Here is an 80,816-nt window from a genome sequence, read left to right as displayed (position 1 = left end):
ACCAGCGAAAAAACCAGCTCGTAAAACCGCCGCCAAGAAACCAGCGGCTAAAACAGCGACTAAGTCGACAGCGAAGAAACCTGCAGCCAAGAAACCCGCAGCAAAAAAACCAGCGGCGCGACAAGTGTCCCCTCGCAACTCTGACAAAATATAACATTCTCAATACTAATTAAGTAATGTCGTCAAAGCGCCTGTTTAAATAGCAGGCGCTTTTTAATTGTAGATTTGGCGAAAGGTAAGGTTGATTCTAGGCTCAACATATCGGGCTGTCTTTGGAACACAATGCAGCCAGTGACGTTGTAACTCACCAGCCATGACCAACAAGCTACCAGCGGGCAAATCGATAATCACTTTTTGTTTAGTGCTGCGATGTTTTAAGGAAAACCGACGAGTCGCACCAAAACTTAGTGAGGCGATCACAGGTTGCTCTCCTAGCTCGGGCTCATTGTCACTGTGCCACCCATTCGAGTCTTGACCTGTTCGGTATAAATTGGCGAGAACCGAGTTAAACGTGCTACCTGCGACAGCTTCACAACGAATACGCAAAGCATCAAGATCAACGGTCCAGGGAAGAGGATCCAATTTTAGATTCGAATATTGATAGCTCGCCTCTCCATACCACGCCTGTAGGCGAGGAATTGTCACCCATTTTCCAAACATCATGATTTTATCTTCTCGCCATGTGAGATCATGATAAAGCGCATCAAACACACTAACGGATTCCAATGACTCGATAAAGTTAGGAACCCACAGCACCCTTCCATTCGGTAAGTTCGTCCACTCTCCTTCTTTAATGGATAACAATTCAGGTCCAGGAAACGCTTTACCACTCATTCAATTTACTTCCTATTCAACCGTGACTGCTGTACCAATTACCAACTGCCACTGCCACTGCCACTGCCAAGGGCACAATCTCAGGCAACGTTTGTAATGTATTAGCCCCGCCTCATTCATTTATCAGAAACCCGCCAGAGGTAATAAGTATAGTGGGAGTAGAACGACGTAAACGGTGAATAAATAAAGTAAGGAGCAAGCGCTGCGGGAATAGTGTGTTGTTGGAGGGGAATGACATGTACTCGTGTTGCAGTTTCAGTTTCACTTGCAGTTGCAGTTGCAGTTGCAGCGCAAATCCTTTGCACTTTTACGCTATAGATAACAGCAGTGATAGTGGTAACAGAAAACAACAATGATCAGTGAAACTATCTTGCCTTTAAATACTAGCTTCAAGCGTATAGCCCGAATATTCACGCCATTCAGCGATATCGCGTGGATCACCAAACTGACGGAAAAAGCGAACGGAACTCTGTGGTGCTTTGCAATCAAGTTGAACCTGACAGTAGTTCGTCAACTTGTAATGGCTTTGGTAACCATCAAGCCAAGCATCATAAGCAATATGCGACTGTTTCCAAAACACATGATCAACTTGGCCTTTCGTTGCTAAAAACGGATAACTTGGTTTTGTCTGCTGGGTCGAGTACACCGCATGACCAAACAAGTTTATTAGCTTAGATAAGCAGTCGGCCCCGATATCTTCAATGGTTAACGCTTTGATCTTTTCCAGATCATCACCAACAATCGATGCGACACGATTCACCAAAAATTCCATATCAATATGAGACTGTAACTCGTAGGCAAGCCAATTAAGCCGCTCGCCAATCTCATCGAGATATTCTTGCCTAGTGAACACCCCTTCTCTTATCGCTTTGGAGTACTGTGCCACGTTAGGATTCTTACGTGCTAAATATTCCTGCAGTTCGGGATAGTCAGTTAAGGAAGTATGACTTTTGGAAAGAACGTCGAGTAGTGCGTCTTGATTTATGAGCAATCTACCAAGATCATTTTTAGCGCTTTCGTTCATATTTTGTCTCATTAATGATTTTTAGCGCATGATATATACACCATAAAAGAGTTTAAACTCTTTTATTGATTTAAGTAATCACTAGTTGAAACTTAATTGATTCTACAAATAAAAAGGTGGGGCGAGAAAGAAGCATAACTGAGATGATCAAAGCTCTCGAACATTGACACGAGAGCTCTAATGCCGTGCTTCACAGTTATAGCATTCTTATACTAAGCGGATATCAGTTCATTGCCTGATAATTTATTGGTCATAAAGCAATCGACATTTTTTAACGTGGTCTCAGCAATACTCTCAAGCGCCTCATGGGTGAGGAAAGCTTGATGTCCTGTAAAGAGAACATTATGGCAGGCTGATAGGCGTCTAAACACATCATCGACGATGACATCATTGGACTTATCTTGGAAGAAAAGATCTTTTTCATTGTCGTAAACATCTAGCCCAAGCGCGCCTATTTTTCCAGATTTAAGAGCGTCAATGGCGGCTGAAGAGTCGAGTAACTCTCCCCGGCTAGTATTAATGATCATGACCCCCGCTTTCATTGAATTGAAAGCCTGCTCATTTAGTAGGTGATAATTGTCTTCTGTCATCGGGCAATGTAAAGAAATGATATCACTATCTTTAAATAACGCTTCTTTACTGCAATACGTTGCCCCAAGCTCAAGGGCGAGCGGATTTTCATAAGGGTCAAAACAAAGCAGCTTCATGCCAAACCCCTTTAAAATACGCATCGTCGCGATCCCAATTTTGCCAGTGCCGATAATACCAGCCGTTTTACCATGCAAATTAAACCCAACCAATCCATCAAGGGAAAAGTTCGCATCACGAGTACGTTGATAGGCTTTATGAAAGCGTCGATTCAACGTCATCATCAGGCCAACAGCATGTTCTGCTACTGCTTCTGGTGAGTAGGCAGGAACACGCACCACTTGCAATCCAAGCTCTTTCGCAGCTAATAAATCCACTTTATCAAACCCAGCACACCGCATAGCCACCAGCTTTACGCCTTCAGACTGAAGCTCAACGAGAACCTCTCGTGACAAGTCGTCATTGACAAACGCGCACACTACCTCACTGCCGCGTGCCATTTTTGCGGTCTTTTTAGTCAACCTAAAGTCATGAAAATGTAAATCCAAATCAAACGCTTGGTTAACTTTGGTAAACGACGCTTGGTCATAAGATTTGGCACTAAAAAAGGCAATAGAATTCATAGTCAATCTCTCTGCAATTCAACGGTTCTACATTGAGCATACGCCTAACTGAGTAAGATTACACACTAGAAAACCTAAGGTTAAAGCTATGAAATAACGAATAAAGCGACAAAACTGACAGCTAAGTCAATATTTTGACTGGTGTCGTCGTTTTTTCATTGCATCTGGTGAGATGAGCCCCTAAAATTTCGCGAGCACCTACTCTAATTAGCATCCAGGCTTAGCTAGAGTCGGACTTAGCTATTGCACAGTCCTAAAGCAATCGGTGCCCAAGAACTAAACGTCAGGAATTAACGAGCAGTGACGCTAACAAATACTAAAAAACTAAACCCAAGCACGCCTCCGCGCAGCACGCATACCCTAAATAGTACAGATGCTTTAGCCATGATAGAGCATGGTAGCGACGTCACATTGACTGTCACAACCCCTGTTGGCACGTCTTTCCGTTGCACCTCTAAGTTCATTGGCGCTCATTCTGATCACCGCGTTTTATTGGAAATGCCGCATATTTCTGAATCAGACCTTAAAGACTTCTATCAAGAGGGGTTTTGGTTGATTGTTCGTGCTATTTCACAGCGTGGTGAGGGAGGCGTAGTGCAGTTCCGCTCCCAGTTGTTACACATCATTGATGACCCAGTATCGATGTTGGTACTGAGTATTCCTCAGTCAATGACCATCACAAACTTACGTAAAGAAGCGCGCTATGAAGTAAATTTAGGCGCTGTGCTGGAAGCGGGTGAGAGACGGGTGCGTTGTGAAATTCGTGACATGTCAAAAAGTGGCTGTCGATTTATTCTGCCCGCATTGAGCAAATCCCTAACGATTGGCGAGCCAGTAACACTCATCGTGCAGTCTGAAACAGGCAAGGGGCGTTCATTCCCTGCTTTATCTGGCCCCATTTGTAACGTCCAAAAAGCCATCCACTACAATGGCTACGGGATAAAGTTTGACGAGCTTGGTACCACCAACGCTAAAGAACTGCTGTCCTTGTTAAAATTCGACGGCACTAAGTTTAAACTGCGCGCATAACGCCTTATGCTCTCTATGTTAAAGACTTAAAACAGCAAGCAATAGCAAAAAAAATGCCACGTTTAGAACGTGGCATTTTTATCAAAGTGATACCGTTACTTTCTTAAGGCATTAAGACGCGCCTGCGCAATTCCAAATACCGTATCAATGGGATAACTTCCCTCCAATGAGGGTGTCCCAGCTTGTTTACCGGTAAATAATTCAACGGCTTCTGTCACATGATCGATCGCCCAAATATGGAAATCACCTTTTTCGACAGCTTTCACAATATCAGCACGTAACATGAGATTGTGAACATTAGAGCGCGGAATAATGACACCTTGGTCTGAGCGTCGGCCTTTGATCTCACACACGTCAAAGAAGCCCTCGATTTTCTCGTTCACACCACCTATGGGTTGGGATTCACCAAACTGGTTCATGGAGCCAGTAATGGCAATGTCTTGGCGATTCGCTTGACCAGAAAACGCCGACACCACTGCACAGAACTCAGCCATGCTGGCACTATCCCCATCCACACCGCCGTATGATTGCTCGAAAGTAATGGTTGTGGTGAGCGGCACCTTCGCTGTTTTGCCAAAGACAGAAGACAAATACGCCGTAAGGATCATTACCCCTTTGGAGTGAATACTGCCGCCAAGATCAACGCTACGTTCAATATCGATCACATCCCCTTCCCCATACGACGTTGTCGCTGTAATTCGGTTAGGGGCGCCAAACATATGGTCACTGGTCGTCAATACTGATAAGGCATTCACTTGCCCTACCGCTTCTCCGTCGGTATGAATCAACGTAGTGCCGTTCGTAAACCCTTCCATTACACTATCTTGAAGGCGATTGACTCGCATTTGTTGATAACTCAAGGCTTGCTCGACATGGCCAACACGAATCAGGTTAGACTTGGCATTTCGAGCCACGTAGTTAGATTCTCGCAACAGATTAGCGATATGAGCGGAGTGCAACGAGAGTTTCTTTTGATCACCGGATAAACGTGAGCTGTGCTCAATAATCCGCGCGATGGCTTTTCTGTCACAATGCAACATGTTGTTGTCATGAATGATACTGGAGATAAAACGAGCATAGTGCAGTTCAGAGTCGGCAGTCCGCTTCATTTCATCTTCAAAATCAGCCGTCACTTTGAATAATTCACTGAATTCCGGATCATAATGCTGCAGAAGTTGATAAGTACGGTAATCCCCAAACAAAATGATCTTTACATCAAGAGGAATTGGCTGAGGATCCAATGACACCGCCCCCGTCAACGTGACTTCTTTTTCCAATGAGGTAAAACTCAGTTGTCTTGAACGCAATGCTCGCTTCAGACCATCCCATACATAGGGTTGCTCTAGTACTTTTACCGCGTCCATCAATAGCACGCCGCCGTTTGCTTTATGCAGACTACCTGCGCGAATTAAAGAAAAGTCGGTAAATACCGTCCCTTTATACGTTGCTGTTTCAATATAACCAAAGAGTGAGTGATAGTTAGGATTTTCCTCAACAATGATAGGCAGCTCTTCACTCGTCTGCTTCACCAACACATTCACTTTATAGCGACGAGGGAAATTTTTATCCAAAGAAGCCGTCGCGATTTCACCCTGCTCATTACCTTCTTCAAGAAAGATATCGACGTTTTCGCAGATATCCTTTTGAAGTTCTGTCAGGTACTGCTTTATTTCGGTGTAACCGTTATAACTTTTTTTCAGCTTTTTAATGAGATGAGCTATCACGCCTAGCGTCACTTCATCATTCAATTTTTGAATGTTATCCGTGTATGTCTCTTCTAGAGCAGTGAGTTCACGCGCCATACCACGTAAGCTAATTTCTAATTCGTCAATGTTATCACCAAAACGAGTCTGCTCCTCTTCAGGTAATTCATCGAACGACTCTTCAGTGTGCAGATCTTCGCCACTTAGAGCCACAAATTGATAATCACCTTGCGGCGTGATGGTTAGGCTAATCCCTTTGGTTTTCGCTTCCTCGCTTAACTTTGTTAATTCAGCTTGCTGAACGCTAGCCAAATCATTCTTTAATTTGTCCGCACGACCATAATAGAGCTCATTATCAAACGCCATTGGAATCGCTTTCATCAACTTAGCGATGAGCTTTTCTACATCTTGCTTAAGGCGAGTCCCTGTTCCGCTTGGAAGCTTCAACACTTGCGGGATACGAGTATCAGTAAAGTTAGCAACATAGCACCAATCAAACAGCGCCTCTCGATCATGCTGATGACGGCTGAGATACCGCAGTATCATGGTTCGTTTCCCTAAACCATTTTGCCCAATCGCATAAATGTTGTATCCCTTCTCTTTGATCGACATGGCGAACTCGACCGCTTTTTGCGCCCGCTCTTGACCGACGATTTCATCAATAGGAGAGAGCTCTTTCGTTGATTTACAAGGTAACTTTTCCAACTCTGCCGCATAGTATAGCGATGTGGATTCTAATCTTTGAATAGCCATAACCCGCTCCTGAACATTCTTGTTATAATTTCAGTCTAGCTGAATTACTTATAAAATTTAGTGACTTACTCGAAAAATCAGTTTAAGTGTTCATTTTTCACACAACCACTTATTTCCTATCAATGCCAATGATGATGCTTTATGTGCAGAAAGCGTCATGCACAGAGTAAGCCACATTGCTTTAACCAATGACAAAAGTGGTTAATTTTAGTGCCGTTGGATGGCGTTTGATTTTTAACCAAATAATGTTGACTGTTGCTGGGCATTGACAGTGACTGCACCACAACTAAATCATTTTGTTTAATCGCATCCTCAACCAATATTGATTTAGCAAGCAACATCCCTAGCCCTTGTATCGCGGCTTCCATTGATAACTGAGTGCTATCAAAAGACATAACAGGTTCGGAAAAAATAAGCGCCTCTTGATGCAAAGAAAACCATTCTTTCCAGCCTTCGCTATACCCTAGTGTTGCCAGTTTTGGAAACGTAGCGATCTCTTCAATGGGGCGAGTAAAATCAAACTGCTTAGTAAATGAAGGGCTGGCCACCACCTGCCACTTTTCCTCAGACGTCAAGGGTTCATAAATCACATCATCCCAATGACCGTAACCATTGATAATTTCCAGGTCCACGACATTATTGTTACTCGGATAAAGGTTTGTTGTAGAGTAAAACTGCAGAGTGATATCGGGATGTCTACGATGAAAGTCGGCAAGGCGTGGTAACAACCATGTGTGACAAAAGCTTTGTGCTACACGAATGGACAGTGTTTGACGTGCCTTTTTTCCAAACAAATGACCAGTTCCCAGACACAGTTTATTTAAAGTGTCTGTAAGTAGCGGTAAATAATGCAACGCTTGCTCAGTCAATATAATCTGAGCGCCACTTCGCTCAAACAAGCGAGCATCCAGGTACTCTTCCAACAATCGAATTTGCTGGCTGATAGCAGCGCGAGTCACGTTAAGTTCATTCGCAGCACGGGAAAAACTACGGTGTCTCGCGGCAGATTCAAATGCACGCAGTGCTTTAAAAGGAGGGATTCGTCGTTGGTGACTTATTAACTGGGGCTCCGAATTGGAAAGAAACGTTGGCTTATTCACTTGCATGTAAACTACTTATAACCATTAATGAGTGCAAGTATTGACCTTAGCAGTACTTTGTTAAGCACCCATGAATGACGATCTTAACTTACTCATTCTGAACAATGATTCGGCTAAGATCCTCACATATTGTCACCTTTCAAATTAAGATACTTTGTCTGCCTTCCCAGCTGGTCCCGCTAATTTTGATAGCCAACGATCGACAATAAAGGGCTTTAGTCCGTGTTGATCTGCAACTTCTTTTCGTCTTACCGCATCTCGAACAACCATCGCACCACACCACCTAAAAGGTTCTGGTGGGAAATACCCTCTTGGGCCTTTTGCTAAGCCACACTGGGTATATCGATTATCTTCACCTAGAACCATACTCGCTAAAATTTTTGCGCCAATACGAGTTTGTGCCACACCGTTTCCTGAATACCCTAAACCATAGAAAATGTGCGGATGCCCACGTAATCGGTCAAAAAAAGGCAAACCTGTCACTGAACGGTCAGAACCTCCGGTCCAGCTATGCTCGATATCGTTTTTATTCAAAAACGGAAATAACCAAGAAAAACTATTTTCTAGCTGGGATAGGTAACGCGTTTTCGCGTCAAACATCCCATCAATCTTGTTACCAAATGAAAAACGATTGCCGCCCTTACCTAGCATCAATCGACCATCTTTCGTATCTCGGTAATAGTGAACAAAAATACGAGAATCGACGACAGTGACGCCTTGGTCTGGGCCATGTATCGCCAACTTTTCTGCTACCGGTTTTGTTAATACCATATCTGAGGAAACGACGACAATAGAACGCTTTAATTCAGGAAATTGATTAATAAGCCATGCGTTGGTTGCAAAGATAACCTTAGTTGCCGTCACTAACCCTCGGTTAGTACCAATCAAGGCGGGTTGAGTTTCTTGTAATGTTTCCATTGCCGTCTTCTCATAAATTTTCACACCCAGTTGTTTTGCGACGCGCATTAGTCCGCGTGCTAGTTTCGCTGGCTGAACACTGCCTGCAGCGTGTGAATAATGCGCTTCTTTATGAACCGCCGAGCCTGTTTTTGAGTGCAGGGTCTCAGCGTCAACGTTCGACCAACTATTTATTTTTTCTGTTTTAAGTGCCGCGACAACAGGATCCATCGTTCCCATTTGAGCTTGATTGGTTGCCGTGTAATACGTCCCTTTCGTATACAGCTCCGCTTCAATATCAAATGCTTGGCAAAACTCATCTATTTCTGCAATCACCGCTTCGGACTCTTCAACTAACCAGCGAGCTTCTTCGTCCCCAAAGAGCTTTTTCAACGTCGGGTATTTCGTCGCCCAAGTCAACAAACACCCACCATTGTAGCCCGATGCACCAGAGCCGCAGATTGATTGTTCTAGCACCGCAATAGACAATTCAGGCTGCTTTTGTTTAAGAAGAATCGCGCTCCACAAACCGGTAAAACCACCACCTACAATGGCGACGTCAACCGTGACATCTTGAGTGAGTACTTCGGTGGCCTCTGACTCTGAGACCAATGCGTTATTAAGCCAATAGCTGTATTTTTCTGACATAGTGTGGTTCTGCTTATTCACGTTTCATGTGTGTCTTCGTAGATTAATCGCATTTCGCTTTTCTACTCAGTTAGAAAATCTAACCGCTACAGATAGAATTATTCAACCACATCGATGTTAGTGTCAAAAACGAACAATTAAGCCCACTAGGTAACAGAAAATTTCGCACTAAACACATCGAGCTGTATACAGAATCAAAGCATATCACTCGCCTCTCACGCTCCTTGCCGACGCTTCTTGTTTAGGGTTTCTTATTAAGTTGTCGAGCGCACTCACAAGGTATACGGTTGTCTTTTACTCTCTGCTCGACTTTCGCTATGTTGTTACTTCTATGATGCTTTATGGATAAACTCACACATGGATAAACTCATCGCGCTATCTCGTCTGTTGTTTGCTTTCGCTCTAATCGCACTTGCCGCTGCGATCTACTCTTTTACTCAAGAAGCGAAGCAACTACGTACCGAACTTCCCGCTTTGCTTGCACAAGTAGATACTACTGCGCAGCGCATCACACCTGTCATTGCTGAAATCAACAACCTACAATCCATTGTTCCATCTATATTAGAGCAAAGCGCAGAGTATCAGAGATTAATTCCCGAAGTGCTCCAACGTATCGATGACATCAACCAGCAGCTCCCGCTTATTGTCAGCGAAGTTGAACAAGTGCGCGATGCGATTCCACCCATCATTGAGCAAAGTGATGCTTGGCACCGTTCACTGCCCACTGTCCTAAAACAAGTCGACCAAACGAACCAAACCGTTCGTCAAACCAATCAGCAAATAAGTAATGTGAACCAGAAAGTGCCTGAGATTTTGGCAGAAAGCGCGGCGCTTAGGAAAGATGTACCAGAGATCATTGTTCAAGCAGAAGGGCTCGTCGCGCAAGCTGAACAGGCCGGCAGAGAAGCAAGTAAAGGCGCGGTTTCAGGGGTCATTGGTGGCATTCTCAACTCTCCTTTTCAACTAGTCGATAAAATTACCGACGTTTCTTCAGAAACCTTTGGCTTAAAGCAAGATAAAAGCTACACCGACAGCGACCGAGATAAACATAAAGCAGCCCTTACTAAATTGATGAAAACACCCCAAAAAGGGCAATCGACTCGCTGGTCTAACTCTCGTTCTGGTAATAGCGGCGAAGTCATTATCCAATCTGTTACCAATACCAACGATGCAACCTGTTACAGCGTATTAAGCCGCCTTAATATTGATAGCGGCCCAGACAAAGGCACACACAACGTGATTACCGACAAATGTATTGATAACTAAAATTCTTGTTGTTCCACGTAAAGTCATAAGTAGAGCAGCGAAAGAGATTAAATCACAACCTGAGGTAATAAATGACGATAGAGTACATCAAAGATAGTGACGTTGGTGAAATGCTAGACCAGCAGTTAATTACTTTACTGAGCTCTTGTTTCACCAAACCAAGTGATGAGCGATTTAAAACGCAGCGCTATTACAATGAGATGCCTGCACATCGTTGGTATATAAAAGACCCAGCGTCCAATTTGGTGGTTGCTCATCTCGCTATGCACGAGAAGCACGTGTATCACAATGCAAACCCTATTTTCATTGGCGGTGTAGCAGAGGTCTGTGTTCATCCTGAACACAGAGGTAAAGGGTATGTAAAACAATTACTTGCTCACGCGCATATAAAGATGGCGCAATTGGGAATGCAGTATTCGATTCTATTTGGTCGTGATGAAGTCTATTCATCCAGCGGCTACGAGAGAGTCACCAATTTTTTTCTGATGGATAAGTCGATGTTAATGCCCGGAACCAACATCTCAGCAATGGTGCGTCCGATACCCTTAGAAGGTAGCGCATGGCCAACCCGTCGCGTAGAGCTTAAAGGATTGACATTTTAACCGTTTAGATACAGCCGTGCCCTGCTTATTGGCAGGGCACGGCTTTTTATTTCCCAGCGAGTTTCGCCATCTCAATCTATAGCCTAGTTGGAACATTTTTCATCATAGAACCAATAATTTGCTCCATCTCAGCTCGTAACTCTGGATCGTCAATACGACGCTCCGTTGGTCCTTGCGCTAGGACTCGCCATCGGGGAAAGTCGCCAAGCGGTGCAAAGGCCGCAATATATAAGCTGCCTTTTTCACCATTTTCGCCCGGACCGGCCTCAACTTGAATGCCCGTCGAAATTTGCGTGCTGGCAAAAATATCATCATCTGTCATTTTCGATTCTGTTGCGATACCAAATTCCATCCACATCTGCGGTGATTGTGAAGGCGCCACTTTTACAAACCCTTTATTAGACAACTCTTGGTCAATAAGACTTTGAATGACCGAGATATATTCTTTGGCATTTATCTCTTCGGAAACATGAGCGACGGCTGCGTCTGACTTCCAAGAATAGGTATTTGGTTTGCTGGCGGGCAAAAATGAAAAATCACCTGTGGTGGCAATACCATAAGAAAAATGGGCTGGAGGTGGCGTTACCGTGGTGCAACCCATCATGAGCAAACTACTCACAACAAATAATAGTAATGATGACTTCATACTCTTGCTCTTTTTTTACTCAATTATCGTCTAATACTAATTCACGTTCTGGCAATTGCCCAGTAAAAACAGATACTTTGATACTACGCTAACGTTTTTACACATCGCTCCCCCCTCACCCTAAAGCTTTTCATGCGGCCTGATAGTAACGCTGATTAATGAGCGTTCGGCTAGAGTTACTGTGGCGGTTGCGACGGTTCTAGCGATATACACGCTTTATTGATAAACGAACGCTTTACTGATAAACGGCACGGTAAGCAATCCCTTCCAATCGTTTACGCAAAGTCTGAGCATACCCTGTGTCACTGTCATAGCGATCCAGTACCTGTAAGGTGTCAACATCGTCGCCATAAAGCGCTTGATTAAGAGGCTGATTTAACTGGATTTGAAAAGTATCGATACTGCCGCCGAAATACAGCCCTTTATTTTCAGATACCATCATGGCTGAGATGCCACTCGTACCACCTATCACTTTACCGCTAACGCCGGATCCAAGAGTTAAGTCTGCTGTCCCGCCAATTTTGATCGGCTGTTGTATTAAATTATCCACGACATCGTCGGATAAAATAACACCGATACCCCCAATTTTCTGGGCCCCTGCCAATAAACCAAACATGAAGCTGGTAAACTCGACAAAAACTGGCTCACTCCATTGATGCTTATGTCTGGTGAGCAATATTCCCTCTCCCCACTGTGCACCTACAAGAAACCCAGCCTGCCCGCCTGTGGGAAATATCACCACCGCTTGTGCAACACCAGTCAAACGCTTCACCGATTTCCAATGCGCCGTTGAATCAAACTTATCGATTTCCTCCGCTGCTGATGCAATGACCTGTAAGGCTCGCTTAGCGTCTTCACTTTGAGGGGGAGTGATAGGAGCATGAGTACTGGAAGTATTGTGCTGTAGGGGTTGAGAGTCCAACGTCGTTACATGGCTTGCTGAGAGGGCGGAAGCACTAACAAGAGAAAGGCCAAGCACAAGCGCACGGCTTACGAGAAGAGATAGGTAGCGCATAACTGACTCCAAAGAGATATTGAAGCGCATTGTATCAAGAAAAAGTGGCGCTGATTACGCCACCTATTAATAATGTTGCCAGTTTAGCCCTAACCTGACAATAATTTGCTGTCTCACGCTACATAAGGCACTAACTATTTACGTGCTACACCCATCAATACAGGTCGTGAACCTGATTCGGTTTCAATTTCAAATGGCACTGATACGCTGACGCTATCGAAACCAGCATTTAGCAATATGTTTTCAGCTGCTTGAGTGGTCATTCCATATTCAAGATCATCACTGTCAACCGCCCAATCCCAGTGAACAAACAAACCGTATTCATCAAGTAAGGTATAAATAATATTTGTCGTTTCCTGAATATTACCCAGAAAACCACAGACAGAAGAAGCAACGATCAAATCAAATTGATTGCGAAAAGCCGGATGCTGTGCCACCAAACCGCGTGTTAAAAAATCGACCACTGGCTCAACATTGACCAACGCTTTTTTATCCAACTCTTCAATCATTGACTCAGAGCCGTCCAGCGCGATGATTTGCTTAGCGCATGGCGACATTAGCTGGCTCAATAGGCCGGTACCACAGCCAAAATCTAAGATCGTTTTGCGATTCAGTGAGGTGATCTCTGTTAATTGCTCAAAACAAGATTGGGCAAAAACGGCCGTCGCTTCATTATCATCCCATGTCGCTGCGTACTCATCCCATTCGTTTGACATCGTTCACTCCGTTTATTTCATCAGTATCGACTACAGTTTCAACGCTGATTTTAATTCCTTAATCACTGGCCCTAGATTAAACCAGATTACCAGCCAATTCCTAGTGTTATCTTCGTAATCTTTGCGATACATGCTATGATTTTATCCTGCTTTTATTACCATAATTTTATCTGTGGATGACTATGAACTTGACTCAAATTGAAGCGTTTTGTGCCGTTGCAGAAACAGGCTCTGTGTCTGCTGCTGCGCGCCAAATTGACTGTAATAGAACCAAGCTCAGCATGGCAATCAAAGCATTAGAGAAAGATCTGGGTACCGAATTGTTTGTCCGCACAGGTAACAATGTGACGTTATCGGAAACAGGAAAAGCAATATATAAAGACTGTGAGAACTTACTGATCACATCCGATAGAATTCGCAAGACATGCGCTCAGGTTTCAGGGGAGTTCGCAACTGAAGTGTGGATAGCTCACGACGACTCGCTACCAGATACGCTCTGGCAAGACCTCACGGTACAAATAAATCAAAACTTCCCTGCGATTTCGTTTAATGTGGTCTTGGCATCTTCGGGTGATTTATCTGCGTTAGTTGAAAAAGGCCAAGTCGATTTCGCATTTGGCGTAGACTACGAACGTATTGATGATCCAAGAATCGTCTATCAGCCGTTAGGTAAAATTCGCATGATGTCAGTGTGTCGCTCTGATCATAAGTTGTCGAAATTACCTCGTGTGTCCGATGAAGTCCTACGCAATTCCATGCAAGTCTCATTGGCCTACCTAAATGAAAAAGCCAATCCAGAACTTTTACCCTTCTCTCTTAAGTATATTGGCTTTTCGAGCTTTGAATATATGCTCAAGACCATCATTTCCGAAGGTGCTTGGGGGGTACTCCCTGAGCCGCTCATCCGCCAATATCTTCGCGAACAGAAACTCTCGGTGATTAAACACACTTATGGGCTCAATCAAGAAGATTTTTGTATGTTTACCGCCGCCGGAATGTCAGAGCACCCAGCGATGGCTTGGACTGCCGATCAAATCAGTGATTATCTTTTTGCTTTTTAGGTCTTCTATATCTCTAGTTTTGAAGCATTAGCTTTAATTCTTTTCAACGCACATTCTATGATTTGATTATAAATAATGTTCACCGATAACCGACGTGACCATTGCTCCCCTACCTTCATTTCATCCCCCCCATCAGTGACCGCCAGTATTTATGACACCAAAAACTGTCACATAAAGCATTGATATTATTAAAAAACACCAAAAAACCTCATATTCTTCCTTACTTAAGTCGCAACTATTGTTTGAAATAACACCACATAGAGCAAACAATAGACTCAGAAACTAAATAAGGTAAATGGTATGCGCCCAAACAATGGAAATAGTGAAACAAGAACACTAACAGTCTCAGCCTTTATTGCTACAGCCTTTGCTGTTGGTGGTTTAGTAGTAGGATTGGTAATGGGGTCTCTTGTCATTGCTTTTGACGGGGTGTATTCATTAGTCAGCTTACTGTTAACATTATTGTCACTGGCTGCGGCAAATCAGCTAAAAAACAGCCAAAGCATGCTATCACGACTCGGCCGTAACCGTGTTGAAGCCATTGTTATAGCGATCAAAGCGTCAGTGATTCTACTGATAGTCAGTGTCTCTTTGTACTCTGCTGTCTCGGCCATGTTTACCGGTGGACGCCCGATTGACACCTCAATAGCAACAATATTTGGTGTGTTAAACGTACTCGGCTGTGGTTACGCCTGGTGGTACATCGACAACAAAAATAAAGCCCTGTCTTCAAATTTAATTAATGCTGAATCAAAACAGTGGCAAATGGATACCATGCTTAGTGTCGCTGTGACAGCTGGCTTTATTGTTGCGTGGTTTGTCGAGCAAACGCCATGGGCAAGTTATAGCATCTACGCCGATCCAATGATGATGATCCTAATGTCGGCCTACTTTATTAAAGTACCCGCGGTAATGCTTAAAGAGGCTTTTACTCAACTTGCCATTGAAAAACTAAAACGCGAACGTCAAAAGCGACAATCACGTATTGCGGCAAGTAAGGGAGTGGCTACTAAGCAAGTTGTCACGACAAGCGTATAATGAGCGTTAGCCCAATGTCATGGATCGATGATTTTGTTTAGTCGACAATATTAGGATGAGAGAGATGCTGGTAATGCTGTATCTCTCTTTTTAATCCCTTAAAGGTTTCAATTGCCCCATCAATGGCTAACTGATTTACCAACCAATCAGGTAGCGCACCTCCGGGATCAGCAAAAGCAGTATACATAATAAATACCTGCCCATCTTCCAGCTTAGTTAGCTCCCATCGAGACTTCACTTGAGTAATACGAATGAAACCCGATTGCTTGGCAAGGTATTCAGAAGCGTCTCGTATCTCCAATACCAAACGTTTACCTTGCTGATAGTATCGAGAATACGTCACCATATCACGGTCTAATGCCGGCCACGGTGCCGCGAACGTCGTGTAGACAATGTTTTCATTCATCGATATTTGCGATAGCACCTTAGTGCTGTCGACATTGTGCAACCACTTTGACACATGCTTAGTATCTTCAAAAAGGTGTAAAAATCCACTGAACGTTGTCTTCACATCAGCGTGAACTCGAATTTCAACTAATCCATCCTTGTGCTCTCTTTTGTACAAGGTAATCGCGTCTTGGTTGTAACTCACAAGCCATGGTTTTCGCTGCGTCTGAACAAGCTCGGCTGTGTTTTTGGTCGCAGCATCAATGGATTCTGTGCGAGTTTCCGCCGAGTTAGCAAGCGCGACTATGGGCAACATGGTGACAAGCATCAGCATCAGCATCCGCATCGAACGTATACCCTGCTGCAATTGGTAAAGGTGCACTAATTCATCCTTGTCAAAGATAACCCTATCTATCCATTACGTTAGTTGATCAAAACGGTTTACGCGAGCCGCCTACTGAAACGGGCTCCGACAACTCGCAATACGCCGATAACCGCACGCGGAATATCGGCGTACAATTTACCGTTTAACTTTCTCTCTCGTTGCCCAATAGCAGGTTAAAGAACCAATGGTCACCATCGTAACGCCTTGCCAAAAAGACGCGCCTAGTGCCACCGATAAGTAGAATGAAGAGAAAACCGTCGATAGCACTGGGGTGAAATAAGAAAATGTTGCCAGCAGCATCATGTTACCGCCAATGATCGCGTAATTCCAAAGCGCATACCCTGCCCCCATGACCACACCAGACAGGAGTAATATTAGGACTGCCGATACAGAGAATGTCATGCCTTGCTCATCACTTAATGCATATTGAATCCATAATACGCTCGCCGTAGCAATGAAAAACAATACAATGGCATTTTTGCCATTACTCATTATGGGTGTGATATTACAATACACCGCCCAAATAAATGCCGCCGACACCGCCATAAAATAGGAGATCGGATTGGTGGCGATATTCTTCATAATAAGGTCTAGCGATAGCCCTTCATCGCCGGTAATGCACCAAACCACACCAAAAAACGCTAATAGAACACTGGGATACACCATCATATTAATGCGACGCTTACTCATCATTACCGCAAATAGTACCGTTAATGCTGGCCACAAATAATTAATGATCGCCATTTCCATCGCCTGATGTCGGTCGTTAGCCATTCCTAATGCCAGCGCAAGAAAGATCTCATAGCAAACAAACAACCCGCCCCCAACGACTAAGTACTTAACAGAGAAGGTTTTTAGCTTTGGTACTCCCATCACCACGACTAACGCGACGGCGCTAACGGTGTACATCAACGCAGCGCCACCTATCGGTCCAAAAAGCTCAGCAATATTACGGGTCAACGCGAGCAAGCAGCTCCACAACAATATTGCGCCAATACCAAAGAGTGTGTATTTATTGGCACCTAATCCCGCCATTATCTCTCCTAATATCTAAACTGTGCTCTTACATTAAAAGAGTTATAAGCAAGCACTATGCAACGTATGACGTTTCTATTAACCTTTACTGAGCAAGTGTGACAAATATCCGTCAAATCATTGAAGATAAAGTGCATTTGCATTTGGAAGTGGCTAAACTCACCGTGCATTTTTTCTTATTCTCCCGACCAACACTTTAACTATGTCCAACATTTTGTCTATAAAAAACCTGTTACCTCTCCTGCTTATTGTGATGCTTAGTGGCTGTGTATCCTCAAGCATTGATCCGTCACGATATGAGAAAACCGCCTCCTATACGCTTATCAATGATGAGCCCACTCGACTAGACCAATATTTTGAACGTGAAGTCGCCTCACATTCGTTAATCAAAGAGACGGGGTTTTATCCACTTGATAAAGGGCACGACGCGCTGCTCGCCCGCCTTGCTATTATTGAAACTGCTCAATCTAGCATTGATGTGCAGTACTATATTTTTCGAGATGACACCGCTGGTAACCTGATCGCCTGGCGCTTATTTGAAGCCGCAGAGCGTGGGGTCCGCGTTAGGTTGCTCCTTGATGATATGCAAAACTACGACGACAGCGACTTAGTGCGCTTTAGTAGCCACCCAAACGTCGAAGTTCGCATGTTCAACCCTCACCACCTGCGCACCGCTCGCGGGCTGGCAATGTTAAGTGACTTCGAACGCTTAAATCATCGTATGCACAATAAATCTCTGACGGTAGATGGCATAGTCTCTATCATTGGTGGAAGGAACGTTGGTAACGAATACTACTCCATTGAATCTAACGTCGAATTTGCCGACTTAGATCTTCTGATGGTGGGTAAAGCCGTCAGGCAGGTGAACCGACAGTACGATCTTTATTGGAATAGTGATTATTCTATCCCTATTGAATGGCTAACAGACGACCAACAGCAATATACCGACGCGGATGTAGATGCTTGGGTACAATCGCTCGGCTTGAAAGAGAAGTTTTCCGGTGGTGCACATGATTTTGCCAAATTGCCTTTGTACAGCGATTTACTCAATGGCACCATTAAACTTTACTGGGGCGAAGGGGACTTACTTTATGATCTTCCAGATAAGCCCGATAGCAAACAAAGCACTCTTATTGATAGCCTAGGTGCTGTGATCAATGAAGGTCAAACTTCGCTGGTACTCATTTCTCCCTATTTTGTGCCTACTGAGTCTGGTGTGATTGAGTTCGTCGAAGCAGTAAAAGACGGGCGCGAGGTCATTATTATTACGAACTCCCTCGCTTCAAATGACGTTTTTGCCGTTCACGGTTGGTATGCTAAATATCGACAAGATCTTGTCGAGGGTGGCGTGCAATTGTGGGAAGTCAAATCCAACGCTGAGATTAAAAAGAATTGGAGCTTAACTGGCAGCAGTCGTTCTAGCCTGCACACCAAAGCCATCGTTATAGATAAAAAGAAGATTTTTGTTGGTTCAATGAACTGGGATCCACGCTCTGCCGATCTCAACACCGAAATGGGTGTCGTCATCGAACAACCTGAATACGCTGGCAAAGTTTACAAAGAAATCATGAAAGAAATACCCGCCACCGCCTATCAGATTGAAGTGGTTGATGGCGAAACTATCTGGGTTGACCATTCCACAGGAGAAAGGCTTACCAGCGAGCCTAACGCTAGTGTATGGCGCAGATTTGGGGCTTGGTTCAGCGGAATTCTGCCTATTGAAGAACAGCTCTAGCGCCCGTTCATCAACATTAAGGCATCACACTTACATTACTGAGCACGATAAAACGTTCGCCACAACAAAACACGACGTAAGGTAAAGTGCTAAGTAAGATAAAATGTTCAGTAAAATGAACCTGTGATGCCTTCCTTATTTGTGAAATACACAAGAGCCGGAAGCAGAAGTACCTAAAGATATCGCGTTCAAATACAAGGATATGGAACCTGTATATATCGCCTTTCTTTCCTCTTGAACAATCGTGGTAAATTGCATTGAAAAAGCATAACCATGCAAGTAATCTGCAAGCAAATTAACCGCATTTTTCTTACTGTCAGCGGTTAAGCCAATATCAGAAATCACTCGCTCAAATCGAGTTATGAATACTTCAGCAGGCCCACTACTGCGCATTTTTAATAATGTTTCCAGTAAACCCGGATAGTCACTAAGTAATGTAAGGTAACTCCAACCTAATTCCGTCAGCTCTTCTTGCCACGAAGCTAATCCAGTAGGCTGATAAATACCTTCCACAAGCGATATGGCTACCGCCTCTAACAGCTCATCTTTGTTACGAAAGTAGTGATAAATGGCCATTGCGTCCATGCCCAGTTCAGCCGCTAACTTACGAATACTGGGAACACTACCCTGTCCTTGCATCAATTTTTTAGCGGTTTCAACAATCATTTTCTGGCTTAAACCTGCCCCAGATTTCGAAGGTCGACCCCGTTTCTTTGGCTTGACAGTCATATAATTTCCTAGCTAAACTCCAATTTATCTACACTGTAGAATTATAGGTATAACCTAGCATATTTCAAACTACGGAGTCTACGATCATGGCTAACATCGTTTATATCGCGACCAGCTTAGACGGTTTTATTGCGGATAAAAATAACAATTTGGATTGGCTACACGAGGTTCCAAATCCCGAGGGCTCTGATTTTGGGTTTGCTGACTTCATGGGGCGTATTGATGCGCTAATTATGGGGCGTAACACTTTGGATACGGTGCTCAGTTTTGACTGTGAATGGCCTTACTCTAAGCCCGTTTTTGTACTCAGTAATACGATGAAAGACGTCCCTAAGGGCTATGAAGACAAAGTGTTTTTAGTCAACGGTGACTTACGTGATATCGTCAAAGACTTAAATTCCAAAGGTTATCATGACCTATATATTGATGGTGGAGTCACCATTCAAAACTTCTTACAGGCAGACCTGATTGATGAGATGCTTATTACGACAATCCCAATCTTACTCGGGGGCGGCATTTCTTTGTTTGGCTCATTGGATAAGCCGATAAAGTTCAAGCATATTGCGGCGCAACGTTATGCCGATTGTATTGTTAAAAATCAGTATATTAGGGCGTAGAAGTGGTTCAAATTATGCTTTAATCCCAGCGTAATATCAGGTATTGGTGCTCTGTTCACTTACCACACAGTAAAAAGGCACTTACCACAGCAAGCGCCTTTTTAAAAATCGCACAGGTTAACAACCAGAGCTTATACTAGCGCAATTAGCAACCCTACCAATACCAAGCTCACACCAATACCACGAGTATAAAACCACTTCTCTTTTAAAAACCAAATCCCCATTAACACACCAAATATGATGCTCACTTGCCTCAATGCCACCACATAGCTGACGTTATCAACCATGGTCATGGCAAATAACACCATACCGTACGTCAACGCCATCATAATGCCTGCGGTCGCTGAGCGGTAACGACACTGCCACGTTAAAACTAACTCATGACGCTTACCTGTAAGTAACAGCCAGCTAATGAGGACGAGAGCAATGGCGGCAAACTGCATGCCCAGAAAAAATATCGCAATCTGATGAGACGATAAACCGTCAGTTTCAAGTTGCAGCCAGCTCAGTGCTTGTTTATCAACAACCGAGTAAATCGTGGTGCCAACCGCGGCGATAAACGCCCAAAAGACACCAAGATTAACGTATGAGCGCCAGCTAAAATCGTTAAAGTGCCGCATAGGTACCAACAAACAACCCAAGGTCAATATAATAAACCCTAGCCATGCATTAAACGTAAGTGCTTGTCCAATCACCACGGTACTCACCCCGACCATAAGCACAGGAAGAGCACGAGCGATGGGATATATCACGCCAATATCCCCTAGATTATAGGCTCTGAGCAAACCGACTAAATAAACCACCTGCCCCACAGCACTAAATAGTAATAAGCGCCAAAACGACAGGGTTAAATTATCGAATCCGATAACAGATAAGCACCAAATTAGATAAGGCGATAATAGAAAGAAAGGCGCAAGTGAAGCACCTAAGGTAAAGGAGTAACCCGACCCATTATTGGACTTGCCTAATACGTTCCAGCCCGCATGAAGCAAAGCTGAGAACACCACTAATAGCACGGCGTAGAACGTCAATGTGAGTTCCTTTAATCGGTGTTAGATGGGATAGAAAGGCGCGAGCGTGGCGGTTAAACCACGCTCAATGGCATGCTTCTAACTATGGTTTGACTGCAACTGAGCAATAGACTCAATACTGATCGCATCATGGCGCCAATATTCGATATCACAGTCAATAAGTTCGCCATGTTGATTGTAATTAATTCGCTCTACCATCATTGCCGGCGTGCCGGACGTTGCACGCAGAGCCTGCGCCATTTCGCCCAATAGAGAGGTGGTGCTCACTCGATACTTAACCTTGCTGTACGCCACGCCATATTGCTCTCGATAAATATCGGTCAAGGATAAAGACAAATCATGGCTAAGCAAGTTAGGAAACTGCTCAGTACGAATGTAGTTCGTCACAAACACAACAGGTCTATCTTCCAAATACCGGACGCGATCAACGCGGAAAATATCCGAAAATGGCGGCAGATTAAGTAACTCTGCGGCTTTTTTCGTCGCCATCATCGCTTTTGCTGCTACCAGCGTAGTGTGTGGCTGACGGTTCTGGCTCAACGCCATATTGGTAAAGTTTAGGGTTTCAGTGGGATCGTACTTCAGCGGTTCTGGTGAAATAAACCAACCTCGACGATCTTCTCTAAAAATACGACCTTCCGCTTCTAACAGCGACAATGCTTCTCGCAATGTGACTCGCGTTGTATCAAACGACTCCGCTAATTTACGCTCGGCAGGCAACTTTTGTCTTGGCATCAACATACCGGACTCTATCTGCTCCACCAGCGCATCTTTAATCTTTACGTATTGCACGTAGTATCCTTAATTTCTATCAACGACGTGTCGCTGCGGTGTGCCAAAGCACCACTAATTTTATCGATTTCGCCACGCTTGAGTTTTCCCATCAAGCAGCTTACCCACAACCATATGCAGCAGTTTTGCTGCAGCCGCAGAGATCATAATCATCACTGCCATTGCTGCCGCAGAGCCAGTCTGCCCAGCATCATCCATGTTCAATACCGAAACAGACGCCGGAATTGTTTGGGTTGAATATAAGAATACTACTGCCGATGTCGTTGTTAAAGCATTGATAAATAAATATATCGCTATATCTAATACCGCAGGCATACAACAAGGTAACGTTACCTTAAAAAACAGCTTATATTGAGGCAATTTGACCGACGCTGCCGTCGCTTCAATTTCACTTGGTAACTGCTTCAGCGCAGTTAATGCCGTCATATGTCCAACAGTATAATAATGTACGACCGTATTAATCACTAAAAAGGCCATAGTGCCGTACAGTACGCCCAGCGGGTTATTGGCATCATTGAAGTAAAAAATGTAGCCTAAACCAAGTACCAAACCGGGCACAGCCATTGGAATCACGCTCATCATTTGCATCCACTGTCGCAGTGGGCCAAATGCTCGTCCTTTTTCAATGCCATAAGCACCTAAGAAAATCACGACAGAACCCACAATCGCGGTCCACAATCCAAGCTTCAATGAGTTAAAATAAGGCGTCCATCCGTACGTACTCATCTCTGCAAAATTGTAGTTATTCAACGTCAACGTTTTATTCCATGGCCAGAACGTGACCAATGACCCATATACCGCCATACCAAGCACGGCAATGACAGCAAAGGAAATCACCAAGCAATAAACCAAACTAATGTTGTCACGAAGTTTATTAGGTTCTGGTTGATAAGGGACGGAACGCGAATCAAGCATGCTTTTTTGCTTCTTTTGCACCCAGCGGTCCACAGCGAAGGCTAAAATAGCTGGTAATAACAACAAGATACTGGTGACCGCACCCATTGAGAAGTTCTGTTGACCCACGACTTGCTTGAAAATATCCGTGGCCAATACGTTGTAGCTGCCACCAATGACTTTTGGTACACCGAAGTCACACACCACTAACGTAAACACCACGATCAACGTGCTGATCAACCCGTATTTAGCGGCGGGTAACGTCACCATAAAAAAGGTTTTGATTGGAGACGTTTTCAACGCTCTCGCCGCTTCATATAAACGTGCATCTGACGTACGCAAGGACGTCGTTAATATCATGAGTGCGTGAGGAAACGTCCAAAAAATCAACCCCAAAGAAATACCGATGACTCCATAGATAGAGTGACCTTGGAGAAACTCTTTAGCAACACCTTGATTACCAAATAAATAGATCAAGCTGATGGCCGGGAGTAGTGATGGAGCGAGTATCGGCGCAGAGCCCATAAACCGAAACACACCTTTAAAGGGCATACAGGTTCGAGTCAATGCATACGCGTAACCAAAAGCAAGGGCGCCAACAACCAAGGTGACAATAAGACCGACCGTAAAGGTATTGGTTAGCGATACCCAAAGACTATCTGTCGCAAAATAGGTTGAGAAGTTATCCATCCCAACAAACTCGCCGTCACTATTTTGTACGCTTTTCTTCATCATCGCCCACAATGGCATGATGATAAATAGCGTCATTGACACAAAAATAAACAACAACAAACTCAATAGAATCCAGTTGTCTTGACTCATTTTGGCACGCAGTAGTACCACTCGACTTTTAAGCGTATCACCGAATGATAGCGTTGTATTAGCGTACATTGTCAACTCCTAAGCCGCTTGGGTGGATGCGTGAGTATCCATCGTCGTGTCAGACGCGACCTTGAATACATGACTCTCCCGTAGGTAGCCTCGTAAACCCACTTCACCAAACTCGATATAACAAATGTCGTTACGGCGCAGGTTTAAATGTTTCGCTTCTTTCACTGGAACATCAATATGCAGTGGTGCCGCCATAGGCGCGTTTTGCATCGCGGCTTCAACTCGGTAATACGCGCCTTGAAATTCTTTTGAAAGGATACGCACCGGGATCGCGTTGCTCGCTCGCTTGACAAATTGAATATTCTCTGGGCGAACGGCTAAGTCAAAAATATCACCTTGTTTTAACGCCATGTTTTCCAACGTTGGAAGCTCTAGCATAGACTCAGCGACTCTCAATGATTGACTTGATGCAACCGACGCCTCAACAAAGTTCATGCTGCCAACAAAATCGGCAACAAAGCGAGTAGCCGGCGCTTCATAAATTTCTTGCGGAGTTCCAACTTGTTCAATCACCCCATGGTTCATAACAACAATACGATCAGCCATCGATAAGGCTTCTTCTTGGTCATGTGTAACCATAATCGTAGTGATACCTAAACGACGTTGCATTTGGCAAATCTCATCACGAAGGTGAGTACGTACTTTCGCATCAAGCGCTGATAGCGGCTCATCAAGAAGTAATAAGCCTGGAGATAAGGCTAGAGCTCGAGCAAGAGCAACTCGTTGTTGCTGACCACCAGACAATTGGTTAGGAAACTTGTTACCAGAAGTAGGCAGGCCGATCATCTCTAGCCAATGCTCAACTTTTTCCAAGGCTTCTTTATTGGATAAGCCCTGATTTTTTAAACCCACGGCAATATTTTCTTGTACAGTGAGGTTAGGAAATAGTGCGTAAGACTGAAAGACGATGCCGAAATCGCGTTTCTCCGGCGGTAAAAAAGTGGTTTCTTTGTCGTCTTGGCAAATACGTCCAGAGGTAGGAAGATCCAGACCCGCAATGGCACGTAACAATGTGGTTTTTCCGCAACCAGATGGGCCAAGAAAACACACAAACTCGCCGCGTTCAATCGACAATGAGATCTCTTTCAATGCCGTAAACTGGCCAAATTTCTTTACCACATTTTTAATATCTAAATAGGGGTTGGATACTGTCATCATTCACTCTCCAAATGGTATATACCAATGTTAAATTGGCTATATTTCATTGCAATGACAGTTTTATATCAGCTTGGTTTCAGTTTTATGGTTGATGAAGATAGAATGGTCAATAAAAAAGGAAGGCGTATGCCTTCCTTCCGTTACGATAGCTTCGACTCCGTATTCGTCATCGAAATTACGATTACTTGATTACGATTTTGGTTCCGATTTTGCATCAAATTTTTGCGACCACGTTTTTAGTACATCGGCACGGTCGGTCCCCATCTTGCCGAAGTCCATATCTGCCATCGCTTCTTGAACATTCGGGAAGTTACTGGCGGTTGCTTTGACCTCTTTATGACCCACTACCGGGTACATTTCGATATACAGCTCATTCGCCGCTTTGGATACAGACCAATCAACCACACGTTTGGCCGCATCAGATTCTTTAACAAGACCTACGGCTTCAGATTCCCAACCAATACCAGCTGGCACAATCACATCCAACGGTGCGCCTTGCGTTTTCAACTTCGCTCCACGGCTTGCCATAGAAATACCAATTGCGACTTCACCCATACCGGCTTGAACACAAGGCTTCGAGCCTGAATGCGTATAATGCGCTATGTTATCGTCTAGCTTTTGCATGTAATTCCAAGCTTGGTCATCACCCATATTTTGTAACCAAGCAGACACTTGCATATAGCCCGTCCCTGATGAAGCAGGGTTTGGCATCGCGATATGACCTTTGTAAACTGGGTTTGTTAAGTCTTCCCATGACTGCGGTTTCGGTAAATCCAGCTGTTTGGCGACAATTTCATTAAAGCACACCGCATTAAAAAACGCGTCATTACCAAACCAGGCTTGGCTTGATTGCGGATCGTTTAAGTTAGCATTTAAATTTTCGATGCCTTTCGGTGTATATGGCTTAAGAATGCCTTCCTCTTTCAACAGTGCCATAGAAGAACCAGCAAGCCCCCACACAACCTCTGCGCGAGCATTATTTTTTTCTGCCAACAATTTAGCCGTCATGATTCCCGTCGAATCTCGCACCCAGTTGATTTTTATATCTGGGTTTTCATTTTCAAACGCATTCTTGTATTTCGCAAGAATATCCGTTTCAAAAGCGGTATACACCGTCACTTCCGTGGCAGCCAAAGCATTCGTTGCCCACAAAGAAACCAACGTTGCCAGTGTCCCTTTCATCAAACGGTTTTTCATTTCCATCTCCAGTTTCATTTTTTGTGGCGACTCGCTGTTTATCTGCACGTCACCTTTAAAGTCATCATTGACGGTCACACCCAAATTGGTATGTACCAGTTTCTATTTACACGGTAATTCTCATTTATGACGATTAAATGAACATAAAATGGCAGTTTGACGACGATTTATGACCAATTCGATGACAACGATTTTCGCAACATTTCGAACTGTGAAGCTTTTATTAAATCTATTTGCTCCCCCTTTACGAACAATAAAAAGGATTGCTAGAGTAGCCACAACAACTTGGTATAGTCCAATATGAGAAGTGATAATGAAAAACGAATACTTACTGCTAACGCCCGGCCCACTTTCTACCTCTGAAACCGTTCGACAAGCGATGCTTAAAGATTGGTGCACATGGGATGACGACTACAACAAAGACGTCGTTGAGGTCATTCGCTCATCGCTAACACAATTGGCGACTCGTCAACCCGGCTATACCAGTGTGCTCATGCAAGGCAGCGGCACGGCCTCTGTTGAAGCGACCATCGGCAGCGCACTTGGCAAGAATGACAAACTTTTGGTCATCGATAACGGCGCTTACGGTGCTCGCATTGCGCAAATTGCAGACTATCTCTCGATTCCGACTTGCGTCATCTCGCTGGGTGAAACCCAACAGCCAAGCTTAGATGCGGTGCAGAACGCACTAGAAAATGATACAGATATTACTCATATTGCCATTGTGCATTGTGAAACCACCACTGGCATGCTCAACCCGATTGAAGCGGTCATCAAACTAGCAAAGCAACATGACAAAACCGTGATCCTAGATGCGATGTCCAGCTTTGGTGGCATTCCTATGGATATCGGTGACTTAGGCATCGACTTTATGATCAGCTCGGCCAACAAATGCATTCAAGGTGTACCAGGATTTGGCTTTGTCATTGCCAAAAAAACCTCATTGGACAAGTGCCAAGGGCAAGCTCGCTCCCTGACATTAGATCTCTATGACCAATGGCAATGTATGGAGAACAACCACGGAAAGTGGCGCTTTACTTCACCTACTCATACCGTACGTGCATTTTACCAAGCACTGCAAGAGCTACAGGACGAAGGCGGTATTGCCGCTCGTCATCAGCGTTATCAAACTAACCAAAAAACCTTAGTGGAAGGCATGCGATCGTTAGGCTTTGCGCCATTACTCCATGAGGAGCTGCACTCACCAATCATCACCTCTTTCTACTCACCAAAGCACAGTGACTATCGGTTCAAAGCGTTCTACAACCGACTTAAAGCACAAGGCTTTGTGATTTACCCAGGGAAAGTCTCCAATGCTGACTGTTTCCGCATCGGTAACATTGGCGATGTACATCCAGCGGATATCTCACGTCTGATCACTGCGGTGAAGAGCTCAATGTATTGGGAGATCAAATAATGTCAGATCAGGCAACTCAATTACGCAGTGAGGGCGATGTGAACAACACTCCTGCTCGCCAAGAATGGACAGCTGGTATTCAAGATAAAGCGACCCAAGCGCTACTCAAACGCGATGCTGACGTGTTCTTACATCAATCCATGTCAACGCCTTGCCTTGATTCACTGCAAGCGGCAGAAGGGATCTACCTTCAAGATACCCGTGGCAAAAGATACATGGATTTTCATGGTAACAACGTCCATCAACTTGGTTATGGTCACCCTCACATCATTAAGCGCGTCACTGAGCAAATGCAGTCACTGCCATTTTCTCCCCGTCGCTTTACCAATGAGACGGCGGTCAAATGCGCGGAAAAGCTCACCGACATCTGTGGCGGCGACCTAAACCGAGTGCTCTTTGCACCGGGCGGAACCTCCGTTGTCGGCATGGCACTGAAGTTGGCTCGTTACATCACAGGCAGTCACAAAGTCGTGTCACTTTGGGACTCATTTCATGGTGCTTCCCTTGATGCCATTTCCGTTGGCGGAGAAGCCTGTTTTCGTGAAGGCATGGGGCCATTAATGGCTGGAGTTGAGCGTATTCCACCCGCGGTCTCTTACCGTGGTGCACTGCCCTCTCAAGACGGCAGTGATGTGCATTACGCGGATTACTTAGAGTATGTAATCGAAAAAGAAGGGGGCATCGGTGCGTTCATTGCTGAGGGCGTGCGCAATACTGATGTACAGGTACCAAGCAAAGCCTATTGGCAACGTATTCGAGAGATTTGCGATAAGCATAACGTCTTATTAATCATCGATGATATCCCTAACGGCATGGGTCGCAGTGGCGAATGGTTTACTTATCAAGCCTTTGATATTGAACCCGACATCTTATGTATAGGTAAGGGACTTGGGGGAGGATTAGTCCCTATTGCTGCCATGGTGACCAAAGAAAAATACAACACCGCCTCTGAGATATCACTGGGTCACTACACCCACGAAAAAAGCCCCGTTGGATGTGCGGCAGCATTGGCGACGATGGAAGCTATCGAACACGAGCAATTACTAGAGAAAACACGCGCGGATGGTGAGTTTGTTAAAGCTCGCTTAATGCAAATGAAGGCAACCTACCCTGTGATCGGTGACGTACGCGGAATAGGGTTGTTATGGGGCGTTGAGCTGGTGACCAATCCTGTCTCCAAACAACGCGCCTATGACGAGGCTGAATCCGTGTTGTATCAATGCCTCAACCAGGGACTGAGCTTTAAGGTCTCGCAAGGTAACGTTATACAGTTGAGCCCACCGCTCATTATTACCCGTGAACAACTCACACAAGCTCTCGATATTTTCGAGCACGCGATCGCAAAAGTATGCAAGGATTTTAATTATGTCTAATCTCTATTCAGCAACACCAAGCGCCTTCACTAAGTCGCCTGTTCAAGCCATCGTTTTTGACTGGGCCGGCACCATCGTTGATTTTGGTTCATTCGCACCCACCAGCATTTTTGTTGAAGCCTTTAGACAAGGCTACGATTTCGACATTACACTTGCCGAAGCACGTGAGCCAATGGGTATTGGTAAGTGGGATCACATTAAAGCGGTCGGTCACTTGCCAGCCGTTGCACAGCGATGGGAAAAGCAGTTCGGTCGCACCATGACTGACAGCGATATTGACCAAATTTACGCGACGTTTATGCCGCTACAAAAAGCAAAAGTAGCCGATCACGCCGAACCTATCCTCAATGCGATTGATGTGGTGAACGGGCTAAAACAACAAGGAATCAAAATAGGCTCTTGCTCCGGTTACCCTAGAGAAGTGATGGATGTCTTGATTCCTGCCGCGCAAGACTATGGCTACGAGCCTGACTGCATTGTGGCAACGGATGACCTTCCTCAAGGTGGTCGCCCTGCTCCATTTATGGCACTAAAAAATATGATTGAGCTGAATGTCACCTGTGTTGGCGCTTGCGTAAAGGTTGACGATGCAGCTCCAGGCATTGAAGAGGGTCACAACGCCGGAATGTGGACCGTCGGGCTGTTATTATCGGGTAATGAAGCAGGTTTAACCTTAGAACAATACCAAGCCGCCGATGAAGCCACATTGAATGCTGCTCGCGAGAGAGCACGTGAAAAGCTTGGTAAAGCATCGCCACACTACCTAATCGATACAATTAATGACCTTCCTAGTGTGATCAGTGATATCGAAAAACGTTTGGGCGCAGGTGAGCGACCTTAGAAAAGCGTGCTGTAGAGATAAACGCGAATAAAGCGGCGAATGTAATCGTCTTCAACCGCCAACAACATTATGAATTTTGATCACAAAACTCGTCGTGTTGTGCCTAAGCTAACATACAAAAGCTAACCGTGTTGACGGCTAGCTTTTTACTCCCATTGTTCATCTAGTCAGAATTTATACACACATTGTTCCTATATCCTCCCCACCAACCCCAATGCATTCACAAAATACATACCAACATCCAAGATGTGTCACTCTGATTAATAAATGATTCAAATAACCTCCTTGCATTGAGTAATTGAATGGCTATGTCAGCTAAGTGTCAATAAAATACATTTATAAATCATATGCATTTCTATATAATCCTGGTGCTTAGTGTATTTTATTGCCTGGGCATATTACATAAAAACAATTCTAAGGATAGAAAATGCAACAACCTGTCAGAACGCTAGCCTGCCTTATATTGGCAACTTCATTATTTGGCTGCGCGTCAACTTCATCAGATGAATCAAAACAAGCAACATCTACCAATATTCAGCTTGACCTGTATGACACACTAAAAGTAAAGCTTGATGATGCCACATCACGGCACAGTGACGAGCAACTTAAATGGTATGCCACACAAGCCTATTCATCCATGACTAAAGCTCTAAAAGAAGCGCGCAGTGCTTATTCTGAGTTTGAGCATGAACCGAGCAAAATCAATGATTCAGATCTCTTTTCCAGCCAAAATTATGGTCAGGAAATGACCGCATCATTAGATGCATTTGAACTGGCATACCGCAGTGCTATTGCAACAAAACAGCGGGTATTATCTGTGATGTCAGTATCATTTGAAAACAACACCTATTTAGAGAAAGTCAATGCACAAACCCTATTTCCAACTGAATTTAAACGTGTTGAGCAACAATTTAAGCGCACTATAGATTATATCGCCAATAATGAAACTATTGACAATGAAAGACTAATTGCATTGGAGACTAAACAACACCAATTAGAAGCTAAGTCTGTAACTAAACACTATTTAGGCGAGGCTAAGCAACAATTTAGCCAACATAAAAAACAACGTTATTCTGTTGATGCTCCATTGGTTATGGCACGTTCTGAAGCGACGCTTTCTAAAGCAGAAGCCTTTATTCAGTCATCGCCTCGTAATCATGACGAAATACAAGTTCGCGCCGATACCGTGTCATTTGCGTTGCAACGTACAGAAAAAATCGTTCAGCAAGTTCGAGAGCTAAAATCCCTACCTGAAAAGCAATATGAGCGCTATATTCTGAACTTAGAAGCTCAACTCCACGCCATTGCAGTTGCCTCAGCCACAGGTGACCACCGAAATAAAACGCTCATTGAACATGCTAAATACATTGAAAGCTCAATGCTGGATACTCAAAAAAGCGATGATGAGAAATGGCTATCACTGACAATGGAGCTCAAGCAAGTCAAGCAAGATATCGAGGCGACAGCCGCTCAATCAAATCAGCTCATGGCAGAAAAACAAGCGCTGCAAAGTAAAGTCAACTCACTTGAAGCTCAGAAGGTAGCCCAGCTAAATACTGGTGTAACTCAGCCTGAGCCTGAGTCTCTCCAAGTAGAGAACATTGCTCCAGTCACACCAGCAGCCGTTACTCCCGCAGTAAACGCCGCTCCAGGAACTGATGCTTTAGATTCGGAAGTACCAGAAGCTATTTCTGAATCTAGCCCTGTTAGTTCTTAGTCCCTATTTCGATCTCGGTGTGAACCGTTAGATTATCGATGAGAAAACGCCAGAGATTCCTCTCTGGCGTTGTTCGTTGATGGCTACTTCAGGGCGCTGACTCTCGATTACGCCGCCACACAATCCGTTGAACATGGCATAAGCTTGTTCTGGTTGCCAACTCGTTTATTCCACGATTTTTCATGTAAGAAGTACGCAAACGTATTAATCGCAGGCTCTAGTAATGCCACCGCCCCACCTGCAACAATACTCCCGGTAAGTGCAAATACAACGGAAAACGCGACGCTATAATGAACCACCGCAAATGATGCTGTTTTAATACGAACATTTCGGCTTAACGACTTCAACCATTGCGATTTCTCCCACAGCTTTTCATGGAAATAAAACGCAACTGTGTTCACCGCAGGTTCCAGCATGGCGATCATGCTACTCAGAATTATCTCACCGGTAAAAACATACGCCACGCTAAACGCGATAGTGAAGTGTATTGATGCAAACCTAAGTGTTTTCGCCATGATGTTGTCCTATTGTGTTCAATTGTCTCCACTATACCCAACACTTTATTGCGAATAAAACAGATTAAATCTACTTATTCAATAGCTAAAACCTATTACAAATAAGACTCGTGACATATCGACCTAGTCACCGAATCACCAAAGCGTAAACCTTCGCTTTGCTACGAAACCGCTTTGACACCATTTACGACTCTTCGCTGCAGTACATAGGCTCTAACGTGATCATAAATAAGATTAAAGAGAAACGCATAAATCGTTATAAAAATCGTCACCCCTAAGTCCATTAAGAAAGCTTGCCACAAACTCACCTCTAGAATAAAAGCCATGACTGGAATGGTGAAAAACAGCAACCCCGCCTCAAACAACAACACATGAATCACGCGTAGTGACAGTGAGCGCTTGGTTTTCTCGCCCGGTACCGCTCTATCAAACCCCAAATTAAACAAATAGTTCCAAATCATCGCCATGGTGGCAATAACTATCATTGTTCCTGATAGTGCGGCGATATCATGGTCGGTAAACAACGCCAACCCAAGGATGGACGATGTGACGGCCAATGTTTCAAACAACACCGAATGAAAAACACGCTCTAGTGTTCCCATAATTTACTCCAAGCTACTTACTCAAAAATGAAGCTGGGATTATGTCAGGGTGAATGCACAAATAAAGTTAACAACTATCACACTTAGTGATAGCTTGTTTTATTATTAACTTTGTAAACGTCGTCACAGAGGAATGCCCATGTATAGCTTTGAGCAATTAAGAGTCTTCGTCACAGTATGCGAAAGTGGGTCTTTTTCCGCGGCAGCACGTAAGTTAAAACGCGCGCAGTCAGGGGTTAGCCAAGCGATAGCTAACCTTGAAATAGCCGTCAACCAAGAGTTATTTAACCGAGATAAGAACACCCCTACCCTAACCAAAAGTGGTGAAGCGTTATTGCCCATTGCGCGATCTATATTGCAGCAACAGGTTTACTTCGATCAAAAGGCGACGGCGCTCACGAATGCGTACGAACATGAGCTTGTCATCGCGATAGATGAAAGCATAGTGAGTAATGATTTTTTAAGCATGCTGACTCCATTAGCGGACCAGTTTCCCATTACCCATTTTGAAATCATCACCGCCTCTAGCTTCGATATTGAAGATTTAGTTCGTACAGGTAAAGCGCACGCGGGTATTGTATTTGCCGATGGTGAACTTAAAGTCGATATGGACTTTTTTATTATGGGGCAGGCAAGGTTTTTGACCATTTCCTCACCGACGCACCCTTTAGCTGCGTTGCCTCTTGTGGAGCACGATGACTTAAAGCTTTATCGCCAATGCGTCCATCGCAGCGCGAAACAAAAAGAACTTTGGTTTAGTTACGGAATTAGCTCCAAGCTTTGGTACGCGAACAATCACCAAACCCTCATTGACCTTGTTCGCCAAGGCATTGGCTGGGCGCTCGTTCCTGAGCAGCTGATCAAGACACCATTAGAGCAAAACACCATTGTTTCACTACCTGTCGCACATGAATTTAATGGTTGGTTAACGGCTGTAGGCTGTCTGGTATCGCGAAGCCATTCATCTGGACCGGTCCTCGTGCGCGTCCTCGACACCCTCAAACAATACCGATTAACTGAAAACCGTTGGGAGCATATTGAAAACTTGTCGCGCTAACCCTTGGGTTAAACCTCTGAACTCGGTTTCTAGTAAATATTCATGTTGGTCAATATACCTAACTCACCGTCTCGGCTTTCGTACATCAAAATATCAAAACATAGAAACATAGAAACAAAACTCAATTTGAACAACTGTTCAATAAATTATTGAACGACCGTTCAAATAGTTCTATAGTGTGGTTCATCACGAGAAGGAAAGGTCTAGTGATTCGTCCCGAATAGACTTAATTCAAAGGAAAATGACATGCTAAAGTTTTACTTCCACAAGACACCAAACCCAATGAAAGTAGCACTGTATCTTGCAGAGACAGGTCTACCTTATGAACTCGTTCCCGTGGATACCTACAAAGGTGAGCAACACAGCCCGGAATATCGCGCGATAAACCCAAACGGTAAAGCCCCTGCGATAGAAGATGATGGCGTCAGAGTGTTTGATTCCAATGCGATTTTGCTCTACCTTTCCGAAAAAACGGGACTTCTGGCAGGGGAACCCGAAAATCGTGGTGAGATGCTTTCTTGGTTAATGTTCATCGCATCTGGACTGGGTCCATTCTCAGGTCAATCTGTTCACTTTCGACATGCATCGCCAGAAAAGATCCCTTATGCGATCAATCGATACTTGCGTGAAGCACAACGTCACTACGAGGTACTCGATGCGCACTTAAATGGCAGAAACTACCTCGTTGGGCAAACCTACAGCATTGCCGATATCGCGGCGTGGGGTTGGGTTGACAAAGCGGCGGTCGTACTAGGGGAAGACGCTCTTAACCCTTACCCTAATTTGAAGCGTTGGTTTGATGCCATTAACCAACGTCCTGCCGTACAAGTGGCACGCGATGTTGGCAAAGACATCGAATTTAAAACAGCCCAAGATGACGTAACTAAACGTGCGCTGTTCCCACAGAACTATGCGAAAGATTAGACAAGACTCTCGTCGTGATGTTGAATAAATAACAATAAGTTAGCAAGAATGCACTAACCTATTGTCACACCCATAGCGCAGCCTTCCCGGTTAATTTATGGGTGTGATTGTTGACAATAACGCCCTTATGCCAATGCGCTTCGACATACTGAACTAGAATTAATCAGCGCTCATGTCTTAGCGAGTAACGCACGTCTCGGGTGTTCGTTTACACCTTCACATTTCAACTTGAGCCTTCGCGTTAAGCGTAGTCCTTGTTCGTTTAACTTAGCCCTTGATCTTTTATCTTAGGAGTTAATATGGAAAATCAATATACACCGCCGAAAATCTGGGTTCACGACACAAAAGGTGGCAATAAATGGGCCAGCATCAATCGCCCTGTATCTGGAGCAACCCACGACAAAGCACTACCGGTTGGTACCCACGCTTTACAGCTGTATTCACTCGGGACTCCTAATGGACAAAAAGTCACAATTCTTCTCGAAGAATTGCTCGCTCTTGGTATCAAAGAAGCAGAGTACGACGCTTACCTTATTAATATTGGCGAGGGTGACCAGTTTTCCTCGGGCTTTGTTGGTGTAAACCCAAATTCAAAGATCCCAGCATTGGTTGATCGCTCTGGTCAAGAGAACGTTAATGTATTTGAATCGGCTTCGATCCTGGTCCACCTTGCCGAAAAATTTGGCCACTTTCTACCTAAAGAAGGCGCGGCGCGAACACAGACGTTTAATTGGCTATTCTGGGCACAAGGTTCTGCGCCGTTCTTAGGGGGAGGATTCGGGCATTTCTATGCGTATGCCGACGAAAAGCTTGAATACCCAATCAATCGCTTTGCGATGGAGGCAAAGCGTCAGTTGGACGTATTAGACAAGCAACTCGCCGCCAATACCTACGTGGCTGGTGAAGAATACTCGATAGCTGACATGGCTATTTGGCCATGGTATGGCAACGTTGTGCTTGGTAACTTGTATGACGCCGCCGAGTTTTTACAAGTTGAAAGTTATACCCATGTCATGCGCTGGGCGAAAATGCTCGAAGCTCGACAAGGCGTGCAACGCGGTCGAATCTTAAATCGCTCTTGGGGTGAAGAGTGGGAGCAAGTACCAGAGCGCCACAGCGCCGAAGACATCGATAGCGTACTGTCATTAAAACCAGAATAGCGTCCTAGTATGATTAAAGCCGTGGGTATTCTAGTTTTCAGAATAGCCTCGGCTTTTTTTATGTTTTAAGCGTTCACTTATAAGCCTTAATGTTTACAGCTTTGTCATATCCAATTTTCGCCCCAAATGTTCAACGTCGACACTGGCATAACCAAGGCGAATCGCTTCAAATTGTTTGCTCATTTCTAGCGCTTGCTCGGCATCTTTTGCTAACACAGAAACCAAATACACAGGGCGGACCACATTGCCTTCTAGCGTCTGAGTATTGATGTAAGACGAAGACACAGTACCGACTTGATTGAGCGCAATGACGCGTTGTAGATCAACACCCAGCACACGGTCTATTTCCATCGGTTCAATCCCAGACTTCCATGTCAGCGTTAGACCATAGTGATTATCTTGTGGCGTAGTATCTAACCACTTATTACCCATGGCTTGCACACGACCAATTTTAACCAGATTCGCTTGATAAAGCGGTAGTTGCGCAAGTTCAGCTCGGATGTCCGCCTCGCTGTCACCTTCCATGACAAAACGTAATAAGGGCGTATTTTCTTCACCTATTTTACTGTCGGTCACAAACATATCTTTCACTCGCCCACTATCCACAAACGCCTCAAACGCTTGCTTTTGTTTAGGCATCGTTTCCAACACTTGGTAAATGTCCTGTGTATTCCATTTTAGTTCGACACCAAAATCTTGCGCCGTAGCGATGCTTGGGAACAAGGCAATAGTCGCGATGCTTACGATGATTTTTTTAAATAATTTCATAACTTTACTCTCTATAGATTATTGTTTTAATAAGGGTTAAACGCTTACCAACGAGCACGGTAAGAGCGGTGGCAGCTACGACACGTCGACTCTGCCGATTTAATGGCTTGTTGCGCTTTTTTTGCATCTTGATGTTGAGCAGCAGCCAACAAGCTTTGATACCCATCATTCATTTCCAACATCAAACGCTCGAATTTTTCCGGTTTTTCCCAAACATCAGACTTTGCTTTGCCCCCTTCATCGCTTCCGGCCACAAACGCGTTAGAGACCACATCACCGCTTGCCACAAGCTGTTCACTCATTACCAGCAATGCCGCCCAGTCCGTCTTATCGCCATCTATCATTTTCGCTGCGGCTTTAGTGTTTGACTCAATGTCTGAAAACGCAGCCTGTCTTTGTTCAATGGTATTTTCTGATGCCATGGCACCCGTTACTGTCACGCTGCTGGCGACTAAAACTGCCGCCATTAGCCATTGGCTAAATGGTGCAACGCGTGTCGCCTGAACGGATTTCAAACCTAATTTCTTTATCGTCATCTTCATTCTCCTGTTCATCATGTGAGTTTTCCTCATCGCTTGAACATTAATTTACACAACAACAGTTGCATGTGCAACTATTGTTGTGTAAATTAATTGAAGTTTTTACGAATGAGATAAAAAAATGAAGAAAATCAAAGTATGGGATTTAGCGACACGCCTCTACCACTGGACCCAAGCGATAGTGTTCATCGGGTTACTGGTCACTGGCTTCTCTGGAAACGGTCCTCACCTACAATTAGGGCTGGTACTGTTTACTCTAATCACTTGGCGAATTAGTTGGGGAATAGTAGGAAGCGAAACCAGTCTATTTCGTCAGTTTATGGCCTCGCCACGTAAAGTGTGGGCTTATCTAAAAACGGGACGCTATCCGCAACTTGGTCATAACCCACTGGGGAGCTGGATGGTATTCACCCTGCTCGCTAGCCTGTTAATACAATGCGTCACGGGCATGATTCTCGCAGGTATGTTTGATGGGTTAGTCACTGTAGGAATAGAACTACCTGACATCGTTTATGCCGGCGCAGAACAGATACATTTACTGCTAGTGGATCTGCTGCCACTTCTCATTGTCGTGCACGTGGGCGCCGTCTTAATTTACAAGCTTCGTGCTAAACCCTTACTGTGGGCGATGCTTTCTGGCTACCAACAGTTCGCAGCTAATCACTTAATCTCACAACCTAACATCGTCAGTAGTCGTCGCGCATTAGTCGTGCTAATCGCGTCATCATTAGTTACTATGGCAATAGTTGCAATTTCAATGGTGTAAACATGGAACATAAATTCGAGCGCCAAGCGAGCTTTGGCTGGCTATTAAATGTCGTGGCCAATCACGCGTCAAAGGAATTTGATAAACGCTTAAAAGAAAAAGGGCTAACACTAGCGTTGTGGCCAACCTTGATGTGTTTATGGGAAAAGGAAGGGATGACACAGCGAGAAATCGCTCAAACCTCAAAAGTAGAAAGTTCGACAACAACACGAACACTCGACAAGCTTGAAACACTCGGTTTGGTTGAACGACAAGCCGATCCAGAAAGCCGCCGTTCGTTTCGGATCTTTCTCACGGCTGAAGGTCGAGCACTGAAAAATGAAGTGATTCACTTGCCAGTTGAAGTGAATCAACAGATCCTTTCCAGCCTCAATCCTGATGAGCAAAAAACCATGATTGGTCTGCTGCAGAAAATGGTCGCTCAGGTTTAGAAGCTCATCTTAAGTCGCTAATCTTAAGCCGCTGAAATTTAACGGCTAAATCCTTGGTAAGATCATAACAATGTGGCCTCCCAAATTATGGGAGGCCACATCATCATTCACCATGCGGAAACTAGGCGGTCACAGCTTTAATCTTTCTAATAGAGCGTTATCGGGACTTTTCCACGCCACTCTACCTATAAAGAACACCACCCCCGCACTGAGTAAAAAGACGACTGGTCTCCATACACCTCACATCAATCTATATATTTGGCACTAAAGCAAATCAGTCACATCTACCCAACGATCATTTTTCCTAATCAAATCAATGATTAATTGATACCTGCAGCCTGCCTCAAACGTCTGATAAGGTTCTACTTTTACACCACTTATGTCTTTTACAAACTCCGTAGCCAAATGAGTCCAGCTTCGCTGCGTTTCACATTCAATGTTTGGTAGCTGTTCATTGATCTCACTAGGCAATGACACTTCGTTCCACTCCCCATTGCTCCACAAATAAAGTGGACCACTACCGTAGTGTCCTTTGATATAAATCGACCCTTTGGTGCCATGGAAAACGATATGGTCATCACTAAAACGGGGGGTTAACCCGCCATGTTTGAATAAGACAGAAACTGGTTGAGCGGCTGGAATTCGGCTTTCGATTTGGGCCAGCACCGTGTAAGACCACTCAACATCACAATCTCGCCACTCTAAATTCGGGTCATCGATGTCATTTGGAATAAAATTTCGGCGTTCCATAAAATTATGCACTCCATCGACAACGGGTGCTTTAGGCATGTCATTACGGACTTCACCATTAATAGAGAGAATATTCTCCCCAACAACAGAGGTGACAATGGATAACAAGTGAGTAAAGTTATTATTTAACCGCCCACCGCCCGCTTCCGAACGATGAGACCAACCAAACGGTATATGACGATCTAGATTGAAATGAGAAATGCATTCCACTTCAGTTGGTTCACCTATCAACCCTTCAGCCACCAGTTTCTTCGCATGCATAATTTCAGGCATATACCGGAAGCTTGACGCAAAGGCGGTCTTCACTCCTTTTTCTTCCGCCAACTGATAGATTTCTAATGCTGTTTCACCGCTCTCGGTCAGTGGTTTATCACAGAATACATGGCAACCAAACGCTATCGCCTCTTTAATTGCCTCAACGTGCGCCCCTCCCGGGGTTGCAATAGAGACAATATCAGGCTTACATATCTCAAGCGCCAATCCCCAATTGGTTCCTGAGTATGGTATCGCCATTTTTTCAGCCACTTCAGTGACCACATGTTCCGTTCTTCCAACGATGCCTACCACTTCTGCGCCCGCATCTCTAAATGCTTTAGCATGACCTTGGCCAGCAAATCCGGTTCCAAATACTAATACTGTTTTTTTCATGTCGAGTTCCAAATTTTTACGATTGTTTCACTATGTCGCTATTTGCCAATCTTATTTGACTCTTAACTGGCGACGGCTTTACTTCACAGGATGCGTTACCAATGCCAAAGCGTACCGTCCTCTAAACGGCTAACAGGTAAATAGGAGCGTTTATAGGTGTATTTTTCCGCTTCATTTTCATCAAATTCAATACCCAGTCCTGGCGCATCACTCACAAGGATCATGCCGTTCTCTAATTTCATATCGTGCTTGAAAATTGATTGACACTCTTCATTGCCAAATCCAACAAATTCTTGGATGCCAAAGTTGTGTGTAGAGATATTCAAGTGCATATGCGCGACAAAACAGATAGGCGATAAATCAGGAGCACCATGTGGCGCAGTACGCACGTTATAAACTGCAGCGAAATCGGCTATCTTCTTCATCCCCGTGATACCACCAGCATGCGTCGCTGCGGTACGTACATAATCTATCCACTGATTTTGGATAAGATCTTTACAGTCCCAGATCGTGTTATACGTCTCCCCTAATGCCAAAGGCGTCGTAGTGTGATGACGAATAAGCTTATAATTCTCTTGATTTTCAGCAATAGACGCATCTTCAAGGAACAGCAGATTATAGGGTTCAAGCATTTTTCCCAGTCTGGCAGATTCAATCGGCGTAAGTCGACTGTGAGTGTCATGAAGAAATTCAGCTCTATTACCAAAACGTTCTTTTGCTTGAGCAAACAGTTCAGGAACTAGCTGAAAGTACTTACTTGTTGACCACTGCTGCTCTGGCGGCAATGGTCGATTACCCTGCAGTTCGAAGTAATCTTTTTTATCACCTAGTACCCCGTACGTTTCCGACAAGCCAGGAATCGCAGATTGAAGACGAACCGCCTTAAATCCTTGTTCTATACACTGCTCGGCTTTGTCTAGCGTGTCTTCAATCGTTTCACCATTAGCATGGGCATACAAGCCAACACCATCACGACATTTCCCTCCGAGAAGCTGGTAAACTGGCAGACCTGCCACCTTCCCTTTAATATCCCACAGAGCCATATCAATGGCGGCAATAGCAGCCATCGTAATTGGACCTCGACGCCAGTACACACCCATGTATAAGTATTGCCAAATGTCTTCAATGCCATGGGCATCACGACCAATTAAACATGGCTTTACGTGCTCTTCCAAATACGTAGCGACCGCTAACTCTCTTCCATTGACAGTTGCATCACCCAAGCCGTAAACGCCCTCATCCGTGATCACTTTTACTGTGACAAAGTTGCGACCAGGGTTTGTCACAAATATTTTGATATCTTCAATTTTCATTTCGGGTCTCTCGTAAAAAGTTAACGACCAAACTTATTGAGTAAAACGATTTAGTAAATCGGTTTGGTAAATCGGTTTACTTGTTATCTTCTAAAACTGAAGATACAATGTCAACGATCCTATTTTGATCCAGTTAACGTTTTTAAGAAGCCTGTATGAAGAAAGTAAGAATAGTGGATGTTGCGACACACGCGGGAGTATCAAAAAGTACCGTATCACAATATCTAAATGGTCGTTTTGGTCATATGTCTGCTGAAACAAAACAAAAAATCAAATCAGCAATCGAGACGCTTAACTATGTTCCTAACCCTATAGCTCGAAGTCTAAAAGTAGAAAAAACCAAAACTATTGGTGTTGTTGTACGCGATGTCGCGGGCTATAACACCAGCCGAGTCCTAAGAGGGATCGATGATTACTGTAAAAAACATGATTACAACGTATTGATCTATAACAGTGATTTTGATGCAGACGCAGAAAAACGAGCATTACTGTCATTACAGCAGATGTGCGTTGATGGCATCATCATCACTTCTTCGGGTTTAAACTCAGCACTCATCAATCAGTTTATTCAAAACAAACTGCCCGTTGTCCAATTCCAACTTGAGTATTCCGATTGCGAAAGTCATATGGTGTTATCTGACTATCAACATGCGGCATGCCAGGCGACAGAATATCTCATTGAACTCGGTCACAGAAATATCGCCTTTTTCGCACAAGATTTTGGCAGCAGTTATTCAAGAAAAGCGCGCTATCAAGGGTATCTCGACGCATTAGACAAACACGGCATCAAAGTGAATCCAGATTTCGTACAGCTTTGGGACAGAGAAAGTGGATTCCAATATTCGCCCATCGATCTAATTCGTGGTGAAAACCCACCGACGGCTATTTTCTCACAACATTTAGCCATAACCACTGACCTCCTCCTGTCCTTAAACAAAGCCAACGTTTCGATACCGGAAGAAGTGTCACTGTTAGGTTTCGACGAAATCCCTATGGTTGATCTTTTTAAAGTGCCCGTTTCCACCATCAAACAAGATGCGCATCAAATAGGATTAGAAACCGCGAAACTCACTATTGAAGCGATAATGGGTAAACATACTGAACTACAACGCAGCATTGTGGCATGTACGCTGATTAAGCGAGAATCCTGTGCAAAAATAGAGAGCGAAAGCACTCCATAGTGTCGTTCAAGAGCAGTGGACAAATTAGGTGGTTTGATCATCTTAACGTTGTGGTAGCCTTCCCTCGTCGCAAGTGCAATGTGACGAGGGGGACAGCTTTACGTATTGAACTTAGAAAGATCGCGGTATACATATCTCCGGTAATACGAGTGCTGAAAAATGACGTGATTCATTTACCCGTTGAAATCAATCAACGAATCCTTTCCAGCCTCAATCCAGACGAATAGTTAGCCATAATTGGCCAGCTTCCAAAATGATGGCGAAGGAGTTGTTGCCTGAATTATAAATAACTATTTTTGTTAAATAATTTACGGTAATGATTTTTTGGCATAAATAGACTTATTAAATTAGCACTTAAGTTACTATCGATACATTTATATGCCTATTGTTTTATAATTGTTCACCTTCCCTCTTAGAACTTAATACCTTTTGACCTTCTTGAATAAAGTTTATAAAAACCGACATACGCATACCAGAAATATAATCAAGTATATAGAAGTGTTTATTACCTTAAAGCATTCTTTCTTTTATTTATCAAAATAGGGAAGATGATTATCCTCATCTAAGTGATGAGATTGTCGACGAAGTTATATTATGACACATCACTGTTGGCTCTAGATCACACTAATTTTCTAACTATTGAATGGGGACCACTAGTCGACCACAATTAAAATTTGAAGTCTTTCACATTATTGTTCAAAAAATGGACTTGGTTACGCTAATACAATTATTTAACACTCTTCTGAAAAATAAGATCTCGGTCTACTAATTTCACCATCAAATGTTAATAAATTTAACATTCAAACCAAAAAACGTGATAACCACCTCACTTTTGGTTGGACTTCAATCGCATTGAAATATTTTGAACCATAAAACCAACGCATAAATGATAGATGTATCACGGTTTGTTTTCCTTTAAACCATAATACTTAGCTCATCAAATAAGCGGTGAGTGAATCTGTAAATGAAGTTAGGAATAGTGGTCAGTGGTGGTGATGCAGTTGGAGTGAACAACTTCATCTATCAAGTTGCGAAGATGTCAAACTCTGAGATTGTTATCTATAACGGAGGCGTTAATGGTCTACTGTCGGATAATAAGAAAGAGATTAGTTTTCGAGATTTAGCTGATTACAGCTTATCGCCAATGCCCGTAATTTCATCCGGTAGAACATCGCGTCACCTCAATCCTGAAGAGTACGCCGCCATTGCAGCTCATCTACACAAGAGCAAAGTAGATGCTTTGATCTGCGCGGGAGGCGATGGTTCAATGCGGTTTATGAATGCATTAAGTGACTATGGAGTCAATTGCTTTGGCGTAGGAATGACTGTGGATAATGACATCGCTGGTTCCGCTCATACCATCGGCTTCTCTACTGCTTGTGAGCAGGTTATGAGAGAAGTTTCCAAACTGAGAAATACAGGTAGAGCCTTAGCGAATCGCGTTTTTCTAGTCGAAGTTTTGGGTGCTTACTCTGGCGAGTTAACTTTACAATCTGCAATTAAATCTAATGCGGATATCGCTTTAATACCGGAGCATCAAATACCTGTAGATGAGCTAGCGACAAAAATTCAAGAAAAACTGGCGATGCAGAATAGTGTCGTAATTCTTTGTGCTGAGAGTTATACAAAGGAGTATTCACCTGGATTCCAAGGTGCTATTGATACTCTGAGTCAAGAGCTAGAGCCAAAGGTGGGTATTCGTATGCGTAAAACCACGTTGGGTTTCGGCTTGCGAAGCGGAGAACCAACAACTGAAGAAATTTATCAAGGCACGATAGCAGCTGCGGAAGTAGTACGATGCATTCAAAGTGGTATGGCGAACAAGGTGATTATCATCAATTCCTCAAATAACCCTATACCACTAGATTTAGGTAGCGTTGAGAGTCGTATCGTTGATAAAGATGGGCATTATTTCAAATTAGCACAGCAATTGGGCATGGTTTGGTAATTAAACAATAAAACAAATTAGTGAACGGAAGGAATAAGTAAATGACAATGAATATAATGTGTGTATGCGGTTGTGGTTTAGGTTCTAGCTTTGCTTTGGAAATGACGGCTAAGCCTATCCTTGAAAAAATGGGGATTGATTTTAATTTAGGCCATACCACTGTGTCTGAGGTACTGTCGTTAAAACCTGACATGATTATTACTTCCGGCACTTTCTCTGATGCTATTAAAGGTGGCGCTAGCGTTGAAGATGCAGCGAAGGTAGTCACCATCCAAAAATTCACGGACTCTGTAGAAATGGAGCAAGCAATATCAAGATTTTTAGATAAGTAATACCTAGAAAAACACCTTTTTCTTACTGCTGAATAATAGATATAGATAGGTAGAAATACCTATCAAGGTACCTCTACACCTTAAGAAAATAATTTAATTAACATTGACATGGAATCAAATTAATTATGAATACGTTTTTTGAATTTATAGTAAAAGATTTATTGGGGCAGGCCTCGATACTGATCGCGTGTATTGCAATGCTCGGTCTCATTTTACAAAAGAAGCCCACCGGTAAAGTAATCGAAGGAACGTTTAAAACGATGCTCGGTTTCTTGGTAATGATGGCAGGTATAAACATCGTTGTTGATACATTGACTTACCTGAACAACATCTTTACGACTGGGTTTGGGATGACGGGTTACATTACTGATGTAGCGGCTATTGCAGGTATTGCAAACCAAACGCTTGGAACGGAAGTTGCTCTCACCTTAATGGTAATTTTCGCAACGAATATCGTCATTGCTCGATTCACACCTTGGAAGTACATATTCCTAACAGGGCAAGCGCTGTTATGGATGTCTACCATCGGCGCGGTTATTTGTTATAAGGCCGGTCTATCAGGTGCAACACTAGTATTAACAGGAGGTATCTTCGGTGGCATTTTAGCCGTTGCGATGCCTGCGATCGCTCAGCCAGTAGTTCGCAAGATTACTGGTTCAGACAATGTTGCACTTGGGCACTTCTGTACGATTGGCTATATGGTTCAAGCAGCTGTCGCAAAGGTCGTTGGTAAGGGATCGAAGTCTACAGAAGAAATTGAGCTTCCAAAAGCTTTTGCGTTTTTGAGTGATACCTACCTGTCGATGGCTGTAGTGATGGTACCAATGTTCCTGATCCCAGCAATTGCGGCAGGTCCGGAATACATTGCTCAGTACAGTGGTGGCATGAACTACTTGATGTACTCTTTTATGCAAGCAATCGTGTTTACTGCGGGCGTGTTCGTGCTGTACTCAGGTGTGCGTCTATTGTTGCAAGAATTAGTACCAGCTTTCCAAGGTATCGCAATGCGCCTAGTACCAAACGCAAAGCCTGCTTTGGATTGTCCAGTTTTATTCCCTTATGCGCCTAACGCTGTAATTCTGGGTTTCCTATCAACAACTGTAGGTTCGGTGATCGGTATGTTGCTGTTCCCGATGTTTGGGTTAGCGATGATACTGCCAGGTCTACTGACTAACTTCTTCGCGGGTGGAACTGCGGGTATTTTTGGTAATGCCATGGGTGGCCGTCGCGGTGCAGTCATCGGCGGTGTAGTTCACGGTCTATTCATCACTTTCTTACCTGCAATTCTAATCCCACTACTAGAGACTTACGGCTTCGTAGGAGTGACGTTTAGTGATTCAGACGTAATCGCATCAGGGCTCCTTTTGGGGCACGCATTCAACGGCAACTGGTTATTCGTAGCAAGCTTCGTAGGCTTTGCGGCGGCAATCACTTGGTATGTAAATAAAAGTCTTAAAACTGAAAAATCTGAACAAGCGGAGTTAAACAATGCTGCATAATTTTAAACAACTAGAAGTCATTGCAAAAGAGCGCGGATTCAATGCTGTAGGTTCATTCAATCTTCACTGTATTGAGATGTTGCCCGCGTATTTTGAAGCCGCAATGGATACAAACTCACCATTAATGATTCAAATTTCAACGGGTACGGCTCAGTATCTTGGGTATGACTTGTTGGTGGCGTCAATTGTCGCCTTGGCTAAGGAACATGATGTCCCTACATGTCTTCATTTAGACCATTGCTCAAATATTGATGATATAAAACTCGCGATTGATAAAGGTTTCACGAGTGTAATGTACGACGGTTCTCACCTACCACTAGCTGAAAACATCGCTAATACCAATATTATTATTGACTACGCACATCCTAAAAATGTGAGCGTAGAAGCAGAACTCGGTGCGATCGGAGGAGCAGAAGATGGTAAACAAGTTGCCGATGAAGACATTGCATTTACAAAAGTCTCTGACGCGCTTGAGTTTGTAGAGAAGTCTAAAGTCGATATGTTAGCGGTCAGTATTGGTACTGTTCATGGTTCATATACGGCAAAAACCAATATTCAGCATGACCTACTAATAGAATTAGCTGAAAAGACCAAAATGTCTTTAGTGCTTCATGGCGGTACAGGCGTATCGGATGAAGATATGCGATTCGTTGTTCGCAATGGTATGGATAAAGTAAACGTCGGCACGGAGATGAACGTTCAATGGGTTAAACAGTGCCAAGACACTCATGCGAGTGGCAAAGTAAATGATTCTGTACGCAAATTCTTTATTCCTGCTCGTAGTGCTGTGCGTCAAGTGATTGCAGAGAAGATTCGTCTTTTCCAATAGTCATATGGCCCTGCTGGGAAACCAGCAGGGCATTTAGGAGGTAAAAAATGGGTATATTCTCCAAACTATTTGGCCGTAATAATCAAGTAGTACCAGTTGATGAAACGCAAGCTACAGAGCTTGATGAAGATATTAAGAAGTTAGAAGCCATTCTTGAATGCGATACTTCAAATGTACAGGTTCAACAAGACCTCGTTGCGAAATACAGCAAGGCTGCTTCGGTATTTGCTCAAGCACCAACGTATCGGGGTAGAGTGAATGATGTATTTACCCGAATGAATGAATTACGAAATATGGCTAGAACGAATTTTTGATTGGAGGTGGGGATGCTTAAGAAACTATTATCAGAGGCGGATGCGGTACAACTTCAAATCGATGAGCCGGATTGGGAAAAGGCGCTGCAAGTAGCCGCCATTCCTCTTGTCACGAATGGCACTATCTCACCAGAGTATTTAGATGCAATCATTACTGGTACAAAGGAGGTGGGTGCATACTACGTCTTCGAAGATGAAAAATTTGCTTTGCCTCATGCAAGGCCAGAAGAGGGAGCAAATAAACTCGGTTTTAGCCTAGTAACATTGAAGAACCCGATTTCAATAAACGGTAGTCCTGATGTCAATATCATTATCATGCTCTCCGCAATCGATAATCATAGTCATATCGAAGAAGGCTTAAAGCCCATCTTTGAAGCATTAATGGAACCGTCGGTACGAGATCAGATAGCTTCAGCCAAAGTAAAAGAAGAGGTTCTAGCCCTATTATGAAGAAAGTCATCATAGTGAATGGAATCCCCGCTTCGGGGAAAAGTACCGTAGCATCTAAGATAGCAAAGCACTTCGGGTGGCCTTATCTCTCTATTGATACCATCAAAGAGCCATTTATGGGTCTACATGTCGACATTGACCGTGAGTTTAACCGAGCACTAGGAAAAGCGGCTTACAAGGTAATTTGGGACACCGTCGCTAGTGCTCCAGATGATTGCGTATATGTAATTGATGCGTGGTTTGGCTTTCAATCCAAAGAATTGCTAGAGAGCTATGTTAGGCAATCCGATGTAGTTGAAATAATCGAAGTCTGGAATAGTATTTCTCCTGAATTGGTGGCTGATAGATACCGTTCGCGATTGTCCATTCGTAAAGAAGGTCATCCAGGCGAAGAATACATTCCTGAATTAATGACGCTGGCAGAAAGGGCGTCGCCAATGAATATTGGAGAGGTTTATTATGTGTATCAAGATACAGGAGGTGACGTACAAGGAGTACTTACTTCCCTTGCTGGCAGACCTAGAGCGTTACAAGAGTCCTCGTTAGTAGGTATGCCTTTGACGAGATAGCTTCGGTCAGCGCCTTATTCCAATATAAAAACAGTCAATCCCATCTTTGGTATGACTGTTTTTTTACTATGAGCACAGCCAGTCCTGATTATTTTGATTTATACGCTTTAAGAAAGTCTATTATTTTTTCTCAAGCTATCTGTAAATTAGTAGACACTTGGCAACGCTATACACATTAATCAAAATGGCTTTTAAACAACACTTGAACAAACCTCATTACGAACTTCAAAAGGCTCGCTTGATGCAAATCCGATTCTGAATGGTCTTCAACTCCTAACCCTATTAACTGGAAGTAGCCGTTGAAGTCGCTAAGCTTTAAGGCAGTTGACAGCGCGACAAGCTGAGGAGCCAGAAATCGTAACAAAGACCACGATCTATTTCGCGAAGTGGGTTTTATTATTAGGTTGAGAATCGTCGCAAGGAGTATCAACGCGAGACCGTACACCAACAGCTTGATACCAAAGTCAAAGAAGCCTTTGAGCTTAGTTGAGAACGAGGTGGTTCAAGACGTATTCAGAAAGAACTGGCTGATAGCGATGATAACCATAATGTGAAGACGATCGCTGCAAGCATGAAGCGTTAAGATTTATTACCGAAAGCAGTACGCAAGTTTAAATCTATACTGACAGTAGGCATAAAATGACCATTGCTTCGAACTTGTTCGCTCAAGATTTTTTTCTTATTAAAAGAGACTCTTGCCTAAACACATTTCGTGGCAGAGATGCATCATCTCCCCCATCCGACTTGATACAACCAAAAGCTCTCCATCTTTATTGGAGATGAACACACTTTATTGCCTTCCGACACCTTTCATTGTACAAATTTACGCCAACACCTAAAATTAGTCACCACAGGTACTGATTATTCCTCTATAATCAGCGACCGTATTTTTGGTCAGCCGCTGTTTGCTACTTTTTAGTGTTGAAAAGCACCCAAAACAGCCACTGCTTTTAGGAACAAAGAATGTCATTTTTATCACAAGGTTTTTCAGCTGATATTGTGCGCGCACTAACTGAGTGTGGTTATGAAAAACTCACGCCCGTTCAACAACAGGCTATCCCGCACGCTCGTCGTGGTGCCGATATCCTTGCACATGCACAAACTGGTACAGGTAAAACAGCTGCATTTTCTTTGCCTATTATTCAGCAAATGGTTGAGCAGCCACAATCACGCCGCCGAGCACAAGTGCGTGCTTTGATTCTTGCACCGACGCGTGAGCTTGTTGACCAAATCGCACATAACATTGAGAACTACACCAAATACGTTGATATCTCTGTCGCTGCCGTTTTTGGTGGGGCAAAAATGTCATCTCAAGAACGTAAGCTTAGCGCCGGTGTAGACATCCTTGTTGCTACGCCAGGTCGCTTAATCGAGCACCTTGAACTGGGTAACATTAGTTTTGCTAGCCTTGAATTTTTGGTTTTTGATGAAGCCGACCGCATGCTAGATATGGGCTTTATTAGTGCAATTCGTACCATCATGAATGGCATTGCTCAGCACCCACAAACCATGCTTTTCTCTGCAACGTCATCCCCACAAATGAACGCATTGGCGCAAGACTTATTGCGTAAGCCAAAACGTATTATCGTTAACGCAGAAAACTCAACCGCCGACACCGTTGCGCATGTTGTTTACCCTGTTGACGAAGATCGTAAACGCGAACTGCTGTCTGAGTTGATTGGTCGCAAGAACTGGCAACAAGTGTTGGTTTTTGTGAACTACAAAGAAACCGCTAATGAAGTAGTAAAAGAGCTCAAACTTGACGGTATCAATGCGGTACTTTGCCATGGTGATAAAGCTCAGAGCGCACGTCGCCGTGCGTTGGATGAATTTAAATCAGGTAAAGCACGTGTCATGGTAGCCACGGAAGTTGCTGCTCGCGGTTTAGATATCCAAGGTTTGCCACATGTAGTGAACTACGATATGCCGTTCCTTGCGGAAGACTACGTACACCGCATCGGTCGTACAGGGCGCGCAGGGCAACAAGGTCACGCAGTTTCATTTGTTAGCCGTGAGGAAGAACTCACGCTAGTTCAAGTTGAAAAGTTGATTCAGCAACGAATCAAACGCATTCAATTGGCGGGTTATGAACCAGCCAGTCGTGATGCACTTTTAACTAAGATGCAGAGCAAACCCGCCTTTAAAGACCGCCAAGGCCGCACTAATAATTCAGACGAGCAAAGCTCAGCTGAACGTCGTCTTCGCTTTGCTCGTGCGATTAAAAATAAATCAAATAAAACGACCCGTTTAAAAGGATAATTCGGCACGATTTCGTTAGGTTTTCTTATCCTAATTCGTCGTCGATGAATCGTTAACATGACCTAGCTCATCGCTGGGTCTTTGTTTTTTAACGCCAGTGAACGTCCACTAGCTTTATAACCCTAACCCACTTAACAGCAAACTAGAGCGACTATCTTATGCTTCGTGATTACACCTTTAATTGTCTTGTCACCATGCCACGCCATGAACTAGAAGAGTTCAGTATGCGAATGATCAGTAAGATGGTACCTGAAGAAGTCATGAGTGAGCTGTTCACTTTTGAACAAGAAGAAGTCGACAGTGAAGAGCGTATGATGTCGGCACGGTTGGATGCAACGCTTCGTATGACGGCGATTGCGTTATGTGAGATCCAGCAAGCCTTTGATGATTCTGAAAATGCGAAACAAAACAGTGAGCGAATGACACGATTGGTGCTTTGGCACTTTTATGCCATCTCATTTAATTTGGAGCAGGCTATTACGCTGGAAACGCATTGTGAGCACGTTGAGAAACTTCTCATTGATCCTCCCGTTGAAGCCTTCGGTTGGGTAAAAATCCTTACTGAACTCCTGCATACCTACGCCAGTATTAATGCCAAGCAAAACCCATCAGCATAGCCAACGCTTTCTGTATTCTCTGATGTCATTAAACCAAGCCATGGTTAACCGTTAACCGTTAACCGTTAACCGTTAACCATGGCTATCATCAAGCCTAATGAAACTCGAGCATACCTTGAGTCAAAATGAAGTCGATAATGACATCGAGCCCCTGACTCTCTTTCAGGTTAGTAAACACATACGGTTTGGTTGGACGCATCCTTTGCGTATCTTGTTCCATCACTTCTAGTGACGCTCCCACATAGGGTGCAAGGTCGATCTTATTGATGACAAGTAGATCCGAGCGAGTAATACCGGGGCCGCCTTTACGAGGAATTTTTTCACCCTCGGCTACATCAATGACATAAATAGTTAAGTCCGCTAATTCAGGGCTAAAAGTGGCGCTTAGGTTATCACCGCCGCTTTCTACAAAGACAACATCAAGATTTTTATGCAGCTTAGCGAGCTCTTCTACGGCAGCCAGGTTCATTGAAGCATCTTCACGAATAGCGGTGTGAGGACAGCCTCCCGTTTCTACGCCGATGATTCTATCTGGCTCAAGTGCTTCTGCTCGGGTAAGGATCTTGGCGTCCTCTTGAGTATAAATATCATTGGTAACGACCGCGATATTGAGCTTGTCGCGAATTGCTTTACACAAGACTTCCAACAACGCCGTTTTACCGGATCCTACTGGACCCCCAATGCCAATTCGTAACGGTTGTTTGTAACTTTCCATAGTATTTCCTATATCATCATCTTGTTTCGCTGTTTTTCATTAAGAACGAAAAAGCCGGGTATATTGTGTTTCATGCAGACTGCTGGCAATGGACACAGATGGCGTAAAACTGCCAATCATCCAGTCTTCTGTTTGCTCGGCAATCCGTAAAGCTTTAGTGAATTGATCGGATAGATTGATTAATGCAATCTGACCATCCGTCTGACCAAGAGGTACCAACTTAACGCCAGCCATCACTAAATTCTCCGCCCAGCTCCACAGGTAGCCTTTTTTTAAGGCCATTAAATCGATATTCCAATGCACCGCAGCGACACACAATCCAAGGAGTTGATTAGCAGGGTAATCGCTTAATTCGACCCCATCGACCTGAATTTCAAGCCGTTTAAGTAGCGTATTGAGTGCTAACCCGCGCTGCTTTTCCTCTGCTCTGAGCTCTTTCGTCTCTCGGCTGCTATGGAGCATCTGAGAAAGCTTCTGAATTTGAGCCGTATCCTTTGCTCGAACTGCGTCATACAGCCTATCGATAATCGGCAACTCAAGCGTCGCAACGCTGCTAAACAACATGTTGCCGAGCCACTCCTCCATGGATGTTCGGTTCGTCACCCATGTTGCCTCTACCGCCCATTCCAAACCCTGTGAGTAAGTAAACCCGCCAATAGGCAAAGATGGACTGATAAGTTGAAACAGTCGATAGGTTGACACGTCATTGTCAATCTCAGCGCTAATCGGCATACATTAAGCAGCCATCAAGAACAATGAACTCGCCGCTGCCACACCTACGGACATCCAACGTGATGCTAACGCTTGTCCCAATTGAGTCCCAATCACCATCAATGCGCTTGCTCCAATCGCCATTCCCAAAGAAAATTGACCTAACGTCCCTTGGGCCTCAACACCGTGCGCGTACCCGTGGAAAAACATCATGCCAATACAAAACCCTACGGCCAACTTCACCATACGCTGTGACGCACCAAATACTTGCCAGATGGCTAAACTCACCACAAATAAAGACGCAACTATCGCCAATTCAACACCCGACGCTAAGCCAAAGACGGAACCCGCCAGTAATCCAACCATAAGAGTGATTAACGCGCTCGCCAATAAGCCTAGTTTTTGTTTCTTGGTGATCGTTAAGCAGCCAACAAGTAAGCCAAAAGCAACCAACATAATAAGATGGTCAATACCAGTGATAGGGTGTGTCAAACCACTCGTGAACGCCATTGAATCATGACCTGGGTGAGCCAGCGCGACGACTGGAAAAAGAGAAAATGCAGCTGCGCTAATTTTGACAAACGTTGATTTCATTGAAGTGTCCTTTTCTTGTTATTTATTGTGTTTTGAATGTAAGTTGAGTGCCGTAGCAATTAAGTCATGTACCTAGTGGTGGTGATGACCCCCGCCACTTTTCCCTCCGTAGGCACCGCCTTCAGGCTCAAAGGGTTCAAGCTCGACCGCAACTTTTGCACCTAAACCTTCGACCATCTCATCCAGTACGTGATCATGCTGGTAACGAACCCAACCAAACTCCACTTGCAACGGCACGTGACGATTACCAAGGTGGTAAGCGACACGAGTCAGTAAAAGCAAGTCACTGCAATAGACGGACGATACCTTCTCCGGTGCGGCTTTCACTTCAATCACTAGGCCACATAAGCTTTTTAACTGTTCACCACCACGCAAAATGTGCCCGCGTGGCAAAAAAAGCCCTGCGTCACGGCCATCATCAAGTATCACTTTTAGACGGCTTTTAATGCGACTATCAATCGGCAAACTCAAAAATGCATGAGGCTTTGTCGTGAGTTGTTCTGATATTTCTGTTAGTTCGATCAATGTGTTGTCCTCAATAACTCAAAAATTCAAAGACGTGCTGGGATAATAGGGGTTAAAACAGAAAGTAACGCTGAGCCATAGGCAGCACTTCAGCCGGTTCACACACCAACAATTCACCATCTGCTCGAACCTGATACGTTTGCGAGTCGACTTCAATATTGGGTTGCCAATCATTTAACTTCATGTCTGCTTTGCTAATGGTTCGGCACTGCTTAGCAACACCAATCAAGCTGCCCAGCCCTAACTCAGAAGCAATGCCAGCATCTTGCGCAGCCTGAGAAACAAACAGCATTGATGTGTTCTGAGACGCCTTACCATAGCTACCAAACATAGAGCGATAATGAACCGGTTGCGGGGTTGGGATAGACGCATTCGGATCGCCCATTGGTGCCATGGCAATCATGCCACCTTTCAAAATGACGCTAGGTTTGACACCGAAAAATGCCGGTTTCCAAAGTACTAAATCCGCCAGTTTCCCGACTTCAATTGAACCAATTTCATGTGCCATGCCGTGGGTAATCGCGGGGTTTATAGTGTACTTAGCGATATATCGTTTTAGGCGAAAGTTGTCGCTATAGCTAGAATCTTGTTTCAGGCTCCCCCGTTGCACTTTCATCTTATGTGCGGTTTGCCAAGTACGAGTGATGACTTCCCCCACTCGTCCCATCGCTTGCGAGTCTGACGCAATCATTGAAAAGGCACCAAGATCATGCAAAATGTCTTCAGCAGCGATGGTTTCACGTCGAATACGAGATTCAGCAAATGCGACATCTTCCGCTATCGATGGTGACAAGTGGTGACAGACCATTAGCATGTCTAAATGCTCGTCTACCGTATTCACGGTATAAGGTCTGGTTGGATTGGTGGAAGAGGGAAGTACGTTGGATTCGCCCGCCGCTTTAATGATATCGGGGGCATGCCCACCGCCCGCGCCCTCAGTATGATAAGTATGAATAACGCGGTCACCAATCGCACCCAATGTCGACTCAACAAAGCCCGATTCATTGAGCGTATCAGTATGAATAGCAACTTGAACGTCCATCTCGTCAGCAACCGTTAAACAAGTGTCAATAGACGCTGGTGTGGTTCCCCAATCTTCGTGCAATTTCAAACCAACTGCTCCGGCTGTCACTTGCTCGCGAAGCGCTTCGGGCTGACTCGCATTACCCTTGCCAAGTAAACCAAAGTTCATGGGAAATTGGTCCAGAGATTCAAGCATTCGGTGCATATTCCACGGACCCGGCGTACATGTCGTGGCATTCGTTCCCGTATTGGGTCCCGTACCACCGCCGATCATAGTCGTGACACCGGAAGCTAAGGCTTCTTCAATTTGTTGAGGGCAAATAAAGTGGATGTGAGAGTCAATTCCACCAGCGGTCAGTATTGAACCTTCACCAGCCAGTACTTCCGTACCCGGACCAACAATGATATCAACGCCCGGTTGGATGTCGGGATTGCCCGCCTTACCTATCGCGTCAATGCGACCGTTCTTAACCGCCACATCTGCTTTGATGATGCCCCAGTAGTCCAGAATCAATGCATTGGTGATCACAAGATCTGGCGTCTCCCGGCTTGGTCTTTGGCTTTGTCCCATTCCATCACGAATGACCTTACCACCACCAAACTTAACCTCGTCTCCATACACAGTCAGGTCTTTTTCTACCTCTAACCATAATTCTGTATCCGCTAAACGTACTCGGTCCCCCACAGTAGGACCAAACATCTCTGCGTATGCTTGTCTGGATATACTCGCCATTATTCTTCCTTGTTAAAATCTTCCGTACCGTGAGTTGCTGTCCGGATTTGGCTTCTATTTGTTTTGGCTTTAACTTGTTAAACCTTGCCCATAACCTTGCCTTGAAAGCCGTAAACTTCACGTTTACCGGCAAAAGCCACCAACTCAACCGTACGTGACTGACCTGGCTCAAAACGTGTTGCCGTTCCGGCAGCGATATTGAGACGATAGCCTCGCGCCAATTCACGCTTAAAACTAAGCGCTGCGTTGACTTCAAAGAAATGGTAATGAGAGCCGATTTGCACTGGGCGGTCACCCAAATTTTCGACCTTTATTTTGAGCGTTTCGCGGCCAACATTGAGCTCGATGTCACCTTTAGCCGTTTCAACCTGTCCGGGAACCAAGCCCTGATATTTGGTCGTTGAAGTACTCATATGCTCTCCTAGACTATGGGTTCGTGAACAGTGACCAGCTTGGTCCCATCGGGAAAGGTGGCTTCGACTTGAACATCAGGAATCATCGATGCAATGCCCTCCATGACGTCGTCAGTGGTAAGTAATGTTCGACCAAAATCCATCAGCTCAGAAACGGTTTTTCCTTCGCGAGCTCCTTCTAAGATAGCGCTAGAAATAAACGCAATTGACTCTGGGTAATTAAGTTTTAAGCCCTTATCTTTACGTTGCTTCGCCAGCATTCCCGCGCAAAAGATCAGTAATTTATCCTTTTCTCTCGGAGTTAATTCCATTTACAAGCCTTATTTTCATCAATGTTGAGTGCGTATTACGTTGCCCAAATCCTTGGTGGTTCTGGGCACTCTTCCGTCCAATGCTCGCGTGTCAATTGCCAAACCTGTTGAAAACAATCCAAGATCACTTCACTCCAGTTTCCTAGTGCTCTAATGACCAATAAGTTTTCCAACTGACTCGCAGCAATGAGTACCGCACCTTCTTTGTATTCTTCTTGTATGTTAGTGAGCAAGCTCTGTACCAACTGATAAAAATCATCGTCATCAATGGAAATATACATAGTCCCCATCATTTGATAATTTAATAACCCTTTGTTTTTCAGAATCTTATCATCTCCTCGAACATTTAACCCTTCGGTAAGGAGCAACTGATTATCGAGGTAAACCTCTGTTTTCCCGACTAAATGACCGGCGCTAAATCCCTCATTTAGTGCAGGCCTACCAAAACAGTGCATCTCCCAGCCCAAAAACTGTGCACCCGTTTCGAGGTGCACCTGAGTGTCCATGCGGACATGAGCGTTGGGGAAAAAGATGTTCTCTTGGGGCAACCATTCCAGTCGAGAGTCCTTGCTGACATGTAAAATTTGTTGCTGTTTGGCGTACTTAGATTCTGAGCGGTAAAACTTGGTGGCGCCCGGTGTGGTGATCAGCGTTTTGGCGCCTTGATGAGCTTGCACAGAAATCTGCAAAGTATCCCCTCCCACGACGCCACCCGGCGGGTGAAGTAAGTAACCGTGGCAAGGGTTGCCTTCAGGATACAATGGGCGCTGTATCGCGAGTGGCCCTTGTTGAGAACGGTGTTTAAGGACCGTTTTGTCACCGCGATCGATAAAGGTCAGCGCTAAATGCGCTTTCCAGCCACACTCGGTGTGGGCGTCGATGACCTGACCTAACGTTGCTTCAAACTCAGGCGGTAACCTCGACACAGAGATTGCATCTGCACTACTCATACTGTTAAGTACTCCTTGATCAGTTGCTCATTAAGTCCGGTCATGTCTCCTTCTGCGACTTGCCTGCCACGATCTAGAATACAAAACTGATCCCCCACTTTGCGCGCAAAGGGTAGCTTTTGTTCAACCAGCAACACGGTCAGCCCCCACTTTTCATTGAGCATACGAATGATGTCGCCAATCTCTTGAACAATGTTGGGTTGTATCCCTTCTGTTGGTTCATCTAAGATCAGTAGCTTAGGATTAACAACCAGTGCTCGACCAATGGCTAATTGCTGCTGTTGCCCACCGGATAGATCGCCACCACGACGATGTAGCATCTCTTTAAGCACGGGAAATAAGTCGAAGATGAATTCGGGAATCGTTCTATCTCCCTTTGCCCGGATCGGCAATCCAACTTCGAGGTTTTCCTGAACCGTCAACATTGGGAAAATTTGACGACCTTGCGGTACGTAACCGATGCCCATGCGAGGTCGGGATTCAGCATCGTGTTTGAGCAGTGACTCACCATTCAATTGAATGTCGCCACTTTTCACTTTCACTAAGCCCATGATGCATTGTAATAATGTCGTTTTTCCGACGCCATTTCGCCCCATCAATACCGTGCATTTTCCCTCTGGAATAGACATATCCAGATCCCATAGGGTATGGCTCTCACCATAGAATTGATTTAATGATTGGATCTGCAGCATGTTATTCCCCTAAATAAACCTGTTTGACTTCTGGATGTGCCTGAACCTGATCCATTGTGCCCTCCGCGAGCACATGACCTTGGTGCAACACCGTGACATGACTGGCGATAGAACGAACAAAGTCCATATCGTGCTCCACCACCACCACTGAATGTTTACCAACTAATGAGTTAAGAAGCTCGGAGGTTCGGTCCATTTCTTGGTGAGTCATCCCGGCGACTGGCTCGTCCACCAGTAATAGCTTGGGGTTTTGCATGAGTAACATGCCAATTTCTAGCCACTGTTTCTGACCATGGGATAGGTTTCCGGCGTGAAGTGCCGCGTGGTCTTTAAGATGAATGAGTTCCAATACCGACTCTAATTTATCTTTTTGCTCGCCCGACAACGTGGCGGTAAACGTCCCCCAAACACTCCTCACTCCTGACATGGCTAATTCAAGGTTTTGCCACACCGATAGACATTCAATGACCGTCGGTTTCTGGAACTTACGTCCGACACCAGCATTTGCAATTTCTGACTCATTCATGCCAAGAAGGTTAATATTCGAGCCAAGCCAAACTTGCCCCGTATCCGGCTTGGTTTTGCCGGTAATAATATCCATCATGGTGGTTTTTCCGGCGCCATTGGGGCCGATTATGCAGCGTAGCTCCCCTTCCTTGATATACAGGTTAAGGTCGTTAATCGCCTTGAATCCATCGAAGCTTTTGTTGACCCCCTCGACATACAGCAATACATTGTGTCGAGTATCAATTAGAGGGTGGCGTTCTGGTTTTAAGAAAGAGAACACCTCATCTCGGCGAGTGAACTCCTGAACTGAGTGCTTCAGTTGTTGGGCTCGGTTTAACGTCGTCATACGGTCGCCTCCTTGCTGCTATTCGAAGTATCTGATGCCTTTCTTTTAGCGCCGATTTTGTTTTTTACTAATTGGGTTTTGTCAGAAATAAAGCCGATCAGACCTTTTGGAAAATACATCGTGGACAGCACAAATAGACCACCTAGAGCGAATAGCCAAACTTCCGGAAACTCGACCGTAAACCAACTCTTGGCATAGTTGATCACCAATGCACCGACAATGGCACCGAACAAGGTCGCCCGGCCGCCAAGTGCTACCCAAACCACAATCTCAATGGAGTTGAGTGGTGCAAACTCTCCTGGATTAATAATGCCAACCTGAGGAACATACAATGCTCCAGCAATACCCGCGATAACCGCTGACAATACAAAGATCCACAGTTTGATCCCGTCGACGTCATAACCCATAAAACGCGTTCTCGACTCTGTATCTCGAATCGCCATTGATACACGACCTAAGCGACTACTGATAACACTGCGACAAACAAAGTAACTCAGAACAAGTGCAACGCCCGTCACCATAAATAACCCAATTTTAGTGGCGTCTTGCTGTAGGCTATAACCCAAAATATCTTTAAAGTCAGTCAGCCCATTATTGCCTCCAAAACCCATCTCATTGCGGAAAAAGGCCAGCATCAGTGCGTAGGTCAACGCCTGAGTCATAATGGATAAATACACGCCAGAAACCCGTGAGCGAAATGCCAAGTAACCAAATAAATACGCAAGTATTCCTGGCACCAACACCACCATCAGACACGCAAACCAGAACTGGTCAAATCCTTGCCAAAACCATGGCAATGCTTGCCAATCTAGAAACACCATGAAGTCTGGTAATATCGGATTGCCATACACTCCCCGATCGCCGATTTGACGCATGAGATACATGCCCATCGCGTAGCCACCAAGGGCAAAGAAAGCCCCATGACCTAGGCTCAAAATGCCTAAGTATCCCCATACAAGATCCACTGCTAACGCCAGCATGGCATAGCTTAAATACTTACCCATCAAAGAGATGGTAAAGGTTTCTACATGTAAGGGGTGACCAACTGGCAGCATCACATTGGCCAGCGGAACCAATATTACAGCGGCTAAAATAGCGAAGACGGTAAACTGACCACCTTTATCTCCACGCATGGCTGACAGTACAAAAGATTTTGATTGCATGATAATTGTCCTTAACCTTCTGCTGCTCGTCCGCGTTGTGGGAATAGCCCACGTGGACGTTTTTGAATAAACAAAATAATAAATACCAACACTAGAATTTTCGCCAGTACTGCTCCGGCCCATGGTTCAAGGATTTTATTGAATAAGCCCAGAGACAACCCAGCAACGAGCGTGCCCCAGAGGTTGCCGACCCCTCCAAATACCACCACCATAAACGAATCGATAATGTAGGCCTGACCCATATTAGGTCCAACATTAGTAAGCTGAGATAGCGCTACACCCGCCACTCCTGCTACGCCAGAACCTAAACCAAATGTCAGCGCATCAACACGTTCAGAACGAATACCCATTGCTCTTGCCATGCCACGGTTTTGGGAAACTGCACGCACTTGCAACCCTAAAGGGGTTTTCTTCAACACCATGACAAGACCAAGAAACACCATGATGCAAAACAATATAATGTAGAGACGGTTGTATGTTAGCGACAGCATCGGGTTGATTTGTAACGCACCTGACATCCACTCAGGCGTACTGACCGATCGATTTAGTGGCGAGAAAATTGATCGAACCGCTTGCTGCAAGATTAAGCTAATACCAAAGGTCGCAAGAAGGGTCTCAAGAGGTCGACCGTAGAGGTGACGAATAACACTTCGTTCAATCGCAATACCCACTAATCCGGATACGACAAAAGCCATTGGAATAGACAAAATCAAAGAAAGACCAATCTGATTTGGCATAAGCTGTTGCATCACATAGGTTGTGTAAGCCCCAATCATAATCAGTTCACCGTGCGCCATATTAATAACGCCCATCACACCAAAAGTAATTGCAAGCCCAATACCCGCCAGAATCAGCACTGACCCCAAACTCAAACCAAAAAAGATGGTCTCTACACCAGAATACAGTTTCTGGCTTTGCTGATAACGAGAAAGTGCTCGCTCTGCAGCCGCAATGACAGTGGGATTTTTTTCTGACTTAAGTACCGTGTTTAGCGTCTGAAATACCACGGATTGCTTATAATCTGCCAATACCTCAATGGCCGACACTCGTTGTTCTACTGTGGCTGCAGTTAAGGCGTCATCAATCGATACGGCAAGAGTTAAGATATGAGCAACTTCACTGTTGGTTTCAACATCCAGTTGCTTGCTCAATCGAGCCACCACAACATCTTCTGTCTGTCCCAATAACGTAGTGACCGCATTTAGGCGCACATTTGGGTCGCTGTGCTCCAAGCCTAGCGCTGCAATCTCCAATCGAAGTAGACCACGTAACTTGTTATTAACTCGCACTTTTTTAAAAAGACGGGATTTTTCTACCGCAAGAGTGTCGTCACTCCAGGCGCTTTGTGCGTGAGAAACCTGCTTGATATCCGTCGAAATATATAAATGTTGAAAGTGTTCACTTTTCTTATCGTTAAAATAGAACAAGTCCCCTTGTAACCATGCAGTCAAAATCGGTTTGGCGACTTCATTGGACTCGTTGCCAATAATCCAGCTGATCGCGGTTTCTTTCTGGGGGTTATTTTTACCAATTAGCGCTTGAGAAAAAGACTCTCTGTCACTAACGCTGGCGAACGCAACGTGAGTGCCCAAAATAAGGAACACCACCGCTTTCAACATCTGTGTGATAATTTTCATGAAATGTGTCCTTTTGTTCTGTCCAAAATCCATCATTTAGCTGGGCAGAAACGAAAAGGTGCTCCTACACATCGATGTAGAAGCACCAAAATAACCGAGGAATTAGTTTGCGCTACCTGCACACTTCCCGGTTTCTACATTGAACGCGCCACAAGAAAATGGCTTAGACCAGCTTGAATAAAGCTTGGCTGACTCTGGCAGATAGTTTGACCAAGCATCACCCGCGACTAAACCTGTGGTCTCCCAAACTACATCAAATTGACCATCGTCTTGGATCTCACCAATCAGTACCGGTTTAGTAATGTGGTGGTTTGGTAGCATCGTAGAGTAGCCACCAGAAAGGTTAGGTACCGACACTCCAATTAACGCATCTTGAACTTGCTCTGCGTCCGTAGTACCGGCGTTCGTCACCGCTTGTGTCCACATATTGAAACCAATGTAATGCGCTTCCATCGGATCATTGGTGACTCGTTTTTCACTCGCAATAAATTTCTGCCATGTTTCAACAAATTCTTCATTCGCGTCAGTATCAACACTCATAAAGTAGTTCCATGCTGCTAAATGCCCCACCAATGATGAAGTATCCATACCTGATAGCTCTTCTTCACCGACAGAGAACGCGACAACTGGAATGTCTTCTGAAGATACCCCTTGGGCGCCAAGCTCTTTATAGAAAGGAACATTTGCATCGCCATTGATCGTTGATACAACCGCCGTTTTCTTACCTTCTGAACCAAACCTCTTAATGTCAGATACGATTGACTGCCAGTCAGAATGACCGAAAGGCGTGTAGTTGATCATAATGTCTTGCTCACTCACCCCTTTACTTTTCAGGTATGCTTCAAGGATTTTGTTGGTCGTACGCGGGTATACATAATCAGTACCAGCTAACACCCAGCGTTCCACCTCGAGCTCTTCCATTAAATAGTCTACGGCAGGTACAGCTTGTTGGTTTGGCGCAGCACCCGTATAGAAAACGTTTTTAGACGACTCCTCACCTTCGTACTGAACCGGATAGAAAAGAATACTGTTGAGCTCTTCAAAAACAGGTAGCATGGATTTACGAGATACCGATGTCCAACCACCAAAGACGACGTCTACTTTCTCTTTTTCTACCAACTCTCGGGCTTTTTCAGCAAACAACGGCCAGTTTGAGGCAGGATCGACCACCACGGCTTCAAGTTTTTTACCCAACAAGCCACCTTTCTTGTTTTGTTCCTCGACCAACATCAAGATCGTATCTTTTAATGTGGTTTCACTAATCGCCATGGTTCCGGATAATGAATGTAATACACCGACCTTGATCGTATCTTCTTCTGCCATCGCTACACCCGAGGCAAAAGCAAGTGATGCACCGACTGCTGCAAGCTTAAGTTTGAACGTCATGTTCATGTTGGATATCTCCTTATTATGAATAGTTATTCAATATTCATACATCAAGAAAAGTGCCATTTTTTATAAAACACATAAAATAACCATAAGTGATTGAAATTATGGGGTTTACTTTTATAGGCGCACAAATTAGGCACATCACGCCTTTGTGATGCGCCGCATATTGGTGCAAGTGCTGAAATGAGTTTCACTAATTTGGAGAGTTGACTCGTAGTCTGTTAATAATGGCTAGATTTTGCTCATCTCTACCCTATTTCAAACGACGTCACGCCATAAGTGCGACCCAGCTGTATATCGGGTGCAGACTTGCTATACATACGTGCCGTTTCAAAATTTGGCGTCATTTGATGCTGCTGAGCAAGCTCAACCGCGGCGGGGTTATTTTCTGGTACATCTAAATAGACAGGCATGCCCTTATTAAGCTCGGAGATGAGGCGGCGATAAAGCTGGCGAGCAACCTCAGCATTATCGGCAAACAAAGGGGCGATTTTATACCCGTTATGGCATTCACGTGCGACACCAATACCTGTGATGTCACCGCCATCTAAATAAGCAAACGCCTCGCTGTTAGGTTGGTTAAGCCAAGCGCGATTAAACGCGACCCTTTGCGTTGGGAAAAAAGCATCTAAGTAGTCAATCACTTTGCAGTCATCTAATTGACTCACTTTGATTATACGGTTCTGTTCACCTTCATACCGTTGAGTAATACCTTCATATCGGATGTTGCGATGTGATAAAACAAAACCGGAGCGACGGTAATTGTCTTGCTGCTCAACCACGCCATCTAAACCGATATTACAACCGTTTAAGTACGCCATTCCACGTTGCCAAATTTTCCAACCATAGCCTAACCCTCGATACTCGGGTTTAACGATATAGAAGCCAAGAAAACCAAAACTGTCGTCATAACGCACCACGGAGATGCAAGCGATTGGCTCGCCATCAAGAACGCCAACTAAGAAGCCTGTAGGATCTGCCCGATAATAGTTGCTCACATCATTTAACCCCGGGTTCCAGCCCTCCTTAGACGCCCACTCAACGGCTACTTCTAAGTCGTCCTTTGTCATTGTGCGAATTTGAAATCCTGTCATCGTTACTTTTTGCCTCTCTATTTATATCCGTACACAGAATATACTAGTGGGGCAAACTCAAATCACCAGTACCAACTCTCACCAATGATTCAAATAATTGCACAGTTCTCATAAACATGCTGACTTACCGCATTATTGCATCGGTATATCATTGTTAATAACAGGAACATCCACGAGTACAGATAACGAAAAGTCGAGGGTAGCTCTAATTCTGAGCAAGCCAACCGCTAACTAACATTTTTTATTAAGAGGGGCGATATACGGGAGGAGCGACTCTATCGAGAGTCGAGGAAAGTAAAAGTCTAGTAAGCAAATAACTTACTAGACTAAGATCTTTCTTGTATAAATCATGTTAAGTGCAACTTACCTCTTGTTTAACACTACTTCCAACTGAAATAGGGAAGCATTTGTCATACAGGTAGTTGAAACCATAACTGTAGAACAGCGCTAAAACGGCAAAACCCAAATCTAAAACTAATGCTTCATACAAAGATATACTTAATAAGATAGCAATTATAGGTAAAGATAACGCCAATAAGCCCGCTTCAAACAACACCGCATTTAAAACTCGGTGCTTTTTAGTTTTATCAATAGTTCCAAAGCCCCACATCAACCATTGGTCAAACAATAGATTAAAAACAAAATTCCAAGCCATAGCGACAAGAGACAACGCTATCGCGGATAAAGCGGCGGTTTCAATGTTAGCAATCCCCAAAAAAGTGAGTATTGGTGTGGCAATTAGCAGCAAAATAACTTCAAACAATAAGGTATGTCTCAACCTATCCTTGAAGTCTCGACTTCCTTTCATAAACGTGACCATTCCATGACATTAATAATTTTTTTGAAAATCTACCTAATGCTTACCTTGAAATAAACCCTACAACCATTATACGATCAAATACAATGCGCCAGGAAATATTAATATTACGAATGGATTGTCATATCTATCTGTTAAATAAATGAATTTTTAAAACGGCATGTTGTATAAAAAGAAACCAAACGGACCAACGACAAGCTTTCTGTTACCGCTACACGTCGTCACTCCATGGATATCGAATGAAAAATCAGTCATCACTCCTACTGTTAGTATCCTCTACTTACTACTTACTACTTACTACTTACTACTTACTACTTCCAGCCTTGAAGCCAGTTCTGTGGGTTTTTCAATATGGACCAATCAATAGCGTATTCATTTTTTGATAGAACAGCCTCTAGTTTGCACGATAGAACTGAGCCATCTTCCTCAAATTCCACTTCTGTGACCAAAAAATGTTTCTCTCGATTCAATGGTTGCGTTGCTGTCCATTTACTATTGCGTAGCTTGGTTGGATTAATTCGATTCATAATAGCTCCTTCGTATGGGCAGATGGGCGTAATCTTTACCATTTTTACGAACCTCATAAGGTTTCAGGTCAATCCAACGAGAACAATACACACCCATATCAATCTCAATATCTACATCAATCTCAATACCCACATCACCAAGCCAATGCATCAAAATAAATTCACCAATATGACAGCCGTAAACACCAAATTGAGGTCTATATGCCTCGTGCGCGATGGCGACTTGCGTCTCACTCGCAGAAATTTGGACATCCGCCATTTGCGCCATAGGGTGGCGGTTAAGCAACATGTAGTAATCACGTTGACTCGACATAGCAATTTTACGATCCAATTCATGCCAGTCAGAACCGGTCGTGGCGACAATTTCAGGGTAATGACTCAGCCAATTCGCCCCCAACCATTCAGACAACTGAGACAAAATTCGCGCCTGCATTTGACGATTCGCTTGCAACTTATCATCCAATTTACTGACTTGTAATTGGGCTCGAATCAGATCTTGTGACTCACTGTTTCCTATGGCGTAATTGGTTTGAATAAAGCGTTCCATTTCACGCATTAATTGCTGGTTTTCAATAAGCACACGTTCCGACTTCTGCTGAAAGCCTAATTCATACCAAAGCTGAGAGATATTATTCGCCACATCAAGCTCTCGAAGTACAACTTGAAACTCCGCACCGTCTGCTTGTTGCTGGGCTTTTTTATTCTGTAAGTCGAGTGTAGAACCCCGCCCAAACTGCTGCATCAGCCCAACAGAAACATTACTCATAGGATCTTGGTCAAGAGCAAAACTGTCTGTTGGTAACCCGCCAACTCCCACCTTTAAAACCGGGTCTTTAAGGGTAGAGCTAGCAATGCCAGACTCTCGCATCGCTTGCGATTGAGCATAGTACTGCAGGCGATTGGCATCATTGGCAATCGCATCGTCAATAAGCTCGGCGAGCGTGGGTGATTCTTGTTTTATTTGCTGTTGGCTAACAACGGTTTGGGTTGCATAAACCGTTGATGGCACGAATAGAATTGCGCTTACAGCAAGCGCAACCATAGTCATGGTTTTATTCACGATAATGTCCAATCTGCGTGCTCAAAACACAAGCACAATTAAATCAATCCGAAGCCCAACGCTAAGGATTCAACGAAAATTCAGATCAGATTAAATGGTCGGTGGGCGCTCTAGTGGCTCAATGCGGGTCACGACTGAAAGGGAGTGCTCGCTGCTTCTCTTGGAAAAACACGAACTGTGTCCATTGGTATTCAGGGTAATGGGGGACAAGCCCAAGGTGTTGCCGCAAGCACTCGTGCAACAGGTATGAACCATGTCGCTACTAGAACAATCCACAGATTGAACCGATGAGCGATGATCATCGATAGCATGGGGACACCCTGCATTAGCGCTTGAGCTATAACCGTTTGAAGCATCAGAGTGTGATATATGAGAGCTTGAAACAACTGAATTGGTGTTTTTCGAGGGGGAAGCATGATGAGGATGATGTGCCTCACTCACTTGTATTATCTGACAAGGTGTTGTTTGAGGCATCATGTGCGCCTCGCCCATCATGCTCATCGCAGGCATACCCGATACAAACGTTGAAACAACGAGTGCTACCAGACTCAAAAGAGTTAGCCAAATCTTGCGAGCATTAGACAGACGCATACCACACCTTACCGAAAATACCAGGCAAGTATAAAGGTTACCCTAAGGGGAAGGTCAAGCGATTAACCGTGTTAAGTCAATGAGGTTTTATATGAAATAGTAAAAAAGAGAGAGTAAAGTAAGTAAATCTGAATCTATATGGCAAGAATAATGGGGTAATTACCATATACACAAAATATTTTAGTGCAACGTTTCTAAAATTTATGATTCAGAATTTATCGAAAAGTAGAAGGTATTATATGACGTTAAGAGGATAGAGAAAAACGACCAATACATTCATTTAAACTATTAACAATTGTTCCTTGCTGAGTTTTCTCGCAATAGGAAAAGTCTATACCAACGTTACCCATATTGTCTTTCATCATCACATGGCGCGATAAGATATCGCCGTTAAGTTGGTGTATTAACACACTCCAAGAAAGCTGATTATTGAATAAAACGAAATTTACTGTCATTGATTACCTTTTTTTGAATTACTGTTGCTATTATTTTTAGAGTGTTGAAACCAAAAGCGTTTACGACCCATTGAACGAGACATAGAAGATCCTTAATATTATTTTGCAACTAAGATGCCGTCACTCACATGAATGAGCTATCTTAAATTACGGATTGTATAAAAATTACGGTATTGAGATTTATATTGATATTGCGAAGTGAATAAAACGTGTGACATGCGTGAAAGGCAGGTGTTGCGTATTTTCTGTGTTCGAAATTCCAGTATAGAGATTAAAAAGTAGATATTACCGCAAATGACCACTGGCCATTTGCGGTAACGTCGAAATTAGATAGCTACAACGTTAGCAGCTTGAAGACCTTTTTGGCCTTGCTCAACTTCGAAAGATACTTTTTGGCCTTCAGCAAGAGTTTTGAAACCCTCAGAAGCGATAGCACGGAAGTGTACGAATACGTCTGCGCCGCCGTTGTCTTGAGTTAGGAAACCGAAACCTTTCTCTTCGTTAAACCATTTTACGATACCAGTTGTTTTAGTAGACATAATGTGTCCCTTATAAAGTTAAATTCATTAGAAAAATATCGCAATACTGCGATGCGCTGAAAGCTTGAATTATTGAATGTGACGATGAAGCTAAGGGAACCACTGAGGAAAACAACTGTTACGAAGAATTCTGAGGATTGCTTTACTTGATGTATCATTAATAACTCTGAACAACAGAGCGACGGCGATATTACTAGAGCCACTGGTGTTGTCAAGCTTTTTCACAATAAAGTTTAAATAAATATTACCTTATGTCGACCGCCCTTCCAAACCGCGCCTTTCAATGAGAAAAGCATCGCTCAACATATTTCTTAATCGCCTCTAAATCTGCCTTGTAATCATCCATTATGCTTTGCTTAGAGCGCCCTGCTCTGTTTGATTGAATCCATTGATTAAGGACTTGATAAGCGTAAATTGCCCCAAGCAGATTCGCTAAGCTCACTCCTAACCAAATACCGTTCAGTGCCCAGGTGCTGCCAATTACTGCCAATGGAATGGTTAACAACAAAGACTTAACTAATGTCAGTTTTAACGACAAACGCGGAACCTGCACTCCATTTAGAAACGATGTGGTCACGAGCGACAAACCAAACAAAGGAAAGCTCGCACCTACTACCCAAAGGTAGGTAGAGCCTAGTTCAACGATTGCCTGAGATGACGTGAATAGGCCGATTATTGATTCAGAAAAAAAAGCGACAACGATGAAGGCCAACATACCCCAATAGACGGTTAGCCGGCCTGAATGAGCGACAGCGCTATCTAACCGAAGCCAACGCTTAGCACCATAATTTTGAGCGATAAAGGGGGTCATCACGACGCTTAATGATAGGATCCCAACCAAAACTAATGATTCTATTCGAGTAGCAATCCCAAACGCTGCAATTGCATCATCGCCATATTGAGCGACACTACGAGTAATCACTGCAATAGCAATAGGATTTAGCAACTGGGCAGCAATAGCAGGTAAGGCTACATGAAAAATCGACGTGAGTTCTTCAATAGTCTGTTTGAGCGTTATTATCACATTCGACGTGATTAGTGACTCCTTCACTAGTAACGCCGTCATTGCTATCAGTATCGTCAGCCAAGATATCACCGTCGCAATTGCAGCGCCCTCTAACCCCATAGCGGGAAACGGTCCGATGCCAAATATTAACCAGTAATCGAAAATGACATTCACTACACCGCCAATAGCCATAACAATCGTCGAACGTATTAGTACACCTTTCGCCATCAGCGCAGCATTACCAATAAGTCCCCCGACCAATGCCGCCATCCCAATAAACAAGGGAATCATATATTGCTTCACAGTGGGCAATAACGCCTCGCGAGCCCCAAGCGCTTTAAATAGATAGTCGCTTGTCAGTAACCCAACCAAGGTAAGTATCACTGTCAAGAGCATAAACACGAGTAAAGATACGGATGTTAGTCGGCGCGCTTTTTCAACATCCCCCTCTCCTAATGCTTTTGCCACCGTAGACGAAACGCCTACAGCGGACCCCATAAACAACGACACCACCAATATATACACAGGATAAGAAAAACTCATCGCCGCTAGCTGGTCAGTACCAAGCATACCAACGAAATAAGTATCAATAAGTTGAAATGTGAAGGTCATTAGCATTCCAAACGCAGCTGGCGCTGCCATGCTAATCAAAGCCGGACGCACCGGCGATGTAAGTAATTTTGCGTCCATTGCACTCTGCCTATCTAATGACTTAATCTAGCTCTAAGCGGATGAATTAATACTTTTTATTCAGCATAAATGCGCAATAGCAGACGCTATTTTGTCTTGCAGCTCTCCATCCGTGACAACTTGCTGTTCCATATCAAAATTGTCATAGAAATTAGGTACCGACACCGAGCCTTTAACCTCTGCAGCAAAATAAGGAGCAGAGTGAGTGGCGGACGCAAGTACGCTTTGAGCGCCTCCCGGACCGGGTGATGTGGCAAGATAGACAACGGGTTTATTCTGGAATACCTGCATATTAATACGCGACGTCCAATCGAATAAGTTCTTATATGCTGCTGTGTAAGAACCATTGTGCTCCGCGAATGAGATGACAATGGCATCGGACTCCCCAATTAAACGATAAAAGTGCTGGGCTTGTTCCGGGATTCCCGATTGTTTCTCTCGGTCTTCACTATACAAAGCGGCTTCAAAATCATTAAGATCAATTAAGTCCACTTGAGCCCCTTCAATCAAATTTGCAGCATAGTTCGCTAATACTTGATTGATAGAAGTTCGGCTGTTACTTGCGCCAAATGCGAGTACTTTCATTGTTGTTTTCATCCTGACTCTCCTAATTCGTGTCGTTGTTAAACCGCTAGATTGGTTAAGCCACTATATTCAATAAACTCAATGACATTGTCGTCTGGGTCTCGTATGAAAAATGATGTGCCAGTTGGGTGAGTCATTGGCTCACCACTTAAAGGAATATCTAACTCTGCTAACGTCGTTATCACCGCTTTTGCACTCGAAACTTCTAGTGCTACATGGGTATAACCGGTGTATTTGGTTGGAATATCCATTAGCTGATTCTTCTTGTCGCCCTTATCCGCATTGAGAATAAAGTTAATATTAATACCACTTGGGTGCTCTACAATGGCGACAGGCTCTGGTCCTGATGGGCCTGTAATGGTTTGAAATCCCAACTTTTTGTAGAAGTCTCTTGACTGTTCAAAGTCGCTCACTCGAATTCCAATGTGGTTCACTCGGCTAATTTGCTCCATGATAGCGCTCCGTTTGTTCATGTTTTTAGTTATTGAATTCAGCATAATTCCTTTTCATTGAGAAATTAATAGCCACAATGAAAAGTCATTATTTCCAAATAACAAGGAATAGATCGAATGTACAACAGTAAGTTATTAGACGGCTTTGTGGTATTTGTTGAAGTAGTAGAGAGTGGTAGCTTCACTATAGCAGCAGAAAAAACCCACCATTCAACATCTTATATAAGTAAGGAAGTCACCAAACTTGAAGAGCGTTTGGGAGTAAGACTGTTGCAACGCACGACTCGAGTACTCAAGTTAACTCCGGAGGGAGAACACTTTTACCAACAAGCACGAGATGTCATAGATGCGGCGAAAGCAGCGGAAGAATCCATCTCTGGCAGTCAAACCGAGCCCACAGGTGTATTGAAGATTACGTGCCCTGTTGCCCTCGGGCTATCGACAATGACCCCTATTTTTACGCGCTATGCTCAGACATACCCTAAAGTCAGCCTTGATATTGACCTCAGCGATAAGAAGATAGATGTCATCGAACAAGGCATTGATATCGCAATTCGGGCATCAGACAAACTTGAAGACTCGTCACTTATCAGTCGTAAGTTATTTAGCGACACTGGTGTCACCATCGCCTCTCCCCAATACCTAAAAAGTCGCGGCACACCGATTCATCCGCGTGAACTCACACAACATGACATCATTACCTATAGCTACGCTAAAAACCCAAAAAGATGGAGTTATCAAGAACCTAATGGTCATGAAGCCATTGTGGATATTACCAATAGAATCACGATTAATAGCGCACAGATGGAGCTTGAAATGTGTAAGGCGGGGGTGGGTATCACCCGTTTACCTCGATTTTATCTCGGTAACGAAATCGAATCAGGCGAGCTAATAGAATTATTTAGTGACTTCCCAAAACACCAACTTGGGGTGTACATGGTATACCCAAGCCGAAAGCATATGTCGGCGAAAGTGCGTGCGTTTAAAGAAATTGTTGAGCAAGAGCTAGGGGCACATTAGCAATGGCCCTTCTAGAAGCACGCTGTTATTTAAGTCAGGATTTTTCAACACTATCAGAAACGTCGTTGGATAGTTTTATCTATTGAGTTGAGATACATACCAACACTTAGTCGTTTTCTTTATTAATTATCCTTTTAGCTAGCGAAACTGCCGTCTGTGTATTTAACTTAAGGAAGACAATTTTAGGTTCATGGATGAAAGAATGACTAAGCAGAAAAACGACTCTAAAAAAAATAAAAACTCAGTACTCAAAAATACGAAGAGTGAAGAGCCGAAGCAAAAAAAAATAAAAACAAAAAAGAAGCTCAGACTGCACCAACGCTTAAAAGCAAAACTCCCCCTACTGCAGTCACTTATGATGATCTTACCGTCTTTCACTAAACATTCTACGGCGGAAGAGTTACCCGATTCTAATGATGCGACCCGTTCAGATGCAAACAACGACGAAACTGAAACAAAAACGACAACAGCTTCAACTGGCCACAAACAAACAGAATCGTCAGCTGATACAAGTCAAAATGTTCAAGCCAACGCCCCCCTCCCCAGTTCAAATCATACGTCTCAAGGCTCTGGTGCACATTTTTCATCGTCTCATCACCGTTCAATGCTTTCTAATCAGGAAGTTCATCATGCTCCCTCTGCATCTATTCCAACGATCACCAATAGTACGCCCTCGACAAAAGATACTAATAATGCTGCTCTCATTAGTGGATCCAACTCAGGTTCGGTAACCGAAGAATCTAAACTTCAAACCTCGGGCATACTGACTGTCACTGATGTCGATACTGGCGAGGCACACTTCTCCAACACAAATATCTTAGGCACCTTTGGTACGCTGCACCTGACAGATTCTGGCGCTTGGACGTACGACTTAGATAACACTAACCCAGCCGTTCAAGCTTTAGGAGACGGTGCAACCGCTACCGACACCATTATCGTTCATTCAGCCGATGGCACACCTCATCAAATCACTATTACCGTTAACGGCACTAACGATGCAGCGACGGTCAGCAGTGCGACCGTTGCTATCGATGAGACCGACAAAGCGGTAACCACATCAGGCACGCTAACCAGCACCGATGTCGATAACCAAGATAACGCCTTCACACCCGACTCTATTACTGGAGCTAACGGCGACCTAACTATTGACGCTAACGGCCATTGGGTGTTCACCGCTAACAGCGAATTTAATCAATTAAACGTCGGCGATAAAGTAGAAGAAACCTTCACTGTCTCGTCTATTGATGGCACACCATCGACCATCAAAGTGACGATTAACGGCACTAACGATGCAGCGACGGTCAGTACCGCAACGGTCACTGTGGATGAAACTGACAAAGCGGTAACCACATCAGGCACGCTAACCAGTACGGATTTGGATAACCCAGACAATGCATTCACACCCGATTCCATTTCAGGTACCAACGGTGACCTGACTATCGATGCCAATGGTCATTGGGCGTTCACCGCCAACAGTGCGTTTCATCAATTGAACGTTGGCGATAAAGTAGAAGAAACCTTCACTGTGTCGTCTGTCGATGGCACACCGTCGACGATCAAAGTCACGATTAACGGCACTAACGACGCCGCAACGGTCAGTAGTGCAACTGTAAGTGTGGATGAAACTGACAGCGCTATAACAACTTCTGGAACCCTCACTAGTACCGATTTAGACAACCCAGATAATACGTTTACGCCGGATTCTATTTCAGGCACCAACGGTGACCTGACTATCGATGCCAATGGTCATTGGGCGTTCACCGCCAACAGTGCGTTTAATCAATTGAACATCGGCGATAAAGTAGAAGAAACCTTCACTGTGTCGTCTGTCGATGGCACACCGTCGACGATCAAAGTGACGATTAACGGGACTAACGATGCAGCGACGGTCAGTACCGCAACGGTCACTGTAGATGAAACGGACAGCGCTATAACAACTTCTGGAACCCTCACTAGTACCGATTTAGACAACCCAGATAATACGTTTACGCCGGATTCTATTTCAGGCACCAACGGTGACCTGACTATCGATGCCAATGGTCATTGGGTGTTCACCGCCAACAGTGCGTTTAATCAATTGAACGTTGGTGATAAAGTAGAAGAAACCTTCACCGTAACTTCGATTGACGGCACACCCTCGCCCATCAAAATCACGATTAACGGCACTAACGACGCCGCAACGGTCAGTAGTGCAACTGTAAGTGTGGATGAAACTCACAGCGCTATAACAACTTCTGGGACCCTCACCAGTACCGATGTAGACAACCCAGATAATACCTTCACGCCGAATTCCATTTCCGGTACCAATGGCGACCTAACTATTGACGCTAGTGGTCACTGGGTGTTCACCGCCAACAGCGCGTTTAACCAATTAAACGTCGGTGATAAGGTCGAAGAGACTTTCACTGTCTCGTCTATTGACGGCACACCGTCAACGATCAAAGTGACGATTAATGGCACTAACGACAAAGCCACTGTTAGCAGTGCAAGCGTTGCTATCGATGAGACTGACAAAGCGATAACCACATCAGGCACGCTAACCAGTACAGATGTAGATAACCCTGACAACACATTCACTCCGATTTCGCTCACAGGAACCCACGGCGGCTTAACCATTGACGCCAATGGTCACTGGGTGTTCACCGCCAACAGCGCGTTTAACCAATTAAACGTCGGCGATAAAGTGGAAGAAACCTTCACTGTGACGTCTGTCGATGGCACACCGTCGACGATCAAAGTGACGATTAACGGGACTAACGATGCAGCGACGGTCAGTACCGCAACGGTCAATGTGGATGAAACTGACCGCGCTATAACAACTTCTGGAACCCTCACTAGTACCGATTTAGACAACCCAGATAATGCGTTTACTCCGGGTTCTATTTCCGGCACCAATGGCGACCTGACTATTGATGCCAATGGTCATTGGACGTTCACTGCGAACAGCGCATTTAATCAATTAAACGTCGGCGACAAAGTCGAAGAAACCTTTACCGTCACTTCCGTTGATGGCACACCTTCCACCATAAAAGTCACGATTAACGGTACTAACGATGCAGCGACAGTCAGTACCACAACAGTCAGTGTGGATGAGACTGACAAAGCGGTAACGACATCAGGAACATTGACCAGTACCGACGTCGATAACCCAGACAATGCGTTCACGCCGGATTCGATTACTGGCACCAACGGCAACCTCACTATTGGTGCTAATGGCCAATGGACCTTCACCGCCAACAGCGCGTTTAATCAATTAAACGTCGGCGACAAAGTCGAAGAAACCTTTACCGTCACTTCCGTTGATGGCACACCTTCCACCATAAAAGTCACGATTAACGGTACTAACGATGCAGCGACAGTCAGTACCACAACAGTCAGTGTGGATGAGACTGATAAAGCGGTAACGACCTCAGGCACGCTAACCAGTACCGATGTAGACAACCCAGACAATACGTTTACGCCGGATTCTATTACTGGCACCAACGGTGACCTGACTATTGATGCCACTGGTCACTGGGTATTTACCGCGAACAGCGCGTTTAATCAGCTAAACGTCGGCGATAAAGTCGAAGAGACCTTCACTGTCTCGGCTATTGATGGCACAACGTCAACGATCAAAGTGACGATTAATGGCACCAACGATGCAGCGACAGTCAGTACCGCAACAGTCAGTGTGGATGAGACTGATAAAGCGGTAACCACATCAGGAACATTGACTAGTACCGATGTGGATAACCCAGACAACACGTTTACGCCGGATTCTATTTCAGGCACAAATGGCGACCTCACCATTGATGCCACAGGCCACTGGGTATTCACTGCCAACAGCGCGTTTAATCAACTAAACGTTGGCGATAAGATCGAAGAGACTTTCACTGTCTCTTCCATCGATGGTACACCGTCGACCATAAAAGTGACGATCAATGGCACCAATGATAAAGCTACTGTCAGCAGTGCGACCGTCGCCATCGATGAGACTGACAAAGCGGTGACAACCTCAGGAACCCTAACCAGTATCGACGTCGATAACCCAGATAACGCATTCACACCGGATTCGATTACTGGCACCAACGGTGACCTGACTATTGATGCCAACGGCCATTGGGTGTTCACCGCGAACAGCGCGTTTAATCAATTGAACGTTGGCGATAAAGTAGAAGAAACCTTCACTGTGTCGTCTGTCGATGGCACACCGTCGACGATCAAAGTGACGATTAACGGGACTAACGATGCAGCGACGGTCAGTACCGCAACGGTCAGTGTGGATGAGACTGACAAAGCGGTAACTACTTCAGGTACGCTAACCAGCACCGATGTCGATAATCCAGATAATGCCTTCACACCGGATTCCATTACTGGAGCTAACGGTGACCTAACTATTGATGCCAACGGTCACTGGAGCTTCACCGCCAACAGCGCGTTTAATCAACTAAACGTCGGCGATAAAGTCGAAGAGACTTTCACTGTCTCGTCTATTGACGGCACACCGTCAACGATCAAAGTGATGATTAACGGCACCAACGATAAAGCTACTGTCAGCAGTGCGACCGTCGCTATAGATGAGACTGACAAAGCAGTAACCACATCAGGCACGCTAACCAGTACGGATTTGGATAACCCAGACAATGCATTCACACCCGATTCCATTTCAGGTACCAACGGTGATCTCACCATTGATGCTACTGGTCATTGGGTGTTCACCGCTAGCAACGCGTTTAATCAATTGAACGTCGGCGATAAGGTCGAAGAAACCTTCACGGTGTCGTCTATTGATGGCACACCGTCGACGATCAAAGTGACGATTAACGGTACTAACGATGCAGCGACGGTCAGCAGTGCGACCGTTGCTATCGATGAGACCGACAAAGCGGTAACCACATCAGGCACGCTAACCAGCACCGATGTCGATAACCAAGATAATGCCTTCACACCCGACTCAATTACTGGAGCTAACGGCGGCCTTACTATTGACGCTAACGGCCATTGGGTGTTCACTGCCAACAGCGCGTTTAACCAATTAAATGTCGGCGATAAAGTTGAAGAGACCTTCACTGTCTCGTCTATTGATGGCACAACGTCCACCATAAAGGTGACTATTAACGGCACTAACGACAAAGCCACAGTTAGCAGTGCGACCGTTGCTATCGATGAAACTGATAAAGCAGTAACGACATCAGGCACGCTAACCAGCACCGACGTGGATAACCCAGATAATACCTTCACACCCGACTCTATTACTGGAACTAACGGCGACCTTACTATTGATGCTAATGGTCATTGGGTGTTCACCGCCAACAGCGCGTTTAATCAATTAAACGTCGGGGATAAAGTTGAAGAAACCTTCACGGTGTCATCTGTTGATGGCACACCGTCCACCATCAAGATCACGATCAATGGCACCAACGATAAAGCCACAGTCAGCAGTGCATCCATCGCTATCGATGAGACCGACAAAGCGGTAACCACATCAGGCACGCTAACCAGTACGGATTTGGATACCCCAGATAATGCTTTCACACCGGATTCCATTTCCGGCACCAATGGCGACCTAACTATTGACGCTAATGGTCATTGGGTCTTCACCGCCAACAGCGCGCTTAACCAATTAAATGTCGGTGACAAGGTTGAGGAAACCTTCACTGTTTCGTCTGTTGATGGCACACCGTCGACGATCAAAGTGACGATTAACGGTACTAATGACAAAGCCACTGTTAGCAGTGCTACCGTTGCTATTGATGAAACTAACACTGCTTTAACTACATCAGGCACGCTAACCAGCACCGATATCGATAACCCAGATAATGCGTTCGCACCAGACTCCATTCCCGGCACCAACGGTGACCTAACTATTGATGCCAACGGGCATTGGGTATTTACCGCTAACAGCGCATTTAACCAACTTAATGCTGGCGATAAAATCGAAGAGACCTTCACTGTCTCGTCTGTTGATGGCACGCCGTCTACCATTAAAGTCACGATAAATGGTACTAATGATGCGGCTCTCATTCGTGGCTCCAGCTCAGGTTCGGTAACCGAAGAATCTAAACTGCAAACCTCGGGCACACTGACAGTCACCGATGTCGATACTGGCGAGGCACACTTCTCCAACACAGATATCGTAGGCACCTTTGGTGTGCTGCACCTGACAGATTCTGGCGCTTGGACGTACGACTTAGATAACACTAACCCAGCAGTTCAAGCATTAGGAGATGGTGCAACCGCTACCGACACCATTACTGTTCATTCTGCTGATGGCACGCCTCATCAAATCACTATTACCGTTAACGGCACCAATGATACAGCAGCTATAGGCGGGACGAGTGCCGGCGTGGTAACTGAAGAGTCTCAACTTCAAACCTCTGGCACACTTACAGTAACGGATGTCGATACTGGCGAAACACACTTTCAAGTATCACAGGTGACTAGCAACTTCGGTACGCTAAGCATCACAAAAAACGGTGCTTGGACATACGATTTAGACAACAATAACCCTGTAGTTCAAGGGCTTGGTCAAGGCTCGACTGCGACAGATATCGTCACGGTTCACTCTGCCGATGGTACAGCGCATCAAGTTACCATCACGATTAATGGCACCAACGACCATGCAGTAATCACGAGCAGTACAGCAAGCTCACCAAGTTCGTTTTTCGCTATCGGGACAAGTAATGGCTCAAGCCAAGTTACTGAAGATAAAGACCTAACGGTTTCGGGCCAACTCAACATCACCGATATCGACTCAAAAGAGGCGCATTTTTCTAGTTCCGACCTCAAGGGAACGCTCGGAACTTTACACCTTAAAGACAATGGCGATTGGACCTACGGTCTAGATAATAAAAATCCACAAGTTCAAGCTCTTGGTCAAGGTTCTGCGACAACAGATATCATAACCATCCACTCCGCCGACGGCACTCCTCATCAGATCACTATTACCGTTAACGGCACCAATGATAAAGCCGTAATAAGCGGAACAAGTGCTGGAGTGGTAACCGAAGAATCTCAATTGCAAACCTCTGGTACGTTGACTGTCACTGACGTAGATACTGGCGAAGCGCATTTCTCTAATACCGATATCGTAGGCTCGTTTGGTGCGCTACATCTCACCGATTCGGGTTCTTGGACGTACGATCTTGATAATAAAAACCCTGCCGTTCAAGCATTAGGTAAAGGGGCAACCGCTACCGATACGATTACCGTTCACTCTGCTGATGGGACGTCACACCAAGTGACTATCACAGTAAATGGCACTAATGACAAAGCCACTGTTAGCAGTGCGACCGTCGCTATCGTTGAAACTGACAGAGCGGTAGCTACCTCAGGCACGCTAACCAGTAAGGATTTGGATAACCCGGATAACACCTTTACACCAGATTCGATCACGGGAACCCACGGTGATTTAACTATTGATGCCAACGGGCACTGGGTATTCACCGCTAACAGCGCATTTAATCAATTAAACGTCGGCGATAAAGTAGAAGAAACCTTCACTGTCTCGTCTATTGATGGCACACCATCGACCATCAAAGTGACGATTAACGGTACTAACGATGCAGCGACGGTCAGTACCGCAACGGTCACTGTGGATGAAACTGACAAAGCTATAACGACATCAGGCACGCTAACCAGTACCGATGTCGATAATCCAGATAATGCGTTCACACCGGGCTCCATTTCCGGCACCACTGGCGACCTTACTATTGACGCTAATGGCCACTGGGTCTTCACAGCCAACAGCGCGTTTAACCAATTAAATGTCGGTGACAAAGTCGAAGAAACCTTCACTGTGTCATCTGTTGATGGCACACCGTCCACTATCAAAGTGACGATTAATGGCACCAACGATAAAGCCACGGTTAGCAGTGCGACCGTCGCTATCGATGAGACCGATAAAGCGGTAACCACATCAGGTACGCTAACCAGCACCGATTTGGATAACCTGGATAATGCCTTTACACCAGATTCGTTCACGGGAGCCCACGGTGATTTAACTATTGATGCCAACGGGCATTGGGTATTCACTGCCAACAGCGCGTTTAACCAATTAAATGTCGGCGATAAAGTTGAAGAGACCTTCACTGTATCGTCTATTGATGGCACAACGTCAACCATCAAGGTGACTATTAACGGCACTAACGACAAAGCCACAGTCAGCAGTGCAACCGTTGCTATCGATGAGACTGACACAGCGATAACGACATCAGGCACTCTAACCAGCACCGATTTGGATAACCTGGATAACACCTTTACACCAGATTCGATCACGGGAACCCACGGTGATTTAACCATTGATGCCAACGGGCACTGGGTGTTCACCGCCAACAGCGCGTTTAACCAATTAAATGTCGGCGATAAGGTCGAAGAAACTTTCACTGTCTCGTCTATTGATGGCACACCGTCCACCATCAAGGTCACGATCAATGGCACCAACGACAAAGCCACGGTTAGCAGTGCGACCGTTGCTATCGATGAGACCGACAAAGCGGTAACTACCTCAGGCACGCTAACCAGTACCGATGTCGATAATCCAGATAATGCCTTCACACCGGATGCCATTTCCGGCACCAATGGCGACCTTACTATTGACGCTAATGGTCACTGGGTGTTCACCGCCAACAGCGCGTTTAACCAATTAAATGTCGGCGATAAAGTTGAAGAGACTTTCACGGTGTCGTCTATTGATGGCACACCATCGACCATCAAAGTGACGATTAACGGTACTAACAATGCAGCGACGGTCAGCAGTGCGACCGTTGCTATCGATGAGACCGACAAAGCGGTAACCACATCAGGCACGCTAACCAGCACCGATGTCGATAACCAAGATAATGCCTTCACACCCGACTCTATTACTGGAGCTAACGGCGACCTAACTATTGACGCTAACGGCCATTGGGTGTTCACCGCCAACAGCGCGTTTAATCAATTGAACGTTGGCGATAAAGTAGAAGAAACCTTCACCGTAACTTCGATTGATGGCACACCCTCGACCATCAAAGTCACGATTAACGGCACTAACGACGCCGCAACGGTCAGTAGTGCAACTGTAAGTGTGGATGAAACT

At 44.6% G+C, this 80,816-nt stretch carries 73 protein-coding genes and 3 pseudogenes; 30 read left to right on the top strand and 46 right to left on the bottom strand.

Annotated elements, in window-relative coordinates; translation table 11 throughout:
* Positions 1-213 precede the first annotated feature (213 nt).
* The 3 genes from M9196_RS19525 to M9196_RS19515 all read right to left on the bottom strand — a co-directional run bounded on the left by M9196_RS19525 (position 214) and on the right by M9196_RS19515 (position 3,069).
* On the bottom strand, positions 214-834 hold the full coding sequence (locus tag M9196_RS19525; protein ID WP_250619183.1) for an alpha-ketoglutarate-dependent dioxygenase AlkB family protein: 621 nt from the start codon (positions 832-834) through the stop codon (positions 214-216).
* 376 nt (positions 835-1,210) lie between these two features.
* Positions 1,211-1,858, bottom strand: a complete 648-nt coding sequence (locus M9196_RS19520; RefSeq protein WP_250619182.1) for a hypothetical protein — start codon at positions 1,856-1,858, stop codon at positions 1,211-1,213.
* A gap of 212 nt (positions 1,859-2,070) precedes the next feature.
* The gene (locus M9196_RS19515) at positions 2,071-3,069 is read right to left on the bottom strand and encodes a 2-hydroxyacid dehydrogenase (protein ID WP_250619181.1); all 999 of its coding nucleotides are present in this window, start codon (positions 3,067-3,069) and stop codon (positions 2,071-2,073) included.
* Between the two features lie 384 nt (positions 3,070-3,453).
* Here M9196_RS19515 and M9196_RS19510 point away from each other — a divergent pair, with 384 nt between their 5' ends.
* Positions 3,454-4,098, top strand: coding sequence for a PilZ domain-containing protein (locus M9196_RS19510; protein WP_250619188.1), 645 nt, complete (start codon positions 3,454-3,456; stop codon positions 4,096-4,098).
* A gap of 95 nt (positions 4,099-4,193) precedes the next feature.
* Here M9196_RS19510 and M9196_RS19505 read toward each other — a convergent pair whose 3' ends face one another.
* The 3 genes from M9196_RS19505 to M9196_RS19495 form a co-directional block, all read right to left on the bottom strand.
* The gene (locus tag M9196_RS19505; protein WP_250619180.1) at positions 4,194-6,554 is read right to left on the bottom strand and encodes a Lon protease family protein; all 2,361 of its coding nucleotides are present in this window, start codon (positions 6,552-6,554) and stop codon (positions 4,194-4,196) included.
* 155 nt (positions 6,555-6,709) lie between these two features.
* The gene (locus tag M9196_RS19500; protein WP_250619179.1) at positions 6,710-7,660 is read right to left on the bottom strand and encodes a LysR substrate-binding domain-containing protein; all 951 of its coding nucleotides are present in this window, start codon (positions 7,658-7,660) and stop codon (positions 6,710-6,712) included.
* A gap of 138 nt (positions 7,661-7,798) precedes the next feature.
* On the bottom strand, positions 7,799-9,199 hold the full coding sequence (locus tag M9196_RS19495; protein ID WP_250619178.1) for an FAD-dependent oxidoreductase: 1,401 nt from the start codon (positions 9,197-9,199) through the stop codon (positions 7,799-7,801).
* A 357-nt stretch (positions 9,200-9,556) separates the two neighbouring features.
* On the opposite strand from M9196_RS19495, the gene M9196_RS19490 reads away from it, so the two are divergent.
* Both M9196_RS19490 and M9196_RS19485 read left to right on the top strand, forming a co-directional pair.
* The gene (locus M9196_RS19490) at positions 9,557-10,465 is read left to right on the top strand and encodes a coiled-coil domain-containing protein (RefSeq protein WP_250619177.1); all 909 of its coding nucleotides are present in this window, start codon (positions 9,557-9,559) and stop codon (positions 10,463-10,465) included.
* A gap of 71 nt (positions 10,466-10,536) precedes the next feature.
* Positions 10,537-11,067 carry a GNAT family N-acetyltransferase gene (locus tag M9196_RS19485; RefSeq protein WP_250619176.1) on the top strand — a complete coding sequence of 177 codons (531 nt, stop codon included), beginning with the start codon at positions 10,537-10,539 and terminating at the stop codon, positions 11,065-11,067.
* Between the two features lie 76 nt (positions 11,068-11,143).
* On the opposite strand, the gene M9196_RS19480 is transcribed toward M9196_RS19485, so the two are convergent.
* The 3 genes from M9196_RS19480 to M9196_RS19470 form a co-directional block, all read right to left on the bottom strand.
* Positions 11,144-11,713, bottom strand: coding sequence for a DUF4136 domain-containing protein (locus M9196_RS19480; RefSeq protein WP_250619175.1), 570 nt, complete (start codon positions 11,711-11,713; stop codon positions 11,144-11,146).
* Between the two features lie 235 nt (positions 11,714-11,948).
* Positions 11,949-12,728 (bottom strand): lipid-binding SYLF domain-containing protein, encoded by a 780-nt coding sequence (locus tag M9196_RS19475; RefSeq protein WP_250619174.1) that lies wholly within the window; start codon positions 12,726-12,728, stop codon positions 11,949-11,951.
* A 134-nt stretch (positions 12,729-12,862) separates the two neighbouring features.
* The gene (locus tag M9196_RS19470; protein ID WP_250619173.1) at positions 12,863-13,444 is read right to left on the bottom strand and encodes a class I SAM-dependent DNA methyltransferase; all 582 of its coding nucleotides are present in this window, start codon (positions 13,442-13,444) and stop codon (positions 12,863-12,865) included.
* 182 nt (positions 13,445-13,626) lie between these two features.
* On the opposite strand from M9196_RS19470, the gene M9196_RS19465 reads away from it, so the two are divergent.
* Entirely contained in the window at positions 13,627-14,505 is an 879-nt protein-coding gene (locus M9196_RS19465; protein WP_250619172.1) for a LysR family transcriptional regulator, read from the top strand.
* A 300-nt stretch (positions 14,506-14,805) separates the two neighbouring features.
* Positions 14,806-15,444: pseudogene (locus tag M9196_RS19460) on the top strand (cation transporter); the annotation flags it as partial.
* Positions 15,445-15,580: 136 nt separating this feature from the next.
* Here M9196_RS19460 and M9196_RS19455 read toward each other — a convergent pair.
* Both M9196_RS19455 and yddG read right to left on the bottom strand, forming a co-directional pair.
* A complete protein-coding gene (locus M9196_RS19455) occupies positions 15,581-16,312 on the bottom strand; it encodes an START domain-containing protein (protein WP_250619171.1) in 732 nt (243 codons plus the stop codon).
* Positions 16,313-16,450: 138 nt separating this feature from the next.
* On the bottom strand, positions 16,451-17,350 hold the full coding sequence (gene yddG, locus M9196_RS19450; RefSeq protein ID WP_250619170.1) for an aromatic amino acid DMT transporter YddG: 900 nt from the start codon (positions 17,348-17,350) through the stop codon (positions 16,451-16,453).
* A gap of 202 nt (positions 17,351-17,552) precedes the next feature.
* Between yddG and M9196_RS19445 the strand changes: the two genes are divergently transcribed.
* On the top strand, positions 17,553-19,085 hold the full coding sequence (locus M9196_RS19445; RefSeq protein ID WP_250619169.1) for a phospholipase D family protein: 1,533 nt from the start codon (positions 17,553-17,555) through the stop codon (positions 19,083-19,085).
* Positions 19,086-19,220: 135 nt separating this feature from the next.
* On the opposite strand, the gene M9196_RS19440 is transcribed toward M9196_RS19445, so the two are convergent.
* Positions 19,221-19,814: a TetR/AcrR family transcriptional regulator gene (locus M9196_RS19440; RefSeq protein WP_250619168.1), complete on the bottom strand. Its 594-nt coding sequence runs from the start codon at positions 19,812-19,814 to the stop codon at positions 19,221-19,223.
* An 86-nt stretch (positions 19,815-19,900) separates the two neighbouring features.
* Between M9196_RS19440 and M9196_RS19435 the strand changes: the two genes are divergently transcribed.
* Positions 19,901-20,431, top strand: coding sequence for a dihydrofolate reductase family protein (locus M9196_RS19435; RefSeq protein WP_250619167.1), 531 nt, complete (start codon positions 19,901-19,903; stop codon positions 20,429-20,431).
* 131 nt (positions 20,432-20,562) lie between these two features.
* Here M9196_RS19435 and M9196_RS19430 read toward each other — a convergent pair whose 3' ends face one another.
* The 4 genes and pseudogenes from M9196_RS19430 to M9196_RS19415 form a co-directional block, all read right to left on the bottom strand.
* Entirely contained in the window at positions 20,563-21,462 is a 900-nt protein-coding gene (locus tag M9196_RS19430; protein WP_250619166.1) for an EamA family transporter, read from the bottom strand.
* 78 nt (positions 21,463-21,540) lie between these two features.
* Entirely contained in the window at positions 21,541-22,254 is a 714-nt protein-coding gene (gene phnR / locus M9196_RS19425; RefSeq protein ID WP_250619165.1) for a phosphonate utilization transcriptional regulator PhnR, read from the bottom strand.
* A 60-nt stretch (positions 22,255-22,314) separates the two neighbouring features.
* A pseudogene (locus tag M9196_RS19420) lies at positions 22,315-23,967 on the bottom strand (putative 2-aminoethylphosphonate ABC transporter permease subunit); the annotation flags it as partial.
* Positions 23,968-24,048: 81 nt separating this feature from the next.
* Positions 24,049-25,194: a putative 2-aminoethylphosphonate ABC transporter ATP-binding protein gene (locus tag M9196_RS19415; RefSeq protein WP_250619186.1), complete on the bottom strand. Its 1,146-nt coding sequence runs from the start codon at positions 25,192-25,194 to the stop codon at positions 24,049-24,051.
* Between the two features lie 27 nt (positions 25,195-25,221).
* Here M9196_RS19415 and M9196_RS19410 point away from each other — a divergent pair, with 27 nt between their 5' ends.
* Positions 25,222-25,386 carry a hypothetical protein gene (locus M9196_RS19410; RefSeq protein ID WP_250619164.1) on the top strand — a complete coding sequence of 55 codons (165 nt, stop codon included), beginning with the start codon at positions 25,222-25,224 and terminating at the stop codon, positions 25,384-25,386.
* Here the strand turns inward: M9196_RS19410 and M9196_RS19405 are convergent, their stop codons facing one another.
* A complete protein-coding gene (locus M9196_RS19405; protein WP_250619163.1) occupies positions 25,387-26,394 on the bottom strand; it encodes a putative 2-aminoethylphosphonate ABC transporter substrate-binding protein in 1,008 nt (335 codons plus the stop codon). It lies immediately after the preceding gene.
* Between the two features lie 313 nt (positions 26,395-26,707).
* Between M9196_RS19405 and phnW the strand changes: the two genes are divergently transcribed.
* The 4 genes from phnW to M9196_RS19385 all read left to right on the top strand — a co-directional run bounded on the left by phnW (position 26,708) and on the right by M9196_RS19385 (position 31,742).
* The gene (gene phnW, locus M9196_RS19400; RefSeq protein ID WP_250619162.1) at positions 26,708-27,811 is read left to right on the top strand and encodes a 2-aminoethylphosphonate--pyruvate transaminase; all 1,104 of its coding nucleotides are present in this window, start codon (positions 26,708-26,710) and stop codon (positions 27,809-27,811) included.
* On the top strand, positions 27,811-29,184 hold the full coding sequence (locus M9196_RS19395) for an aspartate aminotransferase family protein (protein WP_250619161.1): 1,374 nt from the start codon (positions 27,811-27,813) through the stop codon (positions 29,182-29,184). The genes phnW and M9196_RS19395 overlap by 1 nt, the downstream gene beginning before the upstream one ends.
* Entirely contained in the window at positions 29,177-30,025 is an 849-nt protein-coding gene (gene phnX, locus M9196_RS19390; protein ID WP_250619160.1) for a phosphonoacetaldehyde hydrolase, read from the top strand. The genes M9196_RS19395 and phnX overlap by 8 nt, the downstream gene beginning before the upstream one ends.
* A gap of 427 nt (positions 30,026-30,452) precedes the next feature.
* Complete coding sequence (locus M9196_RS19385; RefSeq protein WP_250619159.1) at positions 30,453-31,742, top strand: synaptonemal complex protein 1; 1,290 nt, start codon at positions 30,453-30,455, stop codon at positions 31,740-31,742.
* A gap of 107 nt (positions 31,743-31,849) precedes the next feature.
* On the opposite strand, the gene M9196_RS19380 is transcribed toward M9196_RS19385, so the two are convergent.
* Positions 31,850-32,257, bottom strand: coding sequence for a DUF2061 domain-containing protein (locus tag M9196_RS19380; RefSeq protein ID WP_250619158.1), 408 nt, complete (start codon positions 32,255-32,257; stop codon positions 31,850-31,852).
* A gap of 161 nt (positions 32,258-32,418) precedes the next feature.
* On the bottom strand, positions 32,419-32,859 hold the full coding sequence (locus M9196_RS19375) for a PACE efflux transporter (RefSeq protein ID WP_250619157.1): 441 nt from the start codon (positions 32,857-32,859) through the stop codon (positions 32,419-32,421).
* Between the two features lie 139 nt (positions 32,860-32,998).
* On the opposite strand from M9196_RS19375, the gene M9196_RS19370 reads away from it, so the two are divergent.
* From M9196_RS19370 to yghU, 3 genes are all read left to right on the top strand, one after another.
* Positions 32,999-33,916 (top strand): LysR family transcriptional regulator, encoded by a 918-nt coding sequence (locus M9196_RS19370; protein WP_250619156.1) that lies wholly within the window; start codon positions 32,999-33,001, stop codon positions 33,914-33,916.
* 246 nt (positions 33,917-34,162) lie between these two features.
* Positions 34,163-34,840 (top strand): glutathione S-transferase family protein, encoded by a 678-nt coding sequence (locus M9196_RS19365; protein ID WP_250619155.1) that lies wholly within the window; start codon positions 34,163-34,165, stop codon positions 34,838-34,840.
* A gap of 299 nt (positions 34,841-35,139) precedes the next feature.
* A complete protein-coding gene (gene yghU, locus M9196_RS19360) occupies positions 35,140-36,000 on the top strand; it encodes a glutathione-dependent disulfide-bond oxidoreductase (protein WP_250619154.1) in 861 nt (286 codons plus the stop codon).
* 93 nt (positions 36,001-36,093) lie between these two features.
* Here the strand turns inward: yghU and M9196_RS19355 are convergent, their stop codons facing one another.
* On the bottom strand, positions 36,094-36,768 hold the full coding sequence (locus M9196_RS19355) for a hypothetical protein (protein WP_250619153.1): 675 nt from the start codon (positions 36,766-36,768) through the stop codon (positions 36,094-36,096).
* 44 nt (positions 36,769-36,812) lie between these two features.
* A complete protein-coding gene (locus M9196_RS19350; protein WP_250619152.1) occupies positions 36,813-37,304 on the bottom strand; it encodes a c-type cytochrome in 492 nt (163 codons plus the stop codon).
* A 133-nt stretch (positions 37,305-37,437) separates the two neighbouring features.
* Here M9196_RS19350 and M9196_RS19345 point away from each other — a divergent pair, with 133 nt between their 5' ends.
* Both M9196_RS19345 and M9196_RS19340 read left to right on the top strand, forming a co-directional pair.
* Entirely contained in the window at positions 37,438-38,073 is a 636-nt protein-coding gene (locus tag M9196_RS19345) for a cytochrome b/b6 domain-containing protein (RefSeq protein ID WP_250619185.1), read from the top strand.
* Positions 38,074-38,075: 2 nt separating this feature from the next.
* Positions 38,076-38,504 (top strand): MarR family winged helix-turn-helix transcriptional regulator, encoded by a 429-nt coding sequence (locus M9196_RS19340; RefSeq protein WP_250619151.1) that lies wholly within the window; start codon positions 38,076-38,078, stop codon positions 38,502-38,504.
* A 264-nt stretch (positions 38,505-38,768) separates the two neighbouring features.
* Here M9196_RS19340 and M9196_RS19335 read toward each other — a convergent pair whose 3' ends face one another.
* Both M9196_RS19335 and manD read right to left on the bottom strand, forming a co-directional pair.
* Positions 38,769-39,902, bottom strand: coding sequence for a Gfo/Idh/MocA family protein (locus M9196_RS19335; RefSeq protein WP_250619150.1), 1,134 nt, complete (start codon positions 39,900-39,902; stop codon positions 38,769-38,771).
* A gap of 95 nt (positions 39,903-39,997) precedes the next feature.
* Positions 39,998-41,215: a D-mannonate dehydratase ManD gene (gene manD, locus M9196_RS19330; protein ID WP_250619149.1), complete on the bottom strand. Its 1,218-nt coding sequence runs from the start codon at positions 41,213-41,215 to the stop codon at positions 39,998-40,000.
* Positions 41,216-41,370: 155 nt separating this feature from the next.
* Here manD and M9196_RS19325 point away from each other — a divergent pair, with 155 nt between their 5' ends.
* The 11 genes and pseudogenes from M9196_RS19325 (at position 41,371) to M9196_RS19275 (ending at position 51,213) form a co-directional block, all read left to right on the top strand.
* Positions 41,371-42,396 (top strand): LacI family DNA-binding transcriptional regulator, encoded by a 1,026-nt coding sequence (locus tag M9196_RS19325; protein WP_250619148.1) that lies wholly within the window; start codon positions 41,371-41,373, stop codon positions 42,394-42,396.
* A 964-nt stretch (positions 42,397-43,360) separates the two neighbouring features.
* The gene (locus tag M9196_RS19320; RefSeq protein WP_250619147.1) at positions 43,361-44,344 is read left to right on the top strand and encodes a 6-phosphofructokinase; all 984 of its coding nucleotides are present in this window, start codon (positions 43,361-43,363) and stop codon (positions 44,342-44,344) included.
* Positions 44,345-44,385: 41 nt separating this feature from the next.
* Positions 44,386-44,676 (top strand): PTS sugar transporter subunit IIB, encoded by a 291-nt coding sequence (locus M9196_RS19315; protein WP_250619146.1) that lies wholly within the window; start codon positions 44,386-44,388, stop codon positions 44,674-44,676.
* Between the two features lie 125 nt (positions 44,677-44,801).
* Positions 44,802-46,175 (top strand): PTS sugar transporter subunit IIC, encoded by a 1,374-nt coding sequence (locus M9196_RS19310; RefSeq protein ID WP_250619145.1) that lies wholly within the window; start codon positions 44,802-44,804, stop codon positions 46,173-46,175.
* Positions 46,165-47,004, top strand: a complete 840-nt coding sequence (locus M9196_RS19305) for a class II fructose-bisphosphate aldolase (RefSeq protein ID WP_250619144.1) — start codon at positions 46,165-46,167, stop codon at positions 47,002-47,004. The genes M9196_RS19310 and M9196_RS19305 overlap by 11 nt, the downstream gene beginning before the upstream one ends.
* A 47-nt stretch (positions 47,005-47,051) precedes the next feature.
* Positions 47,052-47,318, top strand: coding sequence for a hypothetical protein (locus M9196_RS19300; protein ID WP_250619143.1), 267 nt, complete (start codon positions 47,052-47,054; stop codon positions 47,316-47,318).
* A 12-nt stretch (positions 47,319-47,330) separates the two neighbouring features.
* Positions 47,331-47,768 (top strand): PTS sugar transporter subunit IIA, encoded by a 438-nt coding sequence (locus tag M9196_RS19295; protein WP_250619142.1) that lies wholly within the window; start codon positions 47,331-47,333, stop codon positions 47,766-47,768.
* On the top strand, positions 47,765-48,337 hold the full coding sequence (locus M9196_RS19290; protein WP_250619141.1) for an AAA family ATPase: 573 nt from the start codon (positions 47,765-47,767) through the stop codon (positions 48,335-48,337). The genes M9196_RS19295 and M9196_RS19290 overlap by 4 nt, the downstream gene beginning before the upstream one ends.
* Before the next feature lie 376 nt (positions 48,338-48,713).
* A pseudogene (locus M9196_RS19285) lies at positions 48,714-49,012 on the top strand (IS3 family transposase); the annotation flags it as partial.
* Between the two features lie 288 nt (positions 49,013-49,300).
* Positions 49,301-50,596: a DEAD/DEAH box helicase gene (locus M9196_RS19280; protein ID WP_250619140.1), complete on the top strand. Its 1,296-nt coding sequence runs from the start codon at positions 49,301-49,303 to the stop codon at positions 50,594-50,596.
* Positions 50,597-50,754: 158 nt separating this feature from the next.
* Positions 50,755-51,213: an exoribonuclease R gene (locus tag M9196_RS19275; protein ID WP_250619139.1), complete on the top strand. Its 459-nt coding sequence runs from the start codon at positions 50,755-50,757 to the stop codon at positions 51,211-51,213.
* A gap of 94 nt (positions 51,214-51,307) precedes the next feature.
* On the opposite strand, the gene ureG is transcribed toward M9196_RS19275, so the two are convergent.
* The 23 genes from ureG to M9196_RS19160 form a co-directional block, all read right to left on the bottom strand.
* A complete protein-coding gene (ureG, locus tag M9196_RS19270; protein ID WP_250619138.1) occupies positions 51,308-51,928 on the bottom strand; it encodes an urease accessory protein UreG in 621 nt (206 codons plus the stop codon).
* 39 nt (positions 51,929-51,967) lie between these two features.
* Positions 51,968-52,660 carry an urease accessory protein UreF gene (locus tag M9196_RS19265; protein ID WP_250619137.1) on the bottom strand — a complete coding sequence of 231 codons (693 nt, stop codon included), beginning with the start codon at positions 52,658-52,660 and terminating at the stop codon, positions 51,968-51,970.
* 3 nt (positions 52,661-52,663) lie between these two features.
* Positions 52,664-53,233 carry a HupE/UreJ family protein gene (locus tag M9196_RS19260; RefSeq protein WP_250619136.1) on the bottom strand — a complete coding sequence of 190 codons (570 nt, stop codon included), beginning with the start codon at positions 53,231-53,233 and terminating at the stop codon, positions 52,664-52,666.
* Between the two features lie 72 nt (positions 53,234-53,305).
* Positions 53,306-53,758 (bottom strand): urease accessory protein UreE, encoded by a 453-nt coding sequence (ureE, locus tag M9196_RS19255; protein ID WP_250619135.1) that lies wholly within the window; start codon positions 53,756-53,758, stop codon positions 53,306-53,308.
* A gap of 52 nt (positions 53,759-53,810) precedes the next feature.
* Positions 53,811-55,514, bottom strand: coding sequence for an urease subunit alpha (ureC, locus tag M9196_RS19250; protein ID WP_250619134.1), 1,704 nt, complete (start codon positions 55,512-55,514; stop codon positions 53,811-53,813).
* A 77-nt stretch (positions 55,515-55,591) separates the two neighbouring features.
* Positions 55,592-55,927: an urease subunit beta gene (locus tag M9196_RS19245; protein ID WP_250619133.1), complete on the bottom strand. Its 336-nt coding sequence runs from the start codon at positions 55,925-55,927 to the stop codon at positions 55,592-55,594.
* An 8-nt stretch (positions 55,928-55,935) separates the two neighbouring features.
* Positions 55,936-56,238 carry an urease subunit gamma gene (gene ureA / locus M9196_RS19240; RefSeq protein WP_250619132.1) on the bottom strand — a complete coding sequence of 101 codons (303 nt, stop codon included), beginning with the start codon at positions 56,236-56,238 and terminating at the stop codon, positions 55,936-55,938.
* Positions 56,239-56,273: 35 nt separating this feature from the next.
* Positions 56,274-57,188: an urease accessory protein UreD gene (locus tag M9196_RS19235; protein WP_250619131.1), complete on the bottom strand. Its 915-nt coding sequence runs from the start codon at positions 57,186-57,188 to the stop codon at positions 56,274-56,276.
* On the bottom strand, positions 57,185-57,880 hold the full coding sequence (gene urtE / locus M9196_RS19230) for an urea ABC transporter ATP-binding subunit UrtE (RefSeq protein ID WP_250619130.1): 696 nt from the start codon (positions 57,878-57,880) through the stop codon (positions 57,185-57,187). The genes M9196_RS19235 and urtE overlap by 4 nt, the downstream gene beginning before the upstream one ends.
* Position 57,881: 1 nt before the next feature.
* Positions 57,882-58,733, bottom strand: coding sequence for an urea ABC transporter ATP-binding protein UrtD (gene urtD / locus M9196_RS19225; protein WP_250619129.1), 852 nt, complete (start codon positions 58,731-58,733; stop codon positions 57,882-57,884).
* Complete coding sequence (gene urtC, locus M9196_RS19220; RefSeq protein ID WP_250619128.1) at positions 58,730-59,896, bottom strand: urea ABC transporter permease subunit UrtC; 1,167 nt, start codon at positions 59,894-59,896, stop codon at positions 58,730-58,732. The genes urtD and urtC overlap by 4 nt, the downstream gene beginning before the upstream one ends.
* A gap of 11 nt (positions 59,897-59,907) precedes the next feature.
* A complete protein-coding gene (urtB, locus tag M9196_RS19215) occupies positions 59,908-61,533 on the bottom strand; it encodes an urea ABC transporter permease subunit UrtB (protein WP_250619127.1) in 1,626 nt (541 codons plus the stop codon).
* A 102-nt stretch (positions 61,534-61,635) separates the two neighbouring features.
* Positions 61,636-62,925, bottom strand: a complete 1,290-nt coding sequence (gene urtA, locus M9196_RS19210) for an urea ABC transporter substrate-binding protein (protein ID WP_250619126.1) — start codon at positions 62,923-62,925, stop codon at positions 61,636-61,638.
* Between the two features lie 245 nt (positions 62,926-63,170).
* Positions 63,171-64,016, bottom strand: a complete 846-nt coding sequence (locus tag M9196_RS19205) for a GNAT family N-acetyltransferase (protein ID WP_250619125.1) — start codon at positions 64,014-64,016, stop codon at positions 63,171-63,173.
* Positions 64,017-64,368: 352 nt separating this feature from the next.
* A complete protein-coding gene (locus M9196_RS19200) occupies positions 64,369-64,824 on the bottom strand; it encodes a PACE efflux transporter (RefSeq protein WP_284677230.1) in 456 nt (151 codons plus the stop codon).
* A 320-nt stretch (positions 64,825-65,144) separates the two neighbouring features.
* Positions 65,145-65,360 carry a TIGR02450 family Trp-rich protein gene (locus M9196_RS19195; RefSeq protein WP_250619123.1) on the bottom strand — a complete coding sequence of 72 codons (216 nt, stop codon included), beginning with the start codon at positions 65,358-65,360 and terminating at the stop codon, positions 65,145-65,147.
* Complete coding sequence (locus M9196_RS19190; protein ID WP_406707703.1) at positions 65,347-66,420, bottom strand: TolC family protein; 1,074 nt, start codon at positions 66,418-66,420, stop codon at positions 65,347-65,349. Before M9196_RS19190 ends, M9196_RS19195 begins: the two co-directional genes overlap by 14 nt.
* 90 nt (positions 66,421-66,510) lie before the next feature.
* Positions 66,511-67,011, bottom strand: a complete 501-nt coding sequence (locus tag M9196_RS19185; protein WP_250619122.1) for a hypothetical protein — start codon at positions 67,009-67,011, stop codon at positions 66,511-66,513.
* A 245-nt stretch (positions 67,012-67,256) separates the two neighbouring features.
* On the bottom strand, positions 67,257-67,466 hold the full coding sequence (locus M9196_RS19180; protein WP_250619121.1) for a hypothetical protein: 210 nt from the start codon (positions 67,464-67,466) through the stop codon (positions 67,257-67,259).
* A 326-nt stretch (positions 67,467-67,792) separates the two neighbouring features.
* Positions 67,793-68,005, bottom strand: a complete 213-nt coding sequence (gene cspE, locus M9196_RS19175; RefSeq protein WP_250619120.1) for a transcription antiterminator/RNA stability regulator CspE — start codon at positions 68,003-68,005, stop codon at positions 67,793-67,795.
* A gap of 280 nt (positions 68,006-68,285) precedes the next feature.
* On the bottom strand, positions 68,286-69,701 hold the full coding sequence (locus M9196_RS19170) for an MATE family efflux transporter (protein WP_250619119.1): 1,416 nt from the start codon (positions 69,699-69,701) through the stop codon (positions 68,286-68,288).
* Between the two features lie 60 nt (positions 69,702-69,761).
* Complete coding sequence (locus tag M9196_RS19165; RefSeq protein WP_250619184.1) at positions 69,762-70,286, bottom strand: NADPH-dependent FMN reductase; 525 nt, start codon at positions 70,284-70,286, stop codon at positions 69,762-69,764.
* Between the two features lie 38 nt (positions 70,287-70,324).
* Entirely contained in the window at positions 70,325-70,738 is a 414-nt protein-coding gene (locus M9196_RS19160) for a VOC family protein (protein ID WP_250619118.1), read from the bottom strand.
* A 117-nt stretch (positions 70,739-70,855) separates the two neighbouring features.
* Here M9196_RS19160 and M9196_RS19155 point away from each other — a divergent pair, with 117 nt between their 5' ends.
* Positions 70,856-71,758, top strand: coding sequence for a LysR family transcriptional regulator (locus M9196_RS19155; protein ID WP_250619117.1), 903 nt, complete (start codon positions 70,856-70,858; stop codon positions 71,756-71,758).
* A 202-nt stretch (positions 71,759-71,960) separates the two neighbouring features.
* On the top strand, positions 71,961-80,816 hold an 8,856-nt coding region (locus M9196_RS19150), incomplete at its 3' end, for a VCBS domain-containing protein (protein ID WP_250619116.1).

Origin of the sequence: Vibrio methylphosphonaticus (genome assembly GCF_023634655.1) — a bacterium.
GTDB classification, from domain to species: domain Bacteria; phylum Pseudomonadota; class Gammaproteobacteria; order Enterobacterales; family Vibrionaceae; genus Vibrio; species Vibrio methylphosphonaticus.
Note: the sequence above shows the minus strand (reverse complement) of the source record. Positions and strands in the feature narration are given on the sequence as shown.

Bases quoted from the DNA above. Each gene is read 5' to 3' on its own strand.
- M9196_RS19480 (WP_250619175.1), bottom strand. From the start codon at position 11,713: ATGAAGTCATCATTACTATTATTTGTTGTGAGTAGTTTGCTCATGATG.
- M9196_RS19170 (WP_250619119.1), bottom strand. From the start codon at position 69,701: ATGGACGCAAAATTACTTACATCGCCGGTGCGTCCGGCTTTGATTAGC.
- M9196_RS19375 (WP_250619157.1), bottom strand. From the start codon at position 32,859: ATGGGAACACTAGAGCGTGTTTTTCATTCGGTGTTGTTTGAAACATTG.
- M9196_RS19385 (WP_250619159.1), top strand. From the start codon at position 30,453: ATGCAACAACCTGTCAGAACGCTAGCCTGCCTTATATTGGCAACTTCA.
- urtE (WP_250619130.1), bottom strand. From the start codon at position 57,880: ATGCTGCAGATCCAATCATTAAATCAATTCTATGGTGAGAGCCATACC.
- M9196_RS19515 (WP_250619181.1), bottom strand. From the start codon at position 3,069: ATGAATTCTATTGCCTTTTTTAGTGCCAAATCTTATGACCAAGCGTCG.
- M9196_RS19465 (WP_250619172.1), top strand. From the start codon at position 13,627: ATGAACTTGACTCAAATTGAAGCGTTTTGTGCCGTTGCAGAAACAGGC.
- M9196_RS19290 (WP_250619141.1), top strand. From the start codon at position 47,765: ATGAAGAAAGTCATCATAGTGAATGGAATCCCCGCTTCGGGGAAAAGT.
- M9196_RS19475 (WP_250619174.1), bottom strand. From the start codon at position 12,728: ATGCGCTACCTATCTCTTCTCGTAAGCCGTGCGCTTGTGCTTGGCCTT.
- ureC (WP_250619134.1), bottom strand. From the start codon at position 55,514: ATGGCGAGTATATCCAGACAAGCATACGCAGAGATGTTTGGTCCTACT.
- urtB (WP_250619127.1), bottom strand. From the start codon at position 61,533: ATGAAAATTATCACACAGATGTTGAAAGCGGTGGTGTTCCTTATTTTG.
- M9196_RS19355 (WP_250619153.1), bottom strand. From the start codon at position 36,768: ATGAAATTATTTAAAAAAATCATCGTAAGCATCGCGACTATTGCCTTG.
- ureA (WP_250619132.1), bottom strand. From the start codon at position 56,238: ATGGAATTAACTCCGAGAGAAAAGGATAAATTACTGATCTTTTGCGCG.
- M9196_RS19380 (WP_250619158.1), bottom strand. From the start codon at position 32,257: ATGGCGAAAACACTTAGGTTTGCATCAATACACTTCACTATCGCGTTT.
- M9196_RS19265 (WP_250619137.1), bottom strand. From the start codon at position 52,660: ATGCCGATTAGCGCTGAGATTGACAATGACGTGTCAACCTATCGACTG.
- M9196_RS19275 (WP_250619139.1), top strand. From the start codon at position 50,755: ATGCTTCGTGATTACACCTTTAATTGTCTTGTCACCATGCCACGCCAT.
- M9196_RS19325 (WP_250619148.1), top strand. From the start codon at position 41,371: ATGAAGAAAGTAAGAATAGTGGATGTTGCGACACACGCGGGAGTATCA.
- M9196_RS19320 (WP_250619147.1), top strand. From the start codon at position 43,361: ATGAAGTTAGGAATAGTGGTCAGTGGTGGTGATGCAGTTGGAGTGAAC.
- yghU (WP_250619154.1), top strand. From the start codon at position 35,140: ATGGAAAATCAATATACACCGCCGAAAATCTGGGTTCACGACACAAAA.
- M9196_RS19180 (WP_250619121.1), bottom strand. From the start codon at position 67,466: ATGACAGTAAATTTCGTTTTATTCAATAATCAGCTTTCTTGGAGTGTG.
- cspE (WP_250619120.1), bottom strand. From the start codon at position 68,005: ATGTCTACTAAAACAACTGGTATCGTAAAATGGTTTAACGAAGAGAAA.
- M9196_RS19280 (WP_250619140.1), top strand. From the start codon at position 49,301: ATGTCATTTTTATCACAAGGTTTTTCAGCTGATATTGTGCGCGCACTA.
- ureG (WP_250619138.1), bottom strand. From the start codon at position 51,928: ATGGAAAGTTACAAACAACCGTTACGAATTGGCATTGGGGGTCCAGTA.
- M9196_RS19520 (WP_250619182.1), bottom strand. From the start codon at position 1,858: ATGAACGAAAGCGCTAAAAATGATCTTGGTAGATTGCTCATAAATCAA.
- M9196_RS19160 (WP_250619118.1), bottom strand. From the start codon at position 70,738: ATGGAGCAAATTAGCCGAGTGAACCACATTGGAATTCGAGTGAGCGAC.
- M9196_RS19470 (WP_250619173.1), bottom strand. From the start codon at position 13,444: ATGTCAAACGAATGGGATGAGTACGCAGCGACATGGGATGATAATGAA.
- M9196_RS19195 (WP_250619123.1), bottom strand. From the start codon at position 65,360: ATGAATCGAATTAATCCAACCAAGCTACGCAATAGTAAATGGACAGCA.
- M9196_RS19340 (WP_250619151.1), top strand. From the start codon at position 38,076: ATGGAACATAAATTCGAGCGCCAAGCGAGCTTTGGCTGGCTATTAAAT.
- M9196_RS19310 (WP_250619145.1), top strand. From the start codon at position 44,802: ATGAATACGTTTTTTGAATTTATAGTAAAAGATTTATTGGGGCAGGCC.
- M9196_RS19350 (WP_250619152.1), bottom strand. From the start codon at position 37,304: ATGACGATAAAGAAATTAGGTTTGAAATCCGTTCAGGCGACACGCGTT.
- M9196_RS19395 (WP_250619161.1), top strand. From the start codon at position 27,811: ATGTCAGATCAGGCAACTCAATTACGCAGTGAGGGCGATGTGAACAAC.
- M9196_RS19485 (WP_250619176.1), top strand. From the start codon at position 10,537: ATGACGATAGAGTACATCAAAGATAGTGACGTTGGTGAAATGCTAGAC.
- M9196_RS19205 (WP_250619125.1), bottom strand. From the start codon at position 64,016: ATGACAGGATTTCAAATTCGCACAATGACAAAGGACGACTTAGAAGTA.
- phnW (WP_250619162.1), top strand. From the start codon at position 26,708: ATGAAAAACGAATACTTACTGCTAACGCCCGGCCCACTTTCTACCTCT.
- urtC (WP_250619128.1), bottom strand. From the start codon at position 59,896: ATGCAATCAAAATCTTTTGTACTGTCAGCCATGCGTGGAGATAAAGGT.
- urtA (WP_250619126.1), bottom strand. From the start codon at position 62,925: ATGAACATGACGTTCAAACTTAAGCTTGCAGCAGTCGGTGCATCACTT.
- urtD (WP_250619129.1), bottom strand. From the start codon at position 58,733: ATGACGACGTTAAACCGAGCCCAACAACTGAAGCACTCAGTTCAGGAG.
- M9196_RS19365 (WP_250619155.1), top strand. From the start codon at position 34,163: ATGCTAAAGTTTTACTTCCACAAGACACCAAACCCAATGAAAGTAGCA.
- M9196_RS19295 (WP_250619142.1), top strand. From the start codon at position 47,331: ATGCTTAAGAAACTATTATCAGAGGCGGATGCGGTACAACTTCAAATC.
- M9196_RS19155 (WP_250619117.1), top strand. From the start codon at position 70,856: ATGTACAACAGTAAGTTATTAGACGGCTTTGTGGTATTTGTTGAAGTA.
- M9196_RS19445 (WP_250619169.1), top strand. From the start codon at position 17,553: ATGTCCAACATTTTGTCTATAAAAAACCTGTTACCTCTCCTGCTTATT.
- M9196_RS19435 (WP_250619167.1), top strand. From the start codon at position 19,901: ATGGCTAACATCGTTTATATCGCGACCAGCTTAGACGGTTTTATTGCG.
- manD (WP_250619149.1), bottom strand. From the start codon at position 41,215: ATGAAAATTGAAGATATCAAAATATTTGTGACAAACCCTGGTCGCAAC.
- M9196_RS19165 (WP_250619184.1), bottom strand. From the start codon at position 70,286: ATGAAAGTACTCGCATTTGGCGCAAGTAACAGCCGAACTTCTATCAAT.
- M9196_RS19300 (WP_250619143.1), top strand. From the start codon at position 47,052: ATGGGTATATTCTCCAAACTATTTGGCCGTAATAATCAAGTAGTACCA.
- M9196_RS19495 (WP_250619178.1), bottom strand. From the start codon at position 9,199: ATGTCAGAAAAATACAGCTATTGGCTTAATAACGCATTGGTCTCAGAG.
- M9196_RS19305 (WP_250619144.1), top strand. From the start codon at position 46,165: ATGCTGCATAATTTTAAACAACTAGAAGTCATTGCAAAAGAGCGCGGA.
- M9196_RS19415 (WP_250619186.1), bottom strand. From the start codon at position 25,194: ATGACAGTATCCAACCCCTATTTAGATATTAAAAATGTGGTAAAGAAA.
- M9196_RS19200 (WP_284677230.1), bottom strand. From the start codon at position 64,824: ATGAAAGGAAGTCGAGACTTCAAGGATAGGTTGAGACATACCTTATTG.
- yddG (WP_250619170.1), bottom strand. From the start codon at position 17,350: ATGGCGGGATTAGGTGCCAATAAATACACACTCTTTGGTATTGGCGCA.
- M9196_RS19410 (WP_250619164.1), top strand. From the start codon at position 25,222: ATGTTAAATTGGCTATATTTCATTGCAATGACAGTTTTATATCAGCTT.
- M9196_RS19315 (WP_250619146.1), top strand. From the start codon at position 44,386: ATGACAATGAATATAATGTGTGTATGCGGTTGTGGTTTAGGTTCTAGC.
- M9196_RS19335 (WP_250619150.1), bottom strand. From the start codon at position 39,902: ATGAAAAAAACAGTATTAGTATTTGGAACCGGATTTGCTGGCCAAGGT.
- M9196_RS19370 (WP_250619156.1), top strand. From the start codon at position 32,999: ATGTATAGCTTTGAGCAATTAAGAGTCTTCGTCACAGTATGCGAAAGT.
- M9196_RS19260 (WP_250619136.1), bottom strand. From the start codon at position 53,233: ATGAAATCAACGTTTGTCAAAATTAGCGCAGCTGCATTTTCTCTTTTT.
- M9196_RS19405 (WP_250619163.1), bottom strand. From the start codon at position 26,394: ATGAAAAACCGTTTGATGAAAGGGACACTGGCAACGTTGGTTTCTTTG.
- M9196_RS19510 (WP_250619188.1), top strand. From the start codon at position 3,454: ATGATAGAGCATGGTAGCGACGTCACATTGACTGTCACAACCCCTGTT.
- M9196_RS19500 (WP_250619179.1), bottom strand. From the start codon at position 7,660: ATGCAAGTGAATAAGCCAACGTTTCTTTCCAATTCGGAGCCCCAGTTA.
- M9196_RS19505 (WP_250619180.1), bottom strand. From the start codon at position 6,554: ATGGCTATTCAAAGATTAGAATCCACATCGCTATACTATGCGGCAGAG.
- M9196_RS19245 (WP_250619133.1), bottom strand. From the start codon at position 55,927: ATGAGTACTTCAACGACCAAATATCAGGGCTTGGTTCCCGGACAGGTT.
- M9196_RS19440 (WP_250619168.1), bottom strand. From the start codon at position 19,814: ATGACTGTCAAGCCAAAGAAACGGGGTCGACCTTCGAAATCTGGGGCA.
- M9196_RS19525 (WP_250619183.1), bottom strand. From the start codon at position 834: ATGAGTGGTAAAGCGTTTCCTGGACCTGAATTGTTATCCATTAAAGAA.
- phnX (WP_250619160.1), top strand. From the start codon at position 29,177: ATGTCTAATCTCTATTCAGCAACACCAAGCGCCTTCACTAAGTCGCCT.
- M9196_RS19490 (WP_250619177.1), top strand. From the start codon at position 9,557: ATGGATAAACTCATCGCGCTATCTCGTCTGTTGTTTGCTTTCGCTCTA.
- M9196_RS19185 (WP_250619122.1), bottom strand. From the start codon at position 67,011: ATGCGTCTGTCTAATGCTCGCAAGATTTGGCTAACTCTTTTGAGTCTG.
- M9196_RS19235 (WP_250619131.1), bottom strand. From the start codon at position 57,188: ATGAGTAGTGCAGATGCAATCTCTGTGTCGAGGTTACCGCCTGAGTTT.